The organism is Methanooceanicella nereidis (genome assembly GCF_021023085.1).
GTDB classification, from domain to species: Archaea; Halobacteriota; Methanocellia; order Methanocellales; family Methanocellaceae; genus Methanooceanicella; species Methanooceanicella nereidis.
Genome location: NZ_PGCK01000013.1, coordinates 1 through 115,343, shown reverse-complemented (window position 1 = coordinate 115,343; position 115,343 = coordinate 1). Strand labels below are relative to the sequence as shown.

The 115,343-nt window shown below is 44.2% G+C and carries 106 protein-coding genes and 1 tRNA gene; 48 read left to right on the top strand and 59 right to left on the bottom strand.

Going from position 1 to position 115,343, the window contains the following annotated elements; all coding sequences use genetic code 11:
* Positions 1–157: 157 nt before the first annotated feature.
* From CUJ83_RS14155 to CUJ83_RS14095, 13 genes are all read left to right on the top strand, one after another.
* Positions 158–1,324 carry a RuBisCO large subunit C-terminal-like domain-containing protein gene (locus CUJ83_RS14155; protein WP_230743012.1) on the top strand — a complete coding sequence of 389 codons (1,167 nt, stop codon included), beginning with the start codon at positions 158–160 and terminating at the stop codon, positions 1,322–1,324.
* Between the two features lie 151 nt (positions 1,325–1,475).
* Entirely contained in the window at positions 1,476–1,949 is a 474-nt protein-coding gene (locus tag CUJ83_RS14150) for a dTDP-4-dehydrorhamnose 3,5-epimerase family protein (protein ID WP_230743010.1), read from the top strand.
* Positions 1,950–1,969: 20 nt separating this feature from the next.
* On the top strand, positions 1,970–2,926 hold the full coding sequence (rfbB, locus tag CUJ83_RS14145; protein ID WP_230743008.1) for a dTDP-glucose 4,6-dehydratase: 957 nt from the start codon (positions 1,970–1,972) through the stop codon (positions 2,924–2,926).
* Positions 2,899–3,720 (top strand): dTDP-4-dehydrorhamnose reductase, encoded by an 822-nt coding sequence (rfbD, locus tag CUJ83_RS14140; protein ID WP_369424434.1) that lies wholly within the window; start codon positions 2,899–2,901, stop codon positions 3,718–3,720. The genes rfbB and rfbD overlap by 28 nt, the downstream gene beginning before the upstream one ends.
* A complete protein-coding gene (locus tag CUJ83_RS14135; protein WP_230743004.1) occupies positions 3,717–4,436 on the top strand; it encodes a sugar phosphate nucleotidyltransferase in 720 nt (239 codons plus the stop codon). The genes rfbD and CUJ83_RS14135 overlap by 4 nt, the downstream gene beginning before the upstream one ends.
* Positions 4,437–4,579: 143 nt before the next feature.
* The gene (locus CUJ83_RS14130; protein WP_230743003.1) at positions 4,580–5,662 is read left to right on the top strand and encodes a glycosyltransferase; all 1,083 of its coding nucleotides are present in this window, start codon (positions 4,580–4,582) and stop codon (positions 5,660–5,662) included.
* Position 5,663: 1 nt separating this feature from the next.
* Positions 5,664–6,701 carry a glycosyltransferase family 4 protein gene (locus tag CUJ83_RS14125; RefSeq protein WP_230743001.1) on the top strand — a complete coding sequence of 346 codons (1,038 nt, stop codon included), beginning with the start codon at positions 5,664–5,666 and terminating at the stop codon, positions 6,699–6,701.
* Positions 6,702–6,705: 4 nt separating this feature from the next.
* Positions 6,706–7,890 carry a glycosyltransferase family 4 protein gene (locus CUJ83_RS14120; RefSeq protein ID WP_230742999.1) on the top strand — a complete coding sequence of 395 codons (1,185 nt, stop codon included), beginning with the start codon at positions 6,706–6,708 and terminating at the stop codon, positions 7,888–7,890.
* Positions 7,891–7,970: 80 nt separating this feature from the next.
* Positions 7,971–8,702 (top strand): ABC transporter permease, encoded by a 732-nt coding sequence (locus CUJ83_RS14115; protein WP_230742998.1) that lies wholly within the window; start codon positions 7,971–7,973, stop codon positions 8,700–8,702.
* An 8-nt stretch (positions 8,703–8,710) separates the two neighbouring features.
* Positions 8,711–10,078, top strand: a complete 1,368-nt coding sequence (locus CUJ83_RS14110) for an ABC transporter ATP-binding protein (RefSeq protein ID WP_230742996.1) — start codon at positions 8,711–8,713, stop codon at positions 10,076–10,078.
* Positions 10,079–11,248, top strand: a complete 1,170-nt coding sequence (locus CUJ83_RS14105; RefSeq protein ID WP_230742995.1) for a class I SAM-dependent methyltransferase — start codon at positions 10,079–10,081, stop codon at positions 11,246–11,248.
* A gap of 54 nt (positions 11,249–11,302) precedes the next feature.
* Complete coding sequence (locus CUJ83_RS14100; protein WP_230742994.1) at positions 11,303–13,555, top strand: glycosyltransferase family 4 protein; 2,253 nt, start codon at positions 11,303–11,305, stop codon at positions 13,553–13,555.
* Position 13,556: 1 nt separating this feature from the next.
* A complete protein-coding gene (locus CUJ83_RS14095; RefSeq protein WP_230742992.1) occupies positions 13,557–14,567 on the top strand; it encodes a glycosyltransferase in 1,011 nt (336 codons plus the stop codon).
* A 270-nt stretch (positions 14,568–14,837) separates the two neighbouring features.
* On the opposite strand, the gene CUJ83_RS14090 is transcribed toward CUJ83_RS14095, so the two are convergent.
* From CUJ83_RS14090 to CUJ83_RS14035, 12 genes are all read right to left on the bottom strand, one after another.
* Positions 14,838–16,622 (bottom strand): ArnT family glycosyltransferase, encoded by a 1,785-nt coding sequence (locus CUJ83_RS14090; protein WP_230742990.1) that lies wholly within the window; start codon positions 16,620–16,622, stop codon positions 14,838–14,840.
* Positions 16,623–16,631: 9 nt separating this feature from the next.
* The gene (locus CUJ83_RS14085) at positions 16,632–17,219 is read right to left on the bottom strand and encodes a class I SAM-dependent methyltransferase (RefSeq protein WP_230742988.1); all 588 of its coding nucleotides are present in this window, start codon (positions 17,217–17,219) and stop codon (positions 16,632–16,634) included.
* Entirely contained in the window at positions 17,206–18,117 is a 912-nt protein-coding gene (locus tag CUJ83_RS14080; protein WP_230742987.1) for a lysylphosphatidylglycerol synthase transmembrane domain-containing protein, read from the bottom strand. Before CUJ83_RS14080 ends, CUJ83_RS14085 begins: the two co-directional genes overlap by 14 nt.
* Before the next feature lie 2 nt (positions 18,118–18,119).
* Positions 18,120–19,037, bottom strand: coding sequence for a glycosyltransferase family 2 protein (locus tag CUJ83_RS14075; RefSeq protein ID WP_230742985.1), 918 nt, complete (start codon positions 19,035–19,037; stop codon positions 18,120–18,122).
* Between the two features lie 171 nt (positions 19,038–19,208).
* On the bottom strand, positions 19,209–20,738 hold the full coding sequence (locus tag CUJ83_RS14070) for a glycosyltransferase family 39 protein (protein WP_230742983.1): 1,530 nt from the start codon (positions 20,736–20,738) through the stop codon (positions 19,209–19,211).
* Between the two features lie 189 nt (positions 20,739–20,927).
* Entirely contained in the window at positions 20,928–21,857 is a 930-nt protein-coding gene (locus tag CUJ83_RS14065) for an NAD-dependent epimerase/dehydratase family protein (RefSeq protein ID WP_230742981.1), read from the bottom strand.
* 35 nt (positions 21,858–21,892) lie between these two features.
* On the bottom strand, positions 21,893–22,876 hold the full coding sequence (gmd, locus tag CUJ83_RS14060) for a GDP-mannose 4,6-dehydratase (protein WP_230742980.1): 984 nt from the start codon (positions 22,874–22,876) through the stop codon (positions 21,893–21,895).
* A gap of 65 nt (positions 22,877–22,941) precedes the next feature.
* Positions 22,942–24,678: an ArnT family glycosyltransferase gene (locus CUJ83_RS14055; RefSeq protein ID WP_230742979.1), complete on the bottom strand. Its 1,737-nt coding sequence runs from the start codon at positions 24,676–24,678 to the stop codon at positions 22,942–22,944.
* 93 nt (positions 24,679–24,771) lie between these two features.
* The gene (locus CUJ83_RS14050) at positions 24,772–25,467 is read right to left on the bottom strand and encodes a dolichyl-phosphate beta-glucosyltransferase (protein WP_230742977.1); all 696 of its coding nucleotides are present in this window, start codon (positions 25,465–25,467) and stop codon (positions 24,772–24,774) included.
* 68 nt (positions 25,468–25,535) lie between these two features.
* The gene (locus CUJ83_RS14045) at positions 25,536–26,666 is read right to left on the bottom strand and encodes a glycosyltransferase family 4 protein (protein ID WP_230742975.1); all 1,131 of its coding nucleotides are present in this window, start codon (positions 26,664–26,666) and stop codon (positions 25,536–25,538) included.
* Between the two features lie 14 nt (positions 26,667–26,680).
* Positions 26,681–27,652, bottom strand: coding sequence for a glycosyltransferase (locus CUJ83_RS14040; protein ID WP_230742973.1), 972 nt, complete (start codon positions 27,650–27,652; stop codon positions 26,681–26,683).
* Positions 27,653–28,252: 600 nt separating this feature from the next.
* Positions 28,253–28,447: a hypothetical protein gene (locus CUJ83_RS14035; RefSeq protein ID WP_230742972.1), complete on the bottom strand. Its 195-nt coding sequence runs from the start codon at positions 28,445–28,447 to the stop codon at positions 28,253–28,255.
* Positions 28,448–28,771: 324 nt separating this feature from the next.
* On the opposite strand from CUJ83_RS14035, the gene CUJ83_RS14030 reads away from it, so the two are divergent.
* Positions 28,772–30,733, top strand: coding sequence for a methyl-accepting chemotaxis protein (locus tag CUJ83_RS14030; protein WP_230742970.1), 1,962 nt, complete (start codon positions 28,772–28,774; stop codon positions 30,731–30,733).
* A 124-nt stretch (positions 30,734–30,857) separates the two neighbouring features.
* On the opposite strand, the gene CUJ83_RS14025 is transcribed toward CUJ83_RS14030, so the two are convergent.
* Positions 30,858–31,256: a ferritin-like domain-containing protein gene (locus CUJ83_RS14025; RefSeq protein WP_230742968.1), complete on the bottom strand. Its 399-nt coding sequence runs from the start codon at positions 31,254–31,256 to the stop codon at positions 30,858–30,860.
* Positions 31,257–31,264: 8 nt separating this feature from the next.
* Complete coding sequence (locus CUJ83_RS15790; protein ID WP_255668601.1) at positions 31,265–31,390, bottom strand: hypothetical protein; 126 nt, start codon at positions 31,388–31,390, stop codon at positions 31,265–31,267.
* Between the two features lie 286 nt (positions 31,391–31,676).
* Between CUJ83_RS15790 and CUJ83_RS14020 the strand changes: the two genes are divergently transcribed.
* The gene (locus tag CUJ83_RS14020; protein ID WP_230742967.1) at positions 31,677–32,537 is read left to right on the top strand and encodes a DUF7847 domain-containing protein; all 861 of its coding nucleotides are present in this window, start codon (positions 31,677–31,679) and stop codon (positions 32,535–32,537) included.
* Between the two features lie 3 nt (positions 32,538–32,540).
* Here CUJ83_RS14020 and corA read toward each other — a convergent pair whose 3' ends face one another.
* Entirely contained in the window at positions 32,541–33,476 is a 936-nt protein-coding gene (gene corA, locus CUJ83_RS14015) for a magnesium/cobalt transporter CorA (protein WP_230742965.1), read from the bottom strand.
* A 134-nt stretch (positions 33,477–33,610) separates the two neighbouring features.
* Between corA and CUJ83_RS14010 the strand changes: the two genes are divergently transcribed.
* The gene (locus CUJ83_RS14010; RefSeq protein ID WP_230742964.1) at positions 33,611–33,982 is read left to right on the top strand and encodes a DNA-binding protein; all 372 of its coding nucleotides are present in this window, start codon (positions 33,611–33,613) and stop codon (positions 33,980–33,982) included.
* Positions 33,983–34,226: 244 nt separating this feature from the next.
* Here the strand turns inward: CUJ83_RS14010 and CUJ83_RS14005 are convergent, their stop codons facing one another.
* The 7 genes from CUJ83_RS14005 to CUJ83_RS13975 form a co-directional block, all read right to left on the bottom strand.
* Positions 34,227–34,616 carry a Zn-ribbon domain-containing OB-fold protein gene (locus CUJ83_RS14005; protein ID WP_230742962.1) on the bottom strand — a complete coding sequence of 130 codons (390 nt, stop codon included), beginning with the start codon at positions 34,614–34,616 and terminating at the stop codon, positions 34,227–34,229.
* The gene (locus tag CUJ83_RS14000; RefSeq protein WP_230742960.1) at positions 34,617–35,798 is read right to left on the bottom strand and encodes an acetyl-CoA acetyltransferase; all 1,182 of its coding nucleotides are present in this window, start codon (positions 35,796–35,798) and stop codon (positions 34,617–34,619) included.
* 18 nt (positions 35,799–35,816) lie between these two features.
* Positions 35,817–36,860, bottom strand: coding sequence for a hydroxymethylglutaryl-CoA synthase (locus CUJ83_RS13995; protein WP_230742958.1), 1,044 nt, complete (start codon positions 36,858–36,860; stop codon positions 35,817–35,819).
* Positions 36,857–37,576: a helix-turn-helix domain-containing protein gene (locus tag CUJ83_RS13990; protein ID WP_230742956.1), complete on the bottom strand. Its 720-nt coding sequence runs from the start codon at positions 37,574–37,576 to the stop codon at positions 36,857–36,859. Before CUJ83_RS13990 ends, CUJ83_RS13995 begins: the two co-directional genes overlap by 4 nt.
* Before the next feature lie 1,308 nt (positions 37,577–38,884).
* The gene (locus CUJ83_RS13985; RefSeq protein ID WP_230743019.1) at positions 38,885–39,607 is read right to left on the bottom strand and encodes an amino acid ABC transporter ATP-binding protein; all 723 of its coding nucleotides are present in this window, start codon (positions 39,605–39,607) and stop codon (positions 38,885–38,887) included.
* Between the two features lie 8 nt (positions 39,608–39,615).
* Positions 39,616–40,956 carry an ABC transporter permease subunit gene (locus CUJ83_RS13980; protein ID WP_230742954.1) on the bottom strand — a complete coding sequence of 447 codons (1,341 nt, stop codon included), beginning with the start codon at positions 40,954–40,956 and terminating at the stop codon, positions 39,616–39,618.
* A 177-nt stretch (positions 40,957–41,133) separates the two neighbouring features.
* Positions 41,134–41,967, bottom strand: coding sequence for a basic amino acid ABC transporter substrate-binding protein (locus tag CUJ83_RS13975; protein ID WP_230742953.1), 834 nt, complete (start codon positions 41,965–41,967; stop codon positions 41,134–41,136).
* Positions 41,968–42,621: 654 nt separating this feature from the next.
* On the opposite strand from CUJ83_RS13975, the gene CUJ83_RS13970 reads away from it, so the two are divergent.
* Both CUJ83_RS13970 and CUJ83_RS13965 read left to right on the top strand, forming a co-directional pair.
* Positions 42,622–42,891: a hypothetical protein gene (locus tag CUJ83_RS13970; RefSeq protein WP_230742951.1), complete on the top strand. Its 270-nt coding sequence runs from the start codon at positions 42,622–42,624 to the stop codon at positions 42,889–42,891.
* A 110-nt stretch (positions 42,892–43,001) separates the two neighbouring features.
* The gene (locus CUJ83_RS13965) at positions 43,002–44,198 is read left to right on the top strand and encodes an MFS transporter (RefSeq protein ID WP_230742949.1); all 1,197 of its coding nucleotides are present in this window, start codon (positions 43,002–43,004) and stop codon (positions 44,196–44,198) included.
* Positions 44,199–44,365: 167 nt separating this feature from the next.
* Here the strand turns inward: CUJ83_RS13965 and CUJ83_RS13960 are convergent, their stop codons facing one another.
* A complete protein-coding gene (locus CUJ83_RS13960; protein WP_230742947.1) occupies positions 44,366–44,965 on the bottom strand; it encodes an acetate uptake transporter in 600 nt (199 codons plus the stop codon).
* Between the two features lie 266 nt (positions 44,966–45,231).
* On the opposite strand from CUJ83_RS13960, the gene CUJ83_RS13955 reads away from it, so the two are divergent.
* The 6 genes from CUJ83_RS13955 to CUJ83_RS13930 all read left to right on the top strand — a co-directional run bounded on the left by CUJ83_RS13955 (position 45,232) and on the right by CUJ83_RS13930 (position 49,784).
* Positions 45,232–45,762 (top strand): hypothetical protein, encoded by a 531-nt coding sequence (locus CUJ83_RS13955; RefSeq protein ID WP_230742945.1) that lies wholly within the window; start codon positions 45,232–45,234, stop codon positions 45,760–45,762.
* A 2-nt stretch (positions 45,763–45,764) separates the two neighbouring features.
* Positions 45,765–46,907: an SPFH domain-containing protein gene (locus CUJ83_RS13950; RefSeq protein ID WP_230742943.1), complete on the top strand. Its 1,143-nt coding sequence runs from the start codon at positions 45,765–45,767 to the stop codon at positions 46,905–46,907.
* A gap of 4 nt (positions 46,908–46,911) precedes the next feature.
* Positions 46,912–47,667, top strand: a complete 756-nt coding sequence (locus tag CUJ83_RS13945; protein ID WP_230742941.1) for a TFIIB-type zinc ribbon-containing protein — start codon at positions 46,912–46,914, stop codon at positions 47,665–47,667.
* A 1-nt stretch (position 47,668) separates the two neighbouring features.
* The gene (locus tag CUJ83_RS13940; RefSeq protein ID WP_230742940.1) at positions 47,669–48,691 is read left to right on the top strand and encodes a TFIIB-type zinc ribbon-containing protein; all 1,023 of its coding nucleotides are present in this window, start codon (positions 47,669–47,671) and stop codon (positions 48,689–48,691) included.
* Positions 48,692–48,696: 5 nt separating this feature from the next.
* The gene (locus CUJ83_RS13935; protein ID WP_230742939.1) at positions 48,697–49,287 is read left to right on the top strand and encodes a hypothetical protein; all 591 of its coding nucleotides are present in this window, start codon (positions 48,697–48,699) and stop codon (positions 49,285–49,287) included.
* 170 nt (positions 49,288–49,457) lie between these two features.
* Positions 49,458–49,784 carry a cupin domain-containing protein gene (locus CUJ83_RS13930; protein WP_230742938.1) on the top strand — a complete coding sequence of 109 codons (327 nt, stop codon included), beginning with the start codon at positions 49,458–49,460 and terminating at the stop codon, positions 49,782–49,784.
* Positions 49,785–49,828: 44 nt separating this feature from the next.
* Here the strand turns inward: CUJ83_RS13930 and CUJ83_RS13925 are convergent, their stop codons facing one another.
* The 4 genes from CUJ83_RS13925 to CUJ83_RS13910 form a co-directional block, all read right to left on the bottom strand.
* On the bottom strand, positions 49,829–50,206 hold the full coding sequence (locus tag CUJ83_RS13925) for a hypothetical protein (protein ID WP_230742937.1): 378 nt from the start codon (positions 50,204–50,206) through the stop codon (positions 49,829–49,831).
* A 1-nt stretch (position 50,207) separates the two neighbouring features.
* A complete protein-coding gene (locus tag CUJ83_RS13920) occupies positions 50,208–50,405 on the bottom strand; it encodes a helix-turn-helix transcriptional regulator (RefSeq protein ID WP_230742936.1) in 198 nt (65 codons plus the stop codon).
* Positions 50,406–50,408: 3 nt separating this feature from the next.
* Positions 50,409–50,645 (bottom strand): hypothetical protein, encoded by a 237-nt coding sequence (locus CUJ83_RS13915; RefSeq protein WP_230742935.1) that lies wholly within the window; start codon positions 50,643–50,645, stop codon positions 50,409–50,411.
* A gap of 197 nt (positions 50,646–50,842) precedes the next feature.
* Positions 50,843–51,724: an SDH family Clp fold serine proteinase gene (locus CUJ83_RS13910; protein ID WP_230742934.1), complete on the bottom strand. Its 882-nt coding sequence runs from the start codon at positions 51,722–51,724 to the stop codon at positions 50,843–50,845.
* Positions 51,725–51,869: 145 nt separating this feature from the next.
* Here CUJ83_RS13910 and CUJ83_RS13905 point away from each other — a divergent pair, with 145 nt between their 5' ends.
* Positions 51,870–52,031 carry a hypothetical protein gene (locus CUJ83_RS13905; protein ID WP_230742933.1) on the top strand — a complete coding sequence of 54 codons (162 nt, stop codon included), beginning with the start codon at positions 51,870–51,872 and terminating at the stop codon, positions 52,029–52,031.
* Between the two features lie 661 nt (positions 52,032–52,692).
* Complete coding sequence (locus CUJ83_RS13900; RefSeq protein WP_230742932.1) at positions 52,693–55,266, top strand: OmpL47-type beta-barrel domain-containing protein; 2,574 nt, start codon at positions 52,693–52,695, stop codon at positions 55,264–55,266.
* 134 nt (positions 55,267–55,400) lie between these two features.
* Here the strand turns inward: CUJ83_RS13900 and CUJ83_RS13895 are convergent.
* The 6 genes from CUJ83_RS13895 to CUJ83_RS13870 all read right to left on the bottom strand — a co-directional run bounded on the left by CUJ83_RS13895 (position 55,401) and on the right by CUJ83_RS13870 (position 59,775).
* Positions 55,401–55,474 (bottom strand) — tRNA-Val (locus CUJ83_RS13895).
* A gap of 664 nt (positions 55,475–56,138) precedes the next feature.
* Positions 56,139–56,309 carry a hypothetical protein gene (locus CUJ83_RS13890; protein WP_230742931.1) on the bottom strand — a complete coding sequence of 57 codons (171 nt, stop codon included), beginning with the start codon at positions 56,307–56,309 and terminating at the stop codon, positions 56,139–56,141.
* A gap of 49 nt (positions 56,310–56,358) precedes the next feature.
* On the bottom strand, positions 56,359–57,282 hold the full coding sequence (locus CUJ83_RS13885; RefSeq protein WP_230742930.1) for an RAD55 family ATPase: 924 nt from the start codon (positions 57,280–57,282) through the stop codon (positions 56,359–56,361).
* A gap of 7 nt (positions 57,283–57,289) precedes the next feature.
* Positions 57,290–57,832 (bottom strand): hypothetical protein, encoded by a 543-nt coding sequence (locus CUJ83_RS13880; RefSeq protein ID WP_230742929.1) that lies wholly within the window; start codon positions 57,830–57,832, stop codon positions 57,290–57,292.
* Positions 57,833–58,222: 390 nt separating this feature from the next.
* A complete protein-coding gene (locus tag CUJ83_RS13875) occupies positions 58,223–58,924 on the bottom strand; it encodes a KaiC domain-containing protein (RefSeq protein ID WP_230742928.1) in 702 nt (233 codons plus the stop codon).
* Positions 58,921–59,775 (bottom strand): RAD55 family ATPase, encoded by an 855-nt coding sequence (locus CUJ83_RS13870; RefSeq protein ID WP_230742927.1) that lies wholly within the window; start codon positions 59,773–59,775, stop codon positions 58,921–58,923. The genes CUJ83_RS13875 and CUJ83_RS13870 overlap by 4 nt, the downstream gene beginning before the upstream one ends.
* A 270-nt stretch (positions 59,776–60,045) precedes the next feature.
* Between CUJ83_RS13870 and CUJ83_RS13865 the strand changes: the two genes are divergently transcribed.
* From CUJ83_RS13865 to CUJ83_RS13840, 6 genes are all read left to right on the top strand, one after another.
* A complete protein-coding gene (locus CUJ83_RS13865; protein ID WP_230742926.1) occupies positions 60,046–61,833 on the top strand; it encodes a type II/IV secretion system ATPase subunit in 1,788 nt (595 codons plus the stop codon).
* A gap of 7 nt (positions 61,834–61,840) precedes the next feature.
* Positions 61,841–63,787, top strand: a complete 1,947-nt coding sequence (locus tag CUJ83_RS13860; RefSeq protein WP_230742925.1) for a type II secretion system F family protein — start codon at positions 61,841–61,843, stop codon at positions 63,785–63,787.
* A gap of 9 nt (positions 63,788–63,796) precedes the next feature.
* A complete protein-coding gene (locus tag CUJ83_RS13855; protein ID WP_230742924.1) occupies positions 63,797–64,234 on the top strand; it encodes a type IV pilin N-terminal domain-containing protein in 438 nt (145 codons plus the stop codon).
* A 1-nt stretch (position 64,235) separates the two neighbouring features.
* Complete coding sequence (locus tag CUJ83_RS13850; protein ID WP_230742923.1) at positions 64,236–65,447, top strand: DUF7289 family protein; 1,212 nt, start codon at positions 64,236–64,238, stop codon at positions 65,445–65,447.
* Between the two features lie 190 nt (positions 65,448–65,637).
* Positions 65,638–66,702 carry an aminopeptidase gene (locus CUJ83_RS13845; RefSeq protein WP_230743017.1) on the top strand — a complete coding sequence of 355 codons (1,065 nt, stop codon included), beginning with the start codon at positions 65,638–65,640 and terminating at the stop codon, positions 66,700–66,702.
* Between the two features lie 198 nt (positions 66,703–66,900).
* Entirely contained in the window at positions 66,901–68,178 is a 1,278-nt protein-coding gene (locus CUJ83_RS13840; RefSeq protein ID WP_230742922.1) for a glycosyltransferase, read from the top strand.
* Positions 68,179–68,255: 77 nt separating this feature from the next.
* On the opposite strand, the gene CUJ83_RS13835 is transcribed toward CUJ83_RS13840, so the two are convergent.
* Positions 68,256–69,713, bottom strand: coding sequence for an RAD55 family ATPase (locus CUJ83_RS13835; protein ID WP_230742921.1), 1,458 nt, complete (start codon positions 69,711–69,713; stop codon positions 68,256–68,258).
* A 188-nt stretch (positions 69,714–69,901) separates the two neighbouring features.
* Here CUJ83_RS13835 and CUJ83_RS13830 point away from each other — a divergent pair, with 188 nt between their 5' ends.
* Complete coding sequence (locus tag CUJ83_RS13830; RefSeq protein ID WP_230742920.1) at positions 69,902–70,351, top strand: Lrp/AsnC family transcriptional regulator; 450 nt, start codon at positions 69,902–69,904, stop codon at positions 70,349–70,351.
* A 182-nt stretch (positions 70,352–70,533) separates the two neighbouring features.
* Here the strand turns inward: CUJ83_RS13830 and CUJ83_RS13825 are convergent, their stop codons facing one another.
* Positions 70,534–71,046: an Lrp/AsnC family transcriptional regulator gene (locus CUJ83_RS13825; protein ID WP_230742919.1), complete on the bottom strand. Its 513-nt coding sequence runs from the start codon at positions 71,044–71,046 to the stop codon at positions 70,534–70,536.
* 541 nt (positions 71,047–71,587) lie between these two features.
* Between CUJ83_RS13825 and CUJ83_RS13820 the strand changes: the two genes are divergently transcribed.
* A complete protein-coding gene (locus tag CUJ83_RS13820; protein ID WP_230742918.1) occupies positions 71,588–72,751 on the top strand; it encodes a glycosyltransferase in 1,164 nt (387 codons plus the stop codon).
* Between the two features lie 247 nt (positions 72,752–72,998).
* Here the strand turns inward: CUJ83_RS13820 and CUJ83_RS13815 are convergent, their stop codons facing one another.
* Positions 72,999–73,484 carry an Lrp/AsnC family transcriptional regulator gene (locus CUJ83_RS13815; protein ID WP_230742917.1) on the bottom strand — a complete coding sequence of 162 codons (486 nt, stop codon included), beginning with the start codon at positions 73,482–73,484 and terminating at the stop codon, positions 72,999–73,001.
* Between the two features lie 583 nt (positions 73,485–74,067).
* Between CUJ83_RS13815 and CUJ83_RS13810 the strand changes: the two genes are divergently transcribed.
* Positions 74,068–75,387 carry a carboxypeptidase-like regulatory domain-containing protein gene (locus CUJ83_RS13810; RefSeq protein WP_230742916.1) on the top strand — a complete coding sequence of 440 codons (1,320 nt, stop codon included), beginning with the start codon at positions 74,068–74,070 and terminating at the stop codon, positions 75,385–75,387.
* 105 nt (positions 75,388–75,492) lie between these two features.
* Here CUJ83_RS13810 and CUJ83_RS13805 read toward each other — a convergent pair whose 3' ends face one another.
* Complete coding sequence (locus CUJ83_RS13805) at positions 75,493–76,116, bottom strand: MBL fold metallo-hydrolase (protein ID WP_230742915.1); 624 nt, start codon at positions 76,114–76,116, stop codon at positions 75,493–75,495.
* A 71-nt stretch (positions 76,117–76,187) separates the two neighbouring features.
* Here CUJ83_RS13805 and thiC point away from each other — a divergent pair, with 71 nt between their 5' ends.
* Both thiC and CUJ83_RS13795 read left to right on the top strand, forming a co-directional pair.
* A complete protein-coding gene (thiC, locus tag CUJ83_RS13800; protein ID WP_230742914.1) occupies positions 76,188–77,465 on the top strand; it encodes a phosphomethylpyrimidine synthase ThiC in 1,278 nt (425 codons plus the stop codon).
* 3 nt (positions 77,466–77,468) lie between these two features.
* Positions 77,469–77,837, top strand: a complete 369-nt coding sequence (locus tag CUJ83_RS13795) for a CbiX/SirB N-terminal domain-containing protein (protein ID WP_230742913.1) — start codon at positions 77,469–77,471, stop codon at positions 77,835–77,837.
* 171 nt (positions 77,838–78,008) lie between these two features.
* On the opposite strand, the gene CUJ83_RS13790 is transcribed toward CUJ83_RS13795, so the two are convergent.
* The 10 genes from CUJ83_RS13790 to CUJ83_RS13745 all read right to left on the bottom strand — a co-directional run bounded on the left by CUJ83_RS13790 (position 78,009) and on the right by CUJ83_RS13745 (position 87,297).
* Positions 78,009–78,800, bottom strand: a complete 792-nt coding sequence (locus CUJ83_RS13790; RefSeq protein WP_230742912.1) for a hypothetical protein — start codon at positions 78,798–78,800, stop codon at positions 78,009–78,011.
* Positions 78,801–78,927: 127 nt separating this feature from the next.
* Positions 78,928–79,113: a hypothetical protein gene (locus CUJ83_RS13785; protein ID WP_230742911.1), complete on the bottom strand. Its 186-nt coding sequence runs from the start codon at positions 79,111–79,113 to the stop codon at positions 78,928–78,930.
* Between the two features lie 366 nt (positions 79,114–79,479).
* Complete coding sequence (locus tag CUJ83_RS13780) at positions 79,480–79,713, bottom strand: hypothetical protein (protein WP_230742910.1); 234 nt, start codon at positions 79,711–79,713, stop codon at positions 79,480–79,482.
* Positions 79,714–80,232: 519 nt separating this feature from the next.
* Complete coding sequence (locus CUJ83_RS13775) at positions 80,233–81,351, bottom strand: hypothetical protein (RefSeq protein WP_230742909.1); 1,119 nt, start codon at positions 81,349–81,351, stop codon at positions 80,233–80,235.
* Positions 81,348–82,958: an archaellar assembly protein ArlJ/FlaJ gene (arlJ, locus tag CUJ83_RS13770; RefSeq protein ID WP_230742908.1), complete on the bottom strand. Its 1,611-nt coding sequence runs from the start codon at positions 82,956–82,958 to the stop codon at positions 81,348–81,350. The genes CUJ83_RS13775 and arlJ overlap by 4 nt, the downstream gene beginning before the upstream one ends.
* A 2-nt stretch (positions 82,959–82,960) precedes the next feature.
* Positions 82,961–84,736: an archaellum flagellar ATPase motor FlaI gene (gene flaI / locus CUJ83_RS13765; protein ID WP_230742907.1), complete on the bottom strand. Its 1,776-nt coding sequence runs from the start codon at positions 84,734–84,736 to the stop codon at positions 82,961–82,963.
* Between the two features lie 28 nt (positions 84,737–84,764).
* Positions 84,765–85,502 (bottom strand): archaellum protein ArlH, encoded by a 738-nt coding sequence (arlH, locus tag CUJ83_RS13760; protein ID WP_230742906.1) that lies wholly within the window; start codon positions 85,500–85,502, stop codon positions 84,765–84,767.
* A 23-nt stretch (positions 85,503–85,525) separates the two neighbouring features.
* A complete protein-coding gene (locus tag CUJ83_RS13755) occupies positions 85,526–86,047 on the bottom strand; it encodes a hypothetical protein (protein WP_230742905.1) in 522 nt (173 codons plus the stop codon).
* Positions 86,048–86,056: 9 nt separating this feature from the next.
* Entirely contained in the window at positions 86,057–86,545 is a 489-nt protein-coding gene (locus CUJ83_RS13750) for an archaellin family protein (RefSeq protein WP_230742904.1), read from the bottom strand.
* Positions 86,546–86,577: 32 nt separating this feature from the next.
* Entirely contained in the window at positions 86,578–87,297 is a 720-nt protein-coding gene (locus tag CUJ83_RS13745; protein ID WP_230742903.1) for a FlaD/FlaE family flagellar protein, read from the bottom strand.
* A gap of 650 nt (positions 87,298–87,947) precedes the next feature.
* On the opposite strand from CUJ83_RS13745, the gene CUJ83_RS13740 reads away from it, so the two are divergent.
* The 4 genes from CUJ83_RS13740 (at position 87,948) to CUJ83_RS13725 (ending at position 92,547) form a co-directional block, all read left to right on the top strand.
* The gene (locus CUJ83_RS13740; protein WP_230742902.1) at positions 87,948–88,889 is read left to right on the top strand and encodes a glycosyltransferase family 2 protein; all 942 of its coding nucleotides are present in this window, start codon (positions 87,948–87,950) and stop codon (positions 88,887–88,889) included.
* Between the two features lie 18 nt (positions 88,890–88,907).
* Positions 88,908–90,143 (top strand): glycosyltransferase family 4 protein, encoded by a 1,236-nt coding sequence (locus tag CUJ83_RS13735; RefSeq protein ID WP_230742901.1) that lies wholly within the window; start codon positions 88,908–88,910, stop codon positions 90,141–90,143.
* A 67-nt stretch (positions 90,144–90,210) separates the two neighbouring features.
* Entirely contained in the window at positions 90,211–91,320 is a 1,110-nt protein-coding gene (locus CUJ83_RS13730) for a glycosyltransferase family 4 protein (protein WP_230743015.1), read from the top strand.
* A 15-nt stretch (positions 91,321–91,335) separates the two neighbouring features.
* On the top strand, positions 91,336–92,547 hold the full coding sequence (locus CUJ83_RS13725) for a glycosyltransferase family 4 protein (protein ID WP_230742900.1): 1,212 nt from the start codon (positions 91,336–91,338) through the stop codon (positions 92,545–92,547).
* Positions 92,548–92,564: 17 nt separating this feature from the next.
* Here CUJ83_RS13725 and CUJ83_RS13720 read toward each other — a convergent pair whose 3' ends face one another.
* The 3 genes from CUJ83_RS13720 to CUJ83_RS13710 are packed head-to-tail and all read right to left on the bottom strand — an operon-like array spanning position 92,565 to position 96,583.
* Positions 92,565–93,842, bottom strand: a complete 1,278-nt coding sequence (locus tag CUJ83_RS13720; RefSeq protein ID WP_230742899.1) for a polysaccharide pyruvyl transferase family protein — start codon at positions 93,840–93,842, stop codon at positions 92,565–92,567.
* Between the two features lies 1 nt (position 93,843).
* The gene (locus CUJ83_RS13715) at positions 93,844–95,133 is read right to left on the bottom strand and encodes a Coenzyme F420 hydrogenase/dehydrogenase, beta subunit C-terminal domain (RefSeq protein WP_230742898.1); all 1,290 of its coding nucleotides are present in this window, start codon (positions 95,131–95,133) and stop codon (positions 93,844–93,846) included.
* Positions 95,114–96,583 (bottom strand): flippase, encoded by a 1,470-nt coding sequence (locus CUJ83_RS13710; protein WP_255668600.1) that lies wholly within the window; start codon positions 96,581–96,583, stop codon positions 95,114–95,116. The genes CUJ83_RS13715 and CUJ83_RS13710 overlap by 20 nt, the downstream gene beginning before the upstream one ends.
* Positions 96,584–97,008: 425 nt before the next feature.
* On the opposite strand from CUJ83_RS13710, the gene CUJ83_RS13705 reads away from it, so the two are divergent.
* Positions 97,009–99,153, top strand: coding sequence for an ArnT family glycosyltransferase (locus tag CUJ83_RS13705; RefSeq protein WP_230742896.1), 2,145 nt, complete (start codon positions 97,009–97,011; stop codon positions 99,151–99,153).
* 1,087 nt (positions 99,154–100,240) lie between these two features.
* Here CUJ83_RS13705 and CUJ83_RS13700 read toward each other — a convergent pair.
* From CUJ83_RS13700 to ilvC, 5 genes are all read right to left on the bottom strand, one after another.
* Entirely contained in the window at positions 100,241–100,795 is a 555-nt protein-coding gene (locus tag CUJ83_RS13700; protein WP_230742895.1) for a flagellin, read from the bottom strand.
* A gap of 16 nt (positions 100,796–100,811) precedes the next feature.
* The gene (locus CUJ83_RS13695; protein WP_230742894.1) at positions 100,812–101,426 is read right to left on the bottom strand and encodes a flagellin; all 615 of its coding nucleotides are present in this window, start codon (positions 101,424–101,426) and stop codon (positions 100,812–100,814) included.
* An 889-nt stretch (positions 101,427–102,315) separates the two neighbouring features.
* Complete coding sequence (locus CUJ83_RS13690) at positions 102,316–102,855, bottom strand: hypothetical protein (protein ID WP_230742893.1); 540 nt, start codon at positions 102,853–102,855, stop codon at positions 102,316–102,318.
* Entirely contained in the window at positions 102,782–103,090 is a 309-nt protein-coding gene (locus CUJ83_RS13685; RefSeq protein WP_230742892.1) for a hypothetical protein, read from the bottom strand. The genes CUJ83_RS13690 and CUJ83_RS13685 overlap by 74 nt, the downstream gene beginning before the upstream one ends.
* 398 nt (positions 103,091–103,488) lie before the next feature.
* Positions 103,489–104,487 carry a ketol-acid reductoisomerase gene (gene ilvC, locus CUJ83_RS13680; protein WP_230742891.1) on the bottom strand — a complete coding sequence of 333 codons (999 nt, stop codon included), beginning with the start codon at positions 104,485–104,487 and terminating at the stop codon, positions 103,489–103,491.
* Positions 104,488–104,565: 78 nt separating this feature from the next.
* Here ilvC and CUJ83_RS13675 point away from each other — a divergent pair, with 78 nt between their 5' ends.
* Complete coding sequence (locus CUJ83_RS13675) at positions 104,566–105,192, top strand: helix-turn-helix domain-containing protein (protein ID WP_230742890.1); 627 nt, start codon at positions 104,566–104,568, stop codon at positions 105,190–105,192.
* 67 nt (positions 105,193–105,259) lie between these two features.
* Positions 105,260–106,204: a CPBP family intramembrane glutamic endopeptidase gene (locus CUJ83_RS13670; protein ID WP_230742889.1), complete on the top strand. Its 945-nt coding sequence runs from the start codon at positions 105,260–105,262 to the stop codon at positions 106,202–106,204.
* A gap of 113 nt (positions 106,205–106,317) precedes the next feature.
* On the opposite strand, the gene CUJ83_RS13665 is transcribed toward CUJ83_RS13670, so the two are convergent.
* Both CUJ83_RS13665 and CUJ83_RS13660 read right to left on the bottom strand, forming a co-directional pair.
* Positions 106,318–106,734, bottom strand: coding sequence for a B-box zinc finger protein (locus CUJ83_RS13665; protein ID WP_230742888.1), 417 nt, complete (start codon positions 106,732–106,734; stop codon positions 106,318–106,320).
* A gap of 121 nt (positions 106,735–106,855) precedes the next feature.
* Positions 106,856–108,250 (bottom strand): hypothetical protein, encoded by a 1,395-nt coding sequence (locus tag CUJ83_RS13660; protein ID WP_230742887.1) that lies wholly within the window; start codon positions 108,248–108,250, stop codon positions 106,856–106,858.
* A 285-nt stretch (positions 108,251–108,535) separates the two neighbouring features.
* Here CUJ83_RS13660 and CUJ83_RS13655 point away from each other — a divergent pair, with 285 nt between their 5' ends.
* The 4 genes from CUJ83_RS13655 to rocF all read left to right on the top strand — a co-directional run bounded on the left by CUJ83_RS13655 (position 108,536) and on the right by rocF (position 112,062).
* On the top strand, positions 108,536–109,396 hold the full coding sequence (locus CUJ83_RS13655) for a TFIIB-type zinc ribbon-containing protein (protein WP_230742886.1): 861 nt from the start codon (positions 108,536–108,538) through the stop codon (positions 109,394–109,396).
* Position 109,397: 1 nt separating this feature from the next.
* Complete coding sequence (locus tag CUJ83_RS13650) at positions 109,398–110,405, top strand: TFIIB-type zinc ribbon-containing protein (RefSeq protein ID WP_230742885.1); 1,008 nt, start codon at positions 109,398–109,400, stop codon at positions 110,403–110,405.
* A gap of 16 nt (positions 110,406–110,421) precedes the next feature.
* The gene (locus tag CUJ83_RS13645) at positions 110,422–111,012 is read left to right on the top strand and encodes a hypothetical protein (RefSeq protein ID WP_230742884.1); all 591 of its coding nucleotides are present in this window, start codon (positions 110,422–110,424) and stop codon (positions 111,010–111,012) included.
* 147 nt (positions 111,013–111,159) lie between these two features.
* Complete coding sequence (gene rocF, locus CUJ83_RS13640) at positions 111,160–112,062, top strand: arginase (protein WP_230742883.1); 903 nt, start codon at positions 111,160–111,162, stop codon at positions 112,060–112,062.
* A gap of 5 nt (positions 112,063–112,067) precedes the next feature.
* On the opposite strand, the gene CUJ83_RS13635 is transcribed toward rocF, so the two are convergent.
* Together CUJ83_RS13635 and CUJ83_RS13630 are read right to left on the bottom strand one after the other, a co-directional pair.
* Positions 112,068–113,387 (bottom strand): aryl-sulfate sulfotransferase, encoded by a 1,320-nt coding sequence (locus tag CUJ83_RS13635; RefSeq protein ID WP_230742882.1) that lies wholly within the window; start codon positions 113,385–113,387, stop codon positions 112,068–112,070.
* 19 nt (positions 113,388–113,406) lie between these two features.
* Positions 113,407–114,582, bottom strand: a complete 1,176-nt coding sequence (locus CUJ83_RS13630) for a deoxyguanosinetriphosphate triphosphohydrolase family protein (protein WP_230742881.1) — start codon at positions 114,580–114,582, stop codon at positions 113,407–113,409.
* Between the last annotated feature and the right edge of the window lie 761 nt (positions 114,583–115,343).

Genomic DNA, 115,343 nt, shown 5'->3' with positions numbered 1-115,343 from the left:
CTTGAGCCCATAGAGTGCTTTGTGGTGAAAATGATAATGGTCACTTATGTCAATTATGGTCGAATAAGTACTCTATATAGGTATTAATGATCGAGTCCAATATTCAACAACCGGTATTTTTTAAATGTTTGAAGTATTACTTTAGAGTGTGTTGACTATGGTTAAGGCAACGTATTACGTAGAAGCGGACATGCCGCTCGAAAAGGCTGCTAAGGCCATCGCTGCAGAGCAATCCACTGGAACCTGGACAGAAGTTGAGTATGAAAAGGAAGTCCACGAGAAGCTCGGAGCAAGGGTATTGAGCGCCAAAGATAACATAGTTGAGATCGATTTCCCGGTCGAGATATTCGAGCCGGACAACATACCGGGGATACTGTCGGTCGTTGCCGGAAACCTGTTCGGGCTCGGCGGGCTCAACGCATGCAAGCTCATAGACGTTGACTTTGACCCTATAGTAAAATATTATAACGGCCCTGAATTCGGCATACAGGAAGCCAGAAAATTCCTGGGCGTATATGATCGCCCCCTGGTAGGGACTATAATAAAGCCCAAGGTCGGGCTGAACCCGAAGAGGACGGCAGAAGTCGCCGAGATGGCAGCCCTCGGAGGCCTTGACCTTATAAAAGATGACGAGACACTTACCGACCAGAAGTTCTGCCCGCTGGAGGACCGCCTTATAGCGGTCATGGATAAACTTCACAAGGTAGAGGATAAGATCGGGAAGAAATGCTTCTACGCAGTGAACATAACGGTCGGCGGGGATCAAATAATCGAGCGCGCCGAGAGGGCAAAAGAGCTCGGCGCGAACATGATCATGGTCGACATACTCACAGCAGGCTTCTCTGCCGTACAGGCACTGACGGATGAAAAGATCGGACTACCGATACACGTGCACAGGACGATGCACGGCGCGCTCACGCGCGGCAACTTCGGCATAGCTATGCCCGTCATAGCAAAGCTGACCAGGATGGTGGGCGGCACCAATCTCCACATAGGCACCTACAGCGGCAAGATGGAGCGCAACGTCGAGGAGATCAACTATTCGAGGGATATTCTCAGAAAGCCCTGGGCTGGGTTCAAGCCGATGTTCCCCGCATGCTCCGGAGGACTATACCCGCAACTCGTTAAAGCAAATCTCGACGGCTACGGCATAGACGTCATACTTCAGGCGGGCGGAGGCATTCACGGTCATCCCGAAGGCACCACAGCAGGCGCAAAAGCAATGTTCCAGGCAGTGGACGCATGGAAGAAGGGCGTGTCTATCGAGGAATATGCCAGGGACCATCATGAGCTAGAGATGGCGATAAAGCAGTGGGGGAAGTGAAAGATCTTCTTATCTCCCCGTTTTTTCTATTTTGTAAAGTCACGGTTTTTTGCTATATTTGCATGATCGCTAATATGGCCTCTATGACAGGAATATAATTAAATAATTACAGCATTAAAGAAAGTAACTCAGAGCTTAAAGGGTAATGATTATGGCGAACATTGAAGGCGTATTGATCAAGAACCTTAGAGTTATCCCGGACGAACGAGGGTGGCTCATGGAGATCCTGAGGTGTGATGATCCTATATTTAAACAGTTCGGGCAGGTCTATATGACTACTGCTTATCCGGGCGTCGTTAAAGGATGGCATTATCACAAAAAACAAACAGATAATTTTACCTGTATCCATGGGATGATGAAGGTGGCACTCTATGACGCCAGGGAAGATTCGCCGACCTATAGATCTCTAATGGAGATATTTGTGGGTGAGAAAAACCCTGTATTGATAAGCGTCCCTCCCGGAGTATATCACGGCTTCAAGGCTATCGGCACAGAGACGGCGTACTTCTTAAGCGTGCCGACGCTGCCTTATAACTATAATGAGCCGGACGAATATCGCCTTCCTCCAGACACGAAGGAGATACCGTACGACTGGGGACTTGACCCGAGCCTGAAACATGGCTGATCTTATAAAAAGGTGAAAAAATGAAGTTACTTGTAACAGGCGGATGCGGTTTTATAGGCAGTAACTTTATCCGTCATATGCTTAATAAGTATCCGGATTATGAGATAGTAAACCTCGATAAGCTGACCTATGCCGGAAATCCTGATAATCTTAAGGACATCGAGGATCATCCGGCTTACTATTTCGTAAAATGCGACATCTGCGATGCTGCCGCGGTCAACAACATAATGAGTAAAGTCGACACCGTCGTGCACTTTGCCGCCGAAAGTCACGTGGACCGTTCCATCGAGGACGGATCGGCGTTCGTCAGGACTAATGTGCTGGGCACATATACGCTTCTGGACGCTGCGCTAAAACATGGCATAAAGCGGTTCGTTCACGTATCGACAGACGAGGTATACGGCAGCATTAAAGAAGGTTCTTTTAAGGAGACCGATATTCTCACCCCGTCCAGCCCTTATTCTTCGACGAAGGCGGGCTCGGACCTGCTGGCACACTCCTATTTCATAACCCATAAGCTACCCGTAATAATAACCAGGTGCACTAACAATTTCGGGCCGTTCCAGTACCCGGAGAAGCTTATACCTCTGTTCGTGACGAATCTTATCGAAGGAAAGAGGGTGCCCGTTTACGGGACAGGCATGAATGTCCGGGACTGGATATATGTCCTCGACCACTGCAAAGCCATAGACTTTATCCTGCATAACGGAACGGACGGAGAGATCTATAATATCGGCGGCGGAGCAGAAAAGACTAACATAGAGATCACGAAAAAGATCCTGAACATCCTTGGCGCTGACGAGTCAATGATACAGTACGTGAGGGACCGCCCAGGTCATGACTGGAGATACTCCCTTGACTGCTCGAAACTGAGGTCTATGGGATGGAAGCCGGAGCACACGTTCGAAGAAGCGTTAGATGCTACCGTAAAATGGTATGCGGATAACGAGTGGTGGTGGAAAAAATTAAAACAGTGATCATAGGTTCAGGCGGCATGCTGGGCCAGGATCTATGTAAGGTATATCCTGACGCGATAAAGCTGACGCACAGTGACCTTGACATCACTGACAGGAATGCCGTGCTATCGGTCATAGAGAGCTTAGGGCCCGGTCTGGTGATAAACTCGGCAGCATACACGAACGTGGACGGATGCGAAGATACGCAGGAACTGGCTTATGACGTTAACGGCAGGGCTCCGGGATACATCGCCGAAGGATGTGCCCGTGCCGGAGCGACACTTGTTCATTATAGTACTGACTACGTTTTTGACGGCTCAATGAAAGAGTACAGGGAATGGGATACCACTAACCCTATCAACGTTTACGGCAAGTCCAAGCTCGCGGGCGAAAGGAACATCATGGCCTTCATGAAGGATTACCGGATCATAAGGACATCATGGCTTTTTGGCCTTCACGGGAGGAACTTTGTCGAGACGATGCTGGCGCTGTCGGCACAGATGGACACGGTCCGCGTCGTGAACGACCAGTTCGGCAAGCCTACTTATACTGCGGACCTCGCTGCAAAGACCCCTGAGATAGCGGGGCTTGACCCGGGCATTTACCATATTACCAATGAAGGTGTCTGCTCCTGGTACGAGTTCGCAAAGGCTATAATAGATAACGTATCACCATGTACCAGCCAGGAGTATGTCAGGAAGGCAAAAAGGCCTGACTATTCGGTACTTATCAATACTAAGACGACCCCGATGAGACACTGGAAAGAGGCTCTCGCGGAATATCTGGAACTAAGAAAAAGTGGTGGAAAAAAATGAAAGGCATTATCCTTGCAGGCGGGACGGGCTCTCGCTTATTCCCATGTACTAAGGTCACTAACAAGCATCTGCTACCCGTTTATGATAAGCCGATGATCTATTATCCGTTAAAGACCCTTATGGATGCCGGGATCACGGAAATAATGATCGTCTCAGGCAAGGGCCATGCAGGGCATTTCCTAGAGCTTCTCGGATCGGGAAGCGAGTTTGGCGTACACTTCACGTATGAGATACAAAAGGAAGCAGGCGGCATCGCCCAGGCGCTGGGGCTTGCAAGACGCTTTGCAAACGGTGAAAATGTCGCCGTCATACTTGGCGATAACATTTACCAGGACAATGTCCGAGAGACCGTACAGTCCTTTAAGTCCGGCGCTCATATCTTCTTAAAAGAAGTTACCGATGCATTCCGTTTTGGAGTGGCAGAGGTCGACGAGGCCAATAAAAAAGTGATCGGTATCGAGGAGAAACCGGCGAACCCAAGATCAAATTATGCGGTGACAGGATTATACATATACGATAACTCCGTATTTGACGTTATCAGGACGCTCAAGCCGTCAAAGAGGGGAGAGCTGGAGATCACCGACGTGAACAACGAGTATATCCGGCGCGAAGAACTGTCATATACAGTGCTCGAAGGATACTGGAGCGATGCAGGCACGTTCGAATCGCTGTTCAGGGCAAGCGAGCTTGTACGTAATAGCGCAAAGGATGAATGATCTTATTATCGGGGGAAATAATCACCCCCTGTTTATTTATTGCCGTGCCAACGACCTTCTGGCAAGGATACTAAAGGGTTTTATATAATCGGCATATCAAGCCTAATATGGTAAACTAAGTTTTCCGGGTGTGCAGGAGATATATGAGGGTCGCTATATTTCATGACTACTTCAGCTTTATCGGCGGGGGAGAAAAAGTAGTACTCACCCTCGCAAGGCATCTGGGAGCGGATATAATCACCACCGACCTGAACCGCGAGCTAATATCCCGCATGGGCTATGATGACGTAAGTATCATCAGCCTGGGAAGCCTGGCGGCGGTGCCTCCTATAAAGCAGGTCCAGGCCACTTTAAAATTCTCCACGTGTAACTTCACCGGAAAATATGACTTTTACATATTCAGCGGGAACTGGGCGCATCATGCCTCACGCAACCACCGGCCAAACCTTATCTACTGCTATACGCCGGTCAGGGTATTTTACGATCTTAAAGATGACTTTCTTAGTTCTCAAAAAAACCCGCTTGCGAGGATGGCCGCGTCAGTATGGGTTAAAATTCACACTCACTTTAACAAAAGGTCCATGGACCGGATTGACACTATCGTATCCATTAGTGACAACGTCGCCAGGCGGGTAAAAAAATATCTTGGAAAGGACAGCACGGTGATATATCCGCCATGTGACACGTCCCGGTTCCTGTATGCGGGAGATGACGGTTACTGGCTTTCAGTGAACCGCCTGTATCCGGAAAAACGACTTGAGGTCCAGATAAACGCTTTCGCCCGCATGCCCGAAGAGCGGCTCATAATGATAGGCAATAGCGGCAAGGGAGATCATTCCGTCACATACGCTAAAAGGATCCGCGAGAGCCTGCCTCCTAACGTTACTATAATCAGCGACATCCCCGAAGACGACCTTATAAACTATTACGGCAGATGTAGGGGCTTCATCACAACGTCGCTGGACGAGGACTTTGGCATGACGGCCATCGAGGCCATGGCAAGCGGAAAGCCTGTGATCGCGGTTCGCGAAGGCGGATATCTTGAGACGGTTGCAGATGGAAAGACTGGCATGCTCATAGACTGTAAAGAAGATGACATCATAAAGGCCGTAAAAAAGATCGCATCTGACCCGGCATCCTTCAGGGAAGCATGCGTGGAGCAGAGTAAGAAGTTTGACGTTAAACGATTTTTATCGGGCATGGACTCGATTATCGGGAGATCCTGAGATGGAGACCTTAAAATTTTGCGTTGCTACATATAAGATGTTAAAAGGTAATGGCATTGGCGTAGCAGTAGCCCTGTTCGCTCAGGAACTGGCGCGATACCACAATGTCACACTGGCAACGGTCTCCGCCGATATTTCGATACCGGGGATCACTATACAAAAATATCCTGCTAATAACCCCTTAAAAATGAAACAGACCGCCAGTGATATCCAGAGCCAAAAATTTGACTTTATATCCACCCACTTCCCGCCATTCGATAGGGTGGCTTCCATGACGGATATTCCGCATCTGCTTCATGATCCGGGTATACCGCCACTTTCGCTGCAATTAAAACCATACGATCTTGGTTTTTGGTCCGCGGTAAATCTCTCCCGCCTGCTCTCTGCCCGGAAAGCGTCCGTAGTGCTTCCGATCTCAGATTACATGGGAAATGAGTTCAGAAAGAAATACAATTATAGCGGCAAAATGCAAGTGCTGCCTTACGGCTTGAAGTTCCCCGACGATATTAAAGCACCCGTAGATGACCAATTCGGCAAATATGTCCTGTATGTGGGCAGACATACGCCGTATAAGGGCGTTCATACGCTGATAGAGATATTCGGTGAAGTGAAAAAAGAGCTCGGGGATGATGTTCACCTCGTTACTATCGGCAATTATCAGGGTAATTACGGCGGAAGACTGAGATCTCTTGCCGACCGGATCGGCAACGTCCATTTGCTGGGGTATGTAGAGGATATTTGGCCTTACTATGCCGGCGCCTCAGTATATGCCACCTGCTCGGGATGGGAAGGCCAGGACCTGCCCGTGATCGAGGCACAGTACATGGGAAAGCCTGTCGTGTCATTTAATAATTGCTCGCACCCCGAGGTAGTCAGGCATGGAATGCTTGCCCGGGACAGAAATGAGTTCAAGGAAGCTCTCGTGAATTATTTATCGTCCGATCATACTGAGATGTCCTATAGAAAGAAGATGCTGGAGAACTATTCTATAGAACAGACCGTAAAGAACTTTATAGAGATAGCAAGAGGCGTGGTGTGATCCGATGGGAAGAAAAAGGATAGCTATAGTGGTCCAGAGGTATGGCAAAGAAGTGCTCGGGGGATCGGAGTCTCTCGCAAGGGACATAGCTATGTGCCTGTCGGATGATTTTGATGTTGAAGTACTGACGACATGCGCTTTAGAGTATTCTACATGGGCAAATCATTTTCCCGAAGGGGAAAGCGTTGAAGATGGCATTAATATAAGGCGGTTTAAAAATGACCGGCAGCGGAGTATATTTTTCAAGCCCTGGAACGTACTGCTGCGAAATGTTCCGCATACATTAGGAATGGAAAAGCTGTGGATGAGCATGATGGGCCCATACTCTTCCCGCTTGATAAAACATGTCGCCGATAACCGTGATGTCTATGACCTTTTCATATTCGTGACATACATGTATGCCACTACTTACTATTGCCTGCCGCTTGTAAAAGATAAATCGATACTTGTGCCAACGGCCCATGATGAGCCTTATATCCGGTATAGTGTGTACAGGGATATTTTCAACTCCAGCCGGAAGCTTGTCTATCTTACACATGAAGAAAAAGCCTTTGTAGATCAGCTTTTTAACCTAGGCACGGAAAAAGGCGATGTGATCGGCGCTCCTGTAAAATTACCAGAAGTATCTGCGGAAGATTTCCGGGTAAAGTACGGGATAAGGGGGGACTTTATTCTTTATCTCGGCAGGATCGAAGCGATGAAAGGCTTGAACGTATTGATCGACTATTTCCAGGATTATGTCTATCAGCGCAAGTCAGACCTAAAGCTCGTCCTGTGCGGTAAAGGTCCGATGAAGATCACTGAAAAGGACAATGTCATCTCTCTGGGCTTCATCTCAGACGAGGATAAGAGCGGTGCAATAAAGGCGGCGAGCGCTGTGGTAAATCCTTCTCTCTACGAGAGCTTTTCATACTCTGTGCTCGAGTCGATGCTGTGCGGAACTCCCGTGATCGCTAACGGCCAGTGCGAAGTGCTAAAAGGTCATTGCGATAGGAGCGGCGCAGGCGTAAGCTACGGCTCATATGAAGAGTTCGCAAATGCGATAGATGCAGTCCTAAATAATGAAGAGGCCAGGAAAAAGATGAGCGTTTGCGGCATCGCCTATGTAGGGGACAATTACTCGCCGGATGCCGTCAGGAAAAAATATATATCGACTATCGACGGTCTTATGAGTATCAGGCTATCATAGTTCAAATAATTTAATCGCTTAAATAATAGAAAGGTATCACAATGTCCAATCTGTGGGAATATCGGGGCTTAATAAAAAAGATGGCCGTTACGGACCTGAAATTAAGATATAAGAACTCCGTGCTCGGCATCGTCTGGTCCCTGTTACAGCCTTTGCTGATGCTGCTTGTATTGTACATAGTGTTCAGCAGCATTTTTGCGAACAGGTCTATTGACCACTATCCGCTTTTTCTGCTGCTTGGTATCATATCATGGGGATTCATGGATAAGGCTACGAACATGAGCCTGGGCAGCATCGTCGGAAAGCCTAATCTTGTCAAAAAGATCTATTTCCCCAGAGAGGTCCTGGTAATAAGTGCATGTCTTACCGCGCTTATGATGACCGCACTGGAATTTGTAGTATTCGGGGCGTTCATGATCGTCTTCGGATTATTGCCAACGTTGACGGCGATCCTGTTCCCGGCAGTTATGGCTGTAGAGTTTATATTCGTCCTTGGCATTTCACTGGGGATCGCTTCGCTGAACGTAAGGTACAGGGACGTGCAATGGATATGGGGAGTCGTGATGCAGGCAGGTTTCTTCCTGACCCCTATCATATATTCGCTGAGCATGCTTCAAGGAGTTCCTTTTGTGGAACTATTAAAGTATAATCCGATGGGCGTAATAATGGAAATGCTAAGGGGCGTTTTAATATATGATGCGTTGCCGGTCGCTCAAAATGTGGCTTACATTATATCCATATCATTATTAGCGTTGGCGTTCGGCTGGATAGTATTTAGTAAATTAGAGCCAAAATTTGCAGAAGAAGTATAGGGGATACTATGCTTGAGGTACAAGAATTAAATATTAAAAAAGTAAAGCCAGAAGATAAGCCGGCTATTATAGTTAATAATGTCACAAAGGAGTTTATAATACCTCATGAGAGAAGGACGACGCTATTTGAGAATATAAAAGGCTTTTTTAGTCCTTCGACATATGAAAAATTCATTGCATTAAATGATGTCAGCTTTACTGTAGAGAAAGGGGACTCTATAGGTATAATTGGGGATAATGGTAGTGGAAAAAGCACATTGCTTAAGATAATTTCCGGCATATTACGACCGACAAAAGGAAGTGTTGAGGTTAATGGTAAAATAACGCCTTTTTTAGAACTCGGTGTAGGATTTCAGCCTGATCTTACTGCTAAAGAAAATATTGAAGTTTATAGTACTATAATGGGGCTTTCGAAAAAAGAGATCAACAGAAATATGGATTATGTGCTGGAATTTGCAGGATTAACTAAATTCAAAGATACAAAGTTGAAGAACTTTTCATCCGGAATGCAGGTGAGATTGGCATTCGCTACAGCAATACAAGTAAAACCCGAAATATTGCTAGTAGATGAAGTACTAGCAGTTGGTGACATGGAATTTCAACAAAAATGTCTTGACATCTTCAGGGAATATAGAAATGAAGGAATTACTATGCTTTTTGTATCACATGACCTTAATGCAGTAAGAAGGTTTTGTGATAAGACTATATTATTAAGGAATAGCGAAGTTGTAGCTTTTGGAAAAACCGCAGATGTAATTGATAGATACGTATATAGGGTGGATTCAAAACAAGATGATATTTTTATAAGTACAATTGAAAATAATGAACATCAAGAAGTTATCCTAAATAAACCAAGTAATGAATCTAAAACGACCGGATCTGAAGAGTCAATAGAAGATTCAATTGATTTTGTTGAAAAATATCGATCTATGGCTAACTTCAGATGGGGCAATAAAAAAATAGAAATATTGGACATAAAATTTTTAGATAAAAATGGGAACGAGGGCGATTCATTTTTCTCCGGGGATCCAATGACAATAATTGGCAGATTTACATCTAAAGAACTTGTATCCGAACCAATATTCGGATTTGAAATATTTGATGAGAGAGGGAATCAATGTTTCGGTTCTAACACTAAATTTAAGAATATTAAAATTGACTCAATAAACGGTGATGGTGAGATAAGGATATTAATTAAAGAATTACCATTATTACAGGGAAAATATTTTGTATCTGTATCATGCCAATCTAAAGATTATAAAATTACGTATGATTGGCATAGTAAAAAGTACTTTTTCAATGTTATCAATAATTCTGATGATATAGGTTTTATTAGGATTAATTTTGATTATGAGATTGAGCAAGGAGGACATTAAATGGGTGATAATTCAGGTAATAAAAAACAAATCGGCCAATCTCTGGATTCAATTTTGTTGAGTAATACACTTATTAAAAGTAATGATATTGACGTTGAGTCAATTATGGCTGATATAAATAATAAATTAGTGCAAAACAGAATAAATAAGTTTGTTGATGATAATGAAATAAAGTTTATTGATAATTCCTTAGGGACTAAAGTTAATCTCTTCGATATAGATTTATCCATATTAAATTATAACAAGGATATAAATAATTATAATTATTCTATAACATCGCATAGAAAAGTCCTAGGACCTGTGATTGTTAAAGGTCGACAAATGGTAAATGATGAAGTTAGGAGATACATCGATCCGATAATAGAAAAACAAAATAACTTTAATTATGAAATCATCAGGATTCTTATGGCCATTAATGGGCATATATCTACATTAAAGTCAAGTGATATCTGCGAAAGATTAAATAAATTAGAATCTGGTCATTTTGAAGATCGTATTTCGTCATTCGAGTCTAGTGATTTAATGGGTAGGATTCAGATACTAGAAGAAAAAATGTGTAACATTAATGAACCGGAAATGACTAATTGGTCTAAATTTTATAATAAAAATATCACTGAAGATGACTTAAAGGGAATTATTGAACATCATATGGAGTTCGTTGAACTGATTAAACATTTTTCATGTATGAGCGCTGGCGATAATGTTCCCAAGCTTATAGAGATTGGCCTTGGTACAGCCTCATTCTCAATATATTTTTCTAGGTATGCATATAGTTGTATAGGGATTGATAATGACCCATTAATAGTAAAAAGAGCTATAGAAACTTCTAAAAAGTTAGGTGGCTTTGCAAAATTCGTTATGATCGATGCGTTTGATCTGGATATTTTTAAAGAAGAACAATTTGACATCGCTTTTTCACAAGGTACTATGGAGCATTTTGATAATAATTCTTTGATAGAGCTATTATCAAAACAATTAACTATCGCTAAATATGTTGCATTCTCTGTACCTTCAGTACATTGGCCATATAGGGAATATGGTAACGAGAGAAAAATGACTGTTGAAGAATGGGAAACAATCCTAAAGGATGCAGGTTTTAGAATTCTTCATCTTGATTATTATAAAGAAAAATTACATATTGGATGCATTATAACCAAAGAAAGAAGTTGATATAAATATTATATATTGCAATTATTTATAAAAATAAAAATTGAGTTGGGCGTCATGATGAATATCGCTGTAGTTACACCTCAATCAGTAAAAGGCGAAAGAGGCGGTGCAGAGGGATTATATGATGGGCTTATTAAAGCTTTAATAACTAAAGGTCACAATGTCAATCATGTAAAAGTTCTTGTTGATGAATCTACATTTGAATCAATTGTACAGGCATATTGTTATTGTTATTACTTAGACCTAGATGATTATGATGTGGTTATTTCTACCAAGGCTCCGACTTACATGGTTCGTCATAGGAATCATATTTCTTACCTACTTCATACAATAAGAGTCTTTTATGATATGTTTGATGAAATATCTCTAGGATTGGATAAAATAAAACAACGTGAATTAATATATGCATTTGATAAATATGGTCTCGATCCATCCAGAATAAAGAAGCATTGCACAATAGGTCATACAGTAGAAGAGCGACTTAGAAATGCCGATCAGTTCTGGAATAATATTGACTTTAAATTAATTTATCCGGATACCTTATTATCTGGATTTAGCGAACCAAAAAAAGGCGAATTTATCTTCTTGCCAGGGAGGCTTCATAGGTGGAAGCGGATTGATCTCGTTATTAAATCTATGAAATATGTTAAAAATGGTGTCAAATTACTCCTAGCAGGAAAAGGTGAGGACGAAAAAAATTTAAAAAAGTTAACTCGTGATCTCGGATTAGAGAATCGAATTGAATTTTTGGGGCCAGTTTCAGATAATGAACTAATTGATCTGTACTCTCGTTCTATTGTCATACCATTTGTAACCAAGAAAGAAGATTTTGGGTATATTACTATTGAAGCTTTTAGAGCAAAGAAACCTGTTATTACTTGCCATGACTCTGGAGAGCCAACTTATATAGTAAAGGATGGTGTAAGTGGTTTTATTGTTGAACCCGACCCAATAAAAATTGCCGAAAAAATAAATTTTTTTATTGAAAATCCTGACGAAGCAGCTAATATGGGCATCAATGGATATGATGCAGTACGTCATATCACTTGGGACAATGTAACTAATGATATGCTTGATGGTATTAATATAGATCCCAGTGAAAGAACTCCCAAAATAAATACCTTAGTACTTGATATGCAACCTATAGAGCCAGCTATAGGTGGCGGTAGACTGAGATTAAAAGGCCTATATTCAAATTTTCCACGAAATTTTCAAGTTACTTATATAGGTTCATATGATTGGTCAGGAGAACAACATCGCGAAATCAAGATATCGGATAACCTAAATGAAATCGATGTACCATTTTCTAAGACACATTTTGATATTAATTCATATTTGAATAAATTGGTCCCTCAAAATGTTACCATTGATGTATTATCACCTTTTCTTATTTTTGCTTCAGATGAATATGTTAATCGTGTAAAAAAAGAATTAATAAAAAATGAAGTTATTATTGTCAGTCATCCATGGATATATTCAGTAATCTATGATGATATAAAAGATAAATTACTCATATATGATAGTCATAATTATGAGTATGGGCTCAGGGAACAATTATTTCCTAAAAACGGATTTGGAAAATGTATAGTTGAATATGTTCGTTTTGTGGAAAGCAATCTATGTAAGCAGGCAGATATTATTTTAGCGTGTTCGGATGAAGATAAGGCTAAGTTCGTTTTAAATTATGGTGTAGATCCCGAAAAAATTTTTATATTGCCAAATGGTACGTTTGTCAAGGATTATGATATTAACATTGAAAAAAACAAGCTAAAGAATGAACTTGGAATCGATAACTTTGCAGCGATTTTTGTAGGCAGTAATTACGCACCAAATGTTGATGCAGCAGAATTTATTATAAAAACACTTGCTCAGGAATGTGGTGATATACAATTTATCATAGTAGGCGGAGTGTCAGATTGTGTGGATAAAACTTCTATTCCCTCTAATGTCTTGATAACAGGGCTAGTGAGTAATGATGATTTAAAAAAATATATGCTTGCATCTGATATAGCATTAAATCCTATGGTGAGAGGATCAGGAATTAATATTAAAATGCTTGACTATTTTGCAGCAGGTCTTCCCGTAATCACAACGAAAATAGGGGCAAGAGGATTGTATAATAAAAATAATTATATAGAGAGTGAATTAAGCGATTTCCGTAAATACATTAAATTGTTTTTAGACGATAAAAATATTCTTACTGAAATGTCAAAATGTGCAAGAAATACTGCGGAAAGTGAATATGACTGGAATAAATTGTCTATTAATCTCGGTAATTTGATAGGTAAATCTCTCAGGGGGAAATAAATTGAGATACTTAATGGTATCTACATATCCACCCAAAAAATGTGGTATAGGTAAATATGCTTACCAGATGGTTCAAAATATAAAAAAAGATGGCGAATTGGTCGATATTATTTCATTGAACAAGGCCGAAGATGGTTTATACATGGACCTTAAAGGCGGACGAAAACTCCTTGGTTTGAGTAAATATATTAATAATTGTGATAAAACAATAATACAATATCATGAATCTTTCTATCATGATTCAAGTAAAAATCTAATAAGTAACATTTTAACATATCTTTCATTTTATTATTTATTTATAAGGTATGGACGTAAGATTGAAGTTATAGCACACGAAATCTCCTATGATAAAAAAGGTTTCTATAAATTTTTAGAATGTTTGAAATGGGGGCTTTGTCCCAATATTTTATTCCATACTCAAAAAGAAATTGATACTTTTATAAGTCATTATTTTAAATTACAAGACGGAAAATACCATTTAATTGACCATTCTAAATATTTTATAAAATATACAAATTTATCAAAATCTGAGTGTAGGAACAAATTTGGCTTACCAAGTGATAAAATAATTTTTTTATGTATCGGGTTTATTCAAGAGCATAAAGGTTTTGATGTAGCAGCAAATTGCTTTAAAAAACTAGAAAATAATAATCTACTTCTATATATTGTGGGATCCGTAAGGATAAAAGAAGAACCTTATCTTAGATATTGGTATAAATTAAAAAATATTGTAGAATCGTCAAATAATGTTAAATTAGTTGATTCATTTGTTAGTGATAAAGAGTTTGATGAATGGATTAATGCTTCGGATATAATTTTAATTCCGTATAAGGAGATATGGAGCTCTAGTGTTTTAGCCAGAGCAAAATTGTATAATAAACCGGTTATATGCAGAAATGTTGGGGGATTAGAAGAGCAATTAAATTCTAATGATATTACTTTCAACACTGATAATGAATTAATGTTAATACTAACAGAATTTGAAAAATCAATATTGAATAAAATTATATGATTTTGGGGTTTCTGTTTCCAATATATTCTAAAAGTTTGATCCATTAGGTACTTTTAATAATAATTTAAATTTTCTTTTAGATAATGATACCGAATTTTATTATCTTTTTTATTGGGATTGGTATGAAAATTTTATTGTCTAATAAAATTAAAAGAATGATTACTGGTAATATTAAAAACGATATAAAAATAAGATAATTATTTAAAATAACTTAATAACTTGTATGTTAGATTTACTTTTCTCATTAAAAAATATTTAAAATAAATATTTTTAACCATCTATATAAATATTTTGAATGTAAAAACATAAATATCTATTATCATTACTTTTTAGTTCTGGTATATCACATGGACGTTGGCTTTTATCAGGACAATAAAATATAATTTTATTTACACCTTTATCAATATGTATTGGTATAGTAATTTTCTCATAATTTTTAATATTATCATTGAATACTATTTGATTATTAATGAATACTATCAATGATTTGTTTGTTCGAAATGGTTTTACATTAAAAGTTATATTAGTTTCTTCAATATTTTTAGATATATAAATGAAAGTTGCATTTTCAGTAATCCATCTGGTAGGTGTTTCCCCCCACATTTCAAGATCATGCACTCCTATGTCGGCTATGATTCTATTATATAGTTCCTCTTCATACAAATTTACTTTAGAATGTTTTTGATAAATATTGTCAGATCTATAAAATTCATTAATTTTTACAGAATTTTCGAACGACAGTGGACTTTCGCTAATAATTTTTGTAATTTGCGTTTCATCTGTTAATTTTACATTTGAAACGTACATTTTAGTAGTAAAATTTGGTAAGTAATATTGAAAATGCCTATAAGAATCTCTGGCAATTATAATGGTATCATTATGATTATAATTTTCTTCAATATATGTAGCAGCTTGTACTGGTGCAGGAGCAATATGGGATATACTTGATACAATCGATATCGATTGTATCAACATTATTACTATGCATACACACACAATTGAATAATATATTATCTTTAATTTTTTATTTGAAAATTTATCACCAATATATTTTATAGAATATGAAATTATAATTGATAATGGTACAAAAATTGGTAGTAAATATCTTGTTATGTATAATGTATAAAGCGAAATAATAAAAAACACTCCAATTAATAACCATATAAATAATATTGTTAATGGCTTATTGATATTTTTTAAATTTACTTTTCCCATTTTTTCGATTATTAGTAAACATATTGCTATAGTAGTTAAAATTATAAAAAATATTATTATTTGTGTCCATCCATCTAACATTAGGTTTATAAATTTTTCAAATTGTACAAATGTATAATTAAATCTATCTACAGCATCAATCTGTGATCTTGTAAGAGTTAGGTATTCTATTACTCCCCCATTCAATATCGATGCTGGAATAAACCATGTAATGCATCCAAATATAAATAAAATAATTGAATAGATATTTGATGAAAGATTTTTTTTCCAATATTGAATAATACTAAATAATATGATTATCAATATAAATATTTGAGGTCGTATTCCTATTGTAAAGCCTATTAAATAAGAACCTAATAAAAGAAATTTCTCTCGATTTAAACCTATATATAACAAATAAATTGATACTATCAATAAACTCATTGATACAATATCATTCATAGCAACTACACTGAAAATAAAATGGGCTGGTGTACATGATAATATAGCAGCTGATAATATTCCTATTTCATATCCAAAAAATTCTTTCGCTAATAAATATGTAAAAACAACTGATATTGAGCCAAATAATGCACTCATTAATGTTAATGTTAGTGTATCATTTTGAAAAATTATATAAAATAATTGGGCTAAAAATATATAAGCTGGATAACCTGGTGGATGTGGTTGATGTTCTTTAATATTAAAATCATGGATCCCTAATGCAAATTGAATACTATCCCAATCATCTAAATAATGTGATATAAATATAATTCTTAATATAAATGGTATTAAAAATAATGCTAACACTAATATTACTTCATATGTATGGGAATCAAATTTTTTGATATTAATCTTCATTTTATCTCCCTAATATTCCCTCTTTTTACATAAAACTAGTGTCCAAGGAAAGGGCCTTTTTAATATAATAATCTCAAAATGTCTCTCTAACATTTTTAAAAATTTTTTTGATGTCCATCCTTGAATGTGTTCTTTATCATTCCCTAACCTAATAATATTTTTTCCTCTAAACAAATTCATTATTCTAAAATAGGGTTCATTTGGTACGCTTAATAAACAATATTTTCGAGATATTCTTTTTATTTCACATAGCGCGGAGTCTGGGTCTTCTAAGTGTTCAAGTACTTCTAAAGCCATAATCAAATCAAAACTTTCATCTTTGAAAGGTAATTTATAAATACTTGACCTACAAAAATTTGTATTTTTATTAATTTTACGAGCAAATATCAATGCATTATTAGAAATATCAATACCCGTAGAATTTTTTAGATTTAAATATTGTGTTACAAATCCTTCTCCACATCCTACGTCTAATGCATTATTTACATTCAATGTTTCTAACGTAGTTTTTATTTCATTTAAGAATTTTGAAATAACCATGGACACAAGTGGATTGTTGCTCATATATTTTTTATAATTTCCTCTATTTAGATTCATTCTCATTCTTCCTTTTCCTTATTGTGAAAACTGACCCCCCAAGACCTGGTATCAGGCAAGTAATAACATATAATATCAAAGATGCAGAAAAGCCATAAGCCGGCTCTTCATTAAGTAACGAAAAGATCAACACGCTTACAAATTCCCTTATACCTAATCCCGATACAGTGATAGGAATATTCCCCATGATAATAATTATCGGAAGAGACAGTGCAAGCATCTCATTTAGGGCAGGGTTCAATGATTTAATGATCAGCCAGAATATAAACATATTGACCATGTAGTAACAAAACGTTAACAACAAAACGTAATATAGCGCTTTTTTATTTTTTATTATCCTGTTAAACGTAACGAAATAATTTTCTTTATGGTCGTCGTTGATCTTGAATAATTTAAAGATCATTGTTACAATCCTCTTATTCGTTACAATAAAGATAGCACTGATGAAAAGGACTATCATCAGAATGATCAGATTTATTAGCTCATTGTTATTAAATAAGGCCAGTATCAGGACTATACTTAACAGTAATAGTGTCACAATATCCGTTATTCTGTCAACTAATATTGTTGGTATGGTCTGCGATTTCTTTTGTTGGAGATAGAACGACCGCGTGAACTCCCCGACCTTTGCCGGCGTGATAACCCCATAGAACGTACCTATTAGATATATTTTAAAAGCTTCCAGGAAGCCTATCTTGATGTCAATACTGTCTAATAATATTAGCCATTTTTTCGTCTTTATAATATATAACAATATTATAAATGGTATCGTGAGCAATAAAAGCTTAAAATCCATCTTCAAAACTGTATTAATGATCGTGTTTATATCCAGCCTTACTAAAAGGAAGATAATAAAAAATAATGTCACCAATATGGCCAGAAGACTTTTTCGCTTCATCATCATTCCTTTTTAATGATCCAGTTATTGTTATCCTTTGAGTTTACGAATAGTTCACCTATCAATCCCATAGCAATCAATTGTATGCCGGTGATTATCAGTAAAACCGATAAGTTCAATAATGGTCTGTCCCCTATTTTTACTTCGTTGAACCACAAATATATTAAGTAACATCCGACAAGAAACCCGGACCCGCTCAGTAATACGCCAATACTCCCGAAAAGGTGCAATGGTCTTTGTATATATGTTATCAGGAATTTTACGGTAATCAGGTCCAAAAATCCTTTTAATAGCCTGTTTGCACCATATTTAGATTTTCCGTGCACTCTTGGATGATGTTCTACTTTTATCTCACCAACCGTATAGCCTTTCCATTGGGCTATCGCCGGGATATATCGATGAAGTTCGCCATACAGTTTAATATCTTTTACAACATATCCCCTGTAGGCTTTAAATCCACAATTAAAATCGTGAATGTTGACATTCGTCAGGACCCTTGTCAAAATATTAAAGATCTTTGATGGTATCGTTTTTGTGAACGGGTCTTTTCTCCTATATTTCCATCCGGATACCATATCAAATTCTTTTAATCCTTCCAAAAATTTCGCGATCTCTTTTGGGTCATCCTGCAGGTCCCCGTCCATCGTTATTACTATGTTACTCCGAGCATACTTAAATCCACATGACAGGGCTGCAGCTTTTCCAAAATTACGCTGAAACCTGATGATCCTGACATTATCATCCTTGATCTCTTTTAGTTTATTGTAAGTGTTATCCCTTGAACCGTCATCGATAAAAAGCACTTCAAACGGTTGATTCAATGAGTATAATACTGAGCTTAACTGCCCATAAAGCTCGGTAATATTGTCTTCTTCATTGTAAACAGGTATTATTACCGATATATATGGGTTGTCCGTCATTTATAGTTCCCTTCTGTTATGGGCCATTCCGTTCATTTATTTTAATGCATCTAATGGTTTAATGTAATTTTTTTGGATAGCAAGGCTATCTATTTCATTTGACATTAACTTTTCGTGTCTCAAAAACATAATAGATGATCGATTATTTCTCTCGCATAATACCGGATATTATCATGCTTTATATATCCAGCAATATTCTATGCCGTTTATCATTATGACCTTCTCAGGCTCCTTATCCTTATACAGGTCCCATATCTCTTTATTCCAGTCGCGCTGGACTGCTGAGACGTAGAAGACCAGGTAATCAACATAATAAACACGGCCCATATAACAGATCTTTTCGCTCATATTTTTCGAATGGCCGTTAAAGTATTCTCGGAACCCGGGATACTGGTCCGCTACTAAAAGATCCGTTGCATTCGGCTTTTCATTAAGGTACTTAGCAGCCAGATCTCCGCCTTCTCCCCATCCGACAACAAGCATATTCGTGGCATTCGACGGGCCTCCGAACGCAAGCGGATTGAAGTATGATAAACAATATGGGTGCAGCGATATCAGGGTAGTTGCCTGAATAAGCGCTATGGCCAGAAGTAGTATTGATAATACTGTTTTCTTATTGATCCTCTCTTTAATATTTATCCCGTTAAAGCTAAAATTCGGCGATCTTTCATATACTGTATTCGCGAATGAGCAAAGCCCGATAGATGCCAGGATTCCTAATGCGGGGAAAACCGGCAATATGTACCTGTCGAATTTCTTATCGCCCAGCGTCATTTGTACGATAAACAATAGTATAAATGAAACGATCAGTATCATTACTTTTTCGTTGTCTGAGACACCTCTTTTATGAATGTTCATTCCCAGATAGAATAATGACAGGAAAGCGGAAAATAAAATTATCGGGGTTGCTCTCATTAGAATGGCTACAGGATAAAAACTGGCATCATAATTGCCGTCTGAGATCTCTCCCATATAAAATCCTGATCCATGAGGTGTTGTAGCAGCCCATTCGACACCGCCGAAGACATATTGAAGCGTCTCCAGGGGCGCGACCCACATCGACGGCCAGAGGATCACGTATGTAAGTACGATGATGATGCCTAATGACAATAATATCTTAATCCAGTTTGAGATATTTTCTTTACTTAACACATTCTTATGTTCCGGACCTAAAATATCCAATAAGTACCATGTTATTATCGCAAATATGATAAAAGGCAATAAAAATATTGCAGATAATTTTGTCAATAATGCAAGTCCCGTAAAAATCCCGGTAGAATAAAGATAAATTTTCCTGTCGTTGTACTTTAAATAAGCTATCAACGACAGCACTGACAATATCATAAAAGTGCTTACAAGGGCGTCTAGCTGGACTACTCTCGAATGTGCGACGAGAAAAGGCTCCAGTGCAAGCAAGACGGCACATACGAACGCTATCTCTGTATTAAATATCTTTTTTAACAGGTAATATGCGATGACAATGCCGATCGTGGTCGCAAGCGCGACGGGAATGCTGGCGAAGAACAATTTTTCTGAAAATTCCATAGCTTCATTATAAAATAATTGTAATGACGTGCCTGACAGCCACATTAAAGTCACGCCGGGATGAACGGACTGATATGTTCCAGTAAGGTTCTGGTCCATCAATGCCGATATAAATGAAGGGGAACGCTCCAGCCAAAATCTTTCATCGGAGGTCAATGTTGTGCCAAGCGATAAAGCACGCGGAATAAAAGCTGTTAAAAATATCAATACTGGTGCAATAATATTTAAAATCGGATGGCTGTTTTTATCGATTTGAATTTTTCTTAAATCCAAGTATGTTCTCCCCCTACAAGAAATTTTTTAATAAAACATGATATTTAATAAGCTTAAAGCTTGGATCTATTGTCAAAATATTTCCCGGTTTTTATTTATACACTGTGTCAGGCCTTCATCAAAACCGATCTCAGGATACCATCCTAATCCATTTAGTTTTTCAATGTTCGCGCACATTCTCGGGATCTCGACCTTTCCGCCCCTGATCCTGCTCTCATCGCTCTTGATGGGGATAGAACTGTCTATCAGGTCCCTTATTTTTTCGACGACATTGGATATCCTTATCTCATTCCCCGAACCGATATTGAATATTCCTGAGCCTTTTTCTGCAATTGCCAGGAACCCTCCGACACAATCCTTAACGAACAAAAAGTCTCTCGTAGGCTCGGTATTTCCCACTTTTATCTCTTTATTCCTCAATGCCTGTGCAATAACCCCCGGTATCAGGAAGCTCTCATCCTGGCCCGGCCCGAATACGTTAAACGGCCTTATTATCGCATAGTCCAGCCCGTAAGCATTCCCGTATGCCTGGACTATGTTCTCCGATGCTATCTTGCTGGCGGCATATGGCTCTCTCGGGTTCAGAGGATGAGACTCATCGACAGGCAGGTATTTCGGCGGCCCGTAAACGTGGGCGCTGCTTATGTAAACGAACTTGACATTCCCGGATAATCGGGCTTCTTCCAGAAGATTTACCGTGCCAAAAGTGTTAGTATTAAAGGTCAAAAGCGGGTTTTGTATGGACTTTGGGACATTTGATATCGCCGCAAGATGATAAACGACGTCAATATCTTCGCAAACATCCTTTATGGATCCCCTGTCAGTAATGTCGCCGGTCACCCACCTGATATTCCTGTCAGAGGGATCAGGGCTGCTCATTGTCAACCCGGTTACGTTCGCGCCTTTTTCCAAAAGCGCATCGACCAGATACCTGCCTATGAACCCGCTGGCACCGGTTATAAGGACGTTCTTACCTGCCCACGTCATATTGATCCCGCTCAAAGTATCATATCAGAGCACGACTTTTCCGATATTGCTTACTTTTTCATGCTCCTTATGTTCCTTTCGACGAGCTCTATGTCGCTTTTCACCATCATCCTGGCGAGTTCCTTAAACGAGACCTTCGGCTCCCATCCCAGGGCCTTTCTTGCCTTCGTCGAATCTCCCAGTAGCAGTTCAACTTCTGCCGGCCTCATGAACCGCGGGTCGACCTTGACGTATTTCTCCCAGTCAAGTCCTGCCGCCTCGAAAGCGATCTCACAGAACTCCCTCACCGTGTGAGTCTCTCCAGTGGCCACGACATAGTCGTCAGGCTTTTCCTGCTGCAGCATCAGCCACATGGCCTCGACATAGTCCCCGGCGAATCCCCAGTCTCTCTTGGCGTCGAGGTTGCCTAGCTTTAATTCATCCTGCAGGCCGTGATAGATCCTTGCGACTCCGTCCGATATCTTCCTGGTCACGAACTCGATGCCTCTTCGGGGTGACTCATGGTTGAATAATATTCCGCTGCAGGCGAACATGTCGAAGCTTTCACGATAATTGACCGTTATCCAGTGGCCGTATAATTTTGCCACTGCGTACGGGCTTCTCGGATAGAACGGGGTTTTTTCGGTCTGGGGTGTCTCCTGCACCTTGCCGTACATTTCGCTCGATGATGCCTGATAAAATTTAGCGTCAAGCTCGTTGATCTTAATGGCCTCCAGCAGCCTTGTCACGCCAAGCGCGGTGACGTCGCCCGTATACAACGGCTGGGACCATGAAGAGCCCACGAATGACTGTGCGGCCAGGTTATATATCTCGTCGGGCTCGCACTCTTTCATGACATGGATAAGCGAGCTCTGGTCGCACATATCCCCTATTACGATATTGATCTTATCGAGGATGTGATCTATCCTTGAAGTGCTCACGTTGCTCGTCCTTCTGACAAGCCCGTAGACCTCGTAGTTTTTCTTTAGTAATAACTCGGCCAGATAAGAACCGTCCTGGCCGGTGATACCTGTGATAAGCGCACGTTTACTCATCCAAATCACTCTATTACATTATTTAATATATTATAAACACTTTGTATCAAAATATAATAATTAAATTATAATGCCTGCATGGCGGGCAGGCCGGGTACAATGTTTTCTTCCGTCATCGGTATCATCAAGATTTTTCCGTCACTGCTTATTGAAAGCCTGTATATCCAGTATTTTCCATCCTTATACTCCGGCTGAATATCTGTAATAGCGATCGTATCATACCCGTATTTATTTAAGACCGTACTTACATTTTTACTCCCGACAATGATCTTTATCATGTTATCATTTTCATAGGAGAATAATCTCAGTCTTGTCTCGTTCATTTCAGAACCGGATACTAACAGCATTTCGGACGTGTTGGTTATAAAAAAGCCATCGGTGGCATATTCGGCATTATTGTCCAGCCTGTAGATACTGCCGTCAAATCCGTTAAACTCATATGATGGTATCCACAATTTGTCTAACTGGCTATATTCTATTGGGAAATACCGGTACGGGAACTTATCTATATGGTCCGCGAACTGGTCCGGCCCCTTATTGGGGTGCATCAGTATGGGCGAAAGCGTGATCAATGCCAGCACTATGAATATCGCGATCTTTTTAATGTCGACCTTTCCGATCAGCAATAAAAATATCGGATATATGTAGAAATACCTGTTCCCGATATTACAGGCGCCGCCCATGTAATTATTACCCAGAACGGTCGTGAACATTAAAATGTACAGGGCGATACATGAAAATACGACCGGTTTACCATCGTCTTTTACTTTTTCATCTTTCCTTTCTTTAAAGGATAATAAAAATGCCAGCATTGCAAAGACGGCAAGAGGATAATACCATAATATGCCGGAAAATTTCCCGAAAAGATAATAAAAAACATTGTACGGAATGATAGTAATATCATTAAGGTTTAACATAATGTCCTTTTTATCGGAGCTAATGCTAAAATACGGGATCCCCGCCTCGTTCTGGCTATCGTACCCGTTTACGAACGGGTATTCTGTCATGTAGTTGTATCTGTCTCCTCCGTAAAATGACAGCGTGCCTGCATTCATATGGAAATAACCGTAAAATACGAGAACCGGGATAAGCGCCATTAGCACTATGATCGCCGAGTTTTTTAATCTTCTATTGTATAGCTCGTAGGATATTATCGGTATAAATAAGGCTGCATTAGGTGCCTTTGCCACAACTGCCAGCCCGAGGAAGAGCGATGCGGCTCCCAGCCACCTTATGTCCTTTTTATCATGATATACTGTCCAGAGGAACATTCCCGTCATGATAAGGAACATGTTGTAAATATCCGCATGTATCCAGAACATATAGATAAGAACGACTGAAAGGGCGAAGAACAACAATGATACTATGATCGATAAGATGCTGCCGTTATTTTTTCTAAGATGGAAGTACCCGAATAGTATCATGGAAAATATCATCAGCGCATTGAACAGTAATATGCCGTTGTTACCAAGGAACATATAAAACGGCGATGCAAAAAGAGCATATGAGAAATCTTTTCCATAAAAATAATCTCCGCTGCCAGTTTTTATAAGGAAAAGGTTCTGAGGAAGGATGTCGAACTGAACATCTAAAGCCCTTATAATGTCTTTTTCCTGATATTGTATGTCAAGGTCGTTCACTATACTCTGCATCTGCATATAATAAGTAGAACCGTCACCTACCAGGCGGACCTGTGTCGTTAAGGCTAAATAGAAAAGGATAATGGCCGCTGCCAGAATTATCAGGAGCGAGATCTTTTTTTCATTTCCCCTGATCAATCCTAATGGATCCATACCGGCCAACAATGCTCACCCTCAAATGATATTGAATTCTCTTTTTGTGATCAAATCTTTAAATTTATCGAGATGTTTTGGGTGATGTTAATCCCCTGATCTCTAATTTTTTTTATAGATCCCGAGCCTGACTTTCATCAGGTTCACGAACATTGACGGTATGTACTTAAAACTGAACTTGCTGCCTTTGTCGTCTTTCCATATGACGGGCACTTCGACTATGTCACATCCATTACTTTTTATCCGCCATAAAAGCTCGACGTCAAACTCAAACCCTTTGCATACCATTTTTGGTATTACGGGCTCAAGACATTCTTTCTTAAATATCTTACCGCCGCATTGAGAATCTCTTATCTTAAGGCCGAAGATGGCCCTTGACAGCATAAAATTGAACGCCTCGCTCGCGAATCTTCTTATAAGGTACTGGCTCTCGACAATGATGGACTCTTTGGACTTCCTGTCCGCGATCACGCAGCCGGCACCAGTCCTGTCCATTTCCTCGATCAGCTTTATAAACTGGTCTACTTTAAGCGAATTGTCTGCGTCCGTATATCCTAAAACATCGCCGCCGGCAGCTTTGAAGCCTTCAAGGACGCCTCCTCCTTTTCCGAGCCTGTCGGCGAACTCCAGTACTTTCGCGTACCCGGACGCTATTTCGGCTGTCCTGTCCTTACTGCCGTCGCATACGACAATTAATTCATATTCCCTGCCCGACGCTTTCAAGCCTTCGATATAATCCGTTAATGTCTTTTCTATCCTTGATTCCTCATTATATGCAGGGATAATGACACTGATCATTTTATTATCTCCGTCAGGCTGTTTATCAAGCTAAGGTTTTTGTTTATATATTAATTTTCTCTCTTTATCTAGAATTCCCTATATGTCTTCAATAGCTTCGATGCCAGCATGTCCCAGTCATAGTCCTTTACCGATACTACACATTTTTCGGACATGGTCTTTCGCCTGTTTTCGTCCTTTAACAATTGTAATATTCCATCGCAGATACTATTATAGTCCAGGTCGACAATCAGCCCTGTAACTCCATCCTCGATCAATTCGGTCGCATAATTCTTTTTTCCCCTGACCGTTATCACCGGGGTGCCGCAGGCGAGCGCTTCAAGAGTGGTGATGCTGAAGCCCTCCCTGGTCGACGGCAGCACGAATACGCGGGATGACTTTATCGAAGCTATCAGGCTCGATTCTTCCAGCCTGCCGGCAAACTTCACGTTATCCTGAAGATCCAGCTCTACTGTCATGTCCTGAAGAAGGTCTTTTTCAGGGCCGTCGCCGATTATAAGTGCTTTAAGGTCCGGGATGGTCTCTTTTGCGACAGAGCATGCACCGAGCAGATCGCGGACATGCTTGTCTTTTATAAGCCGTCCGGCAAAAACAACGTCGTGCCCATCATTCGAAGGGCTGATGTCCTTGATCGATTTGTATGATATCCCGTTCGGCACGGTGATCACTTTATTCTCGCTTATGCCGGAAGCGATAAGGTCTGACGCTGTCTTTTTCGATACAGATATTATGCGGTCAGGCAGAAGTGAAGTTATTTTCTCAACAGTCTTACCGAAAAAGCCGGCAAACCCCATATACTCATACCAGTAATCACCCCAGAGCTCGTGCCACGTCACAAAAAACTTTCCGCCTTTTATCACTGATGCCAGCTTACAGGAGAATATGGAAAAATAGGGATGCTGATTACAGTCAATGACGTCGAACTTTTCTTTCAATAAGGGAATAACGAGGGAAGCGCCGAACAGCACCGCTTCGAATATCGACCTGCGGTCACCGGCATACAGGCTTCGTGCCCTGGAGACGCCGTGATATGTCACGCCGTCCTTTACCATGACAGAAGGGCCTTCCCACCATTTTGCGCTAAATACGTGTACTTCGTTGCCGCTTGCCGCAAGACGCCTTGACATCTCGTATATGCGTTTTTCCGCGCCGCCCTTGACATAAGGGTATACTACGTCCGTGACAAAGGCGATCCTCATTATCCGACACTATCCTAATGCCTTGACCTGAGCGCTACCAGGATGATGTCCGCCAGAAGTCCGAAAAAGACTATCTGCAATCCTGCTATGATAAGAAACGCTGATAACACTGTCGAGGCCAGTCTTGTCACGAGTCCTGTGGTAAGCCATTCGTACACTACGGAAGAACCCAGTATCGTGCCCAGGACGATCAATAACGCCCCGGCCGGTAAAAATATAGTAAGCGGGTTATAATCTCTGACCATCCTGATCACCAGGCCCAGTATCTGGGAACCATCCTTATATGCCTTTAACTTAGGATCTCCGATGCGCTGCCTGTACCTTATCGGGACCTCGACCACCTTCAAAGATTTTTTCATTGAGTCGATGATCATTTCGCTCGCGAACGGCATTCCTTCGGATGTTACCTCCAGCACGTGCATAGAGCTAGCCCTGATGGCCCGGAACCCCGTCTGCGAATCTTTCAACCTTAACCTGTACAGTAAATTTATGGAGCCTGTGATTATCTTATTACCGAGCCTGTTACGGCCGGTCATGGCGCCTTCTTCGATACGCGCGAACCTGTTCCCCAGGACGATGTCCGCCGACCCTTTGGTTATCGGCTCCAGTAATAACGGGATCTCAAAAGGATCATAGGTGTAGTCCCCGTCCATCATCACTACAATGTCAGAATCAAGCGATACTTGCCTGAAACCCGTGATGTATGCGTCCCCGTAGCCAACGCTTTCCTGATGGACAACTATGGCTCCAGCCTTCAACGCCCGTCTTGCAGTATCGTCCTCCGACTTATCTACGACGATTATCTCGACTTCAAAGTGTTTTAACCCCTGCCTTGTTTCTTCTATTACTCTGCCTATGGCAGGCTCGTTCATTGTGGGGATGACGACCGAGACTTTTATCGGCCTGTCTGCTCTTTTTTCCTCGCCGATGTTCTCCTGTCTTTTATAGCTCGGTATCGTAGTGACGCCTGAGAGACTTTGCCGCATAAATATCTTCCTTTGAGTATCACAATGTATTAGCTTGAATAATTTTGTTAGACCTTTGGTTCCAATAAGCTTTACCATATATAATATAAAAGCATTTTCCGATGGGGGGGCCATAAGCCAGTAATTTTCATAATCAGGAATATTATCTTTCAGCATGTCGCTTCATTTGTCATGCCGCTGCAGATAAGGAATATAATCCGACTCCGTTCTATAAGTTTATGATCATTGATAATAGATGATCCGGCATATTTCTGTCTCGATGACTTAACCACGACTCAAAGATACGACGATCTCGACGTTTCTTTTTAAAAAAGAGATGATCTCTTTGAGATATCCTTTGACTTTGAGATGAAATTATCTCATATCAGGGTACATCATTAAATATCACGATCTTATGCCATTTTAACAGATAATGGTAATATAAACTAAAACCAAGGACACTCTGCAAAAAGTCATTAGTTTACATGATCTTTAGTCTATTTTATGGTAAAATTAGGGGAAAAATATTCGTATTTTATTTTATAAAGATCTATAAAAATATGGACAGGCCCCTCTACGCCCGGAAACAATATCGGGACAATATTTAAAATTAAGTGGATCTTATATCGCAAGCGCGCTTTTTGCGTTGCTGGATACGTTTATTATCTGGAACTTATTCCCGCAATCTTTACACTGGTAGCTTGTACGCGATTCATTGCCGTCCGTGAACATTACAATGAATGACTTCAACGCGCTGTCAGTTTTTATACGTTCAACGTTTGAACCGTTGCAGGAGGGGCAGTTTATCTCGCTCATATAATTTACATATTTAATCATGTGTATATAACGCCTTTGTGATATAAGACAGCGCGTAACACGTGTCATGCGACACCATGTGGCATAGTTTCGCTTTATGCGAAAACCAATTTTTTCCTTAATATTTACAAATTTTTTTATTGAAAATACATTTTAGAAAGTCAAATTTACTGCTAATTTCAAGAAAATAATTACAAAACAATCTAATTTTCTATAACATAAAATCTTTATAGTTTGTTTGCAAAAATAACGATTAATTAGCAATATCTTGATGATAAAAATGATATGGTTAAGCTTCGGGGGGTAGAGGGGCGTGCAATTAAAATGTTTAGTAGTGTGCTTGGAATATTAATGAGCGCAGGTAAGCGCTCGGTTAAAATGAATAGCAGCCAGTATGAAAAAATACTCTCCTACATCCCGGACCCTATTCTTGTCCGGGACGCGGACCGTAATATAGTCTATTGTAATAATGCGGCCGCCAGGCTTACGGGGATCGCTGTGGATAAGGCTTGCGAGTATAGATGTGACAGATTCATGTGCAATAACATACCTTCCGGATATTGCGATAGCAGCTGTCCGATAGAAAAGAGTTTCCGGGCAGGCCAGCGGGAATACATACATGACGTGAAACTAAAGACCGTCAAAGGGGATACGATGTATGCCCAGCTCACCGCCTTAGTGATGACCGATGAAAAAGGTAATTTTAAGGGCGGCATTGAGATCATACGGGATACCACAAAACAAAAACAAAATGAGATCGAGCTGAAAAAACAGGCCGATAATATTCAAAGGATGTTGAGGAGCATACCAGTAAGCCTTCTTATCGCGGACCAGAACCATATCGTCTCTTATGTCAGCGAAAATTTCACCACTTTTAGCAAAAAATCCGTCGAAGAAAGTATCGGCAAGTCCATCCGCGATGTGCTCAATGTAAAATCGGACACTGTCCTTGATATAGTCATAGACACCAAGAAGAGCGTCATTAACGAAGAGCGGAAGATCCCTATCGGTAAGGGAGTGTTTATGCCGGCACTCATATCGGCTATACCTATCAAAAATTCCTCGGGCGAGTTCATAGGCGGCATAGAGGTCATCCAGGATATCACTGTCATAAAAGAAAAAGAGGAACAGATCAAGGCCCAGCTTGAATATAATTCGCGCATGACATCGCTACTTGTGGACGGCATAGAGGCCGTGGCCAATGGCGACCTCAATCGTGTCATGGTCAAGGAGCATGACGATGATTTCGGCAAGATATTCGACTCTTATAATCTGCTCATCAGGGACCTCCGTTCCATCATAGGCGAGATCAAGCTGAATGCCGGCGAGACCAAGAATAAGGCACAGGAGGTCGCGGAGAGCGCGTCGCAGATGAGCACGAGCATTGAGCAGGTCGCATCTGCGTCCGGCGAGATATCCAGAGGAGCGGAGAACCTGGCAAGGCTCGCAGACGAGGCTTCCAGCAGGGCGAGAGATGCGAACACGCTGTTCAGAAAGCTGGACTCGAATGCGGAAAGATCATCCGTTCTGGCAAAAGAAGGCGCAAGGAAAGCAAAAGAGGTCGGCGATGAGGCGGCAGACGTTTCAAGCGGTATGAAGAGCATTAATTCTGCCGTGCGGGAAGCGACACAGGTGGTATCCGGGCTGGACCAGGCCGTGAAGGAGATCGGCAAGGTCACCGATACGATCAAGAATATCGCTGACCAGACAAACCTGCTCGCATTGAACGCAGCGATAGAGGCGGCTCGTGCGGGGGAGCACGGAAGAGGCTTCGCAGTTGTCGCGGAAGAGGTCAGGAAGCTTGCGGACGAATCCAGGAAGAGCACTGAGCGCATCAACAGCCTTATCGAGAACGTCCAGCAGGAAACGCTGCGCGTGATGAGGTCTATAGAGAACGTCTCGTCGGAGTCGGTCGAAGGTGAAAAGGTCATCACCAGCGCCATGACGAACATTCAGGAAGTCGTCAGGTCCGTAGATGAGATAAACCGCATGATAGCGGAAGTATCTGCCGATGCCCGGTCGGGCGCGGAAGCGCTGGAGTCCATCGCGAAGAGTATCGAGGCGGCCGCATCGACGGCAGAGGAGACCGCGTCTTCGTCCGAGGAGACAAGCGCGTCCATCGAGGAACAGACCGCGTCCGTCGAAGAGCTCAACGCAAGCGCCCAGGTCCTGGGGGACGTGGCAGAGAACACTTACGAGCTCCTGGAGAAAAAGTTCAGGATGGGCGATGAAAAGACTGCCGGACAGGGTATGCAGGCAACACAGAAAATAAGTTTAAAAGTGTGAAGGGGTAGATCCCTTCACAGTACTATTTTATGGCCGCACAGGGGCTATTATTTAAAAGTATATTCCGATAACTTTTAAGACCGACTGTTGCGCCCATAATGTTATTCGCTTTACTCTAACGGCTTCACAATTTTTTAAGGAAACCTTCCAGTGCAGACCTGTGCCTGTGTTCGTCTTTCGAGGCGCTCTCGAAGAACAAGGCTGCGTCCGGGACCCCCTCGTCTCTGGCTATCATGGCTGCGTCCAGCTTTTCCTGTGTAGCCATTTTTTCGCCTTCAAGCATCATCTGAAGGTTCTCTTTAGTGCTCTTGATCTCCATGCCGCCATACTTTCCGAGAATGGTCAGGACTTCACATGCATGGCCCGCCTCTTCCCAGGCCAGGTTCTTAAGGTACATCGCTATGTCCGGATAGCCCTCCAGCTCGGCCTTTCTGGCCATCGTGAGGTATAGCCCGACTTCCGTTGTCTCTCCCTTGAACGTTTTTTCCATTATCGATGTTATCTTCGTAAAAATTCCCTCCATCAATGCCTTTAGGCGTTTTCTCGCTCTATCTTCTCTAGATTGCTTCTTCTGGCTTTACATCCGGGGCATAAGTGAGGCCTTATCGCAGCCTTTGTCACATTGCCGCATACTTTACATTTAAAGCTGTATAGCATCAAGATACTCCTTGCATAGAGCTATTTTCATTCGTATCAATACGAATGATTAATTTATATTATGCCTCGATTATATAAAGTGTTTACGTATGTTCGCCTGCCCATTGATCATTTATTAGGGCTTGATGGTATTCGATTTAATTAATGTGCCATTTACACTTATGAATTAATATGTAAAAAATTGGATATTTTTATCATATCGGTCCAAATCAATAATTTTGGCATATACTGCGTAATCCATTAATTATATATCCTATGACCACAAGTAAAATTCGGCGTATAAAACATGGGTGACTTCATTTCCATATTAGAGAAAAGCGTAAAGGGACTGGCTAACTGTTCCATGTTACTGCTGGCCGGCGCGCTAGTAGGTATCCTGTCACTGCCCGGGCTTTTACCGTACGGGTCATTTAGCGGTACCGCTCTGGAGTTATCCGGGAGCTATACTTTCCTGATATTCCCGATAATCATCATGCCGCTAATCCTGAGCGGCTCCATGGGGTACGCATTAGAGTATATAAATAGCGGCTCCTCAAGCTTTTCAACGTTTTTGGGGTCTATAAAAAAATATTACCCGAAGTATTTACTGGCGAGCATCGTCGCTTTCATCATATATTATCTATTGACGACTTCGCTGCTCCTGGTGTTGTTCAGCGCCGGGATAGCCGGTGACGCGTTCGTGGCTTCGCTGATGGCGCTGGTATCCCTGACGATAATGTTCATCGGCCTGATGCTCATAGAGTTCTATGACGTGTGCATCATTACGGAAAACCACGGGGTACTAAAGTCTTTTTCAATGAGCGTGAACTTTGTTAAACGTAACTTCGCTGCGGTGTTACCGCTCTTCATAATAATATTGATCCTGAAGCTGCTTGTCCAGTTCCCGTTGCTGATGGGAATGACTGCAGAGTTTATGACAAACGAGACCTACATGACAAACACATCTTATATGAACGCCACTTATATGGGCAATATAGACATTGCGATCGGGATCCCTGCAATGATCTCCGTCGGGATCTTTCAGGCGTTGATACAGGCCTTCGTGTTCGCGTTCACGATCCTGTATAAGATGAACTTCTACATCACAATAAGGGACCGTAAAAGGATCACCGACTTCGACTATGATTTTTCCGAAGAAACTAAATGATCTTCAAATCCATTTCTTTTTCCTGAAGTACGCGATCATTATGGCCGTCAACAGTATCATGAAGCCCAGCACTGCGAAGTATCCATATTCCCATTCCAGCTCAGGCATGAATTTAAAGTTCATGCCGTAGACGCTCGCTATGAACGATAACGGGAGCATTATGGTCGCAATTATAGTGAGCTGTTTCATGACCTCGTTAAGCGAGTTGGAAACCGAGGACATGTATGTGTCCCTTGAGGATACCAGAATGTCCCTGTATGTCTCCACAAGCTCCATCGTCTGTATTATGTGATCATAGACATCCCTGAGATAGATCACAGTCCTGGGCGTAATGAACGGCGATGAGCCTCGCATGAGCGACGATATCACTTCTCTGATGAGCCACGCGGATTTCCTTACTATCAAAAGATCGCGCCTTACGTCCGTCATGACGTTAAGGATCCATTTATCCGGCTGCTCTATGACAAGATCCTCGACTTCCATCACTATGTCCTCGATCTCGTCAAGTACCGGGTAGAATTTGTCGACGCCGCGATCCAAAAATGTGTACGCTAAGAAGTCCGGTCCCTGCTCTATGATGTTCCGGGCTTTGCTGACGACCAGGTTCTGCACGAACCTGATGGTATCGATATCCTCCGTCAGTGTCATCAGGAAGTCTTTACCCAGCACCATATAGAGCTTATTCGCGATCAGCTCATCCTCTTTAAACTCCAGGATGTCGGTGATGATAAAAGTGTATTTTGGATATTCGTTGACCTTCGGAAGCTCCTCGCCCTGCATCATGTCCTCAATGACAAGCGGGTGAAGGTCAAGTAATGAAGCTATCGAATTGATCTCGTCCTCTGCAGGCGAACTAAGGCTTATCCATTTAACATGGTCCGGATATTTATCAAGATCCTGAAGCGGTATGTAAATAGCTTCATCGATATTATAGGCCATGACCTGCAAGGGCATATTAATTACTTTATATTATTTGTATATGAGGTCTTTGGAAAATTCGTTGAGCTATTGATCAGTTACTTTATTTACAATTTAATGAAAACAATTATCTACTAACAGGACAATTAATGCTCATGCGCTTGCAAAAGGGAGAGATCGCTACCATAGCAATATTATCGTGCGCGTTATTCGCTATTGTCTCCATGTTCTTTCTAATGGGCCATGAGACGTATCAAACATATGGTCCGGACTCTGATGTCGGGGATAATGTCGTGGTCGAAGGTATCCTCCTATCCAAAGAAAGAACGTATACCGGAGGGCACTTGTTATTAGCGGTAAAGTCCGGGAGCATTATCGCTAATGTCTTTGTGTACTCTTCATGCGAAGATCATTATCTGTTTAATGGCATGAGCGCAGGGGACCATATCAAACTTAAGGGTACTGTAAAGCTCTATAAAGGCGAGAAAGAGGTCGTAGCAGAAAAAATTATGACAAATTCTAATTAGGAGGTTCTTCGGCCTTTTTTGTGAAGTTTTTTGTGTTTTTGTGTTTTCGTGAAATTCATATCTACCTGCCATCCGAAAGGCATAATGAAAAATTCCAAAAATAGCAGAAGCGTGTATTAGATTGAAAACGACTTTTCAATGTTTTGGATATATTTTAATCTTTTATTGTTGTACGATAAAAAGCACGAGAAAGGCCCAAAAGCTAGAAAAGTGCTATAAAAAAATAAAAAGGGTGGTATGACCCTTATTCCGGTATGAACTTGGTACCGTAATGGATCATGCCCTTATCGCCGTCTTCGCCTATCCTGCGGAAGACCTTCTTTACGCGCATTCCGATGCTGATCTCGGACGGCTCGCATATTACTTCCGAAGTAAGGTGGGGGCCTTCGTCAAGCTTGATCACTGCCAGGACATATGGCTTCTTTCCGATCCAGCTGTCTCCCGGGGTGTATATTACGGAGTATGTCACGACTTCGCCGGTGCCATTGAACTGGTATTCGACCATCTTACTGTTCCTTCTGCACTCCGGGCAAAGGCGCCTTGGCGGGAAGTAGAACTTACCGCAGTTCTCGCACTTTGTGCCTATCAGATTATAACGTGCCGGGATCTCTCTCCAGAATCTTGGAACGCTCATTTACTTCATCCTCCTGCTTTTCGAGAATATATGGCATACTGCAGTGCCGCCGGTGCCGCCCACGTTGTGGGTCATCGCGATCTCCGCGCCATCTACCTGTCTCTTTCCTGCCTGGCCTCTGAGCTGCTCGACGCACTCTACGGCCTGCTTTATGCCGGTAGCTCCTACGGGATGTCCGCAGGCCTTTAAGCCTCCCGACGTGTTTACGGGTATCTTGCCGCCGATGGCTGTCTCTCCCGCGAGGGTCGCAGGTCCGCCCTGTCCCTTCTTGAAGAACCCGAGGTCCTCGATCGCCAGTATCTCAGCAATAGTGAAGCAGTCATGAACCTCTACGAGGTCAATGTCCTGCGGCGTGACGCCAGCCATCTCGTATGCTCTCTTTCCGGCAGCCACTGATGCGCCGAAAGTACACAGGTCTACCCTGTTGTGGAGCGATATCGTGTCAGTTGCCTGGCCTGTACCTATGACATATACCGGGCAGTCGGTGTATTCCTTCGCCATTTCTGCCGGCGCGACTATTACCGAGGCCGCTCCGTCAGTGATCGGGGAACAGTCGAACAGCGTGAACGGATCGGCTACCATTGTGGAGTTCTTGACAGTGTCAAGGGTGATCTCGTTCCTGAACTGTGCCCTGGGGTTGCCCATCGCGTTGTGGTGGTTCTTGACCGCTACCTGCGCGAGCTGGTCGCGGGTAGTGCCGTACCTGTGCATGTGCAGCCTGGCTACCATCGCGTAAAGTGCCGGGAACGTGGCTCCCATGAACCCTTCCCATTCACGGTCGGCCGCCGATGCCAGCGCGTCTACAGTGACGCCTGTCTCGACGTCGGTCATCTTCTCGACTCCTGCTGCCACGACTATGTCATGGTACCCGGAGGCCACTGCCATCACTGCGTTCCTTAATGCAAGGCCGCCCGATGCGCATGCTGCCTCTACTCTGGTCGCGGGGATATGTAATCCGCTCGCGAGTCCCGAGAAGTCCGCTATGAGCGAGCCGACATGTTCCTGGTTGATGAACTGGCCGGCGCTCATGTTGCCCACGTACATTGCCTCTATCTCTTCACCTGACAGGTTCGCGTCTTCGATGGCCTGAACTCCTGCCTCTACGACTATATCCCTGAATGACCTGTCCCACATCTCGCCGAAATTGGTGCATCCGACACCTATGATCGCAACATCTCTCATTTCTGTCACCTCTTCCTCTTACCCGTCTATGTTGATCTTTCCTTTGTGCTTGGCGTAGGTCGCGTAGTCAATGTATTTCGCGTTGTTGATGTAATCCCACACCTTTGGTGCCAGGTCCCTTACCTCGTTGATCCTCTCTGTGACGGTTATGTCGAACGAGTCGCTGCCCGCACCCGAACCGAACGAGGTGACGAATATCCTGTCTCCCGGCTTCGCTATGTCCAGCGTGGCCGCCAGTCCTACCATGCTCGCGCCGGAGTACGTGTTACCCATCTTCGGGCAGGTAAGGCCGGGCTTTATCTGTTCTTTGGTAAATCCTAACATCTGTGCCGCCTTGGTCGGGAACTTTCCGTTCGGCTGGTGGAATACTGCATAAGTGTAATCAGTCGGCTTTGTCTTTGTCTTCTCCAGGAGCATCTTCGCCGCTGATGTGACATGCTTAAAGTAACCCGGCTCTCCGGTGAACCTTCCGCCGTGTCTCGGGTAGTCCGCGCCTTCCCTTCTCCAGAAGTCCGGCGTATCGGTAGTGAACGAGCATGTGTCGTTAATTACAGCTATGAGGTCGTTCTTGCTTATGACGAACGCCGCTCCGCCTGCTGCGGCCGTATACTCCAGCGCGTCGCCGGGAGCTCCCTGCGATACGTCCGAGCCTATTGCCAGCGCTGTCTCGGCGATCCCTGCGGCGACAACACCCATGCCGGCCTGTACGGCGGCAGTGCCTGCCTTACATGCGAACTCAAAGTCCGCCGCTGTCATTCTCGACGGTGCGCCTATCGCTGCGGCCACGATGGTCGCAGTAGGCTTAACCGCATACGGGTGGCTTTCGGAACCCACGTATATCGCACCTATCTTCTTCGCGTCCGCGCCGCGGGCCATCGCATTCCTTGCAGCCTCAACTGCTATCGTAGCCGCGTCCTCATCGACGTCAGGTACGGACTTTTCTGTTACCATAAGGCCATTCTTGTAATCGTCTGCGTTATCGCCCCATACCTTCGCGATCTCATCGACCTTGATGCGGTACTGGGGAACGTAAGCTCCGTAAGAACTGATTCCTAGCTTCATTCTTTTACTCCCTTAAGCGAGTTTATCATTTCATCGATGTCCATCTGTGTGGTCATTAGCGGGAAAGACTCAATATCTGCGATCTTTCTCGCCACCGGGTCTATCTTTTCTGCCTCCAGGCCATGGAGAACTACCGCCGCAGGCTTAAGTGGTGTGACCCTCAGAGCCACCATCGGCGATCTCCCTGTCGAAACATTACAGAATATAAGCGCCCTTTCGGTGCTCCATCCGTAGAGCCTGTAAAACTCGTTAGAGGACATCTGAAAAATAGCGTTCAAGCTATCAACTATCGTATATCCGTTTATGGACCGGTCGAATTTTCCCGATACCTGCTCGGCCTTTATCAACTTCGAGAACCTGGTCAGGTGTATCGGCGATCGGTACTCGTGGATATCGAGTATGACGTTTGAGTTATATCTCTCGATGAGCATAGTCTCGTAGGCCCTTATCTTGTGAGAGCCTGCCTTCTCGTCGAGGTCGAGCAGAGCTTCAACGATCTTGCTGATAATTGCCGTACCAGGGGACTTTCTTCTTCCGCTCTCATAGTCGCTAATGACCGATGGCGATACTTCAATGGAGTTCGCCAGGTCTATCTGGGAGACCTCGAAGTTCTTCCTCCACTTCTTAATGGTATCGCCGGGGTTTTGCGACAGCGTGATCTCACCGGCCATTTTCTCGGCCAGTTTTGCCCTCAGGTCGACAATGTCGTTCTGCATCAGCCCTTAGAATGCAATCCACGTATATAAATTTTTTAGTAGTCGACTTCGACAAATGACGAAATATTTTGGATGAAAAATACAATAACGTAAAGCTAATGGATTTGCGACTATATAAAATCACCGTATGCAGGTAATATGGTTAAATACCAAGCATTTATTTGGCGTGCTAAAACTGTCTAATCTGACTTCGACAGTTAATATTTAACTATTCTAAGTTCCCAAATTTATGAATAAGTAAAATAAATTTCATCACAAAGGGCTCTACGGACCACTATTTTTTACCACGAAGCGCTCAACGGGCTCAAGGGTACACCAGTTTCCACCACGAAGGGCGCTAAGGGATCAAGGGTACACAAATTTTATAAGTATATGATAACCTTCTGAAAAAGTCCTTTGTGTACCCTTGATCCCTTAGCGCCCTTCGAGGTGGGAACTGGTGGTCCTTTTTCGACTTTGTGTGCGCTCCCATGAAAGACTTTTTGATGGTCTCTGTAAAGACTTGCATGTAACATCTATTATGGGATCGATGTTCTGCAGTTATGCCTATCGGATGGCAGGTAGACACGTAACCTCACAGAAACACAGAACCACAAATTTTTTTTTAGAATTTAAGGTCACGAAAACCCAAAGGTTCACTCACCAAATCACAAATGCTCCAGTATCACCGTCAACGCACTAAAGTCTCTAATGCACGGCTCAACGCACTAACCTCTCTAAGTCACTAACGCTAAAACAAGACCCGAACATTCTCCAAAAACACTAAATTTTAACCGCACGGTTGACGCTTACACGACAAATATATCCCTGCTATAGGTCAAGGGGAACACAAACCGGGATATTAAACTTTTGTGGTTTGGAGAATGTTCGGGTCTTGTTTTAGCGTTGGTGACTTTGAGAGGTTAGTGCGTTGAGCCGAGCGTTAGAGGTGTTAGAGCGTTGACGGTGATACTTGAGCCCTTTGTGGTTTAGTGAGTAAATTCTTAGTGCTTTTTGTGCCCTTAAAAAATCATATAAAAAATTTTTGTGTTTCCGTGTTTTTGTGAGGTTACGTGTATACCTGCCATCCGACAGGCACAACCATAAAAACTTCATCTCAAAGACAATTTAGTAAGACACATTTTTCATTCTTAAAACCTGAGCAAGACCCCGCTCATCAAAGATTTCGTGGTGAAAGCCAGTGCCCCTGGTTACCTTTGTGGTAAACTGATTTGTACACTCATAATAGACTTTAGAACAGGATTTATAACTCTAAATAACAGAGCACCCAGTAAAAGACTTAAAAATAAAAAAAGGATATTTGAACCCTTAGCTTATCATGTTCAGGAACTTCTTTGTCCTGTCATGCTGCGGGTTCGTGAAGAACCTGTCGGGAGTGTTTTCTTCGACTATGAAGCCGCCGTCCATGAATATGATGCGGTCGCCGACTTCGCGGGCAAAGCCCATCTCGTGCGTGACGACTATCATGGTCATGCCTTCCATGGCCAGAGTCTTCATCACGTCAAGAACCTCTTTGACAAGTTCGGGGTCCAGTGCCGATGTGACCTCGTCGAATAACATGACCTCAGGTTTCATCGCAAGCGCCCTGGCTATGGCGACACGCTGCTGCTGTCCGCCGGAAAGCTGTATCGGGAAGTTATTCGCTTTTTCCTGAAGGCCGACCTTTTTCAAGAGTTCCAGGCCCAGCTTATTAGCTTCTTCTTTGGACTTTTTCTGTACCTTTAAGGGGCCGAGCGTGACGTTCTGCAGTGCAGTAAGGTGCGGGAAAAGGTTGAACTGCTGGAACACCATGCCTACGCGCTGTCTCATCTTGTTGATGTCGGTCTTTTTACTGGTTATTTCCATATCGCCTATGAATATCTGCCCCTTAGTGGGTTCTTCCAGCAGGTTAATGCATCTGAGCATCGTGCTTTTGCCCGAGCCGCTCGGGCCAAGCACTACGATGACCTCTCCTTTCTTGATCTCCGCGTTTATGCCCTTGAGCACTTCCAGTTCACCGAATGTCTTGTGGAGGTCTCTAATGGATACCATTATCTCGCTCATATCGTAGCCTCCGGCTTACCTCTCTCTTTACGCTTCTTTTTATTGGCCGCCGTACCTTCTTTTCCGGAGCTTATATTGCCCCTCTTTTCGAGGTACTGGACAAGCTTACCCAGCGGTATCGTGATGCACAGGTAGACTATGCCTGCTCCCATCAGCGGGGTAAACGTGTTGAACGCTTCCGCTCCCAGGGTCTTTGACCACCATGTGATCTCGTTGACCGCGATGACCATACCTATCGACGAATCCTTGATCAAGGCGATGAACTCATTACCGAGTGCCGGGAGAACGATCTTGAATGCCTGGGGTAGTATGATATATCTCATCGACTGGTTGTATGTCATACCGATGGACCTGGCCGCTTCCATCTGTCCCTTATGGATCGCTTCTATGCCTGCCTTGAATATCTCGGCGATATAAGCGCCCGCGTTGATGGATAGCGCTACCATGCACGATGTGAACGCGTCAATGTTGAAATTTCCGCCCGTGATGTCCTGTACGAGGAACGGGATACCAAAATATACGATAAATAGCTGAAGCAGGATGGGTATTCCCCTGACTCCCTCAACATATATTGATGAGGCCAGCCTTATGAGCTTATTCTTGGAAGTCCTGCCTATTCCCATGAATAGTCCGATCACGATGCCCAATCCGTATGCCATTACGGATAGCTTGATAGTCGTCACGGCCCCGAGCCATATTAATTTTTGAAGGGACTTTAACAGGAGTTCCGTATCAAATATTGAAAAAGTCTTTCCTCCGGGTTTCATCAGGAACGTGTAAGTTGTTCCCGGTACGATATCAATTATCGAGACATTATCCTCGAGGCCTTCCTTAGATATCCTGATCTCATGTTCGCCGGCTGACAGGACTGTCGAGAACTTGCCTTCATGCCTGTTGGTCTTTCCTGTGTATGTGCCGTCTACGTATACTGCCGCTTCTGCGATCTTGCTTCTGGATACTTTATCCTCAAGGACTTCGAAAGTGACGGCATCGGCGCTAGAGCCATCCTTGGCAAGTTTTAGCTCAAAATTGATCAGGGTGCCTGAGACAAGATCTCTCGTAAAAGTCTTATTTTCAAATCCTTCTTTGGTTGCGGTGACATTATGGCTTCCGGATGGAAAGTTCTTGATAATAAGCTCGCCGATCTCGTTGGTCGTTCCGGCAAAAGAGCCATCGATGTATATGTTCGCATTTTCGATCGGCTTTAACATATCGTTCTTGACCTTCACGGTCAAGGTGCCCGATTGGCCAAAAGCCGCGCCCATTAACAAGGGGCTTATGATCAGTAGTAACAGAATTATGCTTAACGCTCGCAAACCTCTATGTTTTTTGTTCATTCAACCACCGCACCTATCTATTGTCTTATCCCTTCCCTCTCGACAATTAAAGTTACTCTATATATGTTTTTCTGATAAAAGCTTTTTTTATTGATATTTAAGCGATAAGAGTGAAATATTATCATGATTATATTATCCGTTTTAAAATAAAAGAAAAAGGGACATATGTCCCTTAATTTACTGTGCGAACCACTTGTCGTACATTACATCGTATCTGCCATCGGCCTTGATCTTGGCAATGGCATCATTGATGGCTGCTGTGAGTCCCGGGTTGTCCTTATTGACGACAATGCCGAAGTACTCGACCTCTGACATCGGGGTGTCTACGAACTTGTAGTCGCCTGGGTATTTCTTGATGTACGGGTAAGATACCGGGTGGTCACCGATAACGGCTACTACCTCTCCCTTCTTCAAGGCCATGAATGCCTCGCCCATGCTTGCGTAGGACTGTATGTCACCCTGGTTTATTCCAGTGATGTTCCTGGTGACCATTTCTCCGACAGTTCCGAGCTGGACAGCGACCTTCTTGCCGACTAAGTCCTCTGCGGTCTTTATGCTGTCGTCGTCAGCCTTTACGCTGATGACCTGTCCCTTCGACTCATAGTACCAGTCGGTGAAGTCGATCATCTTCTGCCTCTCGCCGGTGATGGTGAATGCAGATATGGCGCAGTCGAACTTCTTTGCCTGGACCGCGGTGATTATGGTGTCGAACGCATGGTCAGTGTACTGGACCTCGAGGCCAAGTTCCTTGGCTATCTCGTTCATGAGGTCAATGTCGAATCCTTCGAAGTCATTAGTTGTTGTGTTAATGTTCTCGAAGGGCGGGTAGTGGGCCTCAGTCGCGACCGAGAGCACTCCCGGGATCAAAGTCGTAAATCCTGCCGGTTCTGCCGTTGCCGTCGGTTCTGCCGTCGGGGTGGCCGTCGGCGTCTCCGTCGTGCAGCCGCTTAAGAATACGCATGCTGCAAGTAACATTATTATAAGCACGGATGCTTTTATGCTGTTCTTCATTTCTTTATTACCCTCCTATTTACACCTATGTAACCGCCGTACCTGATATGGTATAGCATGACATAGCAAAGCATAACAAGTAATTTTTCTTGTATTAAGTTGAGTAAGGGTTAAAAAAATATAAAACTTTTGCAAGCGTTTGATCGTTAATAAAAATGATATTTAAGCATAAAACCATAAAGGCATTTATAGTAACCTTTTATTTCAATTTCGCCTATCTTTAATTAACTGTTTTTCAGAAATAGCGATTAATTAATATCCATTTTAACTTTATAAATATCATTTTATGCTAATTTTAATTTCTTGCGAATTTACTTTTTAGTTAATATTATAATGGGTAAATTTGGATTTATTTTTATTTATCATCATTATCTTACCAAATAATACATATATGTGCTTATTTGTACATTATTGATTTTTAAAATATTTAATAAATATTTATAACTTTTATCAGGGCATTATTTACTTAATATTTGCGCCTGTTTTTACGAGTAAAGATGATATATCTACGTATGCTGGTAATACTGTGAGCATTTTACTTCCGTGAATGAATACTTTAATATTATGCTTTTTTAGCGCTAAAAACGCCATGAGAAGCGATACTTATAAATCCGTGGAGCGTGCGTATGATGCTCGATCGTCAGGGCGGCACGGATGAACGCGAAGTGTCAGCAGCGATCATATATTAAAAGAAGTGATAGCATGAGTGGAAAGATCAATAAGACTGTGACGGTGGGTAAATACAAGGGCGGAGAAGCCCAGGTAAAGTCCATCATGGCGTCTCAGGGACTTGATTGTAAGTCAGTTGTGCTTAGCTCGAATGACCACACAAACGAAGTATGGGACATAGTCCTTACGAACGGGCGCAAAGTCCAGCTCCTCGCGAGCAAAAAAAGTGATAAGGTCACACTGAAAGAACCTTGAATTTATAAATATGTCCGTAGTGTTGCCGTAAAGATCCCGTTTTTCTTTTTTATGGAAGTGCGGCAAACATATATATCTCAGCGTCTCTTCTTAAGTCTCAGGCTCTTCCTATGACAGAGATGGCTATACAGGAAAAGATCACCCGGAACATCAAGCTCAACTATCTTTATTCTATGCTCATGAACATGATGCTGGACCGAGGTATCTGGGTATTGTTCTTAAGCTTCAGGGGAATGAGCCTAATAGAGATCGGTCTTATTGAGTCGGTCTTCCAGCTTTCCTCTTTACTGTTCGGTATCCCCGCAGGGGCCATCTCGGACATACTGGGCAGGAAAGTGAGCCTTATTTTAAGCGCCGTGATGAAAATACTGAGCTTTATAATCATACTGCTCTCATATGATTTTATCGGCTTCGCGGCAAGCTTCGCGCTGAGCGCGATGTCACTGATACTGTATAACAACGCCTCCGAGTCGATAACATATGACACATGTAAGATCACAAAAAAGGAGATAGACTATAAAAAGGTTTACGGCACCATCCTTGCGTTATCGTTCGTGGCGACGGCTGCCGGCATTGCCATGGGCGGGTTTATCGCCAGCACGTCATTCGAGTACGTTTACTATGCTTCCATAGTCATACTGGTACTGGCATTGGCGTCAGCGTTCTTTTTCATCGAGACCAGGGGCGTATCGGAAAACGATACTCCGGGGGAACGACTGAACGTGACCGGGCTATTTTCGAAGTCTATCGAACTCGTCAAAAAGGACCCTGTTATTATATACTTACTTGTCATATCTGCCGCAATTACCATCGTGGATGCCACCATATACATGTATAGCCAAAAATATTTTGAGGCCATGTCCGTGCCCATTTACCTTATCGGGCTCATCCTCAGCGTAGACTCGCTGTTCGCCGCGGGGGGCGCAAAGTTTGCATACCTGCTGGAAAAGTTCGGCACAAAGAACGTGCTCGTGCTTATCCCTGCCGTTATTTTCATATCCTATATTATCTATGCCCTGCTTAACAACATATTCAGCGTCGTTTTATTGTATATTGCCACTATCTTTGTGGTAGCGTTCTGGCCGATACTGAGCGAACTGATCAACTCGAGGGTACCTTCAAAAAATAGGGCTACCGTGCTCGCATTTAAGGGTCAGCTATCGAGTATGTCCATAATGGTAGTGTTCCCCATAGTCGGATTTTTTGCCGAGGGCACGTCGTTATCTACTGCTTTCTTATGGCTGGTGATCTCGATGACCCCGATCATCGTCTTTGCAGTGATGAAAATAAGAAGGATAGTCTTTTAGCGTTATTAAACAGGATCACATTTGAGAGCCCATTCTTATCCTGCGAACAGGGCCTGTCACATTACCGGCCATCTACTCTCCGGAATATTGTGGCATAGGCAGATGTTTAGCGGCCGGTACGGTATAAGACTATCGTCAAGCATGCCAGAAAAAAGAAAAAAATTGTTTTAGATCGGCAATAATTTCCTGCCGTAAGTCTCGTTAAGAACTTCGGCGCATGCCAGGTATATTGCGGATAAGCCGCAAACTATGCCTTCCAGGCCTGCCAGCGTCTTGACCAATGCCAGCCCGGTAAAGTCGCCGATCGCGAGCATGAAGAACAATAACGTCAGGCTCCCGAAAACGAACTGGAGCGCCCGGTTCTTTTTGAGCGTGCCTATGAACATATATGCAGTGAACAATCCCCACATAGTAAGGTAGGCGCCCATCGAGATCTTATCTACCGGCTCAGCCCATCCTATCGCTGGAAGTACAAGTAGCGCGACGAGCGATATCCAGAAAAGCCCGTATGACGTAAATGCAGTGGTCCCGAACGTGTTTCCTTTCTTGAACTCCATGACGCCCGCTATTATCTGCGCAAGTCCCCCATAGAATATCCCCATGGCCAGTATCATTCCAAGGCCGGTCGCCGATATGAAGTTCGCGTTGTGCAGGTTAAGCAAGACGGTCGTCATGCCGAAGCCCATCAGCCCCAGTGGTGCCGGGTTCGCTAAAAGCGATGCTGGCGGGCTAGAGGTAGGATCATTACTACTCTGATCTTTAGTCATATTCTCTCCTTTGTTCTATAACAATTATTCATTATAGATAAAAGTTTTGTTTTAACATTATAAATTATGACAAAAATAAAACCGGCAATATTATCCCGATATTTATTTACAATAAAACGTAAATTAGTTTTAAAAACATTGATTATGGATGAACAATAACGACTAGTATTTAATCACCGGGATTATATCCCTTTAGAGTATATACAATAAAGTTATCACGGTAAATAATAAAAGCGATATTGTACTTCGTTCAGGAGTTATATGTTATGGTAGACTTGAGGGAAAAAGTCGTTGAGGACAGGGGTCTGATATCAAAGATCCAGAGCATTATCCCCGGGTTCAGCGGGTACCGCGCCAGAGAAGATCTTAGAGCTGCGGATAATATGCTCAGGATGCAGATGGCGGACCGTATCGCGGGGGCCAGAAAAGGGCTTGAGGGCTGCAGGGCTGTGCTCGTTGACAGCATGTCGCTGGAGCATCTTGACCGCCTGGGTGCGCTGATAAATAAATTTAAAGCGACCGAAGGCGAAGTAAGGCATGCCGAGCAGGGATATTCGGGCATATCGGCTAAGATCCAGGTCAAAGAGGATGAGATAAATAAACTATACGAATATGACTACGCCCAGGTCTCTACGATCGTGGAGATCGAGAATGAAGTATTGAAACTGAAGTCCGTAGTGGATTCGGGCGACTCCGCGGGAATTAAGGCGGGTATCGCTAATGTCGATACGAAGCTGAACGAGTTCCGGGAGACTTTTAGGAAGAGAATGATACTGATCACTAACACGGAGGCTTAAAAATGGGACTTTTCGGCAATAGAGACAGTTTTATCGGGTCGACGACACTCACGTGGGAAGATAACGAGAAGCGCAACAACGTGATGTGGAAAGCTCCCCGCAATATAAAATTTTTTGACCAGGTCGTGGTAAGGGAAGATGAGATGGCCGTATTCTACAGGGACGGCAAAGCTCTCGCATACATAGACCGGCCGGACAGGTATGCGCTGACTTCCCTGGACGCTCCCATAATAGGGGCGGTCTTGAAAGCCATTGGCGGTATAAAGCAGCCGGCCGAGGTCTTTTACATACAGAAGAGGGTATTCGACGGCAAGTTCGGCAGCAAGCAGCCTTACGTGTTCAGGGATAACGAGTTCGGGATAGTCAATCTCCGCGTGTTCGGAGAGTTCAGGTACAAGGTATCGATCCCGATGAACTTCATAAACCAGTTCGTGGGCACTTTAAATTGCCAGACGGCCATGGAAGTCGAGGAACGCCTAAAAGAGCAGATAGTGATGCTGCTCTATGACGTGATAGGCGACCTGAAGAACAAGGGTATTGGCGTCGCAGACCTTGCGTCAAACCTCACGAATATCGAGCAGGTATTCCTGGAGAGGTCGAAGTCCCATTATGAGCAGTATGGCATATCGATCGAAAAGGTATCGGGTCTTTATATCACGATGCCGGAAGAGGTCCAGAAGGCCGTCGACGCGCGGTCCTCGATGTCCATTCTCGGCACCAACTACATGCAGTACCAGACCGGCCAGGCGATGCGCGAGGCCGCTGTCAATCCTTCCGGAGGGGCGGCAGGCGCAGGAGTAGGCGTGGGCGCAGGCTTCGGCATGGGATATATGATGGTCGACCAGATGAGGCAGGCGGGACAGCAACCGGCTCAGGCCGCAGCTCCGGCACCAGCGCCGGCGCCTTCCGGCGTGCCATGCGTTAAGTGCGGCACCGCCGTACCGCAGGGCAGCAAGTTCTGTCCGGCCTGCGGCACCAAACAGGAGCAGGCTGCCTGCCCGAAGTGCGGCGCAGGCGTAGCACCGGGAGCTAAGTTCTGTGCAAATTGCGGCGAAAGATTAGGCGAGAGTACGTGTCCGAAATGCAATGCGAAGCTGGCAGCAGGGAGCAAGTTCTGCCCCGAATGCGGAAGCCCGGTAGGATGAACGTATGGCCGAAATAAAGTGTACTAAATGCGGTGCACCGATAGCCTTCGACTCGGGCGATAAGTTCGCGAAATGTAAATACTGCGATACGCAAATATTCATAGATAAGAGCGGAGCCGGCTTTTTCTATATAATGCCATATTTCATAGATCAGGCCAACGCGCAGGGTATATTTAAAAGATGGACCGCCGGGTCGCTTATGGCAAGAGACCTTGAGGCCACAGCCCGCATTATAAGCTTCAAGCAGCAGTATTTCCCCGTCTACCTTTTTAAGAGGGACGTCGATGGCAAGGAAAAAGTGCAGGTCGAGCCGGCCAGGTCCACGACCTTGCCGGGCCTTCACAGCCTTAAGGTGCCCGCAGGCGACATCAAGATATTCGACCAGAATTATGATGCCGGCGGCATCGAGCTTTTAAAGCCGGATATCGATATGGCGGCATATCTGCCGCAGCTGCCCGGCACCGCTAAAGAGCAGGCCCTTGTGTTCTTCCCGCTCTGGACGATACAATATGAGTATAAAGGCAGGAAGTATGATGCGGTCATAGACGGCTCTTCCGGGGAGGTATTCTCTACAGACTACCCTACGAGAAAGGCTGCGCCATACTTTATAATCGCGGCTATCGCGTTCATAGCGTTCCTTATAGAGGGGCTGATAGGCGTGTTGTTATGGCCTGTGGGATTCGCATGCGGAGGCGCTCTTGCGCTGGTGACCATACCTGTGGTATTCATCGCTGCATACACTATAGTGAGGAGGTTCTAAAATGGAAATATCGATATCCATGAACTGTCCTTCCTGCGGCGGAGCGTTATCTATCGAGGAAGGGTCCCGTACGACATCATGCCCTTACTGCTCATCGCTTCTTGCAGTTGAAGGCGACGGCGGCGTAAGCAAGATCATGTTCACGAACAACCTTGACCGTGACAAAGCGATAGCGTCCGCTAAAAAGTGGATGAAGGGAGGATTCAAGGCAAGGGACCTCCCCCGGAAGGCTGAGATAACTGAGTGTTATCCGATATACGTGCCATTCTGGAAGTGCTCGGCAAGGGCGGCAGGCTGGGTCTGCGGCTGGAGAGAAGAGACTCGCGGCGACGGTAAGAATTCTCGCACGGAACGCATACCGATGGAAAAGATGGTGATGCGCGACTTTAACTGGAACCAGGTAGCGTGCGACGCTGGAGATATCGGCATAGAGCACCTGAAAAATCTTGCCGGAAAAGCAGTCCTCCATGACGAAGGCAGCATACCGACATTTGAAGTCACGACGTCCCCGTCCGACTCAAAGGCAATGGCCGTAGAGTCGATAAGGCGGACGGCAGTTAACAGCGCAGGAGTCCCGCATATCACGTTCTCGAAAGTCCATGTATTCCCGGGAGAGATGGAGCTGATCTATTATCCTGTCTGGATGGTAAGGTACAAGTATTCGGGGCGTATGTACTTCGCGACCGTTGACGGTATCACCGGCGGCGTCCTTTCAGGAAGGGCTCCGGGAGATGCGATGTGGCGAAGCGTGGCTATGACGCTGGGTATGGCGGCAGGAGGGTTCGGCACAAGCCTTGGCCTGGGTATTCTTTTGAACGTGCAGGACGATTCGTCAGGTCTCGGCATACTCGTGATCCTATTCTGCCTGTCGGTCGCAGGCGGGGCTTTCATGTTCTTCAGGCACGGCTCGGAAATGACCACCGGCGACGTTAAGGGCGGATACCAGTTCGGTTTCAGGAACGGCGGCAGCGGCGTCGGGAACGAGGCAATGGCCGATATGCTAAAGATAAAGGTAAGGAGGTAATGCCAGTGACAAAGATCGTTCCGGTGGTCTGCCCCGGCTGCAACACGCCGATGCACACCAAAGATAAGGACACTGTATTTTTATGCGACAGGTGCGGCACTATGCAGGCCCGCGACGGGGTCGTGGCGATAGTCGAGTACGAGGCAGGAGAGTTCAGGCGGCAGATGGACGGTGAAAAGGTGTACCTTCCTTTCTGGAAGCTGGGCGTTAATTTTAACGTAAGGCATTCCCGCGTAGAAGGAGGCAGCGTGTCGAGATTCGTGGGTTTCCTGAAGGGGGATTCCCCGTCGGGAAGCATCGACATGATGCTGCCTGCGTTCGAGACGGATCCCGTAAGGTACAAGGAGATCGCAAAAAAGCTGACACTTGACCCGCCAAACTATGCCCGTGCTAATATGGACAGAGGCATAAAGCGCATGCCATGCACGATAACTATCGACATGACCGACGATATGGCCGACTTTTTATTCATAACCATAGAGGCCGAAAAGCCGGGAGTATTACAGTCGCTCGACTATGACCTTAAGGTCGTGTCCAGGAAACTTGTGTACCTTCCTTACTATAAAAAGGGAGAAAGCCTGGAGCCCGGTTATTGACCGGGGCATTTCTTTTTTATTTTTTTATATTTTTCTGCATCATCTCTTTCCCATGCCCGACTTAACGATACTTTTTCGATCATATATTATCCGGCATTGGCCATAATGATGCAATGCCATGCTTTATATTCTTAAACCAATTAGTAATTATTATCATCAGGAGGAAAATAATGGGGAACGAAGAGCTAATCGGTAAGGTATCAGACCTGGACGGGCTTATCAGCTACCAGGACGGCTCCGTGGTCAGCAGGGAAGTCATCAGGAAGCCGACAGGCACCGTGACATTATTCGCTTTTGACGAAGGCCAGGGATTGAGCGAGCATACCGCGCCGTTCAATGCCATGGTGGTCATCGTGGACGGCGAGGCAGAGATCATACTTGGCGGTAAGCCGAACCATCTTAAAAAAGGCGAGATGATCATCATGCCGGCGAACGTCCCGCATGCTTTGAACGCAATAAAGAGATTTAAGATGCTTCTCATCATGATCAGGTCCTGATCATCCTCCATTTTAATTGGAAGCATCTTTGGAATCACTACTTTTTAATCCATTTTTTTGTAATACAGGTATGACAGCATATATGTGCCTATGCTCAGCCCCCATATCATCTGGAGCATATCGAACATATCCATCGTAGAGCCGAGCTTGATCAGCACGGCCGATAAAGCCATCATGACTATTGCGACTAAGAAGCCGTTTCTAGTGGCCAGCAATGAGCATCTTTCAGTGCGCTCGTCATACTGCTCATATTTCATTACCCTTTTCTTCACGATTTTCTGATACACCGTTAAGGCCGCTATGACTATTAAGAATGCAACGGTAGTGTATAGCACGTACTGCGGGTAAATGCCCGTCAGCAGCAAAAGCGCGAACGTCAATAATATTATGATCGATATTCTTGATTCTTCAGTTTTAAACATGTCATTGAACCTCCATTTCAAATATGTCCTCTATCTTACATTCGAAGCACTTTGCCAGCTTGAAGGCAAGGGAAAGCGAAGGGTCGTACTTCCCTTTCTCGATCGCGTTTATTGTCTGCCTCGATACTCCCACCTTTGAAGCAAGATCTTCCTGCGTCATATCGAATTTAGCCCTTAGCTCCTTCACTCTGTTTTTCATGGTCTATACCAGCTTTTTCTTGTAATAGTAATAGGATAGCACTAATGTCGCAAACCCGATGGAGAAGAGTATGTTCAGCAAGTCGGAAGCTTTTATGCCAGACCCTGCAATATTGATCATCAGCATTATCGCTGCCATCAATAATACGTCGGCGACGAAACCATTTCTTGCCGATAAGGTCAGCAGGTACTTTCTCCTCACTCTTTCGCTTTCTGCGTCTTTTCTTCTGTTCACATACATACGTTCACCATAAACTCATGTTATTACATGTAAAATATACTTTACTTTTTGTATATAAAACTTTACATTTTGGAAAGTATGATTTACAATTTGTCTATAGTGCTTTACATAAAGACTCATTTAAGTTATAAAAAAGGGAAGATACCTTAGAGGAAAAAGACGGTCAATGAACTGAAAAAATAATTGGTCGGTAAAAATCATTTTTGTTTTTCATCTTCCGGATGTCCGGCGGTGGGGATATATTCCACACCGGGCCTTCTGCTGCTCATCTCCATCTTATAGAAATGCATGAGGTCATATACGCTATCGGGTATGCCGATCTTTACGCAGTCGCCCATCAAAGCTTTTACATCGTCCGGGAACAGGGGATAGTCGTGTGTATATTTTCCCATTACAAGCTCGTCAACGATCTTATCCGTGTTTCCCTCGCCGCATTTACCCCGGAGCAGTTTTGTTATAAGGATTTTCATCTGGTTCTGGGCTTTTTTAGCTTCTTCCGCCAGCATGACCGTCTTATCGCCTATCCTCTCTATCGGCTTTTTCTCCATCACCTTGAGCAGCCCGGACGCAGAATAAGCGCCGTTCTTATCAGTTATCTGGGGATCGACTGGTCCGAGCACAGCATGCGGGTCCATTAATATCTCATCGGCCGCCATGGATATCAGTGTTCCGCCGCTCATGGCGAAATGGGGTACTATGACAGTCTTTTTCGCAGGGTGTTCCCTTAGTGCGAGAGCGATCTGAGTAGCTGCGAGGGCAACGCCTCCGGGAGTATGAAGGATAAGGTCGATCGGCCTGTCGTCAGGTGTGGTACGGATAGCTCTCAAAACTTCCTCGCTGTCATCGATGTCAATATACCGTGTAAGCGGTATTCCCAGGAGCGCGATCACTTCCTGCCTGTGTATGAGGGTTATCACTCTCGAGCCTCTTTCACGCGATATTTTCGATAGCATTCTTCTTCTCGCCGCGTTCGTAAGATTTCTCTGAATTATGGGTATGACAAAAAGGACGATAATAAGCAGTATCCAGATATTGTTCAGGAGAGACCAGGCTATAGCAGTAATATCCTCGATCACCATGAGATTACTTCCAGGTACTATTTTGTCTTTAAATTATAAAAGTTCATGCGGTGAAGGCCGATAAATGCTCGCTCCGTTATGATGATAAAATCATTACAATATTTTATTAACCCGCATATCTTTTGATTTGAACGGTGTTAAAAACATGTGTATAAGCTGCGGATGTAATAAACCTCACGATAAGCACGGGAACCCCGCCCACATCACTATCGACGAACTCGAGAAAGCGGCAAAGGCCGCGAACATGAGCAAGGAAGAGGCTGCGAAAAACATCGCGGAATCAGTGGGGCTCAAGTGCGGTAAGTGAATTTTGGACAAATATTACTTCTTTTTATTTGAGCTCTCTTTGCTGTCCCGGATCAAGGGCATCATGACCGGTCCATCGAATGCTAAACAGCAATTATATTGGGCATTAATATCAATGGCAGGTGTCTTTCGTATCCCGGTGAAATATTGAACTATCATGCTGTCACATCAGCTTTCTTTTATGGTTACGTTCTCGAACAATAACGCCTACTGTTACCCCCGGTCAGGCTTTGACCCCGACATCGTCACCTTCCAAAATGCCCAGTCTATTATCATCGCCCTCCCTTCCCCGGCAGGGACTTCGACGTCAGCGTCATCACAGGAAATTGATATTTATATGATCTGTTAGGGGTCCGCATGGTCGTACTTGCCTGTACCGCTTACATGTTCCTGTTCAGAAAAAAGTGATCCATGCTATACGGTAAGCTGTGAACTTTCCGCGGCAACCCTGGTATGTAAGCATATTGCCATGACATACTTTTAATTAATTATTTACATTTTTGTGATATTAAGTATAAATATTCAAACTTTCATCTATTATTGCACATGTTTGAAATCAAGTTTTAAGGTGATTATATTGATGTATGGGGATTATTTTCCAGCCTTTATTTATCGTGAATTAATTCATCCTTTTAATGCTTGCTTCAGGAGAGAATAGACATATGAGGCGTATCCTTTGCTGGTATCTACTACTCATATTAATTCTCAGTGCAGTTCAATCATCACTGGCTGCATCTCCTGGCGTAGAAGACGTACATGCAGTGCCTTCAGCCTTTAACTCATCCGGTGCAGGCACTACTATCGATTATACGCTTGATCTAGCTTATGAACATCCTGTCATGCTGGAAATTCTCGGCCCCTTTTATAATGTCGTCAGAAATATGGGGCAGGGAGTCCAGGGAAGCGGCTTTTTTAGTGTCATGTGGGATGGAAGGGATGATTCAAACACACTGGTTCCCGAGGGTAATTACACTGTACGGGTAAACGCCTCGATAGACGGCTATGAATACATGTTCAAATGGGGCTGCTATGGCAGCTCAGATGGCCAGTTTGCCCGTCCCTACGGGATTGCGATTAACGATAGCGGATATGTATATGTGACCGAGTACAGCAATAATGTGGCCGAGACAGAGAACCATAGGGTGCAGGTATTTGCTCCAGATGGAGTTTTTGTGACAAAGTGGGGCGGGTGTGGCAGTAATAATGGTCAGTTCATGTATCCTTTAGGCATTGCCATAAATGCCAGCGGGTTTGTATATGTCGTAGATTCAAAAAACTATAGAGTTCAAGTATTTGATAGTAATGGTAACTTCATTACAAACTGGGGGAGCAGAGGAAGCGGTGATGGCCAGTTCGAGTCACCTTATGGGATTGCGATAAACTCAAGCGGATTTGTATTTGTAACAGATATTTTCTATAATCGTGTACAGGTTTTTGATTCTAATGGTAATTTTGTTACGAAATGGGGAAGCTTTGGTATTACTGATGGGAAATTTCAGGCACCATGTGATATAGCAATTAATAATAGCGATTATGTTTCTGTTATTGATTCATTGAATCGAGTTCAGGTATTCGATAGTAATGGGATTTTTATGAAAAAATGGGGTACTACTGGAAGTGGAGATGGCCAATTACAAAATATGTATTGTATAGAAATCGATGAAAATGATTCAAATTTTATTACCGATTCTTTGAATCGTGTACAAATATTTGATTGTAATGGCAATTTTATCACAAAATTTGGATTACCTGGTAATGGAAATGGACAATTGGACGTACCATATAATATTGTATTAAATTCTATCAATAATGTATATGTTGCTGATACTTTTAATAGCCGAATTCAAGCTTTTTCATACTTCTCAAACATTTATAATGACACATCTATTATTGTAGATGATACCTGTCCTGTAACAACTACGACCATAAGCGGAACAAAAGGTAATAATGATTGGTATACATCCGATATTGGTATCCTGCTAAACGCATATGATAATGGATCTGGAGTCAAATCGACAGAATATGGTTTTGATGGTTTGAACTTGACTCCATATGAACCTTTCACGATCACTGATGAGGGATTATCCACTTTTTATTATGGCTCTATGGATTATGCCGGCAACATTGAGCCTGCTCGCTCACAGACAATCAAGATAGATAAAACACTTCCGGAAATAGCCGCGACACTGTTATCTCAGGCAAATGTCAACGGCTGGCATAATGAAAGCGTTGTCGTTCGGTTCACTGCTTCAGACAGCATCTCCGGAATAGATACTATTACATCTGACATATTGATCTCAACCGAAGGCTCTTCTCAGTCGGCAACCGGAACCGCCTCTGACATTGCAGGGAACACAAACTCGTTCACCGTCACGGGAATAAATATTGACCGCACGCCTCCCTCCACGATATGCATACTGAACGGGTCCTCCGGTAACAATGATCGGTATCTTTCAGACGTTCAGGTCACACTGGCCGCCTCTGATGATCTGTCGGGCATAAATATTACCGGGTATAGTCTTGATGGAATTTCCTGGATCGAATCCGGCACGTTGAATATCAGCAGCGAAGGAACGACAAGGATATTCTATCGCTCCATAGATAATGCTGGAAACGTTGAGACCTCTAATTCGATCTCGATAACTATTGACAGGACATCACCGTCGTTGTTAGAAACATATCCCGTTAATAATTCGATCGACGTTCCCGTTAATGCTATCGTCCGGCTCATGTTCAGCGAATCTATCGATCTTTCCGGCACTGGTGACTCGACGTTTTTAATTTACCCCGACACCAACAATAGTACTGCTGTGACGGGAAACCTATCATGTAGTGGCTATATGCTTGTATTTTCTCCTTATAGCGAACTGGAATATGATACGGAGTATACCGCTCATATATCCGATGAAATAAAAGACGAGACCGGCAACTGTTTAGCTCATGGCTATATCCTGAAATTCAGGACGTGTAAATCTCAGGCATCGGGGAGCGTTATGTCGTCCGCTAACGGATATTACCGATCCGAAAAACAAGACCATATTTCAACTATATCTTCTCCAGTCCCTTCAAAGGTGCCTGAGCAAATACGGGATTTTATACCGGTTTTCACTCCGATACCGCCGGTCACTCCTTCTTCTGGTTCCGGCCGGGGTATCGATCATCTCTATCCGATCGCGAGCATCGTGTTACTTATGGGGCTGGCTTTTATGGCTTATTTGCTATTCCGGAAGAAGTAATCATAGAAGATTTATGCAACCTATTTTTTTATAGCCCTCATGCACGCATTTTTCATGTGCCAAAACATAGCCAGTATTCTTAAATTACGTCAATAACGTACTCTTGTAGAAATAAAGATTTAAAAAAACTCTAGTGGGCCCGAAGGGATTCGAACCCCTGATCCCCGCCGTGTAAAGGCGATGTCATAACCAACTAGACCACAGGCCCGCTACCTTCCATTAATACATTTGATTACATTTAAAGTTTTTGGGTGAAACTTGAAATAATATCCCTTTAGCTATGATGGCTTTATGAGAAAAAGGATCACATAAACAACGAATATCATAAAAGATGATAGGGATGCGAGGGATGGGAGGTATGAAAAGAAGTTCCCTCGCATTCGGGTTGGTTTGGTATGTTCCTGTTTTTGCCACAAACCTTGCGGCTTGTGAAATATCAGAGCCGGATTATCGTTTTTGGGGATTACGCTTCTAGCAACCATGTTGGGGGTTATAACATGCTTACTTCGGCTCTGGTCGGTTGGTGATATCTTTGCTTATAGCACAACTAGCTTATGGAGGTTTCATTCCACAGGCACAATAATGTTAAAGTTATTATTATATATACTTTTCTTCTATAGGTGAATATTATGACCAACTGTTGATTATTCAAATGAAAATATTTGATATAATTTCGATAAAAACAGAATGAATGTTCCCGCCACAATAAAAAATGTTTTATGAGCCTGATGACACATGCTTAACAAGAGTTAAAAAGGGAATAAGGCCCTCTATACAAAGCCTTGATACCCGGTCAAGACAGATGCTACCGAAGAGCCAAAATCATATAATTAAAAAATATCCAGAGGAGTAAGGAGAAGGTTCTCAGGGGCTTACCTGTATTCCTTCCACTTACTGTATCTTTCTTTCAGGTTTATGCCTATGTTCTGTATCGCGCCGCATGCTTCACATACGGCGAACTTCTTTCCTTCCGTCTCGAAAAACACTATTTTGATCTTATCGCTATCGCACTTACGGCACGACATATGTTTTTGTTTCAGCATTCACTCCTCCGATCGCTGCCGCGGCGGGTCATTTTATTGCCGGACATATTTACATTGGCCCAACGGTGCCTTCCATCGTTCCCTGGGCGGAGTTTTGGTAATCCTCAATGAGCATGTCGATTATCCGTTCGGGCGCCATGTCGCCAAGGTCCGCGCGCTCCATGTATCTGACGATCGTCTTGATCTGCTCTGCGTCGCGCTTTGGCAGGCTGGCCACTCTCTCGTTGATCTGCAGCTTCATTTCCGGAGTGAGCTTCTTTATTCTCTTGGGTTCCATCTCGCTTGTGTCTATGACGATCCCTATGCCCAGCACGAACCTGTAAGGGTAAGAAAGATCGCTATGCCATGATTGCCTTGATTTTATGATATTGAGCATGCGGTTACCCATGGATCCCAGCCCGGCGAAATAAATGCGGACGATAGTGTCTGCGAGATACATCGGTATGACTGTCTCGCCTCCGGCCATGCCGCTTGCCATCTCCCCGGCGTTCCCGTGCTCCTCGATCGTGCTAAGTACTGTGCCGACTCTTTTAGTCTCCTTGAATAGCTGGGAAATAAGCATCCTCTGATCGTATTTATCCTCAAACGCCCATATCACTGGCGTCAGCGGATCTATCACGATGCGCGCGTTTGAGCCTTCCCAGTCCTCGACGAATTGGGGCAGCTCTTCCTTTATGAAATCCGCAAGGTCTTTGCCGGCCGCCTCCAGAAAAACAAGGGAGCCCTGCTCGATATACGACTCAATGTCCTCCCAGCCCATACTTTTAGCTTCGGCTAATATCTGCTCCTTAGATTCTTCCAGCGTGATGTATATGCCTTCGTTACCGGTCTCAAGCCCTTTTCTTAAAAATTGCAAAGCCATCGTCGTCTTTCCGGTACCCGAGGAACCTACAAGTATCGTTGCCGAGTGTTCGTTAAAACCCCCGTCTAGGAGGCTGTCTAATCCTAATATACCAGTCTTGAGCTTCTTCATTTTTGCTTCACCTTACTGTCCTCTGGATCAGAGCTTCTGTCATATTGTATCCGAAGTGCTTTTCGATCTCGGTTAAGAGCTCGGAGTTTAGGGTCCTGAATTCATCGCGATTCTCTCTGAGAATGATGTCCCGCTCATCCTGGTCTAACTCATCGTTATTCAGGTGGCTGTCGATAAGCTCTCCAGCCATCCTTACATCGAGCATGATCGTGATCAGGTCATAGTCTTTATCAAGTACGCATCCGACTATCCCGTTTTCAGTATGATGGAATATCACCGAGCCGTCCTTTGTCTCGAATATGGTCCGGCGTAAAGGCACGTTCCTCATGTTTATGATGGCGGGGACCACCTTTTTAACGAACTGCATGAGGCCGCCTTCTTTATGCTTTAGTGTCTCCTGGAACACCTGGGATACTGTCTCACCGTTTTTAGATATGAGGAAAGCTCCTATGACTCCTTTCTTATCGAGAATGCCTTTCAGGTCGTCCTCGACATTGTTCTTCCAGCTAGTTTGCCGCCCCCTCTTTTTTGTTTTTATCATATCTTCCATACGGAGCTCACCTCCAATACAATCGATTACTATTTTATTTTAATTATTATATTACTATAAAATAAAGTTTTCTACGCTGTAGAATTATTTTTTAATTCATTTACTACAGATTATAATTTATTACTGATATAAAAAATTGTGCTTACCCCGTATGGGGTTACTATATTTTTCAAAAGACGTATCCTGTATTATCCTTTTATAATATTATATGAGAATGGCATTTATGTCTTTTTTATAAAAATCGTGCAGTTGCTACACATTTAACAATAAAGATCTTAGTAAATATTTTTTAAGGTTTAATATGATCTTTATGATCCTATCGAAATTTGGGATGAAACTACCTCATTCCCGGGCATAAAATAATGTTACTAAAGGGGTTTTCACTTCCCTTTAGAACACTTCAGACTCTGAATGCACTACTATGCCTTCATTCGTTATGTCATAAGGCTTGATACTGCGCGAATGGTTATGGCGTCTCATCTTGACCACTTCTACCGCCAGCTTGACGTCGCGGAGCTCGTCCTGCCTTACGTATCTCAGCATTATGACGCCGTCAGCGACATACTCGACAAGCCCGTACCTGGTGGAATACGAGTCCTCGCGTGCGGCTTCCGAAGTGATCAATGCCGTCACTCCTGTCTCCTTTAGTATGGCGAATATCTCAAAAAGATTAAGCCTGCGCTCAGCCTCGTCCGAGAACATCATCTCGAACAAAGTGATAGAGTCGATGACAAGCCTCGATGCTCCGAAAGACTTTATCAGCTTCGGCATCTCGTTCTTTATCCTTGAAAGCGTTGACTTTATGTCATTCGGGTCAAGCCTTATCAGGATCAGCATGTTGTTATCGATGAATGATTGGATGTCCCAGCCGAAACCCCTGGCGGATTCCACTATCTCGTTCTCCCTCTCCTCAAGGCTCATGTATACTGTCTTCTCGCCTTTCATCAGGCCGTTCACTATGAACTGCAGGGCAAGCGTGGACTTGCCTGTACCCATTCCTCCAAAGACCACGACCATGTGCTTCTCCGGGAACCCTCCGTGAAGAAGCTCATCCAATCCGTTTACACCTGTGCTAAGTAGTTTCATCGTCATCTACCTATGATCTCTCTGATGTTCGATATCTCAAAGGCGCGGCTGGCACTTACCTTCGTTTCGAACCTTACTACGTTATCTTCTTCAAGGTATGGCATCAATCCCCTGAATTTTTTTATGTACATCGTACGCTGCAGCTGATTGATACCGGTGATGTCCCATTTAAAGACCATGACGCCGTCAACGCAATCCGAGACCTCTTCCTCTTTGCTGGCGTCGAATATGTCCGCCGTGAGGAGCGCATATATCACAGAGTTCCATTGTTTTGACATTCTCTGGATCCCTTTAAGCAGGGAGACAAGATCGCTCCATGTGAGGTTTTCGGAGCCCGCGCTCCTGAGGAGGTCCGTTAGCGAATCGATTATGACCAGGTTGTTTGGCGCATACTTTTCCAGGGTATCGATGACGGCCTTGAAGACCGTCCTGTTCGTATTGGCTGTCTTAAGGTCTGTCAGCGTTGCCATCTCATCCCTTGTCCAGGACATCGGGACCTGCGTGCGGGAAAAATATTCCCCCGACAGGTCAATGAATATGAGGTTTGACTCTACGTCAGTTACGCTAGCTACTTTTAATGCGGATATGTCCAGCAGTATGTTATCCCTGGTCCTTGTGAACGATATGTAGCATATCTTGTCCGGCAGGTTGACACCATTGCTTTTGCCATCCGTCTCCAGCGCAATACGCTCCTTTTTCATCTGAGATAACATGAGCATGGAGGTATACGCGAATTCCTGGCTGCCTGCCCCGACCTCGCCAAGCAGAAGCGTGAAAGACCCTGCGGGAAGCCCTCCTTTGATTATGGTGTCCATCGACATTATTCCTGTCGGATATTTTACTATTGATCTGCTCACGTGATCCCTCTTTTTTATGGCCTATTTTTTTACCCCTCGCTAACCTAAAATGTGTATTTCGCTTATAAATACTTTCAGAACCAAAGAAATAAACATAATATAATATTTCTTTTTACACAAATTCTATTCTGCGATTTCATATAATTAATTACAAAATAGTAAGTATCTGGCTCTGTTTTCGATTTTAAGGCTAAATATTGACTAAATAAAAAAAATAAACAAAAATTTGATAATAAAAGTTATATCCTATAAAATTATAGTTTTATCTGGATGAGCAGCGATAATTGTCCGACCAGTACTAAAGATCCCACAGGTATTATCTTAGGTATCCATAGGTCGATAAAAAGTGTCTTCAGGCGGGAAGATAAAGGCGGATCACACGAGGTAAGGGCGGAAAGCTTTTACGGGGAAAATAGTCCGGGAGAGCTCGTGCCGGAAAATGCCGGCATTGATGGATTTGTACGCTCGATAAAAGAAAAAAGCTTGACCGGTCCCATAGAACTTATACCGGGCGACGGGGATCGCATAGCTCCGCCTTCAGGGAGCGATATCTCCGGGGAAGGCAAGGTCGAGATAGAACGTTATAGTGTCCGCGAACCTTTCACGTTCATCAAAATAACTTATGATAACGGCTTAAAGGAATACGAGTATCATGTATGCGAGCCGGAGCTTACCGGCCTGGAGGTAGAGCTCCTCGAGAGGCTCTATGACGACCTGCGGGACATATTGATCAGGGGGGAACCGGCTCAATCTGACGTTGACCGTAATTCAATACTGCGGTCAAAATGCGATATGCTCATCTCTATATACGGCATCGACCTGCCCGGGAGGTCGAGGCAGAAAATACTCTACTACCTGGAAAGAAATTACCTGGGCTACGGGTGCATTGACGCTTTGATGCATGATGGCCAGATAGAGGATATTTCATGTAATGGCGTTAACGTGCCGATATTTCTATTTCATAAAAAATACCAGAACATAAAGACGAATATCAAGATATCGAAGGAGGACGAGCTCAACTCTCTGGTAATGAGGCTTGTGCAGCGCGGCGGCAGGCATATATCCGTGGCGAATCCCATTGCGAACGCGACACTGCCGGACGGCTCGCGTATCGAGGCTACGCTGGGGAGGGAAGTGACCACAAGGGGGAGCTCTTTCACGATACGTAAGTTCCGCCCTGACCCGTTCACGCCCGTTGACATGTTAAAGTTCAAAACAATGTCCAGCGAGATGCTCTCATATTTCTGGCTTGCGATTGAAAATAATAAGAATCTTTTATTCGCAGGAGGCACGGCATCAGGAAAAACATCGTCACTGAACGCCGTATCCTTGTTCGTGCCGCAGGGTGCCAAAGTGATAACTATCGAGGATACCCGGGAACTGACGTTGTATCATAATAACTGGATCGCAGGGCTCACCCGTGACGCACCTGCCATAGGGGTTCCGGGCGAGATCAGCATGTATGAGCTTCTTAAGGCGGCACTGAGGCAGAGGCCGGAATACATAATCGTGGGAGAAGTGAGGGGAAAAGAAGCGCTTACTCTGTTCCAGGCGATGAATACCGGGCATACGACATACTCTACAATGCATGCCGGATCTATACAGGCTGTTGTCAACAGGCTTCTCAACGAGCCTATAAACGTGCCGAACATGATGCTCCAGTCGCTCAACATCGTCAGCATACAGGAATTAACATATAATGAAGGAGTCAGGGCGCGCCGGACAAAGAGCGTAGTCGAGATCACAGGGGTGGACGTGAAGACCAATAATCTTCGCATTAACGAGCTGTTCAGGTGGGATTCGGCGAATGACACCTACGAGAGGCTTGCTGAATCCTACGTCATCAATGACATCATGGCAAAGCGGGGATGGGACCGCGCCCGCATTGACCGCGAGATCAATAACAGGATAAAAGTGCTCGATCACCTGCAAAAGGAGAACATACGCGATTACAGGAGCTTTAGCATCGTAACGCACCTGTACAGCGTCATGCCGGAACAGGTGCTGGAACTGATCGACCGCGGAGAGCTGCGGGATCTGATAAGGCCAGAGGTGTAAAGCCATAATGGCTCTCTCGCAATTTTTTTCGGATAGGTTTGCATACAGGCTTTTTGGAGGGTATGCCAGGAAAAACCGCCAGAATTTCTTTGATCTCGAGATCAATCTAAGAAAGGCGAATATTAGCACACCGTCTGATATATATGCGTCAAGGCTGATCTTTCTCGGCAGCCTGGCAGCAGCGGCGGTGTCTCTGATCTGTCTCGTTTTTGCGGCAAGAAGGATACCCGATTTCTATGACGGGTTTAGCTATCTGCTTCCCGACAGCCTCAAATATTCGATCATCGGCGCGCTGGCCGGAAATTCCGTCCTTATGCTATTTATTGTGCTTGTAGCGTCCTTTGCGGTATCATTCATGATATTCTGTTATGCGCTAGCAGGATATCCTAAATACATCGCATCGGCAAGGGAGTCAGAGATAAATCTCACCCTTCCGCATGCTGTGACCTTCATGTACGCGATGAGCAAGGGCGGCATGAACCCTCTGGATGTTTTCCGTGCCCTTTGCGATCATAAGGACATCTACGGCGAGGTCGCGGTCGAGATGGAGTCCGTCGTACGCAGCGTCGAGCTTCTGGGATATGACCTGATAACCGCAATAAAGGTCGTGTCGGACAGGACACCTTCCGAGCCTTTAAAAAACTTTTTCGAAAGCATGACCAGCCTGATGGAAAGCGGAGGCGATATGACGACCTTCCTGCATTCACGCTCCGAGCAGTATCGGGTAGTCGCTTCGCAGGAACAAAAAGTGCTCACCGATATGCTAAGCATGTTCGCGGAGATATATGTGACCGCGTTCATCGCAGGCCCACTTTTCCTTATGACCATAATGGTCATAATAGGGCTCATCAGCGTTACGGACATAGGCCAGATACAATTCCTGATATACTTCCTGATCCCTGTTGGCTCCATATTATTCATATGGTTCCTGTCCGCCATGGGGCTTGGAGACGGCCGCGGCAGGATATCGATCAGAAAGAAAAAGCTCAACGAGTACGAAGATGTGAACAAGAGGGAATTGCTGCCGTCCGAGGACGTGGCTATCAGGCGCGCGCAGTTCAGGTACCGGGTCAGGAAATTTTTAGATAATCCGATATCATACATCACGAATGATCCATATAAAGTGCTTTATGTCAGCGCCCCCGCCGGCGTACTGTTCGTACTGGTGACGGGAAACGGCTATCTTGATCTTTCATACGGATCACTATCACAGCTTGACGACATGTTACTTATCGGGTTCTTTATAGCGGTGCTTCCTTTCGTCGTATTCTGGGAAGCGCGCAACAGCAGGATAAAAAAGATCGATACGGCGATACCGGAATTTTTAAAGAGGCTGGCAGGCGTCAACGAATCGGGTCTGACGCTGGCTCTGGCGATCAAGACGCTGCTGAAGTCCAATCTCGGCGTGCTTAACGTCGAGATAAGGAAGATGTGCGCGGACATAGAGTGGGGCGCGGATACGAGAGACGCGCTGATAAGGTTCGAGCGCCGGATTAACACGGCATCGATACGAAGGATGGTCACCCTTATAGTGAGGGCGAACGAGTCTACCGGCAACATCAAGGACACTCTCGAGATCGCGGCCGCCGACGCTTCAGCCAACCTGTCGCGGAAAGAGGAGAGGTTCTCCAATATGCTTGTCTACGTCTCGATAATCTACATATCCTTCTTCGTTTTCCTGTACATCATATACACGCTCGTAAGCGTATTTTTACCGATCCTTCCCGGTATCCCGGCCGACAGTTCAACACATATGGCTTCGATGGGATTTTCTTTTATGGATATTTCGGGAACAGGAATGTTGCATCTGCTATTCTATCATTCGGTCCTTATACAGGGATTATTTTCCGGGGTCATGGCAGGGATGATGGGCGAAGGGAACGTGGCCTCAGGATTAAAGCACTCCCTTCTAATGATGGCAACAGGGTATGCCGTATTCATGATATTTATTTAGGGTGTGAGCATGCGAACTAAGAGAAACAATGCTTCGATGTTAAGTTCGGAATCTGCCGTATCAGAGCTGGTAGGCGAACTTCTTATACTTTTGATAACGGTCGCGATATTTACTATCCTGATCGCCGCTACATATTCGTTTTTTTCCCGGCCGCAGTCTCATATCGTCAGCACGTCCGTGGAAATTAACGATACCTCGGTCATAGTTATGCATTCGGGAGGAGATAGCGTCCCGCTTGGCGATATAGACGTGATGATCAACGGCGCGGCTTACAATCTGTCCCGGCCGGGGTCTTTTGTCAGCCATAATGACGGGAACGTATTATGGGATATCGGCGAAGCGATGGTATTTCCATTCGATACCGGGCAAAACCTATCCGTTTTTGTATATGACAGGGCTTCACGCTCGTCCCTGGGGCATTTTATGATAAATAATGCAGGGGTATAGTATGTCAAATGTCCGTTTCAGGTCTTCAAATTCTGCAGTGTCGACGGTGATCGGCGCTATACTTGTGCTGGGACTTATCGTGTCAGTGATAGCGCTCTTCAAGGTCGTATACATACCGGAGATGAAAAAACAGGCAGAATCAGACCATATGCAAAACGTGCTGAGCGATATGATGGACCATAAGTCCCGTATCGACGCAGCCGCAGCAATAGGCAGGGGAATAGTGACGACCAACGTGGAAATGGGCGGCGGGTCCATACCGTTGATAGATCCCGGCAGCTCAAGCGGGGCGCTCGGGATAGATCCGTCCTACGGCTCGCTTATTATCACCGCGTATAACCAGAGCGGGACCAATCTGGGGACCGATCTTACGAATATGGGCAGTATCACATATTCATCTAATAATAACTACTGGCTGGACCAGAAATATCATTACGAATCCGGTATGCTGATATTATCACAGGCTGCCGGGCACAAGAAGCTGGGCGACCCCTGTATGTCGGTCAGGCGAGACCCCGGTAATTCATCCAACATAACCGTTATGATGTTTCCCATAAGGATAAACGATCAGGCATCTTCCGTAGCTTCCACGCAAAATGAGATGCTTACCAGCACTATCTTTCCTGAGAACTGCGTTCACAGGGAGGCTTATGTCAATAACGTGTCTATCAGCGTGACCTCGATATATGCCGGCGAATGGGAAAGCTATTTTGAAGAAATTTTTACCGGGGCAGGACTGGTAAAGAACGTCAATTACTCAGTGGTAAGGATTGATGATACTGTCGATGCTACCGTATATTTTGGCGGGGAGAATATCAGGCTGCATCTTTATGATACGACGACAGGGTCTCCAGGCAGCAGCACGGCTGTGACAACGTCGATCGGCCTGGTGCCGGAATTGCAGCCTTCCACAATGAAGCATAAAGATAACATCACGGTGAGCCTCATCGCCCATGTGACGAACTACGGGGATTCAACGGCGAACAACGTCTGCCCGCAGGTACGGTATGATCTGCATACGGGTAATTTCGAAGTATATCTTATATCTCCGCCATCTCCGGTGTCCGTCAACATACTCCCCGGGGAAACGCATGATTTCATATGGGTATACAATATATATGCCGGCAGCAATGGATACGCAGACTTTAACATAACTGCCTCCGGCAGCAATACCGGCTCGATCAGCCGTATTGTAAGGCTTGACTGCGTATGATGACAGGGGGATATGGGGCTGAGTGCTCGATCCCATAATTCCCCTGCTCAATCTGTCTTTATTGTCCGTTTTATTATCATTGACGTATCTATATGCTCATAAATGGTCATTACTGCCCTCTGGCATTTTCTTTTCATTCAAAAAGCTTTTAATTTTTAAACTCCTTTATAATGAAAAAAATATTTTGGAGATGTTCATTCTGACAGACCTTAATGAAGCTGCCAAGATCGCGATGAGGGATGTCGTAGGCCTCAGAGAAGGAGAAGAGGTACTTATCGTAACGAATTTTGAAGGTGAAGTGTTCCCCATCGCGAAGGCATTGTTCGAAGAGACAAAAGCACTGGGCGGAAAGCCCGTCATTGTGGTCCAGGAGATGAAGACCACCTACACGTATGCCGAGCGCATAGTGATCGAGGCAATAAAGGCAGAACCGGATATAGTCATATCGCTTTCAGCTAACAAGATGGGCAAGGACCCCTACGGGCTTAACATAGGCTACGTGGGAAGGGATGGCAAAAAGTACCAAAGCGCCTTTGACAAGCTTATGGACGGGGATAAGCGTATAAGGGGCTTCTGGTCTCCTACCACGAACGTTGACATGTTCCAGAGGTGTGTCGCAGTCGACTATGGCGCTATGCAGGACACTGCCTCACGCATTAAGAAAGTCCTTGACGAGGGCAAAGAGATCCGCGTAACATCGCCGGCAGGCACGGACGTCACCATCTCGATCGACGGGCGTAAGGCCTTCTGCGATGACGGTAATTTCAAGTCTCCGGGACTTGGAGGCAACCTTCCTGCTGGAGAGGCTTTTATATCCCCTGCTGTCGGAAGCGCCCACGGCGTCATTGTCTTTGATGGCACTATAGACCTGGTGCCAAAAGCGGTGATACCTAAGGAACCGGTCAAGGTCATATTAAAGGATGGCTATGTTGTGGACGTCATCGGCGGCGAAGAGGCCAGGGAATTGTTAAACGTTATCAAGAACGGCGAGAAAATGGCCAGAGAAAAGGGGCTGAAGGAAGAGGAGATCAACGCCCGCCACATCGGCGAGCTGGGCATCGGTATCAACTATCACGCAAGGATGACCGGCAACCTCCTCGAGGATGAGAAGGTCGGGAAGACTGTCCACTTCGCCATAGGCAGCAACTATGATAATGACGCGAACGCCCTGATACACCAGGACTGTCTTGTCATGAACCCGTCAATGTGGGTAGACGGCAAACAGGTCATGAAAGATGGCGTATTATTGTTCTGAGCGCACGTCAGGCTTTTTAGCGTAAATTTCCGGGTCGGTCCGGTTCGCTATCGGACAGCATCGACCCGCTCCTTTAATTTTTATATATTTTTTTATAATATACTATTGTAAAATAGTTATTGTTTAGGGATTTTCGTTGTTCAATCGCTTATTATTTTGACAAATCTATATATTTACCGCTTGCTAGATAATCATCTAATGGATAGTATAATATTCAATTTAATGAATTACATTTATTATATTATGCTGATAATAATTTACCTGTGCATCGCCTACTCATTCGTATTTTATACCACCTCTTTACAGCACAGAGAAAAACCATCACGGGATATTGAGGACAGCTATTATCCGGGTATTACTATCATCGCCTCCGTATTTAACGAGGCAGACATCATTGAAACTAAATTAAAGAACCTGAGCGATATCATCTATCCTTCGGACCGTCTCGAAGTCCTTATCGTCGACGGTAACTCGCCTGACGGAACCGGGGACATAGTGAGCAGGTGGATAAAGGATAATAATGCTGATAATTTCCGCCTGTTGATCCAGAGAGATAACAAAGGTAAAATTGACGCGTTGAACATAGGCCTTCGCGCCGCCAGTCATGAACTTATCATGGTGACGGACGCGGATACCGAACTCGTGCCCGGTGTGCTTAAAAGTACCGCTAAGTATTTCGCCGACCCGTGCGTGGGGGCGGTCGGTCCCTGGATACTTCCCAAAGAGCTTGACGGTTTTGTCCCGAACATGGAAATGTCATTCTGGATAACGAACAATAAGATGAGAACGCTCGAGAGCCGCATATCCTCTTCAAGCCTTGTTGCCGGGTGTTATATGTTCCGAAGGTCTTTGCAGCGCTCATACCCGGCGAACGTGGTGGCCGACGATTTCTATACCGCGCTTAACATATCCAGCCAGGGCTATGATGTCATATACCTTGCGCAGGTGATGGGGAGCGAGATAAGAACGCCTCATGACCTCCGGACGTGGATGACACATAAGCTCCGCAAGGGGATCGCTAACCTTCAGACAGTGATGATGTTCCGGGACAGGTTCTCTATCAGCAATAAAAGAAGCTTTATCTATTACAATAAAGTGATGCAGCACATACTCGCTCCGATAGCGTTTGCGTGTTTCATGATACTTCATATCTACTATGCGCTTTATTCGGTCAATGTGCTGAATTATTTTTCATATGTCTATGATATGTCATCATTATATTCATGGTACCTTTTCATGACCAACCTCCCCTATGTCATATGGGTAATACTTGCGGCAGACGTCCTGCTAGCCTTTGGGGCGGTGTACTCCAACCGCTCTGCAAAAAGAAGGATACCTCGGGGCAACGTGGATTCGAAAAAATCGAGCGTCGTACTGGTGGCAATAGCGGCGATATTTTCCCAGTTTATCCTGCTCGCGGCCATTGTAGGGCTTTTAATGTATTCCCCGTCAAGTAAATATAAGCGTATCAGCTGACCGGACATGCTGATCTTTTTAAAATATCATCAATGAACAATAGAACGCCTATCAGCCTGTGTATCCGGAGTCGTAAATCAAAACGGGAACAAAGTGATCCGGTCATCTTCCATTTTTAGCACATACGGCTCAAAGCTTATGGCACCCGGGGCTTTCTTTACCTGTAAAAGCCTGTACCCTCCGCTATTCCAGACGTCGATTATGCCGTCGGAGCGGGACTCTATGGTGTTCAGCAGCCCTCTGCCGGAAACATATGTTTCCTTGTATGTCATTAGTATCTCTTCGTTATTCCTGATGAACGCAGAAATATCCGAATAGAATTTTTTAGCGTCTTCTTTGCCGGTCGACCCGTTCAGGCTTCCTATGTCAAGATAGACGCGCCACCTGACGTCTCCCGGCCTCATGATCGATATTATCAGTTCGGAGAGCTCGGAGAATAATTTGTCCGTGACAGGTACGTTTATGACGACATTCTTGAGGTCTTTCGGCGTCCCGGATCTGCCAGGGTCTATCATGATAAAGCGCTTTTCATTTATGGCATTCATGACTTCTTCCCCGAACCTTCTTTTAAGTATATCTATAGACGTAAACTGATCTTCCTGCGGCCTTATCCATATAATGCCGTCCCCGGACCTGATAGTCTCCCTGGCCATTGTATCTAAAATCGGATCAAACGTCCTGGCGTCATCCGTATTGATGTGCCATATGTTTCCATATCTGACACCTCCGATATTCTCGTCCAGGTCCTTTATGCCGGTAAGGCCGGTATTCTCCTCCATGGCTGCCGGCTTACTCCCGGGTGTGATTATCCTGATGCCGTCGCTGGAAATGCTATAAAAATACTTGCCTGACATATGCCTTTTACCGCGAAGCTTGGCGACCTCTATAGTACGGAAATGCATGCCGGATATATTGCCGCAGCCTGATTTTGAAGATCTTAGTTCCGACCTCCCCAGGTCGATGACCGCATCCGATAGGAATCTTTCTGTTCCCGATATTCCGTAATCCTCTGAGGTCAGCAATGTCGTGCATCCCATGCGCGATACCCATGCGCTGAACAGGAGAGTTTTTTTACGCCTCTCTATCTCGTTCCCCAGAAGCATATTGATAGAGGTGATAGAGTCAATAATGAGGTGTTCGTAGCTTCTTCTGGTCACCTTTTTTTGAATGCCGTCAAAAAAATCGCCTACATATTGCTCGTCGGAGATCTGGCCCAGGGAATAGTCCTGGAACTCTACATAGCCTCTTTTTTCTTTGGGGCCATAGTAGTCCATGTTGATGCCGCCGCTGATAAGGTCCAGGTCGTAGAAGGAAAGGCTGGAGGCGAATTTGTTTATCTTGTATATGGGCTCGCAGGTGCTTACGAATAGCACACGCTCACCCTTTTTCGCCTGGTTGAACGCATATTCCAGCGCTATGACCGTCTTTCCGGCACCGGGAGGGCCGTTTATGAGCACTGTGGCGCCTTTTGGTATGCCGCCCCCGAGTAACTCGTCCATCCCTTCTATGCCGGTGTTAACCGTATCTCTACCCATTAGTAAACTTCCGGAGCATCTTGAACAATCTATACTCTTTTTAACAGGGTGATATATAATTATTACTATGATATTTTTTATAGATTAATAATGCCTGATTAAGTTAGCATCTTAGCTTTAAAAAAAGAGTATATATACTAATAACTACTTAATTATATTATTGCATATATTTTTCCAGGTGTGATGCGATGAAGATCGATAAGATGAATAAAAAGATCCTAAATATATTGCAGCGTAACGGCAGAATGACCTACAAGGAAGTCGCAAAAAAGATAGACAGGGCTCAATCGACCGTAAGGGACCGCATTGGCATCATGGAAGAAGATGGTGTGATAAAGGGCTATACTGTCGTAATCAATAAAAAGAAGGCCGGACTTGACTCCTATTCGATAATCCAGTGTAAGGTGGACCCGAGCAAGCTTGACCAGGTCACCCGAAAGCTCTTACGCATAGAGAACGTCTTACAGATCTATCACACGAGCGGCGAATATAATCTGACATTCCTCATAGCAACATGCGACTATGACGAGATGAAACGGATAATAAGCGATAAGATAGCGCCCCTGGGTATAAGCGAAATGGATACGCTTATAGTAATGGAATCTATCCGCGAGATGGCGTACACGGATATACTTTAGATATTTTCTATATGTTTTTTATTTAAATAGATCAGAACAATGATTTTATCTTTTTTATGCCCTGATAAAAAATTTTCTTTTATTGGCCGGGCTTTATTTTTTGAGTGCTTCGCGCCTCATATCCGGCCTTATATGATTCAAAACGCTCTTTAAATGCCCTGGCAAATGATCTTTCTTTACTTTTATCCACGTCTTATGTCTCCAAGATCTTTTATGGTCTCATACTTTAACGGCGTCTCAAGGATCTTCTTTGTTGTAAGGATCGTATTGGTGGTGTGTACTCCCTCTATCGTGGAGATGTCTCCTATGATCTCCCTTAAAAAGTCCACATTTTCAGTCCTCAGCTTTAGTAAAAGATCGAACGGTTCAAGCGTTTCGTGGATCTCCAGCACTTCCTGCATTGATAAAAGCTTACTAATGACCTCATCTTTTTTCTTTCCGACAAGGGCGCTACGTTCCAGTTCGATACCGATAAATGCTATGGTCTTTAAGTTTAAGATCGAGGGATCGAAAAGAATGGTGAATCTCTCTATTATTCCCCCTTCCTTAAGACGGCAAATGCGTTTATGTATCGTCGATGGAGAGACGTTTAATTCATCGCCGATACTTGCGAGAGATGTGTTACTGTCTTCGCAGAGTCTTTTAATGATGAATAAGTCTGTTTCGTCCAGGTTTCCCTTAAATTTGGTGCTCATTGAATTCACTGTCTTCCGTCGTAGTAACATAACTAATTGCTTGTTATAGCTATATAAATCTTTCTTTATTTAGTAAAATAATTATCAAATTGTAAGCAATTCTAATAAAAAATTTAGTGTGACTATATATACATATTTGAATGCGCGTTATGTTATATTTTGATAATATGCTTTATTTCGTGATATAACAACAAATTTAATTTTTTATGTAGCCGGTATTGTGATAGTCTTATAAAAAAATTTTTTTAAAATATTGTTTTCGGCTCTTCTGTGTCTCTGTGAGATCTGTGCTTACCCGCCCCCCGAAACAACTTAAAATAAGTCCCCTTAAAAACGCAGAAGAGTCATATTTATTTTTTATTGTTATGTGTACGTTTATCTTATCTTTTATCATATCCGGCAATGGTGATTAATACTTTACGTTCTTACCGCTATCTTACTGATAAATCCCTGGTCCATTTGCCAAAAAATAACTATTTCAGCCCCAAACCGCTTATATATCGTTTAAAATATTTAGTTAAGGGCTTGCTTATTTACAATGATGCTGGATAAGGATATAGCCGTTTGCGCAAAAGTCCCGCTTGGAGAGTGGAAAGCAGGCAGCCCTACACATCTTCACGAGTTCATAACGAACCTTTCGAAGCATGCCCGGATAAGGGCTTATGTGCCGTACGTCTCGGGAGAGTATTATAACGAAGATGTGAACATTCATGAGACCGGGAGCACATACGGGAACCCTGCTCTTAACATGTACCATTTTTCAACTTCCGCCCAGCTTAAGCTTTTAGGGGCATCTCAGGATATTATTCACTGGAGGCTCGATCTCGCTCAGGAACTGTTAATGTTCCGGTTCATCAAAGGGAAGAAGGTGTGCGAGATAAACGGCCCGTTGCTTGAGGAGCAGGCACGGATGCGCAGCATGCCGGGCCCGGTATACTGGGCGGCGCAGCAGGAATTAAAAAATAACCTGAGGCGATTTGACCGGATAGTCGTGGTCAGCGATGAGCTAAAGGATCTCGTCTCATCAAAATATGGCGCTCCTGCAGAAAATATAAGCGTGGTCTACAACGGAGTTAACACCTCCCTTTTCTCGCCGGGAAAATTCCGGAGGGAAGCCGATCAGTTACGTGATAGATTCGGCATCCCGGATAAAAAAGTGCTAGGGTTCGTCGGCGGCTTCCGGCCCTGGCATGGAGTTCAATTCGCCATCGAAATGATGGCACGCCTCATAAAAACTAGAGAAGATACTATATTGTTCATAGTCGGGAGCGGCCATGAGTATGAGAACATAAAGTCCGAGGTCCATAATAAGGGGCTGGATCCTTATATTATCATGCCCGGCTCAGTGCCTTACATGGAGGTCCCCAAATACGTTGAGATGTTCGATGTAGCCCTGGCACCATACCCGTCAAACGGGGTGTCAAATTATTTCAATCCTCTTAAACTGTTTGAGTATATGGCGATGAAAAAACCGATCATCTGCGGTAACACCTCCTGGGCAAAGAGATTCCTGGGCAATGGCAGAGGAGTTATCATCAACTGCGAGGATCCGGCAGTATTAGCCAGGTCGGTGGCTTCCCTTCTTGATGATCCGGATACATCGAGACAGTTCGCTGAAAATGCTATGAAGAGTGCTTTAAAGGATTATACGTGGGAGAATAACGTGTCCAGGATGATAAAAGTCTATCAGGATATACTGAATTGAAAATCATCAATGACTTTCAGTTAAAACAGGCTTTCCGTCAATAATCGTTCCATTTTCATTTTCACTACCGGGGACAATAAGGCGAATAATGTACGTTAAGGATATTTTAAATGATCAGATAACTAAAAAATCATTTGTGTTCATTTTTTTGCCTTTGCGCGCTTTGCTGTGAAGAAAATAATGGGTGAAAATTTTAGGGACTATGGCATACTCCCGGCATCAATATCATATGATTGTAATTATTCTGTTATCCCGGCGGTATCTCGATAAAACGCTCCATGATCCTGTTTGTGGTAAGTATGGTGTTAGTGGCCATGATGCCGTCTATCGATGCTATATTAGTGATGACGCTCCGTAACTTTTCGACGTTCTTGGTCCGAAGCTTAAGAATAAGATCGAACGGGGCCAGTGTCTCATGGATCTCGAGCACATAAGGTATCTTTGAGAGTTCGCTAAGGACCTCTTCCTTCTTCTTACCCATCAGCGCGTCTCTTTCCAGCTCTATACCTACAAAGGCCACAGTCCTCAAGTTAAGTATCGCCGGATCGAATAATATCGTAAACCTTTCTATGATATTATTCTCCTTTAACTGGTTTATGCGCTTATGGACGGTTGAGGCAGATACCCCTAACTCCTCAGCGATATCCGATAATGAGGCGCTTGCGTCTTTGCATAATCTCTCGATGATCTTAATATCGACAGCGTCCAGGTCATTAATAGATTTGTATGCCATAGTAATCTACTTTTTTTTATTAAAAATTTTAGTTTGAAGAGCATTAATATTGTTCTTATATTTAGCGAATTATATATGATAAAATAAAAGAAAAATCGGTCTTATATTGAAAATTATATTATTTATAACCCATAAAATTAAAATAATTTTAAAAAGCGCTTATACATTATGCGTTTTATTTTTTACGCTGTCCTATGGCGTTTTGGAGCAATTCAAAGTATATTCAGGTATAATGTCGTTATATATCTCAGTATTTCTTTAACAAAATATTTATATAGGCATATTGACAGGCTTTGTCCGGACTCTTGATAATTTCAGTTGATTTATATTAATAATTTATTTAATATATAAAGTTTTTTATATATTTAATATATTTTTTATTTATTTATTTTTAAAATAAAATAACACCGTCTTAGCAAGAACTTTTTTATTTATATTTTATTTATAAATCGCTTATTATACTGATGTAAGCAAGTAATTTCGTTTTTTTCATTAATAACGCTTGATAACTTGACCAAATATAGACAGTTGCTAGGGATAAAACCCGTTACCTATTAATTAATTGAACAAAAGGAGGAAAAAGATGAAGAGAGCAATAATATCTCTTGCAATGATCGTGATGATGGTGCTCGCAACGGTATTTGTCGCTAATGCGGCATCCATCCCTACAAACACGCTGGCCGGCTGGTCCAGTCAGGGACCTATAATCCTGGACGACGGGATCGCATCAGGCCAGGCAATAAATCCAGTATATGCATGGTATGTAGTTAACCCCGAAGGGGCTTCAAGGTTCAGGACAGTAATAACGTTCAGACTTGACAGTAACCTTTCGGATATATACGTCGGTGTGACATCAAGCAATTCTGCCAATACCAATGATTTCCGTACGTGCGGGTATCTATCATCCTTCGGTGTTACGATAAACGAAGGCCCTGGCTCCGGTATACACGTTCAGGACTCGGATAGAAGCGGAGCGGTAATAGGCACCTATACTGTCACAATCGAGTCGACAGACGGCAATAATATCAACTACAAGATACAGAGAGGATCCACATCATGGAGCCAGACCTATTCCTCAAACGGATTTAAAGCCATAGGTCCAGTGCTTGTCATTAACAACCGCAATCAGGTCACCGGTGCTCACGTATTATCGGTAGATTATAGCTACACGCCGGACCCGACACCGACACCGACACCGACGCCGGACCCGACCGTAACGCCGACGCCGGACCCGACCGTAACGCCGACGCCGGACCCGAGCGCCACCCCGACACCGACCCCGGACCCGACGGCAACACCGACCCCGGACCCAACCGCAACACCTACTCCGGACCCAACGGCAACGCCTGTGCCATCGAACAATGATTACAATACGGGCTCCCTGAGGACCTTCTATACGTTTGATTACACGTACATCTACCCGCCCTCAGATACATCCGTAGTGTACGATGAAAATGGACAGCTTATAGAGACTATCACGGAAGTGGCAGGAGCACCCGCGACATACCGCGTATCTGGTATGGTCAAGGACACTGACGGCTCCCCCATAGCCGGTGCTGCAGTAGTGCTCGACTACCTGACCCAGAAGACGGATGATAAGGGCGCGTATATGTTCGCGGACATGGCATTCGGAAAATATGATATGCTTGTGAGCGCGGACGGATATGCCTCAAAGACGCTGGCCGTAGAGGTCAATGGGGATGTTACCGGCTTCGACGTGACGCTGGACAAACAATCCGCTGCGGGTGACGGAACCGCAAGCGCGGGTAATGAGACGGACCCCGTCGTTAGCCCGACAGATGCACCGTCCACTCCGGCACAGACCCAGTCTCCGGGATTCGTCGCGATAATCGCCGTGATCGCCCTGCTGGGAGCTATATTCTACATCAGCAGAAAGAAGTAAAAACCACCTGAAAAATGAAAAACGCAAAAACAAAAATGCAAAACGAGGGGTAAGCCTTGATAAAAGATCCATGAAAGGCTTATACCCTTCTAAAAACGTCTTTTTTTAAAAGATCATACGTTTAGCATTTACATACGACGCTTTTATCCAGCCGTTCGCATTTTCTGTGACAATGTTACCGTGTCCCGGGTAGAAAGCGGATACATCCAGCTTTGTCAGGTTCTCCAGGGAATTTATCAGATGTTCCGGATTTCCGCCGATATCAGTCCTTCCGAAGCTTCCGCCCTCAAAAACGGTATCCCCTGTGAATAGCTCCTTAGTGCTCTCATCATACAGGCAAATGCTTCCTGGACTGTGTCCGGGCGTATGGATGACCTTTAATGAGCAGTCTCCAAGGTCTATGGTATCATCATTATTAAGGGGGATGTCTATCTTCAGTTCCGGAGATCCAACGCCAAACATCGCGGATGCGCTCAGCTTTTTACTCCTTATTAACGGAATATCGTCCTTATGCATCGCCACCTTAGCCCCGGTAGCCGCCACGATGTCAGGCACCGCGGAAATATGGTCATAGTGGCAATGTGTCAGCACAATAAGCTGGAGGTCTTGCGGAAGGCTTTTCAGCACCCTCTTTCCGTCGATCCCCGCGTCCACAAGGATTTTACGTTTTGCGTCAATTAAATATGCGTTGGAATCATAAAAGACTCCGTTAACGTTTGTGATCCGCATTTTAACAATGCCTCACATGGTGTATAACGTTTTATATTATAAAGTTGTGCTTATTGCGGAGAAAGGCCATCATGTTGATACGGGATGCAAAAAAAGGACTTACAGATGATATTATAAAGGCCGCTAAAAACGAGGGCATTGACCCGGAAAAGCTGAGAAGGCTTATTATTTCCGGTCAGGTCTCCATGCCGAAGAACCTCGGAAGGGATTTCCCTGTAAGGGCTGTGGGAAGCTGCATGTCCACAAAGATAAATGCGAACGTGGGCACATCAAAGGATTACGATAACCCTGAAGGAGAGCTGCATAAAGCCAGGGTAGCAGTCGAGTATGGTGCAGATGCGGTAATGGACCTTTCCACAGGTAAAAATATCGATGCTGTGCGCAGAGGTCTGACAGAGGAAATGAGCGTGCCTGTCGGCACCGTACCTGTGTACCACGCTGCAAGGAAACATAAGAAAGTCGTCGACATGACTTCCGATGACATGTTCAATTCCGTCAGAGAGCATGCCCGTGAGGGAGTTGACTTTGTCACGATACATGCGGGTATCAACAGGAACTCTATATCAAGGCTAAAGAAAGACCAGCGGCTTCTGAATATCGTCAGCAGGGGTGGCTCTTTCACAATGGCATGGATGCTGTATAATGATGCAGAGAACCCGTTCTATGAAGAGTTTGACTACCTGCTTGAGATCGCGCAGGAATACGACCTTACAATAAGCCTTGGAGACGGGATGAGGCCGGGATGCATGGCCGACGCCACGGACCGGGCGGAGTTCATGGAAATAATCACGCTCGGAGAGCTTGTATCACAGTGCAGGGAAAAGGACGTTCAGTCGATAGTGGAAGGACCCGGGCATGTGCCTATCGACGAGATAGGAATGAGCGTAGAAGCCATGAAAAAATTAACAAAGGGCGCCCCGTTGTATCTGCTGGGACCGCTTGTGACCGACATCGCGCCGGGCTACGATCATATAGTGGGTGCTATCGGCGGTTCTATCGCAGGTATGTACGGCGCTGATTTCCTGTGCATGGTGACGCCGTCGGAGCACCTTGCCCTGCCGACTGCCGACGACATACGGGAAGGGACTATAATCACAAAGATAGCAGCCCATGTCGCCGATACTGTCAAGGAGTCACAAAAAGACCGGGCAAGAGCGATGGACCTGGAAATGTCCGTGGCAAGGAGCAAACTCGACTGGGAAAAACAGTACGGGCTCGCCATCGATGGTAAAAAAGCACGCCATATCCGGGAAACGCGTATGACGACGAGCGAAGCCTGCTCAATGTGCGGGGACCTGTGTGCCATAAAGCTTGTAAAGGAAGCCCTGGAGAACGATCGGGATGAATGATGCATGAGGACCGCGCTTTTACTCGTAGGGCATGGAAGCCGAAGCAAGCATTCTGACGATGTCATGCCTTACTACGCGGAAGCGTTCAACGGCTCGGGAGAATTTACGGAAGTAGCCGTTTGCTATCTTGAGCAGGGACCGAAGGTCGAAGGCGCCCTGCAGCGAATAGATGCCGATCGCATCTTCGTCATGCCTGTTTTCATCGCACACGGCCACCATACCCGGGTCACGATCCCGGAGGCATTAGGCATTAACGGCAAAAATTGCCATGTCGACGGAAAAGAAGTGTTCTACCTGGAGCCGTTAGGCCGTTCCGCACACATAGTCGCTCTTATAAATGACCGGATGGAAGAAGCCCTGCGCCACGGTTGATGTGTCTCGAAAAGCACCGTCTGGTTTTTTTATAAAATTTTTTACCGTAAAAAGCGTTGAGTCGTTGAGATGTCCCTGAGCCATTGAGATGAAAATGGACCATGCTCATGTACGGCATCGAAAATACTTCATATCCATATGCTATATCATTTTTTATGATATGATAATATTTCAAAGGCTTCTTCTCAACTTGCTCTCTGCAGGCCTGGAAGTCTCCACTGTGCCGACGGGGGTTTTTTCTTTACGCTTTTCCAGATAAGCTCCCGAGGCATAAATAAGGGCTCCAAGTATTACCATTATAAGGTTATTAAAGAATAGCGTTGCTGTAACCCTGGATTCGACTATCTCAAGGATGTCCCTGGCATTACCTGTGCTCGGTATGTACTGCCATATCATCGTCTTTACTATGCCCGGGGCCAGCACGAACACTATCATGGATACAAGGCACATCACTGCCAGAGTCTTACCTGTGCTTCTCAGCAATTCTGTTGAGTTCTTTTTCCAGCCCGGATGCAGCGTGAATATTGTGCTGGACACGAATGCAATAAATAATATTATTGTGATTACCAGATACAGGCCGTTCGAGCCCGAACCGGCATATTCGCTTATCTTTGCAGTTATGCCGCCATACTTCACATGATACAGCTTTGCTGTGAACGAGTCAAGGACAAGGTCGATGGTCTCTTGCTCGGTAAGGCCTGTGACCTGCGATTTGCTGATGGATACAGGCAGGCTTTCAAAATAATAAGTATAGAACTCCCCCTTATTTTCGGAGAAGAATGTCCTCATATCCTTATACTGGCCGTCCAGGTAGGCTTTCTGGGACGGGATCTCGGCAATATTGCTAGAAATATCCCTTAAGGACTGATATGTTGTAAGCTGGAACGTACTGAACGATAATACCAGTAGTATGGCGAACAAGCCCATGACGAATAACAGGATATATCTATACTTGATGGACATTGTATTCTTCTTTTAAGCACTAATGTATTAATGCTTTGCCCTCCGAAGGAGAAAATAAACACCATGCAGTATCCTGATAAACAATATAGCCCGTTATGTTTCGGAATAAAAATAAAATACAGGATATTCAGTCCTGTCCTACGACAATCATCGATATGACGACTAATATCCCCGTTGCGAAGATCACCGCAATATTCCCGATAGAAATATCATTTCCAAATTTTTGCATGTTCACGACGATACCCGCGATCACCACGAATATCCCTACAAAAATACCGAGTATCTGCTTCGCATTGAAGCTCACGGTATTCATATCTATTCACATCCTTGAAGCTTTAGCCGGTCCAATTCATTTGTTCCGGAACACTTCACTTTTTTAACATATATATTTTTTAATACATACTATAATAGACATTTATACATAAATAACTTTGCATTAGTCGATTTAGTTAAATAACGGCTAGTATTAACGCCATTTTAATTGTTTTAACGCTATTCCCAAAAACATTTTCATTAATTGTAAGATATGCAAAAATAACTAAAATTTTGGGTTAATTTACAAAAAACTGCTTAATTACTAATGATCTTTCAAAGCGATTAATGTATGTGGTCCGGAAAAACGGCCCTTCTGGAAAATTAATAAAATAGATATATAGTCCTGAGCTTATCGTCAGGACGTTTATATGGTCGTTAAGGTCATTTCTGATTTCTGCTTGTTAACGGCTATCTCGCATGATGAGGTGCCTACGACAGCGTGCCAGACCTCTACGCTGCTACCAGACTCGGTCTGCTTGGTCTTCTCCAGAGTGCCTTCTTCAAGCCTTCCCATGTTCGCCGAGTGCACGATGGCCTTAATGGTGTGTTCCGGGTTGTTCTTATAATCTTTCAACTTAAAATGTAACGTCTTTCGCATGAGCATCACCTTTTTTGTGTTTATTCTAATTATTACAGCATGCCTGCTTTGATACAGTGACTATTTGCCCGGCATGTTCTGATGCATTAATGTATGTATGGATACATTAAACTTTGTGTTTGAATATAGCTTATCAATATACTTAGACTATTTCAATCTTTTGTCAGGCTTAGTGATGTGCCCCGTAAATTCGACGGTTTATACGTTTATTGTCCGATAGGGTTTCAATGACATTGTTCCGGCAGTGCATTGATGTGTTGCATTTTCGTCTCAAAGGCTCAAAGGATAACTCAAAGAACTGAACGTTTATTTTTAAAAGAGCTTTGTACGCTTCTAGTAGCACTTTGAGCCTTTGAGATGAGATGTATCATATCCATGTGCATCATTACGGTCACAAGCATTCTTTAACGCTGCGTATAAGTTATTTTTCAGAGATATGAATGGCTTGCGGAGCGATCGGGATCCGTCTCTCAATATCTTCTTTCGCTCCACAATAAAAAAAGAAGTCAATACGATAGATCAGGCTTTCGATTTTTTCGTCGTCCCACTCCTGCTCTTGAAATGTTCCAGAATGTCCGTAAGCTCGCTTTCAAGATCCTCGCACGTTATGGCCTTACCCTTCAGGTCCCTCATGATGTCCAGGGCGACATCTTTTTCGACCTTCGTACTCTCCTCAAGCTCTGAAAGTATGTCGTCTACCTTTTCAAAGCTCATGTCCTGAGTGACCTCCGGGGTCTCCATTTCCGGCATCGGCGAGGCATCCATAGCGTCCAGAAGACCTCCGCCGAGCGGCAGTTCGAATTTACTCTCCTGGGTTTCAATGTTCGGTAACCTTTGCTCCGAAGATCTTATTGCCTTATCAAGATCTGTTATGCTCTCTCCCTTGGTGGCAAGTTCAATCCCCTGTTCAGCGCCTGCGTTATCCTTCAGGATATACTGCGACTCATGAAGCACATTATTAAGCTCATCGTCCACAGACTTCATGTCATTCTTGTTGACTATGTTGAATAAGCCTTCGATCCGGGCCGCCATCCTGTTAAATATGCCCTTGTACAGGACACTGTTTTTCCTTTTCATCTTCTCGATCTCAGAGGGCTCCTCTTTCCTGATGTCGGTTATAAGCGCATCAAGCTCATTGTCGATGTCTTCCATTTTTTGTTTTACCGGGCCACTTTTCGACTTTGGTTTAAATATGCTGCCGGATACGGCCATGATCCCTGCAAACGGCCCCGGGGATCCGGACTTCGACGGCTCCGGTCTTTTTGCCTCCTGTTTTTTTGGTAAGAGTTTTTTAATTCTATTTGATAATGACATCTTATTTGGCGCCGGTCTTACGGTGCCGGTAGTGTCATCCTCGATTATGCCGATCTCCTCGACCTCCAGGTCTAAAGAGACGCCCCCATGGTCAAGGTCATTCCTAAAATCATTGCCCAGGAACTGCGAATCGACTGATGACTCTGCAGTAATATCCTCTTCCTCGCTCTCATCGGCATTCTTTTGCAGAGATTTTAGAAATCCGTCCATCAGGGTCGTATCACTCTTAAAAGACTGCCTGACATATACCACTATGAGGATGATCAATATCGATATGGCCCCGAGGACCCCGAATACGAACATTTCTTCAACCGTCAACATCATACTCCCTCTGTCAATGTCGGGAAGCTAAATATTCCCTGAACTACAAGCGGTACGATTATGAGGCACAGTCCCGACGTCACCAGCATGATCGAACCGTAATAGCAATACTTGTAATTGTTTCCGCCTACGACGGCCTTAGCGGCCATCGTGTTGGCTATCGTTAAGACGATCACCAGCATGATCGAATACTGCTGTAGAAAATCGACGGGGACGTTCTGGAACAGGTTAAATCCTAACGAAGCGGCAGATACGCCACCGCTCGATCCTGCTCCTGAGCCCCAGTCCCCCATGCTGCTATAAAGCTTTTCTATCATCGTCGAGAAGATCACAAGGATCTCGACTATGAAAACGATGAGGGCCGACATACTTATGTGGAGGGGCACGACGAGCGTGGTGAAACTTGACGCGACCATCCCTCTTTTCAATCTTAAAAGAACTATCTCGAGATTCGTGGAGTTCACAAGCTTGCCTATTTTCGTAGCATCTCCGCCAAGGTCAAGAGCGTCCAGGAATATATATGTGAATTTGTTTATCAGGTCGCTCCCGGAACTGCCCACGAACTTCATCCAGCAAAGCCTTGGCTCAAGGCCCATTATAAGCTGGACGTATAATATGTTTACAAGAGGCTCCAGCATACCTATAGACTTTTTGTCGACCTTGGTAATGGCTTCCTTTACCGTTACGCCCATTCCGCCCACTGCGGAGCCGAGCATTTTCGTGAACTGTGAAAAGTCCCTGTCGCGCTTATCGATGTTCTTGTCGTCCATCATCCCTACGAACCCTATTGGCGCGATAAGCAGGCCGATGACTATCATTATGAACCCGACATTGATGCCGATCAATAAGAAAAATATGGTGAACGCTATGGCCGCAGGTATCAGGACTTTACTCATGTCTTTTATCTGTTGCTGTTCAACCGAACAATATGCAAGGGTATGCGTCTTATTCTCTTTAGGCGCCTCAGACCTTAATATGAATACGCCGATGCCTCCTACCATCGCGGTCAGGAAAACCGTCCCGTAAAGCGTCGTTTCAGGATCGCCCAGGTTATACAGGATGACCGAGAGTAAGACGGTCACAGATATGAACGCCATTGACACGAGCAGAGCTGTGTAGGCGTCCGTCCACTTTTTCAGGGACTCCAGGCTTCTCTCGTACTCGTTCTTGTAGACCGTCATCATCGTGACCCATTCGTTTTCCAGGAATCTTTTTTCCGGCTCGCCTGAGGACATCGCGTTCGCCAGCCTTGCAAGCAAGTCCTTTAGCCTTTTATTGGCCATTCTTTTTGACACGATAGCACAGGCGACGCTGTACTCATAGTTCCAGTTCTTCGCCAGCAGATAGACCTGGTGAATGTATTTTGAGCATACGAACTCTTCTCGCTCCGATACTCTCCTGAATATCTCATCCCTGGCGATATCGGCTGTCGCGATAGAGTTCATGTATGTGATCATGTATAGCAGGTCTACGTCGATACGGCTGCTCTCCACGTAGCTCTGTATATATGTGGTGAACGGTAAGGCTAATTGCTTTAAGGAGCCTGTCAGGCTTGAGGATGGTTTACCTGCAATATTATCCTGAGCCGTGCCTGACACCGTTTCTGCCATGATCATATCTCCATCTTTGTAAGTCCTTTCTTCTCGATCTTCGTGATCATCTGGAAGAACTCGTTATAATCCTTCATATTGGAGTCCGAGATCTTTTTGAGTATCTTCGCCCTCTTCTCTATCTCGTCGTACATTATCTTCGTCTTGTTCTGCGGCACTCCCAGTTTTCTTGCGATCTTCTGCTCAAGAAGATAGCTCGATCCATATCCCCTGAACACAAAAGTGTCTGTCACAGGGTCCCAGGAGAACGCCTCGATAAAGTTAAAGCCTTTTGTCTGCGGGTTATATCCGACGATCTCGTTAATGGACAGCACCCTCCTGACTATCCTGCCGTCAGGCCTTCTTACCGCGCTCTGGATAACGACCAGGTTAAGGTTATCCACATAAGTCTTAGGGACATTGATCGGGTCTCCGGTCAAACGCTGTATAAGCTTTTCTACTGAGGCGGCGTGGAATGTGGACATGACCGGGTGGCCTGTCTGGATCGCCTGGAAAGCGATAGCTCCTTCCACACCTCTGATCTCACCCACGATAATGTAGTTTGGCCTTTGTCTTAACGCGGCTTTCAGGAGATCGAACATACCTACCTCAGACGCGTTCTCTCCTTTGGCCGCTCCTCTGGTTATCTCCCTGGTCCAGTTTTTGTGCGGCACCTGTACCTCAGCGGTATCCTCGATAGAGACGATCTTCGAGTTAGGCGATATGAATGCCATTATCCCGTTTAGCGTCGTGGTCTTACCGCTGGCCGTCTCACCGCTGACGAACAGGCTCATGCCTTCCTGTATCATCACCCACAGGTAAGCTGCCATTGTAAAGTCCATGGTGTTTGACGATATGATATCAAGTATGCTGAGGGGCTTGGCGGCGAATTTACGGATGGTGAAGTTACTGCCCCTTTTAGACACATCCTCGCCGAATACTATGTTGATACGGCTCCCGTCCGGGAGGGTCGCGTCTATGATAGGATTTGCATAAGTGATCGGCTTGCCTATCTTTTCCGAAAGCTGAAGCACGAACTTGTTCAGGTCGTCCTTTGAGAACTCTATGGTGGTCTTTAAGCCTTTGAAGACCTTGTGCTCAAGGAAAATCGGCCCATACCCGTCACAGGTTATATCTTCGATGTTCGTATCCTTGATGACCGGCTCCAGCAATCCCATGCCGACCTTATCCCGCAGCACCATATACTCAAGCGCCTGGTATTCCCCCGGCGACAGGAACAGCTTCGACTGGTCGTTACTTTTATTATTTGAAAACAGGTTGAACAGGCTTTTTTTCTCTTTCAGGCTGTTGACAGGGTCCTTGCTCTTATATTTTTTATCTATGATGCATATCTTATGTAAACACTCCTTTAATATCGCCTGCCTTTCCTCCGCTGTCCTCGGATTATACTTTGCCACCATGTCGATCAGTTTTTCTTCTACCATGGGTATTTTGTTTTTAATATCGTTGATGAAATGGGGCTCCACCGGTATGTAGAAATTTCTGACATCGTTAACGTCCGGATAAATGTGTATGTAGATATCATCGCTTACCGGGTAGATGATGTTAGGCGATTTCATATCTCCGAGCTTTCTGTCGAGCTTGTTATATAATTTGGGAATACCCACCGTATCGATGGGTATCATGTGAAAATAATCCAGCAGGAACGGATTTTTCTCGACCTCCGCTTTAGCGTCAGATGGTAATATTCGGTACATGCCGCATTGGTTAAGATCGGAATGGTCGTGGTCTTCCTTTACTGTGTTAACACTGAACGGAAGATTTACCTCTAGCGCCATTTTATTCACACTCCATTTTTTATTACTTCTATACCTGTGCGGACGAATACGGGATGATCTTCAGGCCGTAACCCGGATGCACTTCGAAGCTCACTACGTTGCCTGTCATCTTTTTCGCCCCTCTTATCTTGGCCACTTCCATCATGCTCACGTACCTGTCGCCCACCTGTTCCAGCCTGAGCTTTATATGGCCGTCCGCGATGGACCTGATACGGATAAGGGTATCTTCGTCAAAGGCATACTGGTGAAGGGTTATCAGGATGGTCTTGCCGCTATCGCACTGGCTCTTGCACTCTGCGAAAAAGTTGAAGATGTCATCCTGCGAAGAGCTCATCGTGAACACGGTAAAAGAGTCTATGACGATGACCTCTTCATCTATTGTCTTGATATGATTTATGAGGCGCTGTAAAAAGTTACGTGTCAGGTCGGCGTTCCATTCGACACCGTCGACGTGTATCGGGTATATCTTGAGATATCCCCATCCGAAATGATCGGATATGTCAAGGCTGAGGCTTTCCATCTGGTTCAAAAAGCTCTTGATGGTATTTTCCGTCGTATATATCGCCATGTTAAATCCCTGGTTAAGCCCGCCCCACATGATCTGCTGCGTCATCACGCTTTTGCCCGTATCGTTCGCTCCCTCAATAAGGTTCAGCGAGCTCAGTGGAAGGCCGTCTGCAAGCTTTTTATCGATCTCAGGGTTACCCGTGGACAGTATGTTCTTCTTGTCATCCTCAATGTTGAATTCAAACTCTCCATCTGTCATATTTTAGCCCTCCCTTGCACAATTCACATAGTAACGTTAAAGTAACTCGACCCTGATACGCCGTTTTGGGTCGTTATGCTCATCCAGCCCAGCGATCCGGGCCATAGCTCATCATTGATATATGCTCTGCCGTACAGTGTCTCACCGGGATCCAGCATCCCCGGGTTTATCATGTCCGGGTAAATGCTTGTCTCTGTCCAGGCATTCTCCTCTACTGCCGGTACTGACCTGTATGGCAGCCAGTAAGTTGTTTTCGTATCGTCCTCCAGAGTTCTATTGAACGTAAGGATCATATCCATCATGGTAAAATTTGTGATCCTTATATTGCCGGAATTTTTTAGCTCGAAAGTGATATTGTGCCCGGAGGTCACAATGTTTGTCAGCTCCACTTCTGTCTTTAGCTGATCGTTCTTCATATTCTGGACTTCTTTGATCGAGTATGTCATGGCATCTATGGCGCCTGAAAAACCGACCAGAAGCACATATGCGGTCAACAGGAGCAATATTATGGATATTCCAGTAGCCACTACAGTACCGAAACCCATCTCAATACCTCATAGCGTAAAGGCGTCCTCGACATATATGCCGTTATACAGGACCACCCTGACCCTGTGGTCCCCCGATGTGAAGTAATCATCAGGAGACGATAGCGAGATCTTGATCGTTTCCGAAGGGTCCCATATGCTGTTACCGTTATCGTTTTCTATGACATAGGTCCATTTGGGGGCATCGGCAGCGTCATATCCCGCCCTTGTCATCACATCCCCGATCTTTCCGTAAAACACGTCCGAATGCTCAAGGCTCTCTGCAAAAACCTGCGTCTTGCCCGTATTTTTCATCCAGACCGTCAGTGAATTTTGGGCGCTGCTTGTCTCATATACGAATTTGACGTCGCATTTCATCCTGTCGTTCACAGTGTTAGACATGACCGTTATTGAGCCGGTCATTCCATATATCGAAGGGTAGACTGCGTTGATGAGCGCTACCGTAGCTATTATGGTCGCGATCATTAGTAATGCGCTGCTCATGACTTCCTGTGCCATTCCCCTTCTCCTTGTTTTTTATCACTTTTTTATCACTGCTTATTTTCTGAGTTCAATAATACTGACAGCATCCTTGAATCAAATTCCGTATCCTTCGGGTTGAGGATGACATATAGGGTATAAAGGTCCCTGACATATTCCTTTATGTCAAGTTTCTTCGGTACCTTTTGCGGCTCAGTCTCCATGAGCTTTGATACTTTTTGTATGATGTTTTTCATATCATCGTCAATGTAGCCGGCAAGGACATACATATCTATCATTTCGTTGAACCTTTCCTGGCCGTTCTTGCGCAGCATTGTCCTTGTCCATTCCATGAGCTTTGTCATCGTGAACGGATCGAGCTTTTTGCTGCCCTTGTAAGATATATGGCCTGCGCCCTCTCGAAGTCTAAATCTCATATCTTCGAGCATCTTTCTCTCCTCATCGATCTCCATTCTGTCTTCTTCAAAGCCATATGTCGATGGCTCTTTGTTCATCTCGCCGGATTTTTTTACCGGCTTCTCTTCATCGTCATTAACGGTGTCCTCAAGGAATTTTTCGCCATCGATCCTGGGTGTGGCAGCAGGTGCCTGAAATTGCTGGATGTTCAGGAACGGGTTATCTGCGTTATTCATCTGTTCCCTTATGTCCAGTATAAGTTTCTTGATGGACCCTTTCAGGATTTGCATCTCTTTTTCCAGTTTTTCCAGTTTCTTGGCAGGGTCTTCCGCTTCTGCATCCATTATGATCTTGTTGATAGCGCTCTGGTCCATAGTCCTACCTCTCGATCCTTAAACGCGGGTCCCTGACGATCGATATGCACGTATTCCGCATACGTAAACATCGGTTAGGCTCCGAATAGCTAAAAACAGGGCTGGAAAAGGGTCTACTGTACCCGTGAAAAATATGTGTGTCATTATATTTTTCAAACCACGCTGAAATGTTCCTTTTCCGAAAAAATTATTTTCCGATATTTCTAAGATGACGGGTACTATGATTTTCATGATCGCCTGCTCCAGCTGCAAACTTTAATTATTGTCAATGTTTATTTGGTAACCTTGTCGTCTGTATCGAATGTCCGTACATAAAGGTTGTATTAATACTACAATTAAGAGGACAATAAATATATTTTTTGTAATAAAGTTGAGATTATTCAAACTAATTTACTAATAATTAAATAATTAATTATAATTACATTATTGTAAGCGAATTGAAGCGAAATTACGGGAAACATCAGGATATGGCAAGTAGACTGGTAATATTTAAAAATCCTGTTTTATGTTTAAAATGGATGAATAAGTTTTTTGAATATTAGATATATTACTTGACGAACTATTAAAATTCGAATTCGATTCCTGTAACAAAAAATTCTTTTAGCCGTTAACTAAACCTAATCCATAAAAATGCAATATCAGGTGAATAAATGAAATTAGTCGTCATGATCCCGGCATATAACGAGGAGCAGACTATCGGGGCGGTCATCAGGGAGATACCCAGGGACGCATGTGAGAAGGTCGAGGTCGTCGTTATCGATGACGGCTCCACTGATAATACCTATGGGGAAGCATTGAAAGCCGGGGCAGATAAGATCGTAAAGTTCAAGAGGAACAGGGGACTTGCGCCGGCATTCCGGGCAGGCCTCGAAACAGCGCTGTCAATGGGCGCGGATATCATCGTGAATACTGACGCCGACGGGCAGTACGATGGTATGGAGATCCCGAAACTGATAAAGCCGATCCTGGATCGCAATGCGGACGTAGTGCTCGGGTCGCGTACAAAGGGCACGATAGAGGATATGCCCCTGGATAAAAAGGCGGGCAACTATATAGCTACGCTTATAACACGGGAGCTTTCGGGTTGTTATATATCGGACGCCCAGACCGGTTTCAGGGCATTTACCAGGGATATGGCTTTAAAGCTTAATGTGCTGTCAGAGTATACTTATGTACAGGAAACCCTGATGCAGATAGCCAGCCAGGGTGCCGTCATAGTCGAAGTGCCTATCAACTTCAGGAAGCGGGTCGGAGGAAGATCCCGGCTCATAGGGAATATATACGGGTATGCGAAGCGCGCCGGAGCTACTATCTTACGCACATACAGGGATTATCAGCCTCTTAAGACCTTTTTATTCATAGGAGGATGCTTTCTCCTGGCAGGCTTGATCACAGGTGCCAACGTACTGGTATATTTCTTCAATACGGGTATTATCACTGGAAAATTACCCACCGCTGTACTGACAGTATTATTATTGATAATCGGCTTCCAGAGCGTTGTCATGGGCATACTGGCCGATATGCTGAAATCGCATAAGAAGGTGCAGGACGAGATCCTTTACCGGATAAAGAAACTGGAATATGATGAATGAACTATATATTATGAGGGTATGATGCCGAAAAAAGTGCTGGTGCTTACGACAACTTTCCCGCGATGGAATGGCGACGTAAGGCCCGAGTTCGTATATGACCTGTCAAAATGGCTTCAAAAGAACGACATGGAAATCGTTGTTCTGGCCCCGCACCATCCGGGGGCGAAAAAATACGAGGTCATGGAGGGAATTAAAGTTTACCGGTACAGGTATTTTATTCCGGTGAAATACCAGAGGCTCGTATACGGCGGAGGTGTCCTGCCTAATATTAAACAGAGCTGGCTCGCGAAGGTCCAGGTCCCGGTATTGTTTTTATCAGGCCTTTATTGCGCTGGAAGGATAATAAAAAAGGAAAATATTGACATAGTACACTCTCACTGGATAATCCCCGGAGGGCTGACAGGCTCTTTGTGCAGTCATTTTTTTAAGACCCGGCACTTAATGACGCTACACGGGGCCGGACTGTTCGCTCTTGAAAAAATGCCGTTCAAGAAGGCGATAGCCGGATATATACTTAAGAACTCCGACGGTGTCACTGTCGTAAGCGAGCATATTAAGAAAAGGCTGCTCGATCTCGCCGGAGATATGCGAAATTATCCTCCTCAGGATGTAAGTGTGCTTCCAATGGGAATATATCCCGGCGAATTCTTGGCCGTGGATAACAAGGAGGAGTTGAAAATCAGGCACGGGATATCGTATAAAAACGTCATACTCTTTATAGGGCGGCTGGTCGATAAAAAAGGCCTGCCCTATCTTATCGATGCTATGCCCGGTATACTATCCCGATGTCCGGATACTGCGCTTATCGTTTGCGGTGACGGGCCTATGAGGGAAGATCTCGAAAAGGCCGCTAAAAAAATGGGCATACAGGATAAGACATTCTTTAAAGGCTATATAAGCAAGAAGGATAAATCCGACTACTTACAAATGGCCGATATCCTCGTGATACCTTCGATCGTTACGGGCTCGGGTGATGTGGAAGGCCTGCCGGTGACATTACTTGAAGGCATGGCTTCCGGCCTGCCGGTCATAGCCACGGACGTGGGGGGCATGAAAGATGCGGTCACCGACGGGTGGAACGGGTTCATGGTGCCTGAAAAGGACCCGGCCTCCATATCGGATAAAGCTGTGGCAATATTGAAAGATAACGGGCTCGCATCCCTGCTTTCAAAGAACGCGCTGGAAACCGCCCGCAAATATGACTGGGAACGAATAGGCGGAGAATATAAAAGGATCATGGAGAGCTTTAATTGAAAAAGCCCGGTATTTCCGGTCCATAGATCATAGTTATGTGAAAAATGGGGTGATATCATTGAAAATAATGCTGATATCGTTCGTAGGGCGGGGAGGGATGCTACATTACATGTCTCATTACGCTTCCAGCATATCATTAACAGGAGAGGTCTTCGCGGTCATCCCTGACGATGCCGATGCGGGTAATTTCAGGGGGCCTGTCAATATATTAAGAATACCTGTAGCATCAGGGATCTTCCGGACGTTCTTATCATCGTTTGATCTCCCGGCCATATACCGGCTAATAAAAACGATCAATGCTATCAAGCCTGATGTCATCCACATGATCTCGCCCCATCCCATGAATTTATATATTTGCGCATTCTGTGACCGTGGCATAAAACAGGTATACACTCTGCACGATCCGGAGCTTCATGAGGAACGTCTGATAAAAAGGATCTTAAAGCCTTTGCTATCCCTTGCCGACGACATCACCGCTTCCAGGGCGGATAAGGTCATCGTGCATGGTAACTCTCTAAAGGATATTTGTGTCCGTAAAGGGATGCCGGAAAACAAGATCGAGGTCATACCCATGGGAAGCTTTTCTTTCTTCACGGAACATGGTCAGGGCTCCGGCTCTATCCCGGGCGACCGGTTCGCATCGAAAAAGATAGCTTTGTTCTTCGGCAGGATAGAGCCTTACAAAGGGCTGGACCATTTTATAAATGCCGCAAAACAGGCGGCCCAAGCTGTTCCTGACGCTCTCTTCGTTATCGCCGGGAGAGGTAATATGAAGCCTTACGAGAGGCTGATCAGGGATGACGGCCGGTTTTTTATCATTAATAAATATATTCCGGATGACGAAGTCAATCAGCTATTTTCCGCATCCGATATCGTCGTTCTGCCGTACATCAGCGCGACGCAGAGCGGAGTAGTGCCTGTTGCCTATGCGTTTAAAAAACCGGTAATTGTGACCGGAGTGGGCTCGCTGCCGGAGATAGTCGACGATGGCATTACCGGGCTCATCGTGCCTCCAAAGGACATAAAATGCCTGTCCGGTGCAATGATACGATTATTAACTGACGATGGTCTCAGAAAGGAGATGGGTGAGAACGCTTATGAAAAAATGAAAAATGAGCTGTCATGGGAAAAGATTTCCGGAATGTCCCTGGATATTTATAAAAAGATAATATCTTAAGATGATGAAAAGGTGATGTCCATCAAGATCCTCCATGTAGTGCCATATGGCGTATATCCGCCCAAGAGCGGCGGAGCTCTCAGGGTTTTTAGCTTAGGCACAGAGATGTCAAAATATAATGAAGTCTATCTTTTCGCCCAGGGAATACGCAAATTTGAACTCAGGTCCGGATTAAGGTCACGAAATATCCCTATAAATAAAAATTACATGGAATATCGATATGTAAATATTCTATCTGTCATTATTTCTTATATCTCAGGAAAAATATCGGCACCGCCGGTATTTGCCGGAGATATATTGAATCTTTTTGGCGACGGATGCCTGGATAAGTGGATAAAAGAATGTGACCTGATCCAGGTCGAGCATCCATGGCAATTTGATCATATCTATTCAAGATGTCCTGAAAACGTGCCTCTTGTCCTGGTCGAACAGAACGTGGAGTATAACCTTTTTTCGGATATTTTAAATGACGGCTCGTTTATTTCCAAAAAGATCTTAAAGAACATTTACCGGAAAGAAAAATTCGCGGTAGAGAATGCCGATGCGATATTTGTCGTATCACGGGATGATAAGGATTCGATCATGAGCGCGTATGGCATCGATGGAAATAAAATACATGTGATCCCGAACGGTGTCGATACGATCAAATTCTATCCGGCAACATCTTCGGAAAAGGCAGATGCGAAAGAAAGGCTTGGCCTGACGGATAAAAAGGTAATATTATTCACGGGCTCGGCATACGGCCCCAACTATGATGCCATAGGGGAAATTTTAAAGATATCCGGAAAAATAAAAAGGGACGATATCGCCTTTTTAGTTGTCGGCAGGGCCGGCGAGCGGTTTAACGACACGGATAATGTGACTTTCACAGGTTTAGTGGATGATATATCTGTCTACTTTAAGGCTGCTGATATGGCGATAAACCCTATGGTCACAGGAGGCGGGACAAACCTGAAAGTGCTGGAGTATCTTTCGGCCGGGCTACCGACAATATCTACCGGGACCGGCGCACGCGGACTGGAAATAGAAAACGGGAAGGACATTTTGATAGCAGGACTGGAACTATTCCCCGACATGATAATACAGTTGCTGGACGATGAGCGCTCTAATATAAAATTAAAGGAAAGCGGCAGGGAATCTGTCGTAAAAAATTATGACTGGAAAGTTATCGCAAAAAAGCAAAACGACATATTTGAATCACTGATCGGTCAATGCCGGATGCGATGAATACCCGGATCACATGGTCATATTCCTTTTTTAAGCCTCGCCATAACGCCGTAAACAAGCTCCGCATTTTGTTTTGACAGGTTTTTGACATCTTCCATTCTGGCCGACAGGTCCTTTTTGATGCTCTCCCTATCGCTCCATGCCTCATCTATCTTCGATATCAGCTTATCTTTGTCTAATTCTTTTATATCTATGACATATTTTTTTTGGCCAAGCATTTTTCCGATAATGCCATGCATCTTTTGTGAATATGCCAGTGCTATCGTCGGGACTCCCATAGATGTAGAGGCGATCGTCGAGTGCATCCGCGAGCCGATAAAAAGATCGCATTTCCCGATGATCCCCTTCAACTCCTCCGCCTTATAGTCGCCTTCGATCAGCACACATCCGGAAATGTCCTTTATATGTTTTTTAATATCGTTAGCGACTTTTCTGTCATCATGCCTTGGATGTATTACATGGGGAACGAAGATGACCGTGGCATCATATTTCCCTGTGATATGATCTACGGCCTCAGAGATCGTTCTCACGTACATTTCATATTTTTCGCTCTTATTTTCTATACCCTCAAATCCATAATCCGATATGATACTGCTGACCGAAAATCCTATCATCGGTCCGGGATGTATGCCGGGCCCTTCAATATTCAGTATCTCTTTTATCCTATTCTCGTCCGCCGGTTCCAGTAAAAACGCGGAATCTGCCGTGACCTTTATTATCGGGTCATTGACACCGATCTCCTTCAGGTTTTTTTCCGAAAGCTCTTCCCTGAGCGTGATCAGGTCTGCCTTATTCAAAACTATCTTTGACATCCGTCTATTGATAGCATTATGGAACGGCCCTATCGATTCTGCATATAAGACCACGGGCTTTTTTAATAATTTTCCATAAAGTATGTTTAGATAACAGCTATAGAGCGACCGCGGCCCATAATCCTCTGTCAGGACATCTCCCCCGGTGCTGATCACGAGGTCGGAATCCGCGAATTCCTTGATACCGTTTCCGTTAAAGATCTTTATATTTCCCGGGAATCTATATAATAAGAGGGACACGGTGATGAGAAATGTCCTGATAAGTTTTTTATTAATACCTATTTTACCCAGTTCTCTATGGAAATTTACTTTTATCCCTCTGATATAGTCTTTTTTAATAGAATAATTCAACTCGAGATCATATGTATACACGTTGAACTCTGCGTCGGGGAATTTATCATTCAAGGATGTGAGGATAGAGTTTAACAGAGCCTCATTACCTTTATTGAACCCGGGATAATTATTTATGATACTTATCTTCATTTTAATCATCGTTCCTATGGTGCAGGATCGATCTTGCTCTGAGATTACAAAGCCTTAGATGGACATATTCCATGGCTTTTATGGCTTTTACCGGCAAGTATTTAGTGAATTTTCTTCTCGAAAGCTTATGGCAGATAACGGGGTATAATGCTAAAGCATAGTCTACCGGGCCCGGACTCAAAACATTATCGCAGGACATATCACTTTTTAATAGCCTTATCCTTGAGTTTATGTTTTTCTTTTTTAAATAAAGCATTATTTTTTGGGATACGGCGACTTTTTCGGCATCTATCCGACCGATAGTTATCCTTCCTGAAGCTGACATCTTATTTATCAGATAATCCGCCTTATCGCTTCTGCTTATGGCTATCGACGTTCCTGCTTTATCCTTCATATACTCCGGTAGCCAAGCATCACCGAAAGATATGTCGGAAAGCTCTGCCAGGCCATCGCTGCACAGCAAGCATCTTTTAGGATAAAATAAATAGGATCCCATTATACTCCAGCCGTCACTAAAAGGTATCTTATACTCCTTTTCTGCCGCAGTCACCGTTATGAAACCGGGCCATCCGTTATGACGATAATTTATTTTTGTGATATCATCCTTTTTAATGTTCATCCTGTCCAGTATGGATGGTAAAGCAAAAAAATTCGGAGTATGGTTACAGAATAATCCGATGTACAATACGATCTTATCATTTAATTCTTTAAAGACCGAAGACGCTTTTTTCATCCCGTGAATATGGCAGGGAAGCCCGACGACGGCAAACTTTTCTCCTTTCTTTGATGAGATGACTTCTTTTAACAAGGCGTTCAACGGCACCGGACAATATTTTGACCCTGAAGCATCGATGATATCCTCTTTGGTCCTCGCTATGAAAGGTTCCGGTATTAACTGGTCTGTCCGGGACATCCTTGTCACCAACGCCCCGTCAATGATACCTGACTCCAGGGCGTATATCAGCAGCCCGGTCACCAATCCTCCGGATGTAGAGTCACTCCTGGTCTTTTCATCATTACTATACCCTGTATAACAATTCAGGTAGTTTCCAATAAATACGTCCATTTGCTTTTTTCCGGATACCTGTTCGTTCAGGGAATAAAGATCGGCGTCGTTCCCCGGACAGACTTTTAAACAGATGCCGCATTCATCACAACTGTTTTCGGATACGTTCGGATAATACACTCCCCGGGCCTCGTCTATGTTTAGCCGGATAGCACCTTTATGGCAAAATGCAGCGCATGTGCCGCAACCGGTACAGCTCCCGTCCCTAATCGCCCGCACGTTCATTTTTAAACACCTTCCCGATAAGATCATTATCCAAAAATAATGTCTTAGCTAACTTTTTATCATAATCGTCAAACGCCCCTGTCATAATTAATGCCGTTATGAAGCAGGCAGTGCTTAACGCGGCCAGCAGGATCGGGTTAAGCCAGTTAAAAACGATCACGATCATCATGGTACAAAAGCAAGCTATAATTGGCTTAAAGAACAGGCTTTTTAACGGCACCTTATAGAATAGTCTATTGTTGTAATAGTAATACAGGACAAATAACAGGGCTTCCGTGACCACTGTAGTTACCGCCGCCCCCGTATAGCTGAATGCCGGGATGAGCATGACGTTTAATGCGATATTGACCGTTGCTACTATGAACGCGCAAAATGTCCTCGAAGGCTCCTTATTAATGGACGATAAGGTATTTCCCAGCACGTAGTTCACGAACCTGAACGATATATACAGGCTCATGATCTGCAGTATCAGGATCGAGCTCTCGAACTTTTCTCCGAATATCAATAATATGATGTCCCTTGATAAGATGATCAATGTAAAAAGTATGGGTACGGATATGATAAAAGAGTATTTTAATAATCTCTCGGTCACTGTCTTCATCGAATCCCTGGACGTGATGAAAAGCCTTGACGTTACCGGGAATATGGCATAATTCAATATTGTGGGGATAAATACAAGAGCGTAGATGATGGTACAGGATGCTTCATACCAGCCGACAACGGCATAGCCCTTTATCATCGATAGTATCACTATATCGATCTTCAGGTATATTAGCCCGATAAATACTGTGATGCCATACGGGATCGCCTGGATCAGTATGTCCTTCCATATGCTTACATCAATATCCAGCTTTGGCCTGGTAAATTTTTTTATCGATATGATAAAACTTAGAACGAAATTGAGGATCTCTGCCGCTATGAACGCATATCCGATCTCTATAAGTCCATACCCTTGGTGCAATACGATAAATACCAGTCCCAGCTTAAAGACACTGGTCGTGATATTCAGGAAGGCTTCATATTCCATTTTATCATACGCCCTGAATATGGACCTGAAGAATAGCGAGAAATTATTTAGCAGGATAGAGATGCCGATCAGATATACTATTGTGACGGTGTCGGCAGGGTAATTCAATAAATTGATCAGTGACGCTATTAATATGATCGTAAATATCGATAATATTATTTTTATTATCATTATATTTTTAAAATACGTGTCAGTAAGTTCTTTATACCTCGATATCTCCCTTGTAGCGAATGTATTCAGGCCCAGGTCAGCAAATATTATCAACAGGCTGATAAACGTCTGGGAAAAAGCAAGTTTACCGTAATTAGCGTCACCAAGAGTTCTCGCTATGAACATGGTCATTATGATCCCGGCAGTCATAGTTACTATTTGGGCGAAAAAAAGTGACCGTATGTTCTTTGATATGACTTTCACCGAACTCATAAATGATACCTGTTAGTTTTTGGCGGGACTGTTATTTATTATGAGATAATCCTATCGTTGTTGGTAGTGATATTATAAAATTTTACTCCTGTCAACATGTGTCGGCCGGATCACTAAAATCTTTAATATTAAACCGTATGTCCCGATCCCGTGTATCCAGTTATTCAGCTAATCGAGTAACTCTTTACGGGTATATCTATATTGTGCGGTACTGTTTTTATTCCCCGATCATCGTCCCTCTTCAAAATATTTAAAATAAGCTTACGATAAGTGATTCTTTAAAATTTATTTTATATACAAAATATAAAAAAGTTTAATAGGCATAATGCCTGTCACTATATGTAATTTAACCATTCCCGGCTTGATATATAATAAACATTTATATATTAATTATGATAACTTCGTAAATTCGTAATGGTATGTTTATGATTAAGATCCCTAAAAAAATCCTTGATCTGGCCAATAACCATGATATCGCTATCATAATACTGGCATTTATCATAATTATCCTTATCAAATCTTTGATGTCACTGCCATTTTCTTCTCCGTACCTTCTGTGCGATGAGATCATATATGGCAGCATCGCCCAAAACGTGCCTGACGGGAAACTATATAGCGATTACCTCGGCGTTCCCGGTGTGGGGACCTACCCTCCGGGATATCCGCTTTTTCTATCTTTCGCATATATGCTGGCAGATGATAGCCAGGCCATATACCATATTATGCTGGTCATCAACGCGATCCTGAACACTTCCGTTATTTTCCCCGCATATTTTATCCTGAGGAAATATGTGCCGAAAGCGACATCTCTGGCGGGTGCCCTGGTCATTACGACGCTGCCGTTCGTTAACATATATACGTTTGCTCTGCTCAGTGAAAACCTCTTTATACCGCTGTTCATGTTCTCGATATGGTTCCTGATGGAGAGCGTCAGTAAGAACGGCAGACATTGGGACATACTTGCATCCCTGTCAATAGCGTTCCTGTTCATCACTCGCACTCAGGGGCTATCGATGCTTGTAGGCTTCGCAGCGGCATTCGCATATTACGTATACCGGGAATCCAGGACGGCAAAGATCACCGAAGTGATATATGAAAAAAGATATCTTGTTGTTCCCGTTATCCTCATAGTAGCGTGCTGGCTGCTTTACTCGTCATACATGGTGCCGCAAGGCACATATTTCATGGGCAGTCCATATAATATGGAAAAGGCGTATGGCGAACGGCTTGTCAGCTCATTCACATCGGTCGAAGGCATCTATATCATGTTATATTCCCTATCGCACGAGATCGATTACCTGTTATTGTCAACATACTTTGCCTTTTTATTCGTGGCAGTATATTATGCGCGATCGTACATTTTCAAAAAAGACCTGAACAGGCCGCTTGACGTATCTTTTGTCTATCTGACGGTCACCTTTTTGGTATTGATGGCGATCATAATGACTTTCCTCTCTTTTACATACGGGATACCGCGCTATGCATTATACGGAAGGTATATCGAACCCATCATACCGGCCATATTTATTTTTGGCTTCATAGCATATGAGCGATCGCTCGCCGAAGGTTTTAAAAAGGACAATAAACTGATACTGGCCATATTACTGTTCATTCTGGTCATATTCTTTATTTTATTTACGATACCCAGAGAACATTATAACTTTATGCAGACGATCTCCCTGTATTATTTGATAAATATCCAGCCGGACATCATGAAGGACTTATTCATAATAACCATGTCTATTAGCGTCCTGGCCCTGTTCGTTTTATCCCTGTCCAATAAAAAATATTTTGGCGCCCTGCTGATACTACTAGTTGGCCTCTCGGTATTTTCCACGATCAACACGTATGAACGCTGCATCGGAGAATCAACCTTTTATGGCGATAATGAGATGTTCGGGTATATCAAGGAAAACCTGAAAGAAAATAAAATGATATTAATAGACTATAATGACTTTTTAAGGAAGAAAAACTACTGGTGCCTTACGGCGTTCTGGTTCAGTAAGAGAATATCCTTCATCGACATCAATGATACGGATGCCATACGGTCATACGGGGACGATGCCCAGTACGTCATCTCCTCGCGTAATGCGCTGCCGTATAAGCGTGTGATATATAACGATTGGTCGAATCTTTATGAGATCGGTCCGTCCGGCGATCCGGTCAGCCTGCCCTATACCATCGACATCGGCTATCTCGATGTCGGCAAGGTCGACGGTTTCAATGATCTGGATAATTATGACTACAGGTGGACATCCGGCTCTTCGAAAGTCTCTCTGGAATATCCTGATGATATGGGCGATATGAATATAACTATCATAACATCCGGTTATCGCCCTGAGAATGATCCCGCATACGTCGAGTTTTATCTTAACGGCCATAAGATCGGAGAAGGCGTTAAGGCTTCGGGGGAATTCACGTATAGTTACACTGTCCCCGTAACAGGCTTGAATGAATTTTACCAGCTGCTTGAGATAAGGACTAATACGTACAAGTCTGAAGCTCCAGGTGTCAATCTTGGAAAAGACCTTGGTATAGGCGTTGATAAGATAGTTATCGATAAAGCCTGATCAATAGTTTACTTTATGCGTTGTTATTTTTACATGAACAGTGCCCGATATCCTATTTACTTCCGGGCTCCTTAACTCATATTTTTTCCTCATCGTTTAGCGATAAAGCATTCTGTTCATTTATATATATTTAGTGGTGTGTCCCGATAATTTCTGTTTAATCATTCTTTCACCATGAGATTTTTGATGAGCAGGTTCTTGCTCAGGTTTTAATGATGAAAAACATATGATCACTCCCTGATCTCAAGGATATAGTTTTTATGGTTGTTCGTGTCGGATGGCAGGTGGACACATAACCTCACAGAAACACAGAAACACAAAAATTTTTATATGATTTTTTAAGGTCACGAAAACCCTAAGATTCACTCGCAAAAACCACGAAGGGCTCTAGTATCACCGTCTCGCGCCAAGGTCTCAAATGCCCGGTTTAATGCTCGAAATGCTCTAATACACTAACGCTAAAACAAGGCCCGAACATTCTCCAAAAACACAAAAATTTAAAATCCCGGTTTGTGTACCCCTGATCCCATCAACATGAATATCGATCGTGAAACGTCAACCGTGCAGTTAAACCTTCGTGCTCTTGGAGAATGTTCGGGCCTTGTTTTAGCGTTGGTGAATTGGAGAGGTTAGTGCGTTGAGCCGAGCGTTAGGGATATTAGAGCATTGACAGTGATACTAGAGCACTTTGTGATTTAGTGAGTAAGATTTTGGGGTCTTTGAGCCCTTAAAAAATCATAAAAAAAATTTTTGTGTTTCCGTGTTTCTGTGAGGTTATGTGTCTACCTGCCATCCGACAGGAACAAACATAAAAAACTTCATCTCAAAGACCGGGTAAGTACGACACGTTCTTTCATTCTTAAAACCTGAGCAAGACCCCGCTCATCAAAGATTTCGTGGTTTGCGGTTCAGTATTCCTTGTTAGCATTTGGGATGGATTTTATCAAATATTGATTTATGTATGCACTAAAGAAATTAAAGAACAGAGAACTTACATATAAAATATTGTTTAATCCCTTTTATAAGCGTTTTATAAAAAAAGAAGCTTTAAAACCCCGGGAAAAATTAAAAAAGGAAATTATGGTGCTTAGTAGAGCACCATGTAAGACTCGATCGATGGTGGAGCTGTCATGTGCACGTTTAATATTGCACCGGTGGCCGGCTTGATCTCAAGCCAGAGTTCCTCGTTCTTGTTCACGTTGAGCGAGGATACGTCTACTGTAAGCTCTACCTTGTCGGTTCCTTCGATCAGACCGTTAGCCTTGACGTCCGGCATTATGAAGTCTGATGTGTATGTCAGCGTACTTGCATAAGCGTCAACCGTTCTTCCGGCAACTGTGATCTTGGATACGTCTACCGGGTTGTTACCAGCAGTCAGTCCTATCGTGATCTTGATGTTGGTCAGTTCGGTACCGTCGCCCTGTGCTACTAAGTCACCAGAAAGCTGAATAGATGACGTTGCCTGGTCGACACCGGTGTGTACGACTTCTTTGCTTTTCTGCGAAGTGAAGAAGCCTGCCCCTAACATGACGTAGGAGAACACGGCCGCGACCACCACGAACGCTATGAGCACGATCGCAGCTTCAAGACCTGTAAATGCTGCATCGTTCTTTGCGAACTTCTTAGATCTAATGTTTGACATTTCCTATCCTCCATCCTTAAATTATGTTGAATACTCCGGTCGTTGCTATTGCGGGCGGCAGGGTGCCTGAGATCGTTAACGTTGCACCGGCTGGCGGCTTGATCTCAAGGTTAATCTTCTCGTTAACTCCTGGCTGTGCTGCGGGCAGCTTCATACAGATCTCAACTTTCTCGTTCTTCTCTAATAACGTGTCCGCGGATGCTGCTGATGCCTGGTTGGTGGTTACCCACTTGTAAGAGTTCGTTGCTGAAGAATCGTCTTCATATAGTGTAGTGTATGTCCATATGCTTGGATTATAAGCGCTGGACGTTCTATATGATATGACCGTTTTAGAAAGGTCGATCGGATTGTTACCAGCTGTAAGCTGTAATGTAATCTTTATATAGTCACAGTTTCCTCCGTCGGCATCTCCGATACCGATCACATCGCCTGCAAGTTCTACCGAGGAAGTGGCCTGGCTTACTCCAGTGTGTACCACTTCTTTACTTTTCTGTGATGTGAAGAAACCAGCTCCCAGCATGACGTAGGAGAACACGGCTGCGACCACCACGAATGCGATCAAGACGATGGCAGCTTCAAGTCCGGTGAACGCTGCATCATTCTTGCTGAATTTGCTTGTGTTCTTCTTCATAATTATACCTCTGTGGTTGATAGTACGCCAGGATAAACATGATTAATAGGATTGTTCTGGCTACTTTCTAATAAGTACAAGTACAAGTTTTATTATAAATTTTTTGTAATTAAATGGAAATTATCCAAAAATAATTTCATTTGTTAAAAACGGTATTTGAAATTACAGAATTATAAGAAAATAATTCTATATCTGTATTATTTTTACTTTTTAAATGTTTATTCATATAAATACATATTGTTACAATAAAGTAATTACAAAAACAAAATAAGCTAACATCTCGATTTGTTCTGTAATTTTATTTACATATTGACATTTGTAAAAATAAAGTAAAAATAATGAATTTTAAAAATTAAAAATAAAAATAGATAATTGATTATCTGTAAGTTTACAGATCCCGGCAGTCAAATAATCCTATCACCCCTGCAAGCAATATGCAAGCATATGCGGGGCTTATATCTTATCCCATAGCATCGGCCTTGACACCAATCGTATATATAAAACTTATGGATATTCCGATCGTTGTTGATTTGCCCGCACTGTCAGGTCTGAGAAACTTATATAATGTTCCTCCCCGACGTTAAGGTCCAGACTGTTTAAGACTTCCAGCTTGTCGTAATACCTGGTTAATCCGTAATCCTCTGTCTCGTTCTTAATGATGGTCTTACACTGATCGCGAAGAATATATTTTAACTTGTTTTGTCAAACGTGCTATGTTTTATATAATAAATGTATGACGGAGAATAATATCCAATTAGAATTTAAAAAAGTACTAATAAGCTATAAAAATAAAAGAGCAGGGTAAATTTAATCGTTTTATCCTGCTATTGAAAGAGTATTTATTTTCCCGATATATTTTTAACTTAAAACTTTTTTGTGAAATAACTGATCAGCTATATCCTGGTTGTTGTCCGTATCCTGGTTGTTGTCCGTATCCTGGTTGTTGTCCGTATCCTGGTTGTTGTCCGTATCCTGGTTGTTGTCCGTATCCTGGTTGTTGTCCGTATCCTGGTTGTTGTCCGTATCCTGGTGCTGCCCTTCTTGTCAGCGGTGTCTCTGTCACTTTAAATTTCTCGAAGGCGTTCTTACTGTCTGAGAATAATGCGTCTATAATGGTATTGCCGCCTGAATCATACACTTTTAGGGCAATATCGCATTTCTTAAGGTCTGTTATCATGAAGATGCCTTTTATCATATAGGTCAGGTTTGCCATTGTCCCAGCAAGGTCATACGGATCCGCATCTTTTATCAGTTTTACGTCTACGGATATCATCTTCCCGGGGCCTTCACTCATATACATTATTGCATTACCTGAGGATGCTTGTGATAGCTGTTCAGCTATGATCGCCATTCTCTCAGTGTTGCCAAAGGTCATGTTCACTTCTGGTACTTCCGGGGCCGGCGGTATGTTTACCTTTTTTTCCGGCATTTGTCCTGGCATTTGTCCTGGCATTTGTCCTGGCATTTGTCCTGGCATTTGTCCTGGCATTTGTCCTGGCATTTGTCCTGGCATTTGTCCTGGCATTTGTCCTGGCATCTGGCCCGGGTATTGGGCACCCGTTACCGGCGCTAATGACAGCAGGAGCATAGATGCCATTAAGATTACACAAATACTGCTCTTTTTCATCAATCCACCCCTGATTTTTTATTTGATTAGGTTTCATGAATTAATACAAAGATAATTTATATAAAAATTAATCAATTTTAATGCGTACTTCTTATTGTTTAGTGAGTTAATAATTATTTGATTGTAATAATCATTTGAAAAAGAATGCTATGGGCTTTGATCACGATCGATTATCAGGCATGGTCCATTGAAGGAACTAATAAAACAGTTCTGGACTGATGATATTGTGTCGAACACAAGGGGCTCGCAGAAATAATATTTATCTTACTTAATGTCCTGACGGATTAAGCTTAAAGATCGATATTCCACCTTTGAGCCCACCTGCGTTCTACACTTACAGAAAAAACGTTTGTTCCTGTAAATCTTTGTTTGTTGATTGGAGTATCCTGATATTTAAGGACATTTTTAAAAAATTGGGAGGGAGAATCCCTCGATCTATTTCTTCTTTTTAAGCCAGGGCATCATGGCGCGGAGTTCTTTGCCCACAGTCTCGATCTGGTGATCGGCATCCTGCTTTGCCAGCGCGTTGAACACGGGCCTGCCCGCCATGTTCTCAAGCACCCATTCCTTTGCAAAGCGGCCGTCCTGGATCTCCTCGAGCGTTCTCCACATTTCCATCCTGCTCTGGTCGTTGATGATCCTCTTCCCTCTCGTGAGGCCGCCATATTGCGCGGTATCGGAAACGCTGTCCCACATGGCTGCCAGCCCGCCCTCGTACATCAGGTCCACTATGAGCTTTAGCTCGTGGAGCGTTTCAAAATATGCGATCTCAGGCTGGTATCCTGCCGCACAAAGAGTCTCGAACGACGCCTTGACCATTTCGGTAACGCCGCCGCAGAGGTCTACCTGCTCGCCGAAAAGATCCGTCTCGGTCTCTTCCTTGAAGGTGGTCTCTATGACACCTGCCTTGGTGCATCCGATACCCCTGGCATAGGCGAGACCGATGCTGCGGGCCTTCCCTGAAGCGTCCTTTTCGACGGCTATAAGTGCCGGAACGCCCACGCCTTCCTGGTACATCCTTCTTACAAGGTGCCCCGGGCTCTTCGGGGCTATCATGACTACGTCTATGCCCTCTCCCGGCTTTATCATGCCGTAGTGAATGTTAAATCCGTGCGAGAACATCAAGACCTTGCCTTTCTTCATGTAAGGCTCGATCTGCTCTTTGTATACTTTGCCCTGAAGCTCATCGGGTATAAGCATCTGGATAACGTCGGCCTGCTTCGCGGCGTCTTCGATCGTGGCTACTGCGAGCCCGTCCTTCTTTGCCTGCTTCCAGGACTCTCCGTCCTTCCTTACGCCGACAACGACCTTCAGGCCGGAGTCCTTCAAATTCTGTGACTGCGCCATTCCCTGGCTGCCATATCCTATGATAGCGATAGTCTTATCCTTCAAGAACTTCATATCAGCGTCTTTCTCATAATATATCTTGACCATGATTATCGACCTTAAAATAAAGTGTCCTACCAATTACTTTAAATTATTTACCGGACATATACGGTCCATGGTACTTATATGGTAGTTAGCATCGGCATAAAACACAAGGACTGCTGGCATTATAAGCTTTCGAGGTCGCTGAAGGCGACGATCATAGTGAAATATACATATGTGCTGCCAAACAAGCAGCTATACGGATATCAGACCATAATAACGCCCAGGATAAACGAGCTTGAGGGATTTTTAAGCGGGCTGCCCGAGATCAAGAAATTTACAGTGCTTTCAAAGTGCTCAAACCGCGCCGAGGTCATAACATGGGCCCAGCAAAGCTCTATCATCGAGAACATCATCAAGACCAATTGTGTCTTCGTAGGGCCTACGGTCGTCAAGGACGGTATTGAGAACTGGCATCTGATGGCCCCTACGCGAAAAGATCTTCAGACAGTCATGTCCAGCCTCGAGGATTACGCTGATATTGCATATATAAGGAATAACGACGGCGAAACCGTCCCCGATGGGGCAGGGCTGACAGGCAAGCAGATGGCGGCCCTTACGACCGCGCTAGATATGGGGTATTTTGATTCGCCGCGCCGCGCATCCATCGAAGATGTTGCACAGAAGATGGGCATATCGCCTTCTACTGCGGTCGAACATCTCAGGAAGGCTGAAAAAAAGGTGCTCGAAAACTACGTGCACCCGAAATGATCTATAATAGACATAAAATCTATAATATACGCAAGCGAAATAATCTCGAGGGGTTTTACTTATAACTTTGTTGAAAGATAAAAACGGTAAAGTCACCGCCCTTTTAAAGATCGTGGCGGTATTCATCGTTCTTCTGATCGCTGTCATCGCTGTCCACGCGTCATTTATCATAGGGGCGAACATGTACTATTCGATGACCTCCGGAGATCCGCAATCGGCATCCGATAAGGCAACTGCGCTTCTGGGCAGTATCGAGGCTCAGGTGGCAATAGTCATCGTCCAGAATATTGTCTTCATACTGATCGCGTACCTGTTCTATACTAAAGTCGACAGGAAAAAGTTCTCGCCGGACAGCTTCGGTCTAAGGGTTCGCAGAGATACCCTTAAGCTATTCGGGCTGGGCATGCTTCTGGATGTTGTCTTTATCGGTTCCCTGATCGGCATATCCATTCTCACTGGACAGATGAGCATTGTCACTACCGGGTTTTCCGTATATCCTCTCAGCACTATCGTAATGTCATTCGTGCTGCTGCTTGTCGCGACGCTGGCAGTGGGGTTCGGCGAAGAGATATTGTACCGCGGCTACATACAGTCTTCACTTATGGAAAAGTTTAGTATGCCGGTAGCTCTATGCTTAGCTTCCTTCGTGTTCGTCATATCCCATGCCGTGACTCACGTCCAGCCTATATATTTTATAAGCATATTCGTGCTGGCGCTGGTCTTCGGTTACCTGTTCGTCGTAACAAGGTCGCTTTATGTTCCTATCGGATTCCATTTCCTTGAAGACTTCATGGTCTTCAACGTGTTCGTATCAGGTGAATCCGGGCTGGGAGGGTCTCCGATATTCATACTGACGGAGCCGGCGAAAATTTACCTCTTTAACATGGATATGGGCACATGGCCGGATGCTATTGCCCTTGGTGTGGGGCTGGCGATGCTCGCAGCGATATACGTATACGATAAAAAAATAAATGCTTCAAATAGTGAAGCATCGCTTTCTACCGGCGCATGAACACCATTATATTTTTATCTTCTTCATTTTTAGACAGTCCCCCTATGCGCCTCAATGATAGCGATGTGTCATAGCATTATGGGAATATTGTCTATTTAATTTCTATAGATCGATCAGATATCTTGATCTTTAAACGGGTCTTCCGAATTAATCTTAACAGCAGTCGTATACGCATCATATACCCCGTAAGCCCATAGGATCAACGGGCATATGATGGTGACCAGAGTAATGATAAATGCGATGAATAAAATACAGCCTTTTCCCGCATGGCCATTATATATCTGTCCTGCGCCGGGTATGAAAAATGAGAGAACCAGGCTTATAAGCGGATCTTTCTTTTTTGCTTGCAGCGACGGCCTCGCCCAATCCGGCTGCTGTGCTTCTATCGTGTCCGGATCTATACCTGCGGGTGCGCAATCCCCACAAAAAGTCTTTCCGCCGACCTTTTTTATACATGATGTACATAGAGGCTTTCCACATTCGGTACAGATACCCATCGCTTCTTTATCCGAATGTATATGACACCTCATTATATCTACCCACCGTAAATAAAAACAATATCAATTAACATTGTGTTCCAGTAATATTAATCTTAGGTCTGTTCTAAAATTAAAATATCAAAAATGTAAAAAGGGTAAACATCTGTGACATTTACCCTGACATCATTTTAATGAGGATGTCTATCAGCCTGATGAGCCCGCAGAATTGTCCGGATCCTTCATTGCCGGAAGTATCCTGTCCGTTGCCTGAGGATGTTCCCTGTCCGGTGTCCCCGCCGGTCTGCACTCCAGTATCCGGACCGTCATCATAGTTCAGGTGGCCTGCGATAGTCCTGCCGCCTTTGACCTTTATCACGTAAGCATCATCATACTCTTTATTTCTCTGCTGTACGCCTGCGATAACGTAATTCCCGTCGCCGGTCTGTATCGCCGTGGCAGCTCTCTCGAAAGCGGCCGTACCGTACGCATCATCCCATTCGAATTTACCGTTCTTGTCTACTTTGACGATATAGTAGTCAAGGTTCCCGTTCCCTATTGAAGTCGTGCTGCCGCACATAAGGTATCCGCCATCGGAAGTTCTCTTTAGCGAACCGCCCTCGCCTTCGTATTCTATGCTTTTATCGCCGTATGTCTTATTCCAGAGTTCCTTGCCCTGCGCATCAGCCTTTACAAGGAACAGGTCGCCCATGCCTTTGCCAAAGGATGATGTGGAGCCGTATACCATATATCCCCCATCGTCCGTCTGCTGGACTGCGGCGCCCTTATCATTTGATTTTCCGCCATAGAGCGATTCCCATATTTTTTTACCGCCGGCGTCTATCTTTAACAGGAATATGTCGCTAAGGTTCTTAGTTGTCTTTTTATTGCCTGTGATCACATAGCCGCCATCCTTTGTGGCCAGTATGTCCATACAGGATTCATAATCCCCTTCGGAATATGTCTTATCCCATAATAATTTTCCATTCCTGTCGATCTTTATGACATAACAGTCATATGTCTTGATCCCGTTTAGCAGGACTCTTCCTAAGATCATATATCCGCCATCAGGCGTCTGTATGATGCATTTCCCGCTTTCGTCAAGTATCCCGCCGTAAGTTTTCGTCCATAATGCTTTACCCTGAGCATCGGTCTTTACCAGATAGACGTCCGATCCGTTCTTAGTATAGGGGTTTGTCGTTCCCACGCATATGTATCCCCCGTCAGAGGTCGGGAGCACAGTAGTGAATGAATTTAACTTTGCCGTGCCGTAAGATTTTTCCCATATTTTTTCGCCTTTACCGTTAAGTCTCAGTAAATACGCATACTTATTCCCATTCAGGTCTGGCTGTGTATATCCGGCGAGGATATACCCCCCGTCCGGTGTCTCTTTAATGTCGACCGGGGCATCTATGCCTTTGCTGCCATATGTTTTTTCCCATATGATGCCGATATCCTGTGCTTCTGCGTTAGCAATGCTTAACAGGATAAATATTGATGTGATGGCACATAAGGAAATAAATAATATAAAATGTGATGGATATATATTTTTAGAATCAATCTTTTTCATAAAAAAATCATTTCTTTTTTTGTTATATAATGTTTTTTAGTATATTTTCAAAAGACATAACTGACTTTTTTACTTTTTTAGAACATTTAATAATTATATATTATTTATATAAATATTTACATTAATAAAAATTGCTATTCTGGTAAATAAAATAAAAAATATTTATCATGACCGGATATTAATAATATGGTAAAATTTATTTATTTTCCTAGTTAATGTTTATCATTAAAGATATTGGCTTTCCATCAATGATCTATTAAAATATACTGATAATGGCCGAGATCCATGAAAAGATCTTATGGCCTGAAGTTAATATTCATCGAATCTCTCGTCTCACGGCATGAATTAATGTGCCTGTTAAGAGTTTCAGTCAACGGTCAGGATGTTCTTATGGCAGAGATCAAATGTGATAAGTGTGGCGCACAAATAAAATTTGAGCCGGGGGACAGATTCGCCCGATGTAAATATTGCGATACTCAGGTATTTATAGACAGGAGCGGCGCGGGATTTTTTTATATTATGCCTTATCTCATCGACCGGAGTGGCGCTGAGGGTATATTTAACGGATGGGCCAGAAGCTCAAAAGTCTCGAAAAAGCTTTTACCCGGGATACGGAACCTGACCTATAAACAGCAATATTTTCCTGTTTATATGTTCAAAAGAGACGTCAGCGGCGAAGAAAAGCTGTACGTCCAGCCTGCAAGATCTACGACGCTTCCGGGCCTTCATAGCCTGAAGGTCCTCGCAGGCGACCTAAAGATATTCGACAAAAGCTATAAGGTAGAGGGACCTGATGTTTTGGTCCCGGATATAGATATGACGGCATATTTGCCATTTCTTCCGGGTACGGCAAAAGAGCAGGCTCTGGTTTATTTCCCGCTCTGGGACGTAGAGTACGAGTATGATGGAAAAAAATATGTGACTATCATCGACGGCTCCTCTGGAGAGGTATTCGTTTCGGATTATCCTGTGCGAAGTTCGGCTCCTTTTATCCTTATCACTATAGGGGCTTTCATACTGTTTTTCCTGGAATCTCTGGCAGGTTTCTTCCTGTTCAAGAACGGGCTATGTTGCAGCTCCGTACTGATATTGCCGACCATTCCCGCTGTCATACTCCTGGCAAACAGGACATTGAGGAGGTTCTAGTATGGCCATCACGCTTTCTATGAACTGCCCTTCGTGCGGAGGGACATTATCGATAGAAGAGGGCTCCAGGCTCACATCCTGCCCATACTGCACGTCCGTACTGGGGATCGAAGGCGACCGGGGCGTGGGGAAAATAATGCTTAAGGGAGTGATCGGGCAGGACGAGGTAATGAATGCGGCCAATAACTGGATGAAGGGCTCTTATACTGCGCCCGACCTGAACCGCGTCGGCAAGATCAAAGAATGTTTTGCCATTTACCTTCCATTCTGGAAAATACGGGGAAGGGCCGCCGGATGGGTTTGCGGCAACAGCATAGAGGAAGACAGCCATGGCGATAATGTCACCGTGTATAAGGAAAAAATGGTGATCAAAGACTTCGACTGGAACGGCATCGCATGTGACAGCGGCGATCTCGGGATAAAGCACTTAAAAGACATCGACGGAGAGGCCATGCTTCACGATGAAGGCAGCATACCGGCGTTCGAGGTCACCACATCGGCGTCAGATGCCCTGAACTTCGGGATGGGATCTATCAGGCGGACAGCGATAAAATGGGCCGGCGTGGATAATGTGACATTCGTGAACATGCATGTTTTTCCGAAAGACGTCAAGATCGTGTTTTATCCGGTATGGGTGGTAAGATACAGCTATTATGACAGTATCTACCTGGTGACAATAGACGGTATCACGGGAAAAGTCCTGTCAGGAAGGGCACCGGGAGACGTTACGATAAGAAGCGCTTCTATGGCTATCGGGACAGCGGCAGGGGCGTTCGGCACTGTGCTCGGCATCTGGATGGCGAGCGTGGACAGCAGCATGATAGGAATACCGATAATAGTGATCATAGTCAGCCTGCTAATAGCTGCAGGAGGCTTCGTCTATGGCAGGCGCGACACTGAATTTACTGTCGGAGAGGTAAAAGGGGGCAGCCCTCTCAGGAGCTTGATGGAGAAAAGGTCGCACGGCGTGAGCGACAGCAAAGTCGAGCAAAAGGTCCGGATCAAATAAGGGTATGGTGATGTGTTTGACAAAGATCGTTCAGGTAAAGTGCCCGAAATGTAATACTCCGGTGCATTCCAGGAATATCGACAACGTATTTTTATGCGAGGCGTGCGGGACCCTTAACTCATGGGACGGAAATACGGAAACCATCGAATACGAGGCCGGCGCTTTTACCCGCGGGGGAGAAGGCACTAAAGTCTATCTGCCTTTTTGGAAAACAGGTATCAGGTTTTTCATAAGGCATTCTTCGGTCAAAGGCGGCTTCCTTTCAAAACTCTCCGGTATCCTGAAGGGCGACTCTCCTTTCGGGGAGATAGAAATGATGATCCCTGCGTTTGATATCGATCCGGGGCAGTATAAAAAGCTGGCAGAAAAGCTGACGATAGAGCCTCCAAAGTACGATGCGGCAAAGCTTGAACACAATGTGGAACGTATGCCATGTGAAGTGACAGCGGACCGTGTTAAAGATATGGCCGATTTTTTATTCGTGACTTTCGAGGCGGAAAAACCAGGGGTGCTTCAAAAGCTTGACTATGACCTGTACATAATGTCTAAAAAACTGGTGTATCTGCCATATTATAAAAAAGAAGAAAATTTCGAGTCAGGGTTCTGACATTTCCCTCTCTTTTATCGTCTCCCGAAAATAAAGTTCGATCGAACCGGGTATCATAGCCCTTTCCTTTTTATGGCTTACTATCATCGAAAAACATATGTGTCGATATGTATTAATATTAGGGGATATTATTAGGGTCGACCTTTTATGTCAATCGATAAAGTCAGGATCGTCGGAGTGCCGCTTGACCTCGGGGCTAACAGGCGCGGCATAGATATGGGGCCGGACGCTCTGCGCAACGACGGTCTGTTACAAAATATCATGGAACTCGGTATCGAGGTCGAAGACATGGGTAATGTAATTACTCCGCCGAGGCCTATTGACCCGCCTGAGAACATAAAGCTCAGATACTATAGAGAGGTCATTTGTGCCTGTAAGAAGGTCCGTGATTTCGTAAGCGAGTCCATCGATGATGATTTTTTACCGCTCGTTATAGGCGGAGACCACAGCATTTCTATGGGCACTACTGCCGCATTAAGTAAACACTATGACCGTATAGGCATGCTCTGGATAGATGCACACGGCGACTTTAACACAGAGGAGACGACCATCAGCGGCAACATTCATGGCATGAGCTTTGCGACGTCCGTTGGGCGCGGCACTAAAAACCTGGTGGGTAAGATGGGCGTTAAGACAAAGGTCGTCGAAGAGAAATGCGTCCTCATAGGCGCCAGGGACCTGGACCCGCTTGAGCGAGAGGAGCTAAAGAAGTCTAAAGTGACCGTCTTAACGATGAGGGGGATCGATGAGGTCGGCATGTGTAAGGTGATGAAAAAGGCGCTGAAGATCGCCTGCGAAGATGTTGACGCCTTGCATGTCTCGTTCGACCTGGACGTCATGGACCCGGTATATGCGCCCGGCGTAGGGACTCCTGTGCAGGGGGGCATCACTTATCGTGAAGCGCATCTTGCGATGGAGATGATCTCCGATTGTAATAAGCTAAGTTCTCTTGAGATGGTCGAGCTAAACCCGATACTGGACAAGTATAATATCACCGGAAAGCTGGCGATAGACCTGATCACGTCGGCTCTGGGTAAAAAGATATTATAGGCGGGTTAAAACCCCTCCAGTATTTCTTTTATATGGTATAACATATTCAAACCGGTAGCTCCGGCCCTTATTATAACGGACCCGGCGAAATCTGCCGCTGATGGGCCAGGCAAAGATGTTCCGTTGTGTCCAGGCGACAAAAAGTCCTCAGGCCAGTCTATCTCTTCGGGCCCGTACCTGTATGCCCGGTATACCGAGTTACCTTTCAAGCTTACAGGATAACAGGGGTTGGTGAACTCCCATACTATCTTTTTATCGGGCGTCACTTCAATGATGCGGCCGCTGCAGCCTTCACATATAAGCGTGTTCCCGTTCGGAAGCCTTGAGGCTCCGCTAATAAGACATGAAAAGAAAATCGTTCCGTCCTCGCTTTCGATATCATATCTCCACACGATGTCGCCTGTGCGGGGATCTACCTCGATCACAGAAGAATGCGGCAGAAGGCCGCCTGTTTTAACCAGGCTATCGTCATTCTCATAATTATTATAGATAAGGATGTTCCCGTTATCGAGCATCCTGGCATCGTGCTGGTGGTTCAATATGCCATGGCCCCATTCCCAGACAATGTCGCCAGTCCCCTTATCGATGATAGCGACCGTATCGAGCTCCCTGATGCTTATGAGGATGCTTTCCCTTCCATTGAACATATTTCCTGCAGGGATATATTTTACAGAGTTAACATGAGTCCACTCGTTTCTTTTATCCAGAGAATGGATAGTATATTTTTCAGGGTCGAGATGCTCATGGCAATGCCATTCCCATACCACCGAGCCGTTCCTGTCGATCTCTATGATCGCGTCCGACCACATTGACCCGGCGTCCTCTGTCCCCGGGATACCGCCAGGTATTCTTCCGGAAAAGTCGGCAGGAAGGCTTTCCCATACTATCGCAAGGGTATTCCCGTCCGGCATCCTGAAATGGTCATGATGCATGCGGTCGTCGCTGTATTCCCATAATACGGTCCCGTTCCAGCCTATCTCCTGGATCACCCCTCCTTTGCCGCCTCCGGGGGATGGACCTGTGTTAACGACACCCGAAAATAACAGGGTACCATCCGGTAAAAGATGTCCATGGTCGCCCGGCACATGATCGGTGAGCCACCTGTGGACAATATTCCCTTCCATGTCCACAAGATATACAACGCCCTCGCTTCCCATGCTTTTATCCCCGGCGAGAGACGAATAAAGCGTGTATCCATTGAAAGCCATATCCTTTTCATATACTGTCACGGCGGGATATGGGGACGGAGAAAACCCGTACGGCCCTATTATGATAGAGTTAAGAATGGCGATAACTGTCACCACTATAAAAAATATCCTTAACAAATGTCCACCTGCACTGATCTCACGAGAGGAAACTTTTCATTTTTTCAGGCAGGAATATCTCGCTGAACATATCGTTAAAATATTCGTCGGTCATACCCGCTATGAAGTCTCTTACAATGATCGGGTCGCCTGTAGTGTCAATGTAATCCGCCCGGCTGCCGTCGTTAAAATTATCAAGATAATGCGTGAATATCTTTGACCCTGTATTTTGCGTCTTCAGGTCGTCTAAAAACGTATCGAAGAGCATTCCGAACATTTTTTCGATCTTCCTGGCCTGGGTCTTTACCCGGGGATTAGTATAGATGCGTGTCATGTTAAAGTCCTTTAGTTCTCTTAACGCGGCCGCAGTCTCCCTGCTAAGGGCGATGTGGTCTTTGCCATAACTGTTCTCGATGACGTCGATGACGAGGCTGTTCACGATATCCCTGTTAGTGTTCCCGAGAACGCCCGCGCATTTTTCAGGTATGTCATCGCGAGAGATGAGGCCAAGGGTAATGGCGTCCTCAATATCCCTTCCGACATAGCTTATGGTGTCAGATACCCTTACGACGCACCCTTCCATCGTCATCGGCATTATCCCTGAATGCCCCTCATATATCCTCTGGCGCTCCTCCACCTGCCTGTCAAATATCTCCCATGTCTTATCGTACTCGGGATGGATCATAAGGTCATGGGCCTCTCCGTTATGCGAAACAATTCCGTCCAGCACCTGTAATGTCAGGTTCAGGTTCTCCATCCTGTCCAGCGCCCGGACACTTTGCAAATTATGGTGAAAACCGCCGATCCCGTACTTCTTCGAAATACTCGAAAGATACTTCTCGCCGTCATGGCCATAAGGCACGTGGCCTATGTCATGCCCAAGCGCTATAGCCTCTATAAGGTCCTCATTTAGCCTGAGACACCTGCCTATTTGCCTCGATATCTTCGCTACGAGCTGTACGTGTAAAACACGATGTGTGATATGGTCGTTCTTGACCAGATAAAAGACCTGCGTCTTATCGATATACCGCGTATACGCCTTCGAATGCATTATCCGATCGCCGTCCCTGAAGTACGGTGGCCTTATATCCTCGCTGTCAGGCCTCCTTCTCACCGCCCCAGAATTCTTGGCGGCATACATCGACAGCGAATCGTCATACGCTATATTCAGCGACTTGATCACTGCAGCAATATCCGGCGAAGTCGTCCTTCTCATAAATAACGCCTGTAAAAGCAACAAGCAATATGTGTCAAATTAATATTAAAGTATGGGTTATTAGAAGAGTCTACGGTTATTTCACCACTAAGGGCTCGATGGTCCACTATTTTTTTAAGATAATAATTATCTTCTAAAAAAGTCCTTTGTGAACCCTCGAGCCCTTAGTGCCCTTCGTGGTGGAAACTGGTGTACCCTTGTGCCCATTGAGCGCTTTGTGGTGGAAACTGGTGGTCCTTATTCGCCGTTGTGCGCTACCATGAAAGACTTTTTGATGGTCTCTGTAAAGACTTGCTTGTAACTCTATTATGGGATTGATGTTCTGCCGTTGTGCCTGTCGGATGGCAGGTAGGCACGTAACCTCACAGAAACACGGAAACACAAATTTTTTTTTAGAATTTAAGGTCACGAAAACCCAAAGGTTCACTCACCAAACCACAAATGGCTCCAGTATCACCGTCAACGCACTAAAGTCTCTAATGCACGGCTCAACGCACCAACCTGCTCTAAGTCACCAACTCTAAAACAAGGCCCGAACATTCTCCAAAACACTAAATTTTAACTGCACGGTTGACGCTTACACGACAAATATATCACCGCTATAGGCGGTGTCCGGAGTTTTCTGTAAAATATATTTTTTAGCTCCTGTCTTTCTAGTATTCGTTTCTTTCGATTTGTATATGTTTTTTGTCCGTGACAAATTCTTCGTTTATGTCCATGAGCATGGAAACCACGACTCTGAGTACTGATTGGTCGTTGGG

Bases quoted from the DNA above. Each gene is read 5' to 3' on its own strand.
- CUJ83_RS14155 (WP_230743012.1), top strand. From the start codon at position 158: ATGGTTAAGGCAACGTATTACGTAGAAGCGGACATGCCGCTCGAAAAG.
- CUJ83_RS14150 (WP_230743010.1), top strand. From the start codon at position 1,476: ATGGCGAACATTGAAGGCGTATTGATCAAGAACCTTAGAGTTATCCCG.
- rfbB (WP_230743008.1), top strand. From the start codon at position 1,970: ATGAAGTTACTTGTAACAGGCGGATGCGGTTTTATAGGCAGTAACTTT.
- CUJ83_RS14135 (WP_230743004.1), top strand. From the start codon at position 3,717: ATGAAAGGCATTATCCTTGCAGGCGGGACGGGCTCTCGCTTATTCCCA.
- CUJ83_RS14130 (WP_230743003.1), top strand. From the start codon at position 4,580: ATGAGGGTCGCTATATTTCATGACTACTTCAGCTTTATCGGCGGGGGA.
- CUJ83_RS14125 (WP_230743001.1), top strand. From the start codon at position 5,664: ATGGAGACCTTAAAATTTTGCGTTGCTACATATAAGATGTTAAAAGGT.
- CUJ83_RS14120 (WP_230742999.1), top strand. From the start codon at position 6,706: ATGGGAAGAAAAAGGATAGCTATAGTGGTCCAGAGGTATGGCAAAGAA.
- CUJ83_RS14115 (WP_230742998.1), top strand. From the start codon at position 7,971: ATGGCCGTTACGGACCTGAAATTAAGATATAAGAACTCCGTGCTCGGC.
- CUJ83_RS14110 (WP_230742996.1), top strand. From the start codon at position 8,711: ATGCTTGAGGTACAAGAATTAAATATTAAAAAAGTAAAGCCAGAAGAT.
- CUJ83_RS14105 (WP_230742995.1), top strand. From the start codon at position 10,079: ATGGGTGATAATTCAGGTAATAAAAAACAAATCGGCCAATCTCTGGAT.
- CUJ83_RS14100 (WP_230742994.1), top strand. From the start codon at position 11,303: ATGATGAATATCGCTGTAGTTACACCTCAATCAGTAAAAGGCGAAAGA.
- CUJ83_RS14090 (WP_230742990.1), bottom strand. From the start codon at position 16,622: ATGAAGATTAATATCAAAAAATTTGATTCCCATACATATGAAGTAATA.
- CUJ83_RS14085 (WP_230742988.1), bottom strand. From the start codon at position 17,219: ATGAATCTAAATAGAGGAAATTATAAAAAATATATGAGCAACAATCCA.
- CUJ83_RS14080 (WP_230742987.1), bottom strand. From the start codon at position 18,117: ATGAAGCGAAAAAGTCTTCTGGCCATATTGGTGACATTATTTTTTATT.
- CUJ83_RS14075 (WP_230742985.1), bottom strand. From the start codon at position 19,037: ATGACGGACAACCCATATATATCGGTAATAATACCTGTTTACAATGAA.
- gmd (WP_230742980.1), bottom strand. From the start codon at position 22,876: ATGAGTAAACGTGCGCTTATCACAGGTATCACCGGCCAGGACGGTTCT.
- CUJ83_RS14050 (WP_230742977.1), bottom strand. From the start codon at position 25,467: ATGATCAGTGTCATTATCCCTGCATATAATGAGGAATCAAGGATAGAA.
- CUJ83_RS14045 (WP_230742975.1), bottom strand. From the start codon at position 26,666: ATGAGGATCGCCTTTGTCACGGACGTAGTATACCCTTATGTCAAGGGC.
- CUJ83_RS14040 (WP_230742973.1), bottom strand. From the start codon at position 27,652: ATGCGGCAAAGTCTCTCAGGCGTCACTACGATACCGAGCTATAAAAGA.
- CUJ83_RS14035 (WP_230742972.1), bottom strand. From the start codon at position 28,447: ATGAGCGAGATAAACTGCCCCTCCTGCAACGGTTCAAACGTTGAACGT.
- CUJ83_RS14030 (WP_230742970.1), top strand. From the start codon at position 28,772: ATGTTTAGTAGTGTGCTTGGAATATTAATGAGCGCAGGTAAGCGCTCG.
- CUJ83_RS14025 (WP_230742968.1), bottom strand. From the start codon at position 31,256: ATGGAGGGAATTTTTACGAAGATAACATCGATAATGGAAAAAACGTTC.
- CUJ83_RS15790 (WP_255668601.1), bottom strand. From the start codon at position 31,390: ATGCTATACAGCTTTAAATGTAAAGTATGCGGCAATGTGACAAAGGCT.
- CUJ83_RS14020 (WP_230742967.1), top strand. From the start codon at position 31,677: ATGGGTGACTTCATTTCCATATTAGAGAAAAGCGTAAAGGGACTGGCT.
- corA (WP_230742965.1), bottom strand. From the start codon at position 33,476: ATGGCCTATAATATCGATGAAGCTATTTACATACCGCTTCAGGATCTT.
- CUJ83_RS14010 (WP_230742964.1), top strand. From the start codon at position 33,611: ATGCGCTTGCAAAAGGGAGAGATCGCTACCATAGCAATATTATCGTGC.
- CUJ83_RS14005 (WP_230742962.1), bottom strand. From the start codon at position 34,616: ATGAGCGTTCCAAGATTCTGGAGAGAGATCCCGGCACGTTATAATCTG.
- CUJ83_RS14000 (WP_230742960.1), bottom strand. From the start codon at position 35,798: ATGAGAGATGTTGCGATCATAGGTGTCGGATGCACCAATTTCGGCGAG.
- CUJ83_RS13995 (WP_230742958.1), bottom strand. From the start codon at position 36,860: ATGAAGCTAGGAATCAGTTCTTACGGAGCTTACGTTCCCCAGTACCGC.
- CUJ83_RS13990 (WP_230742956.1), bottom strand. From the start codon at position 37,576: ATGCAGAACGACATTGTCGACCTGAGGGCAAAACTGGCCGAGAAAATG.
- CUJ83_RS13985 (WP_230743019.1), bottom strand. From the start codon at position 39,607: ATGGTATCCATTAGAGACCTCCACAAGACATTCGGTGAACTGGAAGTG.
- CUJ83_RS13980 (WP_230742954.1), bottom strand. From the start codon at position 40,956: ATGAACAAAAAACATAGAGGTTTGCGAGCGTTAAGCATAATTCTGTTA.
- CUJ83_RS13975 (WP_230742953.1), bottom strand. From the start codon at position 41,967: ATGAAGAACAGCATAAAAGCATCCGTGCTTATAATAATGTTACTTGCA.
- CUJ83_RS13970 (WP_230742951.1), top strand. From the start codon at position 42,622: ATGAACGCGAAGTGTCAGCAGCGATCATATATTAAAAGAAGTGATAGC.
- CUJ83_RS13965 (WP_230742949.1), top strand. From the start codon at position 43,002: ATGACAGAGATGGCTATACAGGAAAAGATCACCCGGAACATCAAGCTC.
- CUJ83_RS13960 (WP_230742947.1), bottom strand. From the start codon at position 44,965: ATGACTAAAGATCAGAGTAGTAATGATCCTACCTCTAGCCCGCCAGCA.
- CUJ83_RS13955 (WP_230742945.1), top strand. From the start codon at position 45,232: ATGGTAGACTTGAGGGAAAAAGTCGTTGAGGACAGGGGTCTGATATCA.
- CUJ83_RS13950 (WP_230742943.1), top strand. From the start codon at position 45,765: ATGGGACTTTTCGGCAATAGAGACAGTTTTATCGGGTCGACGACACTC.
- CUJ83_RS13945 (WP_230742941.1), top strand. From the start codon at position 46,912: ATGGCCGAAATAAAGTGTACTAAATGCGGTGCACCGATAGCCTTCGAC.
- CUJ83_RS13940 (WP_230742940.1), top strand. From the start codon at position 47,669: ATGGAAATATCGATATCCATGAACTGTCCTTCCTGCGGCGGAGCGTTA.
- CUJ83_RS13930 (WP_230742938.1), top strand. From the start codon at position 49,458: ATGGGGAACGAAGAGCTAATCGGTAAGGTATCAGACCTGGACGGGCTT.
- CUJ83_RS13925 (WP_230742937.1), bottom strand. From the start codon at position 50,206: ATGTTTAAAACTGAAGAATCAAGAATATCGATCATAATATTATTGACG.
- CUJ83_RS13920 (WP_230742936.1), bottom strand. From the start codon at position 50,405: ATGAAAAACAGAGTGAAGGAGCTAAGGGCTAAATTCGATATGACGCAG.
- CUJ83_RS13915 (WP_230742935.1), bottom strand. From the start codon at position 50,645: ATGTATGTGAACAGAAGAAAAGACGCAGAAAGCGAAAGAGTGAGGAGA.
- CUJ83_RS13910 (WP_230742934.1), bottom strand. From the start codon at position 51,724: ATGGTGATCGAGGATATTACTGCTATAGCCTGGTCTCTCCTGAACAAT.
- CUJ83_RS13905 (WP_230742933.1), top strand. From the start codon at position 51,870: ATGTGTATAAGCTGCGGATGTAATAAACCTCACGATAAGCACGGGAAC.
- CUJ83_RS13900 (WP_230742932.1), top strand. From the start codon at position 52,693: ATGAGGCGTATCCTTTGCTGGTATCTACTACTCATATTAATTCTCAGT.
- CUJ83_RS13890 (WP_230742931.1), bottom strand. From the start codon at position 56,309: ATGCTGAAACAAAAACATATGTCGTGCCGTAAGTGCGATAGCGATAAG.
- CUJ83_RS13885 (WP_230742930.1), bottom strand. From the start codon at position 57,282: ATGAAGAAGCTCAAGACTGGTATATTAGGATTAGACAGCCTCCTAGAC.
- CUJ83_RS13880 (WP_230742929.1), bottom strand. From the start codon at position 57,832: ATGGAAGATATGATAAAAACAAAAAAGAGGGGGCGGCAAACTAGCTGG.
- CUJ83_RS13875 (WP_230742928.1), bottom strand. From the start codon at position 58,924: ATGACGATGAAACTACTTAGCACAGGTGTAAACGGATTGGATGAGCTT.
- CUJ83_RS13865 (WP_230742926.1), top strand. From the start codon at position 60,046: ATGAGCAGCGATAATTGTCCGACCAGTACTAAAGATCCCACAGGTATT.
- CUJ83_RS13860 (WP_230742925.1), top strand. From the start codon at position 61,841: ATGGCTCTCTCGCAATTTTTTTCGGATAGGTTTGCATACAGGCTTTTT.
- CUJ83_RS13855 (WP_230742924.1), top strand. From the start codon at position 63,797: ATGCGAACTAAGAGAAACAATGCTTCGATGTTAAGTTCGGAATCTGCC.
- CUJ83_RS13850 (WP_230742923.1), top strand. From the start codon at position 64,236: ATGTCAAATGTCCGTTTCAGGTCTTCAAATTCTGCAGTGTCGACGGTG.
- CUJ83_RS13845 (WP_230743017.1), top strand. From the start codon at position 65,638: ATGTTCATTCTGACAGACCTTAATGAAGCTGCCAAGATCGCGATGAGG.
- CUJ83_RS13840 (WP_230742922.1), top strand. From the start codon at position 66,901: ATGGATAGTATAATATTCAATTTAATGAATTACATTTATTATATTATG.
- CUJ83_RS13835 (WP_230742921.1), bottom strand. From the start codon at position 69,713: ATGGGTAGAGATACGGTTAACACCGGCATAGAAGGGATGGACGAGTTA.
- CUJ83_RS13830 (WP_230742920.1), top strand. From the start codon at position 69,902: ATGAAGATCGATAAGATGAATAAAAAGATCCTAAATATATTGCAGCGT.
- CUJ83_RS13825 (WP_230742919.1), bottom strand. From the start codon at position 71,046: ATGAGCACCAAATTTAAGGGAAACCTGGACGAAACAGACTTATTCATC.
- CUJ83_RS13820 (WP_230742918.1), top strand. From the start codon at position 71,588: ATGCTGGATAAGGATATAGCCGTTTGCGCAAAAGTCCCGCTTGGAGAG.
- CUJ83_RS13815 (WP_230742917.1), bottom strand. From the start codon at position 73,484: ATGGCATACAAATCTATTAATGACCTGGACGCTGTCGATATTAAGATC.
- CUJ83_RS13810 (WP_230742916.1), top strand. From the start codon at position 74,068: ATGAAGAGAGCAATAATATCTCTTGCAATGATCGTGATGATGGTGCTC.
- CUJ83_RS13805 (WP_230742915.1), bottom strand. From the start codon at position 76,116: ATGCGGATCACAAACGTTAACGGAGTCTTTTATGATTCCAACGCATAT.
- thiC (WP_230742914.1), top strand. From the start codon at position 76,188: ATGTTGATACGGGATGCAAAAAAAGGACTTACAGATGATATTATAAAG.
- CUJ83_RS13795 (WP_230742913.1), top strand. From the start codon at position 77,469: ATGAGGACCGCGCTTTTACTCGTAGGGCATGGAAGCCGAAGCAAGCAT.
- CUJ83_RS13790 (WP_230742912.1), bottom strand. From the start codon at position 78,800: ATGTCCATCAAGTATAGATATATCCTGTTATTCGTCATGGGCTTGTTC.
- CUJ83_RS13785 (WP_230742911.1), bottom strand. From the start codon at position 79,113: ATGAATACCGTGAGCTTCAATGCGAAGCAGATACTCGGTATTTTTGTA.
- CUJ83_RS13780 (WP_230742910.1), bottom strand. From the start codon at position 79,713: ATGCGAAAGACGTTACATTTTAAGTTGAAAGATTATAAGAACAACCCG.
- CUJ83_RS13775 (WP_230742909.1), bottom strand. From the start codon at position 81,351: ATGATGTTGACGGTTGAAGAAATGTTCGTATTCGGGGTCCTCGGGGCC.
- arlJ (WP_230742908.1), bottom strand. From the start codon at position 82,958: ATGGCAGAAACGGTGTCAGGCACGGCTCAGGATAATATTGCAGGTAAA.
- flaI (WP_230742907.1), bottom strand. From the start codon at position 84,736: ATGGCGCTAGAGGTAAATCTTCCGTTCAGTGTTAACACAGTAAAGGAA.
- arlH (WP_230742906.1), bottom strand. From the start codon at position 85,502: ATGACAGATGGAGAGTTTGAATTCAACATTGAGGATGACAAGAAGAAC.
- CUJ83_RS13755 (WP_230742905.1), bottom strand. From the start codon at position 86,047: ATGGGTTTCGGTACTGTAGTGGCTACTGGAATATCCATAATATTGCTC.
- CUJ83_RS13750 (WP_230742904.1), bottom strand. From the start codon at position 86,545: ATGGCACAGGAAGTCATGAGCAGCGCATTACTAATGATCGCGACCATA.
- CUJ83_RS13745 (WP_230742903.1), bottom strand. From the start codon at position 87,297: ATGGACCAGAGCGCTATCAACAAGATCATAATGGATGCAGAAGCGGAA.
- CUJ83_RS13740 (WP_230742902.1), top strand. From the start codon at position 87,948: ATGAAATTAGTCGTCATGATCCCGGCATATAACGAGGAGCAGACTATC.
- CUJ83_RS13735 (WP_230742901.1), top strand. From the start codon at position 88,908: ATGATGCCGAAAAAAGTGCTGGTGCTTACGACAACTTTCCCGCGATGG.
- CUJ83_RS13730 (WP_230743015.1), top strand. From the start codon at position 90,211: ATGCTGATATCGTTCGTAGGGCGGGGAGGGATGCTACATTACATGTCT.
- CUJ83_RS13725 (WP_230742900.1), top strand. From the start codon at position 91,336: ATGTCCATCAAGATCCTCCATGTAGTGCCATATGGCGTATATCCGCCC.
- CUJ83_RS13720 (WP_230742899.1), bottom strand. From the start codon at position 93,842: ATGAAGATAAGTATCATAAATAATTATCCCGGGTTCAATAAAGGTAAT.
- CUJ83_RS13715 (WP_230742898.1), bottom strand. From the start codon at position 95,133: ATGAACGTGCGGGCGATTAGGGACGGGAGCTGTACCGGTTGCGGCACA.
- CUJ83_RS13710 (WP_255668600.1), bottom strand. From the start codon at position 96,583: ATGAGTTCGGTGAAAGTCATATCAAAGAACATACGGTCACTTTTTTTC.
- CUJ83_RS13705 (WP_230742896.1), top strand. From the start codon at position 97,009: ATGATTAAGATCCCTAAAAAAATCCTTGATCTGGCCAATAACCATGAT.
- CUJ83_RS13700 (WP_230742895.1), bottom strand. From the start codon at position 100,795: ATGTCAAACATTAGATCTAAGAAGTTCGCAAAGAACGATGCAGCATTT.
- CUJ83_RS13695 (WP_230742894.1), bottom strand. From the start codon at position 101,426: ATGAAGAAGAACACAAGCAAATTCAGCAAGAATGATGCAGCGTTCACC.
- CUJ83_RS13690 (WP_230742893.1), bottom strand. From the start codon at position 102,855: ATGCCGGAAAAAAAGGTAAACATACCGCCGGCCCCGGAAGTACCAGAA.
- CUJ83_RS13685 (WP_230742892.1), bottom strand. From the start codon at position 103,090: ATGAAACCTAATCAAATAAAAAATCAGGGGTGGATTGATGAAAAAGAG.
- ilvC (WP_230742891.1), bottom strand. From the start codon at position 104,487: ATGGTCAAGATATATTATGAGAAAGACGCTGATATGAAGTTCTTGAAG.
- CUJ83_RS13675 (WP_230742890.1), top strand. From the start codon at position 104,566: ATGGTAGTTAGCATCGGCATAAAACACAAGGACTGCTGGCATTATAAG.
- CUJ83_RS13665 (WP_230742888.1), bottom strand. From the start codon at position 106,734: ATGAGGTGTCATATACATTCGGATAAAGAAGCGATGGGTATCTGTACC.
- CUJ83_RS13660 (WP_230742887.1), bottom strand. From the start codon at position 108,250: ATGAAAAAGATTGATTCTAAAAATATATATCCATCACATTTTATATTA.
- CUJ83_RS13655 (WP_230742886.1), top strand. From the start codon at position 108,536: ATGAAAAGATCTTATGGCCTGAAGTTAATATTCATCGAATCTCTCGTC.
- CUJ83_RS13650 (WP_230742885.1), top strand. From the start codon at position 109,398: ATGGCCATCACGCTTTCTATGAACTGCCCTTCGTGCGGAGGGACATTA.
- rocF (WP_230742883.1), top strand. From the start codon at position 111,160: ATGTCAATCGATAAAGTCAGGATCGTCGGAGTGCCGCTTGACCTCGGG.
- CUJ83_RS13630 (WP_230742881.1), bottom strand. From the start codon at position 114,582: ATGAGAAGGACGACTTCGCCGGATATTGCTGCAGTGATCAAGTCGCTG.